The sequence below is a fragment of the Psychrobacter sp. W2-37-MNA-CIBAN-0211 genome, assembly GCF_040309405.1.
Taxonomy (GTDB): domain Bacteria; phylum Pseudomonadota; class Gammaproteobacteria; order Pseudomonadales; family Moraxellaceae; genus Psychrobacter; species Psychrobacter glaciei.
In genome coordinates, this window is the sequence record NZ_JBEOOU010000012.1 from 1 (window position 1) to 98922 (window position 98922).

A 98922-nucleotide genomic window follows, 5' to 3' on the forward strand; every position below is an offset into this window, starting at 1 on the left:
AAGACACTCAAATAACATGAATTTTGTCCATTAGCGACTACCTTCTAATTTCTAGCATGAATTTTGTCCATTACACCTAATTTTTATATTAAAACCGATTATTTGGGTCTTTGATGGTGCAGCGAACCTGATTTTTAACTTATTGGGTATATCGACTGTCCGTCAGGATGAGATGACGTCAGAAGATATCTACGCAGTGATGGATGCTGGTGCAGAAGCTGGGGTGATTAAGCATCAAGAGCATCATTTGATCGAAAATATCTTTGAGATGCAAGAGCGCACGGTGACCTCAGTGATGAATCCACGCGAACACATCGTTTACTTTGATACCAAGGTCAGTACGGAGCAAGTGGTTGAGGTCATGATCAAACAGCCACATAATAAATTTTTGGTCTGCCATGACGATGATCTAGAGCATATCATTGGCTATGTGGAGTCACGCAGTTTTTTAGCCTTGGTGCTTAACCAGCAAGAGGTCAGCTTAACAAACAAAGCCTTATTAAAACCGGCGCTGTTTGTGCCTGATACTTTATCTTTGTTTGAAGTGTTAGAGATGTTTAAATCAACCGGTGCTGACTTTGCCGTTATCATTAACGAGTATGCGTTGGTCGTTGGAGTGATTACTCTAAAAGACGTCATGAGTATTGTCATGGGCGAGCTGGTCACGCTAGAAGATCAGCCCATTGTTCAGCGTACTGATAACTCTTGGCTGATTGACGGCATGACCCCAATCGAAGATGTGATTCGCTCACTTGGTATTGTCAATCTACCGCATAGCCAGAACTACGAAACGATCAGTGGTTTTATGGTCTATATGTTACGCAAAATCCCGAAGAAAACTGACAGCATTGAATATGCCAATTATCGCTTTGAAATTCTTGCGACTAATAATCTCAAAATTAACCAGCTACTAGTGACTAAGCTCGAAGAAGTGGCTTAATCAGCTAAACATGCACTAACCTCTACTACCAAATATGGCGGTGCCGACTCTCACCATGGTTGAGCCATTGGCAATCGCCTCTGCCATATCATCACTCATGCCCATACTGAGCGTATCCCAGCCAGTTAATTCTGGATGGTCACGCTTGATGGCTTCAAATAATTGCTTAGTGCGGCTAAAAGCATCGGTGTTGGTTTTAGCAGGGATAATCATCAGTCCACGCAATTTTAGACGCTCATAACCTTTCATTGTGGTTATCAATTCCGGTAACTGCGCTGGCAAACACCCTGATTTGCTGTCTTCATTATCAATATTGAGTTGAATCAGAACGTTCAATGGCGGCAACTCGCTTGGACGTTGCTCATTCAGACGCTTCGCAATAATGTCGCGCTCAACCGTTTGTACCCAATCGAAATACTCGGCAATATCACGCGTCTTATTACGTTGGATACTACCAATATAATGCCAAACAATAGACTCGCCTATTGCTTGAGATTTTAGGGTACTGATTTTTTCGATGGCTTCTTGCAGATAATTCTCCCCGAAGTGGCGTTGTCCTTGCTCAGCTAAAGTAGCAATCATCTCGGCAGGCTTGGTCTTAGAAACCGCAAGTAAAATGACCTCGTCTGATGCGGTATCTTTGGCTTGTTCATTTGCCTGCGTCACTTGTCGTGTGACCTGCTGCCAGTTATCAATAAGGCTTAATTTATCAAAATTATTTTCAGTATCTTTCATATACAGCTCACAAGAATAAATGGTTCGATTATTTGTTTTGATTTTTATTGATCGCACTATTTAAAGATTTCATAAAAATTTTGCCATGAGCAAAATTTACACAATAAATAAATGACTGTCTAATTTTACATTTTCTTAGCCTAGTAGATGGTTAAATGCCAAGAGTCTTGTTATGATATTGTTACATGGTTTAATATATACTGCTAAAGATAATAGTAATAGTAACAACCATAGCCTAGCTCATTGCTAAATAACTGATCTAGCAGAGGATGATTGACAAGGTTATCGTTTACAGCCTGCTGCTATGCTCTTTTTGTCTTACCCTTATTCATTGATAGGAATGCCTGATTATGGCTGAAAAAAACAATCTAAGCATCGAAGATCTGCTGCGCTTTACGGTCAAACATAAGGCATCAGATCTACATATTTCAGCCGGTATGCCAGCGATGATTCGGGTCGACGGTGAGATGACACGCATCAATATGCCAACGATGACGCATCAAGTCGTGCATCAGCTGATTTATGACATCATGAATGATAAGCAGCGTGCTGACTTTGAAGAGTTTTATGAGACGGATTTTTCTTTCGAGATTCCCAACTTAGCGCGTTTTCGGGTCAACGCTTTCAACCAAAATCGCGGTGCAGGCGCTGTCTTTCGTACCATTCCTTCCAAAGTACTGACTATGGAAGACTTGGGTATGGGTGAGGTGTTCAAGCGTGTGTCAGATCTCAAACGTGGCGTCGTCCTAGTGACAGGTCCAACAGGCTCAGGTAAATCAACGACTCTTGCTGCTATGATTGATTATATCAATGAAACCCGTAAAGAGCATATTTTAACCATCGAAGACCCGATTGAATTTGTCCACGAATCTAAAAAAAGTCTGGTTAACCAACGTGAAGTACACCGTGATACCTTAGGTTTTGAGCCAGCGCTACGTTCAGCACTGCGTGAAGATCCTGATATTATCCTTGTTGGTGAGCTACGTGACCTTGAGACCATTCGTCTGGCCTTGACTGCTGCTGAGACCGGTCACTTAGTTTTTGGCACTCTACACACCAGCTCAGCGGCTAAGACCATTGACCGCGTGATCGATGTATTCCCTGCAGCGGAAAAAGACATGATTCGTGCCATGCTGTCGGAGTCGCTACAAGCGGTAATCTCACAAACCTTGTTGCGTCGTCAAACTGGCGGACGAATTGCCGCGCATGAGATTATGCTGGGTACGCCAGCGATTCGTAACCTAATTCGTGAGAATAAAATCGCCCAAATGTACTCCGCTATCCAAACAGGTGCCGGTGATGGGATGATTACTCTAGATCAAACGCTTAAAAATCTTGTGACAAAAGGCACGATCAGCAAAGACGTTGCTCGTCCTTATGCCAAGCAGCCTGATGCATTTTTATAGCAGTGCTGATTTGATCAGAGCTACTAACTACTACTAATAGCCAGTGACTTTTTTATATACCTTTTTATACACCTTATTTATTTTTAATAGTCATGATTATTGATCTTTAAAAATGGACTTTAGACAATTTTTAATCGATTTACACCGAATGTAGGTAAGATATGGATATTGATAAACTGTTACAGTTAATGATCAATAAAAACGGCTCCGACCTTTTTATTACCGCTGATGTAGCGCCTTCCATGAAAATAAATGGGAAAATTCTACCCGTTGGTAAGACGCCCCTGAGCGCTGAGCAAACCATGCTATTGGTCAAAGGTGTGATGACGCCAAGCCAACAAAAAGAGTTTAAAGAGACAAATGAATGTCAATTCGCCATTACTGATGAAGCACAGCAAGCACGCTTTCGAGTCAGTGCCTTTGTACAGCGCGATATGGCGGGCATGATTTTACGGAAAATTGAGAATAAAATTCCAACCGTTGAAGAACTACGATTGCCGCCAGCATTGAAGGAGCTGGCCATGAAAAAACGCGGTATTATTCTATTGGTTGGCGCGACTGGCACCGGTAAATCAACCACTCTGGCTTCCATGATCGGTCATCGCAACCAAAATTCTCATGGTCATATTATTACCATCGAAGACCCGATTGAATTTGTTCATAAACACCGTGGTTGTATCATTACTCAGCGTGAAGTTGGTATCGATACCCACTCTTTTGAGGCGGGTCTAAAAAACACCTTGCGCCAAGCACCAGATGTTATTTTGATTGGTGAAATTCGTAACCGTGAGGTCATGAGTTATGCGATCCAATATGCAGAGACTGGTCATTTGGTATTCGCCACCTTGCACGCCAACAATGCCAACCAAGCAATTGACCGTATCATTCATTTTTTTGAAACCAGTCGCCACAATCAGCTATTTATGGATTTGTCGCTTAACTTACAGGCCATTATCGCCCAGCAATTGATTCCAACCCCAGACGGTAAAGGTCGGCGGGCAGCCATTGAGATTTTGTTAAACTCGCAGCTGATCAGTGACTATATCCGTAAAGGCGAAGTCCACGAAATCAAAGATGTCATGACGCGCTCCCGTGATAGCGGTATGCAAACCTTTGACCAAGCGCTCTTTGATCTATACGAACAAGGCGAAATCACTTATAAAGAAGCCATTCTCCACGCTGACTCTCCTAATGACTTACGTCTCAAAATTAAACTGAGCAGTAAAAATGGTACGGCTAACTTAGACGAAGGTGCTGATAGCTTATCGTTGGATGTCAGCTAATCTGTAGCAAGTAAGCAAGTAAGCAAGTCACACAATAAAAACAGCCCTCATGATTGAGGGCTGTTTTTATTGTGATACAGCTGCTGTCTGCAAAAAGAAAATGCTCTTAAGGCTATTATTTTGCGCTGTCGCGACATTCTTGATTGTTACAAATGCCGTATAACACCAGAGAATGACCCGATAGCTTAAAGCCATGCTCGGCGGCTACCTTGAGTTGTTGTTCTTCGATAATCTCGTTATGGAACTCGATAATCTTGCCGCAAACATCACAAACCAGATGATCATGATGCTCTGCCTGAGTGATCTCAAACACGGATAGATTGTTCTCAAAGTTATGGCGCTCAACAATACCTGCTTGTTCAAACTGCGTCAGTACTCGGTAGACGGTCGCCAGTCCCACATCTTCACCTTGTTCAATCAGTGCTTTGTACACCTCTTCTGCACTCATATGATGAAGCTCTGCGCACTCAAGCAACTCTAAAATTTTGATACGCGGTAACGTTACCTTTAATCCTGCTTTACGTAAATCTTGATTGGTAAAAGAAGCCATAATATCCCTTCTGACTGTTAAGTCTTAGCAAATAAAAACTAAAAAATATGAGGTAAATAATCGCCAGTGATTATTATTAATTAAATACTAAAGATCCAAATCTCAGTAGCCCAGCTTGTCTTGCATAAATTTTTAGCGTGGTTAAGGTATATAGATCTCACCGCAAGTCTATGAATTTAAAATATAAATAATCCAATGCCTTAGGTAGTGTTTGGTAAATAATGTCGTAAGTGGTAGGCAATTGCAAGTAAATGACGTATCATTTGTCCAAGATTGTCGGCAAGACCAGCACCAACACCCCTTGACCGTACCTAATCCATTTTTTATGAGTCATCTTACCATGATAAAGACATTAAATTTTCGTCCGTTAAGCCGTGCAAGTACATTACGCAAGATTGTCATGACCGGTATGCTTAGTGCCTCGGTTGTGATGTCTGGCTGCTCATTACTGAGTGTTTATAAAATTGATTTGCCTCAAGGGACAGCCATTACCCAAGTGCAAGCTCAAAAATTGCAAGTGGGCATGAATCAAAACCAAGTCCTCTATATTTTGGGTAGCCCAGCGATTAAAGACACGCTGGAGCCTAAACGTTGGGACTATATTTATGATTACAAAGCAGGCACAGAAGGCAGCCGTAAAGGCATCGCTGATGTCAAAAATGCCAGCCAGCATTTGGTTATTTACTTTGATGACAACGGCTTAGTCAGTCGCATCGAAGGCATTGAAACCCTTCCTGCTCAATAAATCTGATTATAAGTTTATGCTTAATGATTGTTAGGGCGTGTCTTCATTTTAAAGTAGCAGACTTAATAATGCTTAAGCTAAATAACAGTCCGGCTAAACCATTAACCTCGAGACTTACTTTTGCGCTGAGACATAGGATCAGCGCTTAAGCTGCGATAGACTTCTAATCGGTCGAACGGCTGCAATGGATAACTGAGCGGCTGCTTTTGGGCATATATACCTACATGCCAACGCTTAGCCGCTGGTGTTATCACTTGTTCCACTTCCTCACACCACCTTGCTAATGCTGGAAATTGTATCAACCAGCCTGCTTGCGCGAGTGCCTCGTATAAAGTAGTCCCTTCAGCGACTGATAACGTCAAATAATGCTGACGCTTTGCCTCTTCAGCATACGCCAGATAAACCGTCATTAGCTTATCCACTGTATCACCCAACCTATCAACGCCAACAGTAGCGCCACTGGTACAACCAGACGTATCGCTATCCGCCATAGATTATAGAACGCTTCATTGCCAAAGTTTAGAGACTTGCGCAAATGACTGATCTTCATCTGCCAACCGGCGAAGATGGACAACAGCAACACCGCGATACTACTGATAATAACCAGTATACCTACCAGCCATATAGTGGGTATGGCGATGACTAGTACCAGTGCTACCACAAAAGTGATCACCAAGCTGGCCAACAGCCCAAACTTATGCGCTAACTGCTGTACGCTATAATGTAGCAAATAGCTGGCCACAAACAACACCCCTAGCCAATATACCAGCTGTCCAATCGGTGGTAATGCCATACCACTGATAAATAGTGCCACAATCCCAACCAACAATTGCACTATCCAGATGGGCAATACCAATTTGCTCGCACGATATTCTTGATTGGCACGAGTGCGTGCTGGTTTTTGTGCATTGATATTATTCACATCTACCGCTGTGACGACTTGCTTGGTTGATAAATGTTGACCGAACCAATATAGTCCTGTACCCGCCCCCACACTGACCAACGCTAAAGCAACCGCGCGCGCCCATTCACTCAAGCTGATACCAGTCATCGCAAAATCAATATTTGGCAAACCATTTGCGACGCCTAGCACCAAACCTACTAGCATTAAACCTAAACCAATCGGTAAAGGCGTAACACCGAGTAAGCTCCATAAGATAGCAATGACCATCAATCCCGCAGCGATCGCAAAGCTGGGAACGTCAGGTGCACTATTAAGGTCAGTAAGTGCCGATACAATACCAGTACTAGCACCTGATATAACTAGTGCAGCAATAACAATCGAAACCAGCGCTGCCAACCAACCAAAGCTGCGCCATAATGGACTGGCATCAGCCTCACGAGTGAGTTTCTGCATACCTGCGAACGGCGCATCGACACTACGATAGGCGAGCGCAATCTCAGCATACACCACGGGCAGTGATACTAGGACCATCGCCAAGAGCCAAAGCAACCAAAAGTCAATTTCACCAATGGCTGCAGGTGCAAACCAGCGAAACAATAATAGTGGTAACAGCGCTGCGATAAAATAAGAAGCATAGCGGGTCATCATAATCTAAATCCAAACGATCTAAAGTGAATAACGATAATTAATAATTATACAGACCAAGCAAAAGCATCTGTAGGTAGGCTTATAATCGTCTATATAATATAAAGGTATGTACAATATAAGGGACTGGCAGTTATAAAAAAACCCCGAAATCGGGGTTTAATAACTAAATAATGACTGACACGTAATCAGCGGCTTAATGGCAGTGTGCTATGAAGCAAACGCTGAAAATGCTTGCACTTAATGAACAGCACTCACATAATCTGCCAAAATGCGAATGTCGCGATCTGATAGCTTAGAGGCTACCGTCTGCATCATACCTTTTTCGCCTTCTTTTGCCGCATCATTGGCACGTTTTTGATCATCGCTATCGATGTCATCTTCACGTCCAGCTGCACGGAACAGTTTTAGCTGAGTGGCGATATATTGAGAGTGTTGTCCACCTAAACGTGGAAACGCTGCCCATGTATTACCAGCCGCATCTGGACCATGACAACCTGCACAGCCAATAATGCCACGAGATTTGTCACCACCTAAAAACAGCTTGGTCGCTTCTTGGTTGGTTGCCGGATTACCGAAGCCAACTCCCCAAGGCGCTTGGCTAGCATAATAGCCTGCCACATTGGCCAAATCTTGCTGTGATAAGTTCGCCACTTGCGACTGCATAATGCCGTTCTTACGGTAACCGGCTTTAAAGTTGACTAACTGTTTATAGAGATACTTAACATTTTGGCCGCCCAAATTAGGCTGAGCAGGAACCACACTGACACCGTCAACACCATGACAAGCAGCACAGACTGTTTCTGCAATTTGCTTACCAGCGTTAACGTCATATTCGGGAACAATAATAGCAGCTTGTACGCTGAAACTTGCAACGCATAAGCTGGCAGCAGCGATTAACTTTTTCATTGATACAAATCCTACTAACTCGGCGTAAGTATTATTTAGAGTGATTGCATCGACAAGCACATTGATATACGTCGCGCTACTATATAGCGAAGTCAGCATATATTTTATGGGTTGGTCACAAACAGTCTGAAAGTACTTACTAACATCAGGGTTTATTTTGGATTATTATAGCAAGACTTTATAGTATTTGCCTACTTAATCGTAGTAACCGCTGGTTTTTCTATTAGCGCTACTATAGGATGCTGCTTGAAAAACAAAAAGCGCATGAAGTGAGTGCTTCAAGCGCTTTATTTCTTTTATATAAAATTTTGATGCAGCAGCTGTTATTTACTCATGTAGTCAATCAGTTTACGGTAATCATCATTGCTACAGTTATCACAAAGTCCGCCAGCTGGCATCTGTGTCATACCACTTTTGACTGAGTTAATCAGGGCTGGCATGCCTCTTTGTTGTATTAGCTGCTGCCACTTAGCACTGTCGCCTTTTTTGATAGCATTCAACGCGCCACTATCGTGACAAGCTGCACATGAATTGTCATAGGTGGTGGCAATATCAGCAGCACTGGCGCTGGTTGTCATGGCTGTCGTTAGGACAAGCGCTGCACCACTGCCAATTAGTAGACGGCCAGTTTTGGTAAAAAGTGTGGTGATTGCAGACATAGGGCACCTCCTTAATTTTTTCGTACGCTTAATTAGATACCAACTTAATTAAATACTATAATAAACGTTTTTCATTAAACATTGTAACAATATATGTCAATTTAGTATACATGAATCGAGTTTGACTTTAGTAACGCTTTTTTATGCGAGGAAAACTTTCGCTAAGAGCTACTACACTTTAATGGTATGCTGTCATTTATATAAGACTAATCACCGTAATTTCAATAAGTAAGACGGTTAATAGTATAGAATAGTCACTGGTTTAAAACAGCGATTGTTATCAGCAAGAGCCATTCGTATTCTATCTATTTAATGCGTCGCTTTGATGATTAGCCAACCACCAATTCTCACTACCGTATCCAATTTTTTGCAGATTAATGAGCCATTTATGAGTACCCCGTTCACAGATGTCGCCGCCGAACATGCGGTGTTTAATACCAAATCGCGCCAACGAATTCAGCAAACTGAGTTTATGACGTCAGCGCCTACTTTTCGCCTTTGTCCGCCTGATGTCGGGTTAGAGGTTGCTTTTGCAGGACGCTCAAACGCGGGTAAGTCCTCGGCCATTAATGCATTGACCAATCAGCGGCAGTTGGCGCGCTCGTCCAAGACCCCTGGTCGTACGCAGATGATTAACTTTTTTAGTATTGGCGACAAGCACAGACGTCTGGTTGATTTACCAGGCTATGGTTATGCTGCCGTACCGCTGGAAATGAAAAAAGAATGGCAGGTCGAGTTGGAAGAGTATTTGGTATCACGCTCAAGCCTAGCAGGCTTAGTGCTGATGACAGATATTCGTCATCCGCTCAAATTCTTTGATGAGCAAATGCTATTTTGGGCCAAAGAAGGTGAGCTACCCGTTCATATTTTGCTGACTAAAGCAGATAAATTGAAGTATGGTGCTTCTAAAAACGCCTTACTCAATACCCGCAAAAGACTGAAAGAGTTAGGTCTTAAATGTACCATTCAGTTATTTTCAGCCTTGAGAAAAGAAGGCCTCGATGAATTGGCTGGTGTGATGGGCAATTGGTACGATTACCAGCTTAATGACAACAAAATCATTGAATCCTCTTTTAATCTGCTTGATGATGACCCGCTCGAAGAAGAATTGTTCGAAGATAACGAACAGTCTGATAGTGATCAGCCTGTTAATGAACAATCTAATAATGAGCTGCCAACTGATAAATAAATAGCAGACCATTAGTTAGGGCGTGTCATCAATTAGCACATTGATACATTTAGTGGTCTTAAAATGGTTAAATTTTGCCAAACATCGTCAGAAATCTTGTCAATATGTTCATATTTACGGTAATTTCTTTCTTGTTTGGCTGCAATTTTCCTCATTTTAAGCCTCACAATCTAAATGATGACACGCCCTAGTAGCATTTTATAAAAATTGACAATAAAAAAGGGTTTATCGCTAATAGTGATAAACCCTTTTTTATTGTCATTTATCTGTCTGCTCTGAGTCTAGCCACACAACAGCTCAGCTAACGCTTGCGGTGTGTCAACTTGATAAGTAGGTAGCTGGGCAGCCAACTCAGTGCTGGACGCTGTCCCGTAGTTAACAGCAATACTAGTCATGCCAAGTTTATTTGCCATTTGAATATCATAAATACTATCACCGATAAATACGGCGTCAGATACTGGCTGCTGTGTATGATTCAGGATATCCGTCAGCATCTGCGGATCAGGCTTTGAACCTGACTCATCGGCACAGCGGGTAATATCAAAATAATCATGACTTGCCGAAGCATCCAGTACGCGATCCAGTCCACGCCGCTTTTTGCCGGTTGCAACAGCAAGCTTACGACCCTGCTGTTGTAAAGTCTTTAGCATGGTTTCTGTAGGGGCAAAGAACGGTGTGCGGTGGCTGTTTGGAATATAATAGTCAGCGTAGCTTTGTTGAATGGCAAGCTTTTTCGCCTCACTGGCCTGCGGATACAAAATCTCAATACCATTCATCAGGCTAAGACCAATGATGTCTTTGACGGCTTGATCGGTGGTTTGAAAGCCATGTGCCTCTCCTGCCACATGCATGGACTCAACAATCAGACCGATTGAATCCATCAACGTACCATCCCAATCAAAAATAACTAGCGTCTTGTCGGCTAAGCGATGATCAGACTGTTTATTCATGAATTTGCCTTAGTAAATGATGCGCATTTATTACAGATGCTAAAACGTCACGCCGACTTATTGGTAGAAATAAATAAGTGAGCATGACGTTTAGGATCAATACTTAATACTAGCTAAAATGTAACCTGAAACACGAGAGATTCAAGCTTATTCAGGCAATTTGGTTTGCTCTGGCAGCCAGTCAACCATCTCATCGGGCAATGGTGCCGTGATAGTTTTATAACCAGGAATGTCTAAGCGCCATGCATGCAAGCACAGACGATGCACGCCAGACTTGTCATGGACGTTATACTTACTGTCCCCTAGGATAGCATGACCAATATGAGCCAAATGCACACGAATTTGATGGGTACGACCCGTCAGCGGTTTAGCTTCTATCAAGCTGACTGGTTGACCGGCAATCATAAAACGTTCATGGACAATAATATCTGTCTGGCTTTCTTTGGATTGTGCGTCCTGAGCCTCTACTTTAACGCGGCGCTCACCGCTATCAAGTGTGTAGCGAAGCAATGGCGCATCGATACGTTGCTCATTCAGGGCGGGTTGTCCTTTGGCAATACATAGATAATGTTTTTGAATAGTCTTATCGACCAAATGCTGCTGCAATGTCTTTAGCGCTGAGCGTTTCTTAGAAATCATCAGCAGACCTGAGGTATCTTTGTCGATACGATGGATCAACTCTAGATATTTTTTACCAGTAACTTCACGCATGGCTTCGATGACGCCAAAATCAAGACCACTGCCACCATGTACTGCAATGCCAGAGGGTTTATTAAGCACCAGCAGGCCATCATCTTCGTAGACCACACGTGCTAATAAGCTTTTGGCAAACTCGGTGCTGATGATGGGCTTTTCGCGAGTGGCGAGTACCACTGGCGCGATACGTACCACGTCTTCACGCTGTAATCTATCGTGGGCTTTACAGCGTTTATTATTGACTCGAATCTCATCTGAGCGAATCATTTTATAGATATGCGGTTTTGGCAAACCTTTTAGGCGGTTCAGCAAAAAGTTATCCAAACGCTGGTCGTGCTGATGGCGAGTGACTTCAAGGTAATTAACCTTTCCAAAGTTACTAATCTCATCGTCGGCGCTTTGCGGACGGGTTTTGCTATTAAAAATAGCAGGAGCTTCATGGGTAGTTGCGTCGTCAGTCATTTTGGAGTTTGTCATTTTTAGTTAGGTATTTACACAAAGATTTGTTATAGTTTAACATGTTGAGCGCCAATTAAGCAGAGGTTGCGGCAATAATCCTTATTGTCTCAAACGACCGGTCGTCATCTTTACTACTTGCTAGTAACGAGGCATGCCTTGTTCCTCAAGCTAATTTTGCACGCATCATCTAATTTTTAGGACTAAATGCCAAGTAACACACGGCGTAGCGTCCAATAAGCGGTATTTATACCAAACATAATTGCTTCGATAATAGTGACAAACAAGTCCGTTTATCGAGCGATAGCAGTACACAACTACTCATTTAACGCACGACCACGACTTGATTTTTAATCATATTAGGCAAGCGCAGTTGAGCAAGTGACGGTAGTCCGATATTAAGAGTTTAGAGCTGCCTGAATATTGGCGGTCAAACAGATAAAATAGATGCATTATAAAAGAGATATACCCAACCGAGCTAATGAGCCGGTTACCTATTCTGTTTGCCAAGTACGCCCCGCTGAGCAACAGCGCAGTGGCACTCTTAAAATCAGATACCAAAATATATAGATGTTATAAGTTAAAATAATAGATAAAACAATTGAATTGATTTGAGCTAATAGTGAGAGGTTCGCTGAATTTAACGGTTTGAAGTATAAACAGTACAGCGAATAAATTGTAACCATGTGGCAAGCGCTTCGATAGACTCTTACAAAGTATATTAAACGCCCTTCACCACTTTACATGTTAATCATCTTGGTAAAATTTATGGTGGCAAGGATGTTAATAGCCAAGCCTCTAAATCGATACAAAACGATTGGCATTCGGTGTTAAGACTTTAGCGGCAATCATTGCAAGCCACTAAAACGTTAACAGTAGATAACCTTACAGCCTTACACCCTGTATTAGTAGCTACTTAGAACCATCTGTCTGGTACGCTCAAACGTAGTCAATTCATTGTGAGTTAACAGGTAAGTTTTTTATGAGCGCCTTTTAATGCTCCCTTTTATTTATCCAACTTTATCTGAGCACGACGCTCCTCTCACATCTGGTATTTTTAGCTGATATCAATATTAGCGTCACTTGATACTACTACCTTCTTGCTTTGGTTATTTTTATATTGATCGCTGTCCAATTGGCAGTCTGAATACATCGTGAATGTGGCTTGCTATAAAAGTCATTTAACGTAAAAGTTTATCATTCAGAGTTTTTCAATATAATAGCTCTTCTTGTCGTTGTCCTGTGTACTCATAGGATAATAGTATGAAACGTATTCTGATCAACGCCACTCAAAACGAAGAAATTCGTGTCGCCTTATGTAAAGGCAACCATCTTTACGATTTCGATTTAGAAAACCGTACCCGCGAACAAAAAAAATCTAACATTTATAAAGGCCACGTCACCCGTGTCGAGCCATCGCTTGAAGCCGTGTTTGTCGAATATGGCTCACAGCGCCAAGGCTTTTTGCCGATTCGTGAGATTTCTGCTGAATATCTAAGCGGCAATCCTCGTGACGAAAACATCAAAAAATTGATCAAAGAAGGCGATGAGCTGATCGTCCAAGTCGAGAAAGAAGAGCGCGGCAATAAAGGCGCTGCCCTATCGACTTACGTATCATTAGCCGGACGTTATCTGGTATTAATGCCAAACAACCCTCGTGGTGGCGGTATCTCGCGTCAAATCTCGGGCAAATTGCGCGAAGATATGAAGCGCATGCTGGGCAGTCTTGATTTGCCGAAAGGCATGAGTGTCATTATTCGCACTGCTGGTATTGGCAAAACCCAAGAAGATTTGCAACATGATTTAAACCATCTGCTCAATATCTGGCAAGCCATCCAAGAACAAAATCAAAAATATCCATCACCGCGCTTGGTACATCAAGAAGCGGGCGTTGTTACTCGTGCCGTGCGTGATTATTTGCGTGATGACATTGCTGAGATTTGGATCGATAACGAAAATGCTTATATCGAAGCGGCAGGTTTTATCGATGCGGTCATGCCAAAACAAGCAGAAAAACTGCGCAAATACACTGATTACGAGCCGATGTTTTCGCGATTTAATATCGAAAAACAAATCGAAACGGCTTATCAGCGCGAAGTGCGTCTGCCATCAGGTGGTTCGATCGTTATTGACCAAACTGAAGCATTGGTCTCTATCGATATCAACTCTGCCAAATCTACTAAAGGCTCAGATGTCGCCGAGACCGCTTACCATACCAATTTAGAAGCAGCAGACGAGATTGCCCGTCAACTGCGCTTGCGTGATATGGGCGGCTTGATTGTCATTGACTTCATCGACATGAACGATAATAAGCACCAAAAAGAAGTTGAAAAACGTCTGGTTGATGCCACCAAATATGACCGTGCCCGTGTTCAATTTGGCGATATTTCTAAGTTTGGTTTGATGGAAATGAGCCGTCAGCGTCTGCGTCCGTCATTAGAAGAGTCGACCGGTTATATCTGCCCACGCTGTCATGGCAATGGCATGATTCGTGACTTGCGCTCGTTGTCACTATCGATTATGCGTCAGATCGAACAAATTGCGCTAAAAGAGCGTCAAGGTGAAGTGCAAGCCGAAGTACCGACTGATATCGCAGCATTTTTATTGAATGAAAAACGTGATGCCTTAGTGTATCTTGAGCAAGACAGTGGTACGCGTATCACCATCTTGCCACACGCACATTTAGAATCGCCAAACTTTAAACTGCACTTCAACCGTGACGGTTTTGCCCCTTCAAGCTACGAGCGTATCACTGATACTGCCCAAGAACACAGTGATCTTGGCTATAATGTTGATTGGCAAACGGCTGAAAAGGAACGTCCCGAACAGCAGCCTACCCGCCAGCCTCGTCAAACAAGAGATAGCAGCGCTACGAACCAAGCAACTAGCCCTGCAACTACTGCACCACAGAATACTGCTGAGCAGCAGAGCAGCACTGTCAATCATAGCAATGACCGCCGTAATAATACGAGCACTAATAACGCTTCATCGACGCACGCACCACAAGATAATAAAGCGGCGAACGTCGCTGTTGCAGCACCTGCCGCTGCTATAACGACTCCGTCTCCTAGCGTCACGACGACTGCCCAACCACAAGCTGTTGCTTGGTTGTCCAATCTATTTGCGCAAGCCCCGCAGGCACAAACAACCAATAGTATCAGTAGTCGTGATGCGGCTGAAGCCATCGAAGCGCTGGTGAATAATGGTGCGCAAAGCTTAGGCTCTTTTGGACAAGTGGATAGCAGTGCGCTGACCGGCAATGCTCAGAGTCCATCGCAAACGACTCAGCAAGACAATAGTCAAAAAAGTGACAACCAAGCATCGAATAATAATGCTAACCGTCAACAAGCACGTCGCAACACGGACGGTGATACTGACGACAACAGTGCTGAGGATAGAAGAAGACGTAAGCCACGCAAATCGAGATCTTCTAAGCCGCATCAAAGAAAAGAGCCGCGTGACGACACAAGCAGTGATAACGTAGCCAACAGTAGTGCCGATAGCAGCGCCGCCAATAGCACTGATGACAAATCAGCTGACACCCAAGACAAACGTCAGCAGGATAATAGACGCACGAGTGATCGCAACCGCAATAATCGTCAAGACAACAGCCGTAATAGCAATAACAACGGGCATAGCGATAGCAACCGCGACGATGCTGAGCAAAAAGACAGCAACACGGCAGATGAGCAAACCCGCTCTAAGCGTAAGTCAAACACTCAGCGTAGTTCACGCGGCAAGCTTGAGCGCGGCGAGACGTTAACAGCTGATAATGCTAAACAAAATACTCAGAAAACGACTACCAGTGCTAACAAAAATCAAGCGAGCACACGCCGTAATCAAGATCCTAACGAAGTGGTGCTACAGGTCAATGAAGCAACCAATGAGCTTAAGAAACCAGAAGTGGTTCACTTATCTCTGGATGATAGTAAGCCTACACAAGTCACTCATCAATCTGCTGAAAAACCAAACTCGGCGCGTGACACTACGAAAGATGAGGCTACAAAAGAACGTAGAGAAGACAGTGCAACTCAGCAGAACGCTGCTAAAGAGAGTACTAACCAGCAAAACAGTGCCGTGAAAAGTACTGACAAGCATGGCACTAATGAACACGGTACTAGTCAAAAAAGTACTCAGGTAAAAAGCTCTGAAGAAAAAATCACTGATATAAAAGATAACGCTCAACAGGACAATGAGCCTGTTAGTGATACGCAAAAAAGCAGTACACAAGCAAATACTGCCGAAAGCACTGATGCAGAAGTGAGCACTATGGCAGATCCGGTGCAACAGGCTGCACCTACAGACGACCGTAAAGTCGATGACAAAACAGCGTCGGTAGATGAGCAAGCAGCGTCTAAAGGCAGTAGTGAAAGTCAAGCTGATGATCAGAAGCCAGTAACTACTGAAGCAGCTAACGTAGCAGCAGCACCAAGCGTGCAAAAAACTAACGATGACAACGCGACTACGGCCGCGACGGATACTAGCAGCCCTAGTAACTCAGCACTTGAGCTGACACATGACGCATTGTTTGCCAAACGCTACGTGACAGCTAAGAAGTTCGGGCAAGCGAGCAATGACCCGCGTGTCGTTCGTAGTCAGCAAGCGCAATCTGCTGAGCAGCCTCAAGCAACTGAGCAAGCAGTAGCAAGCGCACCAACCATTCGTGGTTCGGTTGGTGATTTTGTTCGTAAGGCATTAACGGATGCAGAAAGTCGTTTAAAAAGTGATGGCGTCATTAGCTGCTTTATTGCTGCTATTGAAGCGCATACGCAGAAAGCTCAAACGGCTGGCAATGGCACTAACGTTCAAGGCGATTCAAGCGAAAACAAAGGCGACGACAATGACTTTGCCACTCGTCGCTTTGACTTTAGCAACTACGGCTATCAGCCTTTAGCAGCGGATTACCTTGCCCGCTTTGAAGCAATGACGCAAGCGGTCAGTCAGTTTGCAGCGGCACAAGGCAAAACAGCCGTTGAGCCACGCGCTATTGGCAAACGTGCCAGCAACGATCCACGCGGTCAACATCCTGATTATCAGGAACCAGCTGTACTCACTATCCCTGATGAGCAAGCAGCGGAGCCAACCGTTTCTGCTAGCGAGCCAGTCACTGAGTCTGAGCAAATCAGTAATGACGTTGATGCGCACAAAGTAGAAGCGACAGCCTTAGCCAATCAAACGCAAGCAGATGATGTTAGCGCTGATAGCGAGCAACTGCTAGAGGCAGAACAAGCGTTAAAGGAAACAAGCGTTGAAAGTCCTGACACCAAGAGCAATGATTTTGAAGAGGTTGAGGTGAAAGGTACTGAGGTGAAAGGTAGTGCTGAGGCTGAACTTGAGCAAACTGAGCAGCCTATAGTAGAGCAATCAACGAAAGAAGAAATTCAGGCGGCCAAGTCAAAAACGACGATAGCCAGTTATAAAAACATGATTGAGAATGTAGCAGAGCAACTACTGCCACAAACTGGCATGTTTAATTTAACCACGCCCAAAGTACCAAAAGCACGCAGTCGTAAGCCAAAGACTGACCATAAAAAGCCGACGCAAGCTGAAAAGCTAGAGTCTGATGAGTCAGACAGCGAAAGCTAATCGTAGAGCTTCAACGTAAAAGCCCCAAAGTTGTCAGCAACTTTGGGGCTTTTTTATGTTAGATACTGCTTGGAGCAAGCTATACATTAGTATGATCAGCGAGGTTGACGCTGTAGTGATTTTATAGTGGGCAAGCTATACCAATCATATTCAGTGCAACACCTTTAATGCGCAGAAGATGCGTCTTTATCCTTACCGCGTATTTTGCCAATGATCGTAATAATCGCGACCATGACCACCCCTACTACTAAGCCAACTAGGCCATTTAACAGCGTCGTTGTCACACTTTCAAACATTCCAGTCAAATGCGCCAAGTTTTCGACGCCATGATGTAAAAAGTCGATACCGTGTACCAAAATACCACCACCGACCAAGAACATAGCCAACGTCCCAGCGATAGATAAAAATTTCATCAGCTTAGGTGCCGCCGATACTAAAAATGCGCCCACCTTCTGCTTAATATTGCCCGATTGCTTCATCAGATGCAGACCAACATCATCCATTCTGACAATCCCAGCCACCAAACCATACACCCCAACGGTAATCGCTATCGCAATAATGGAGAGTACCAAGCTTTTTTCTAGCAAGCTTGCCCCTGCGGCTGAGCCTAAGGCAATGACAATAATCTCAGCAGACAGGATAAAATCCGTGCGGATAGCACCTTTGATTTTTCCTTTCTCAAAAGCGACTAGATCGACGGTTTCATCTGCATTGGCTTGCCGACGCGCATTTTGCTCCTCGTCGTGCGGTAAAATATGCGGCCAAAACTTATGGATGACTTTTTCAGCACCTTCATAAGCCAAGAATAGACCACCGCACATGAGCAAAAACGTGACCAAAGGTGGATAGATAGTACTGATTAATAACGCCGCAGGTACTAGGATGAGCTTATTGATGAATGAGCCTTTGGCGACCGCCCAAACCACGGGGAGCTCGCGACTGGCTTTGACACCTGTTACTTGCTCAGCGTTAAGGGCTAAGTCATCACCTAGCACACCAGCGGTTTTTTTTGCGGCCACTTTGGTCATGACCGAAACGTCATCGAGTATTACACTGATATCATCAAGTAGGGTTAATAAACTTGCACCTGCCATACGCGTTCCTTAGCGTGAATTCGCTTAAATTAGTAAATGTTGCAAAATGACGTTAATATTGTCATAAAAGTGATTATAAGCAATAGATTACCTAGACATGAGGCGATATTAAATAGTACAAATGTATTTTATTTTGCAAGGCCTAGCCGCTATCGATGCATTGTATTTACGAGTGGCATAAAAAACAGCCTTTAGAGATTATTAAAAAAAATATGTTAATATAACCTATATTATTACTTATCCTTTATGATCAATACATGCTATAAAACCAGTCAACGTTGCCCTTCTTATCATGCGACTTACTCGTCATGATGGATGGGTCAGAGAATACAAAAAATCCTTTTATTATGAACCCTTGATTAGGCGTGACTGCCTAAAGGAAACACCCTATGTCCTTCTCTCCTTTTTCTAAAGCCATGCCAACTGCTGATAAATTTTCACGCAACCCTTTGTCTCGGGTCATCATAGGTGCCTTATTAGTCATCGTCGCAGCCGGCTGCTCAAACAATAGCGCGGATGCCACCAATAGTAATGCCAGCGTGGTCAACAGTGCTCAAGCCAAAACGAGCAATACCGCTACCGGTAATGATGCCGCTGTGGTTACAGCGCTTCAGGCCAACTTAAACGCTTCTGGGATTGAAGAAAAAATCGTCTCAGCTGTACCGACAGATATGGATGGTATTTACTGGGTGACTGCTGAAGGACTGCCTGCTTTCTTTACTGATAAATCTGGTAAACACATTATTCAGGGTCAGATTATCGCTGTGGGTGACGCAGCTCCAGTTGATATCAGTGCGGCACTAGTCGCTAGTACCGCGCAAGAAGCGCTAAAAGCCGTCGATAAAAAAGAGATGGTGATTTATCCAGCAAAAGGCACGACCAAAGCCGTTGTTTATGCCTTTACCGATGCAGACTGTGGCTACTGTCGCAAACTACACTCAGAGATGGATGATATCAATGCGCGCGGTATCGAAGTGCGTTATTTGGCATGGCCACGCGGTCAAGAGTCAGTGCCAAAAATGGAAGCTATTTGGTGTAGTCAGGATCGCAAAGCTGCCATGAATCAGGCAAAAATGGGCGCCAATGTACAAGCGCCTAGCTGTGCCAACCCTGTACAAGCGCATATGGCTTTAGGGTCAAGGCTTGGGGTACGTGGTACACCTGCTATCTTCACTGAAGCAGGAGAGCAAGTGGGTGGTTATCTACCAGCCGCAGAATTGGCCCAAGCAGTCGGTGCTATTTAATCGATCGCCATATGATATCTTTGATATTGTTGACCCCAGCGACATTGAGTAGACGTCACAAGCGCTTGTCGGTATGATACGATAAAGCGCGATGCAATATTAGCAATCCCATTTTTATTTGAGCATTTTTTATTCAACTATAATGAAGCAGTTAAACCGGCAGCACTAGATAATGCGCACAGACTGTACGTTTAGTACCGCAAGCTCATTTGACATTGCCACAGCGTTATACTCGCGTCATTATATTTAACCTCTTGAGGATACTGTGAGTAATTCCATCAAACTAGCGATACTTGGTCTGGGCACCGTCGGAACAGGCGTGATCAATCTAATCAACGACAATTTAGATGAGCTAAAACGCCGTAGCGGACGCGACATTATAATCACCGAAGTGGGTACGCGTCGTCAGCGTGATGATATTGATTCAAATATCATGCAAAACAGTGACTTGATGGCAATTGCGGCAAGCGACAATGTCGATATCGTTATCGAAGTGATTGGTGGCACTACCCTAGCCAAAGACGTCATCATGCATGCTATCAAAAATGGCAAGCATGTCGTGACCGCAAACAAAGCATTATTGGCTGAGCATGGCAATGAGATCTTCGCTTTCGCTGAGGCCAACAACGTCCACGTCGCTTATGAAGCGGCGGTGGCAGGCGGTATTCCGATTATTAAGGTGATGCGTGAGGCGCTTGCTGCCAATAAAATTGATTGGCTCGCAGGTATCATCAACGGTACTGGTAACTTTATCATGACCGAAATGCGTGATAAAGGTCGTCCGTTTGCCGACGTACTAAGTGAAGCGCAAGAGCTGGGTTACGCAGAAGCAGATCCCACTTTCGATGTCGAGGGCATTGATGCGGCGCACAAATTGGCCCTACTCGCCTCTATTGCCTTTGGCATTCCCCTACAGTTTGACAAAGTCTACTGTGAAGGTATCACTGGTATTACTCTGCAAGATGTCAACTATGCCGAAGAGCTTGGCTACCGTATCAAGCATTTAGGATTTGCCGTACGCCGTGATGGCCAAGGCAATGCTGATGATGCTGGTGTTGAATTGCGCGTACACCCGACACTTATTCCACAAGACGCATTACTTGCTAACGTCAATGGCGTAAAAAATGCGGTACTGGTCAACTCACACCCACTTGGACAGACTCTGTATTGCGGTGATGGTGCAGGCGCTGGTGCAACTGCCTCTGCGGTGATGGCTGACGTTATGGACTTGGTCCGTGTCCTAGGCAATACTGACTGTGACGATCAAGGCAACAGCAATCAAAACAACCACGGTCATCATGTGCCGCATCTTGCGTTTATTCCTGAACAGCTGTCAGACACGCCGATATTACGTGCTGAGCAGATGATCACAGGCTACTATTTACGCGTCCATGCTTATGACAGTCCAGGCGTGTTAGCAGATATTACTCGCATCCTAAGCGATGCTGGTATCAACATTGACGCGATTTTGCAAAAGCCTGCTCATAAATTGGGTCAAGTACCTGTCATTATATTGACGCTGCCAGTGGTTGAGAGTCAAATGAATCTGGCCATCGAAAAAATCGAAAAGCTAGACACGATTACCGATAAAGTCGTTCGTATTCGTTTGGATGAGCTTGCTTAGGTCAGAAGTTTGGAACCGATGATTAATGGTTAATAATGGGTGCTTTCATAACTAGGATATGTCCTCATTTTGAATGCTAGAGCCTTCAATCATTGAGGCCTTTAAGTGATTAGCACCTTAGAAGTATTGATACAAAGAACAATAACGATATTGCTAAGCATGGGCTATAACCTTGAATAAAATCTAGAAGTAATCATATTATTAATTAATCACAATATTTTTGTCAAAACAAATGGAAAGGAAGAATAACAATGTCAAATGATGCAATTGTAATTTTAAACGGCGCACGTACCCCAATGGGTGGCTTCCAAGGCGCTCTAAAAGACGTGAGTGCGACCGACTTAGGTGCAACAGCGATCAAAGCCGCTGTTGAGCGCTCTGGTGTTAGTCCGGATAATATTGATGAAGTAATTATGGGCTGTATCTTGACCGCTGGTTTGGGTCAAGGCCCTGCCCGTCAGGCCATGCGTAAAGCAGGGTTGTCTGATGCGACTGGTGCTGTCACCATAAACAAGCTTTGTGGTTCAGGTCTAAAAGCAGTCATGCAAGCACATGATGGTATCAAAGCTGGTAGCTTTAATGTCGCGGTTGCTGGCGGCATGGAGTCAATGACCAACGCACCTTATCTCATGCCAGGGTCACGTGGCGGCTACCGTATGGGTCACAAAGAAGTCAAAGATCACATGTTCTTAGACGGTCTAGAAGACGCTGAAACTGGTAAACTAATGGGTATGTTTGCTCAAGAAATGGCCATTGAAAAAGGCTATACCCGTGAGCAGATGGATGCGTTTGCTATCGAATCTCTAAATCGTGCCCTAACAGCTATCAAAGATGGTCACTTCTCAGACGAGATCACGCCTGTTACCTTTGAAACCCGCAAAGGCGAGCAAACGGTCGACACTGATGAGCAACCAGCACTTGCAAACGCTGATCGCATCCCGACCTTGCGTCCAGCATTTGCGAAAGACGGTACGATTACTGCCGCTAATGCTAGCTCAATCTCAGATGGTGCTGCTGCTGTCGTAGTCATGAAAGAGTCACAAGCGAAGGCCGAAGGTCTTGATTATCAAGCGCGTATCGTGGCGACTGCTTCAAACTCGCGTCATCCAAGCGAATTCACCATCGCACCGATCGGTGCAATCGAAAAAGTATTGACGGGTGCTGGCTGGTCAGTGGCAGATGTCGACCTATGGGAAATCAACGAAGCCTTTGCGATGGTCACGATGGCTGCTATGGACGAGCTAAAAATCGACCATGCTAAAGTAAACGTCGAAGGCGGCGCTTGTGCCCTTGGTCACCCAGTGGGCTGTTCAGGTGCGCGCATCCTAATAACGCTTATCAACTCTCTAAAACGTACTGGCGGTAAAAAAGGCGTTGCTACGCTATGTATCGGTGGCGGTGAAGCGGTAGCGGTTGCTATCGAATTGCCATAAGCATCAACCGTACTGGAACGTCGTTTTTTAAATAGAACGCACGATCTGATCTTGTATGTATGTCTTACTCAAAAACCGCACTGCTAATTGCTCTGCGGTTTTTTTATGCATAAAAGTTCTTAATATAGTCAGGTCAATATAAAAAAGAGACAGCGTGACGGATATAAATTTTTTGTAGCCTCTGTCTGCGTAGGTACAGCAAGCAAGAAAAATTTGTACCAATCACGCATCATAATGTCGTGTATCCATTTTATTTAGTAGCGACTATAGATGAATAATGTTCTTTACAGTAAGAAATCCTTAACTCAAAAATATATATTTATCCTGTCTTTTACAGCCTATTACATGCAATTACTTCAAGCGCACACTTTGCTACCTTGCTCATGTATCTCATCTGAAATCATGATGTTATGATAATTACAAGTTGATGTAGAAGCTATTTAACAACGCTAGCTACAGTACTTGATTTTAGGAAAGCAATAAAAGCTCCATAAAAATAATGATTGTTTTAAAAAATTTAGCTTTATGACAGAACCGTTAATCATTTACTCATATAAAAGGAAGACAATAATGAGCCAACTAATTCGTTTAAAAGATATTCAAGCTACCCACCGTGATCTTATTGGTGATGACTATTATGACCCAACAGGCAAAGTAGCTTATGGCGTCAATGAAGAAAAAATCGGTAAAATTGAAGGCGCTCTAGTAGAAGATACGACTGGCCGCATTCGTTATTTAATCGTTGATGCAGGTGGTTGGTTTAGCTCAAAAGAAGTATTAGTGCCAGCAGGTTTAGCACGTATCGTTGGTGATGACGTATTCTTTGATAGCTTAACGCAAGCACAAGTAGAAGCAATGGACGTCTACGATCACGACTATCAGTATAGTTATAAAGAGCAATATGAAAAAGATCGTCAATCATTCGTTGCTGACAGCGTACCAACAGAAGAGCGTATGGAAATTGCTGAGCATAACTACGAAGCGCCAAACACGCTAGAGCTGCTAGAAGAGCGTCTGACTGTTAACAAAGACCGTATCGTCGCTGGTCTGGTAAAAGTTGGTAAGCATGTCGTTACTGAAGAACGCAACGTCGATGTTGAGCTAGAAGAAGAACACGCTAATATCGAACGTACCAATGTCGACCGCCCTACGGATCGTCATATCGGTGACGTGAATGGTAATGAAAGTATCGAAGTAGAGCTATCAGCAGAACGCGCTCGCGTCGGCAAAGAAACCTATGTTTCAGAAGAAGTAAACGTCGGTAAGACGACTGAACGTCATACTGAAACCATCGTTGATACCATTCAACGTGAAGAGTTAGACATTGATCGTGATGGTAATGTGGTTGACCGTGAAGGCAATATTGTTGACCGCGACGGTATCACCGCTGAAGATGTACGCCGCGCTCGTGGCATGTAATATGCTAAAAACAGTCGCTGGTTGTTGCAAATTAGATAAGCAAACAAGCAGCAAGTGACCGTTACTAGCAGCTGAGTATTTTACTTAGCTTAGAAAGGCCAGAGCTCGTCTCTGGTCTTTTTTTATGTTGGAGGGTATTTTTTATAGCTTGGCATGTGTCATAAGTTGGTACAAATTTTCTCGCTTGCTGTGTGCTTTTCATTCCAAAGATTTCGATAAACTTATCCCACCAGCACTGTTTTTTGAAATAAATCGACGATATGATGACGTTAACCGTCATTGGTAAAATTGATACTTTATAATAAAAAACCTTCAACAATGTATTTTTGGAATCTATTTACTAATAACAAGGAAGACTAAAATGACAGCTAATAATGATAATAACCGTTTAAACCAACCAGTGAATACTGAGGAAACGCTAGCAACTGACACAAATACGCCTATTGCTGATCATGGTGTTGAGACTAAACAAAGTGGTGAAAATGAACTTACTGCGCCCAATCATGACAAAGATCCGCTTACTGCTTTGAACCAGAGAGGAAATGGCGGGCGTTTAGAATTACTAGAAGAACGCCCTGTCATCAACAAAGAACGCTTAGATGTAGGCAAGGTAACTGTCACTAAGCACTCTCGAACCAAGACTATTCAAGTGCCGATTGAGTTAGTAGAAGAATATATTACCGTCCGTACTGAGTATCATGATGCTGAAAGTCAGGATTTACTGTCGGGTAATTACGATGATAAAGACATACTGCGCCATGTTGAGCCATCACTTGACAGCAGAGCAGTTATTACTATCAATGATAAGCAAGTTGAAATCGGTGATGAGTCCGTAGAAATCGTCTTATCGCGTCAAGTGGCGACCATCACCAAAGATACCTATGTCATTCAAGAAGTTGACGTCAACAAAAGCACGCATACGCATACTGACCGTATTGAAGTCGAGCTCAAGCATGAAGAGCTAGAGGTAACAGAGGAAGGATTTTTGGAGCATGAGCGCACACCTACTCATAAAAAATAGATGGCCTTTGTGAATAACTCAAAAATCAGATATAAAAAAAGCAACGACAACGTTGCTTTTTTCTTGATAGCTTACTGATAGCATTCACAAAAATAAAAGTATAGTCGGTTCAATATAATTTGGATACAAGGAAGGCAAGTGAAAGTACTACAAATAGTAGACTAAGCGAGCCTGACACCGTATCTGATTTATAAAGGACTGACTATAGCAAGGAAAACGAATGAAAGTACTACTTACTGTAGACTAGACGAGTTTGACGAAGCTAGGGCGTGTCCTCATTTTGCTTTTTGGATTTGGTATTATTATGATGTTTTTTTACATTCATAAGTGCTCACATTAGCGGCATCTGCACCTGCTGTTCGCATCACACCGGTTTCGCGCGCTTCATGTGCCACACGCCACTGAACAAAACCTGCTTTCCCATCCATACCAGTCGCGGCCTCAAATACTTCAGGATTGCTGGCATCATTGGTTTTCATCAAGGTTGCTGTTCCTTGAGCGGTAGCAAGGACCACTTGGTTATCAGCGTCTTTATAAGTCGCTTCAACTTGTAGTTCAGGGGCACACAAATAATTTATTTGTGTCACACCACCATTCACTGAGGCAACCGTATCGTTCTCGACCTGACTGGCTGACGCATCTGTAGGAGCGACGATCACATCATTAGGTTCGGCAGGGTCAGCAGACATAGGCACAGATTGTTCCGCACTTATATCGTCTTCTAGGCTTTGTTCAGGCTCTTGCTTTTGCTGACAGGCACTAACGGTTAGCGCGCCAGCCAATAAAGCTGTCATCGCAACAGAGGTACGCAACTGTTTTAATCGTTCTAAACTCATAATACTCTCCCAAATAGATATGCTAAACACTATAGCGTGTCCATAAATTCACGCCTATGCTGAATTTGTAAGTAATCAATACAAAGTGTTTGGGCATTTCATAAGAGCATGCTCCGACCATAAAATACAGTTTAACCATAAAAAGACGCTCTAACGAATATAAGAAAGCCCCTATCTGAATTAGATAAGGGCTTTCTTATTGATTTATCAGTCTATAAGCACGAGGTTATGACAACTAATGACTAGATTTTGCCATGGCACTGTTTATACTTAAGTCCTGAACCACAAGGACAAGGTGCATTACGGCTGATGTTCATACCAGCGTAAGGGTTGGGTTCATTAGCATGACCACCATTGCCAGCCACAGCAGCACTCATGCCAGCTGCCGCAACACCGCCACCAGTGCTCCGGTTCTGTGATTGCGGTTGACCAGCTGGACTGTTTGAGCTACTATCCAAATTATCCACATCATCATGCTCGAATTGCATGCGCATATGCGCAGCATTCTCACGCTGCTGAATCTCTAATGCTTCTAACTCTTCTTTGGTTGGAATATGCACACGTGATAAATCTTGTACGGTCTCTGATTTAATCGCCCCTAGCATCATTTGGAACAACTCAAATGATTCACGCTTATATTCTTGCTCAGGGTTTTTTTGCGCATAACCACGCAGATGAATGCCTTTACGCAGCTGATCCATTTGCGTCAGATGTTCTTTCCAATGTTTATCTAGGCTCTGAAGCATAAAGTGACGCTCAAGCTGGGCAGCATCCTTTTCTCCCATCTGCTCACGGCGACCATGATAATGATCCAGTGCTGTCTGAATGATTTTGGCGCGTAGCCCTTCTTCATCCAGGCGGCGATCTTCATCTAGCCAATCATTAATCGGCATTGATATCTTAAACTCATCTTCAAGCTCATCTTCTAGACTGTCAACATTCCATTGGTCATCGATAGAGCCTGGCGGAATAAATTGGCTGATCATGGCGTTATAGACTTCATGATGCATGATTTCAATGGCTTCTAACAAATCCATATCTGCTAACAAATCATCGCGCTGACCGTAGATGACTTTACGCTGCTCATTGGCAACATCATCATATTTGAGCAAGTTTTTACGCGCATCAAAATCGCGGCTTTCTACTTTGCCTTGGGCGTTTTCAATCGATTTTGAGACCATTTTATGCTCAATGGCTTCGTCTTCTTTGAGACCCATGGCACGCATCATATTCACGACACGATCGCCTGCGAAGATACGCATCAAGTCATCTTCGAGCGATAAAAAGAAACGTGACATACCAGGGTCACCTTGACGACCAGCACGACCACGTAGCTGATTATCAATACGGCGCGATTCATGACGCTCAGAACCAATGATATGCAAACCACCCGCGGCAACGACTTGGTCATGCCTAACTTGCCATTCCGCTTTGAGGCGCTTCATCTCTTCTGGGCTGACAGAGTCAATGTCTTCGATAAACGACTGCCAGTTACCACCAAGAATAATATCTGTACCACGACCCGCCATGTTGGTGGCAATCGTGACAGATGTTGGGCTACCCGCTTGCGCGATAATTTCTGCTTCACGCTCATGCTGCTTGGCGTTTAGAACGTTGTGCTTGACGCCTTCTTCATCGAGCAAATAAGACAATTCTTCACTGGCTTCAATCGTCGCCGTACCCACCAAGACTGGCGCACCTTTGGCTTGAATTTCTTTGATTTCGCGGATGATGCCTTTGTATTTGCCTAACTTGGTTAAGAAAATCTGGTCATCCATATCGATACGCGCAATTGGCTCGTGCGTTGGGATAACGATGACATCTAAGTCATAGGTTGACTTAAATTCTGCCGCTTCAGTATCAGCCGTACCCGTCATACCAGATAATTTTTCATACAGACGGAAGTAATTCTGGAATGTCGTTGTTGCCAGCGTTTGGTTTTCTGCTTGAATTTCAGCATTTTCCTTGGCTTCTACCGCTTGATGCAGACCTTCTGACCAGCGACGACCGGGCATGGTACGACCAGTATTTTCATCAACGATGACCACTTCGCCTTCATCAACGATGTAATGAACGTTTTTGACAAACACATGATGAGCACGAATGGCAGCTTGTACGTGAGCCAACAATGGCAAACGGCTTGGGCTATATAAACTTTCGTTTTCGCCAAGCTCGCCCACTTCGATTAAGAAGCGCTCAATTTTTTCATAGCCTTTTTCGCTAATCTCAATCTGACGGTTCTTTTCATCAATCCAAAAATCTTCTTCTTCGTTGTTCTTGTTGGCTTCTTCGTCCTTTGAACGGATTAGCACAGGAATAATGGTATTAATCAACGCGTACATACGTGAAGAATCTTCGGCTTGACCCGAGATAATCAGCGGCGTACGAGCTTCATCAATTAAGATAGAATCAATTTCATCAATAATACAGAAGTTTAATGAGCGTTGCTTTTTCTCGCCTAAACTAAACACCATGTTATCGCGTAGATAATCAAAGCCGTATTCGTTATTGGTACCGTAAGTGATATCGGCTTGATAAGCATCAATCTTTTCTTGTGGTGGTTGCTGCGAATAAATGACCCCAACTGTCATGCCCAAAAAGCTAAATAATGGACGGTTCAATTCAGCATCACGCGCTGCTAAATAATCGTTGACCGTGACCAGATGCACGCCTTTACCGCTGATGCCATTTAGATACATGGCTAAGGTACCCATTAAGGTTTTACCCTCACCGGTTTTCATCTCAGCGATTTTGCCTTCGTGCAAGGTGATACCACCGATCAGCTGCACATCGTAGTGACGCATGCCATTGACCCGTAGTGACGCTTCACGGCAGACGGCAAACGCTTCTGGTAACAATGCATCTAAGCTCTCGCCTTTTTGATGGCGGGCTTTAAACTCTTCGGTTTTTTGCTGTAATTGCTCATCAGACAGGGCTTGTATTTCAGCTTCTCGTGCGTTGATCTTGCTGACCACTTTGCGCATGCGCTTTAGTTCGCGGTCGTTTTTGGTGCCAACGACACTGCCTATAATCTTTGATAACATAATTTTTTGACCTATGGAAATATTCGATAATTAGTGCGCATTAGCTAAGGTTTAGTGTGCTGCCTTGTCATCCTTGTCATCGCCCGACTAAGTAACGCTTAACAAAGCACTGATTAACAAAGCACTCATGAATAAGATACTGCCTGATAACATGTCGCCTAATGAAGTATCGCCCAACTAAGTGTGCCGTCATTATATATGGTTATGACGCTGATGGATACAAGGGCAACGAGCAGATATTTGCTGACGTAAAAGTGGCGCAGGACGTGTTAAAATAGCGCTTATACCTTTAAGCTACTTAGCTTTTGAACGCCTCGTTCAAAGCCATAGTTTGATGACTATTCATTCTTATAACCACATCATTTCACCCATCGTAAACTCATCTAAGAACCACAAGAGACCGTGCATGACTGTCAAACCAATCGCTCAAAGCCCTCATTCACCTGAACCGTTAGTCATAGGTGACGCCGTTTATCATTTAGCAGACCATACGCCAATGATGGTGCAATATCTAACCATGAAAGCCAATTATCCACAAGCGCTACTGCTGTACCGCATGGGTGATTTTTATGAGTTATTTTTCGATGATGCCAAGCGCGCGGCACAAATATTGGACATCACGCTCACTCGCCGTGGTACGGACAAAGCAGGCAACACGATTGCGATGGCAGGCGTACCGTTTCATGCGGCTGACAGCTATATGGCAAGGCTGATTGCGGCTGGGCAGACAGTTGTCGTCTGCGAGCAAATCGACGAATCAACCACTGGCAATGCAAGTAATAAGTCCAATACGCCTACGATGGGCGATAAGCAAAAAAAAGATAAAAGCAAATCGACCGCTGGCAGTATTATGCGCCGTGAAGTGGTCAAAACTCTGACGGCAGGTACGATTACCGATGATGCATTGATTGCGCCAAACCATACCCCTACTGTGGTCGCCATTGATATTGCTATGCCTAAATCGAATAGCAATCAGCCACTACAAGCTGCCATTAGCCAAATGGATTTAGCTGCTGGCACGTTGACTACCCAAAGCCTAGCAGCGGATAAAAATGATATCGAAGGCTTACAAACCCAAATGCTCACGGTGCTCGCACGCTTTGCGCCCAGTGAATGTATTATTAGCGAAGCGCTTAGCGAAATACTCAGTGATAGTATTAGCGGTACTGATGCAGACTGGCTGCTGTGGCTACGTCAAAACCTTGACTGTCCTATTATCGAAGTGGCGGCAAATGACTTTCATCGTGAGCATGCCAGCACAACCCTCTGTCAGCAGTTTGGCGTGCAACGTCTAGATGGTCTAGGAATTAGTGATGCACCGCTGGCGCAATCTAGCTGTGCTGCGCTTATTCATTATGCGCGGCAAACGCAGCAACGTCATGTGCCACAAGTCAATCAGCTTATCGTCGAGTATAATGATGATTATCTGATTATCGATGCCAATAGTCAGCAAAACCTCGAGCTATTTACGCCTGTCAGCAACAGCGGCACTTCATTGATATCGGTGCTGAACCATTGTCAGACCCCAATGGGTAGACGATTACTGGTACAGCAGATGAAGCGCCCTTTACGTCAACATTCACGTATCAATATGCGCCTAAATGCGATAACCAGTCTTTTGCAGACAGACAATCAAACTGACGAAAATAAACATCTGAAGCAAAATTTAGAAAATAATTCGTTAGTCAGTAACTTACGCGAGACCCTAAATGCCATCGGCGATATTGAGCGAATCAGTAGCCGAATCGGTCTGATGAGTGCCAAACCTCGTGACTTACGTAAGCTTGCCGACGGTATCGCCAGTAGCGCGCAGATTACTACTCTACTGATAAATTCAGGCATTAGCCATGAGCAGTCAGGACTGTTGCCGATGCTGATGCAGCAATTACCCGACCAGTTACCTGCGGTACAGTCCGTCGCCGAGCTGATTGAGCGTGCCATTATCGCAGAACCGCCCGCCCATATTCGTGATGGTGGTATGCTTGCAGCTGGCTATGATGAAGAGTTTGATCGTTTGACTCATCTGCATGACAATATCCAAGTGACCTTAGATGAGATGGTAGAGCGTGCACGTCAAGAGAGCCAATTACCCAGTCTAAAAGTGGGCTTTAATAAAGTCAGCGGTTTTTATTTTGAACTCCCAAAAATGCAGGCAAAAAATGCACCGGCGCACTTTATCCGTCGGCAAACGCTCAAAAGCAGCGAGCGTTTTATTACTGATGAGCTAAAAGATGTCGAGACCGAGTATCTGAGCGCACAAACCTTAGCATTGACTCGTGAAAAGCAGCTATATAATGAACTGTTAACCATTTTAAGCAGCCATTTAGCTGAACTACAACAGCTGAGCGCTGCGATCGCCCAGTTAGATGTGCTTAGCAATTGGGCACAGCTTGCAACCATTTATAACTGGCAACGTCCGATAATGAGTAACAACTCAAAAGATGATAGTGGCTTAGAAAGCGGCTTAGAAAGTAGTCACTCGAAGAATGGCTTGAATAATAACAGTCAAACCAGTATCGATATCAAAGCAGGTCGTCACGTCGTCGTCGAAGCCGTACTAAATCCAACTAATATTGGAAATCGTACCAATCAAAAAAGTCATGCAAAACATACTAGCCAGTTCGTTGCCAATGATTGCGCACTTGGTAGCGCTGAAAACCCTGAACGCCTGTTAATGATTACTGGTCCTAATATGGGCGGAAAATCGACCTATATGCGTCAAACGGCTCTTATCGTCCTACTTGCACACTGCGGTAGCTTTGTCCCAGCAGCGCGTGCTCATATCGGTGATATCGACCGTATCTTTACCCGTATTGGCTCGGCTGATGATTTAGCGGGCGGCAAATCCACCTTTATGGTGGAGATGATTGAAACTGCTAACATCCTGAATCAAGCAACGAATAAATCACTTGTATTGATGGATGAAGTTGGGCGCGGTACAGCTACTACTGACGGTCTGGCAATTGCTCATGCCTGTGTCAATCGCTTAGTCGAGATTGGCTGCCTGACCTTATTTGCCACTCATTATTTTGAGCTGACACAATTGTCAAAGGATGGTGAAGCCAATCATGCTAACATTCGTAACGTCCATGTCGCTGCCAGTGAAGTCGATGGTCAATTGCTACTACTACATCAAATTCGCAAAGGTGCCGCCAGCTCTAGCTTTGGATTACACGTCGCCAAGATGGCTGGCATTCCTATTCAGGTATTGAATGATGCCAAACGTTATTTAATAGACAACTTGAAAATAGATAACTTGAAAATAAATAGCGTAAAAACAGAAAATGAAAAAGTTGTCATTGATAAAGTTGATGACAAAAATGAATTAGCTAAGTCAGTAAAGGATAAACGCCAGCAGACTTATAATGGTCATCCTCTAGACCAAGAGGTGAGCCATACTACTCAAACATCAAACACACTCAATAATCCACAGCAAAATCAGCTGTTTAGCTTACAAGATGAACTAAGCGCCATCAACCCTGACAATCTAACACCGAAGCAAGCACATGACCTTCTCTATCATCTTAAGAAATTCATTAGTCATTAAAGGGAATTGTCAAATAGCCGTAAAGGCGCTAAAATATGCCTTATTTTTCAACTATTCTATTTTGCTCAATCCAATAACAGGTAGACATCACTATGACCTTTGTCGTTACAGATAACTGCATTCTTTGCAAATACACCGACTGTGTGGAAGTCTGTCCTGTGGACTGCTTTTATGAAGGCCCAAACTTCCTCGTAATCGACCCTGATGAGTGCATCGACTGCGCGTTATGCGAGCCTGAATGCCCCGCCAACGCGATCTTCTCAGAAGATGAAGTACCAAAAAATCAAGAAATGTTCACTCAGCTAAACGAAGAGCTGGCGCAGAAATGGCCAAACATCACTGAGATGAAAGGTCAAATGCCAGAAGCTGAAAAGTGGGATGGCGTACAAGGTAAGATTCAATATTTAGAGAAATAGCTGACTAGAAATTTTCATACTGCTCAAGCTATAGGCTAGCGTTATAGCTACAAGAATTGGGTAAATATAACGCGTCTATATCGCTACTACAGCTCCAAGAGCCTGAACTTGTGCGTAGCCACTCTATTTTTTTGCCTAATAGTTTCGGGTTCACCTGATTAGATACGATGGCAGTAATACTGGTCGTCAATGTCAGTGGATTACTCAGTTGTGCTACACCCATGTTGTTGGGTAGAACAACCCCTACTTGTGAGCCACCTACTATCAGGTTGGAAGCCGATGCGCGTGGATCACAATCATTCGTTCCTAACCCAATCACTGTCCGACCTGTCTGTATACATTCTTCTACTGTCAGTCGTAGCTGTCCAATCTCATTAATCACTCTCGTCGCTTGGGTCTTGCCAATATAAATCTGATATTGAGGAATAGCAATCGCAGCTAATATACCGATAATAGCCACCACAATCATCAACTCAATCAAAGTAAAGCCCATTTGGGTCAGGGAGTGACGATTTTGAGTCGTTTTAATAGTAGTCATGGCATTTGTATCAAGTTATCAAAGTTAACCTAATATTGCACACCATGTGCCATCACTCCTTTAAAATAGATGATTAATGGGTTAAATACTCATATATCTTCGTTTTGAGATTATGATCCACTCCTGTATCTGGCGTACCGTTACTCAATAATGCAATCACCCTGCCGCGCTCATCTACTGCAACTAACGTTGATAACCCTAATAAGCTACCATCTCTATAATAAACAGTGGCAGATTTCGAATTTGGTTGATAAGGGAGCATTGCATAACCATAGCACTCCTCTGTTACATCACGCATATTACAGATTATATCAGCATCCAATGACGTAATATTTGGAGCGGGCTTTTTTGCCATTTTCCAAACTTGCTGCGCCAAGTCTTTTGCATTACCTGACAGCCCTGCCGATGATGCCAGCGCATCATAATCAAACGCGGTATAAATATCAGCATAACCAGTCAACCCTGTTTCTAAATAATTATAAGTTACTTCATCATCCATCGCTGCGTTCGATACAAAACGTAAGCTAGTATCCGAAAAATTGTACTGCTGCGTAATGATATCTTTATAGGTTTTATTTTTATTCAGTCGACTAACCACTTCACCCAATAAGCAGTAGCCTAAATTGGAATAGCTGGTTTTGCGGCCAGGCTCAAAGCCAAGCTCAATATCATTCAAACCATCTAGATGATTGGGGCAAATATCCTTGCCGATACCAAACATATCCTGACCAAACATACTATAACGATCGAAACCAGCTCGATGTAGCAATAACTGACGGATAGTGATATCGTTGATACGGGCATCTTTTGGTGAATCAATCTCGGTGATGATTGTGTGCAATTTAGTGTCTAGCGATAGCTTGCCATTCTTTATAAGTGATAAAACTGCATCTGACGTCCATAGCTTAGTTATGCTGGCATAACGAAAGCGTGTTTGTTCAGTAATAGGCATCGATATAACTGGATATCGTCCTACATAGCCATTTTCGCAGTGATATAAATTGCCACTTGAATCAATATACGCAATTTGATTGGCGGGAGCATTATTATGGCGGGTTTGATACTTTAACATATCGGCTAGCCATAGAGGACTACCATCACTACAGCTGATATTGGCGACAGACAGTTCGGCACGTATTGGGTAGGTCTTTAGCCATAGCTGACTACGAGCGGATGTATTCACATAATAATAGACAATCAGAGTAACGATGGCCAGTATAAATAAGAGCTTGAGAATATATACAGCATAAAATTGTTTTTTATTTATATTATTAAGCAGCATGACTAAACCATTTGAATTTATGTTAAATTTTTTACAAAAAAATAAGCTAAGATGACTCTTAGCTTATTTGCAATAAACGGTTTACAAGCTGTTTATATTAAGATGCAGTTGCTACGTTAGTACCAGTACAACCTGATGGGAGATATTTTGATTTATCAGGTGTGGCTGTGGCAAAGTCAGTATTACAAGTCCAAGTGCCGGCAGTATCACGTTGCCATGCCAATTTTTGACCTTTCAAGTTAGCGGCAGCATTTTGACCAAAAGTAGCAACGATAGAGGCTGTACCTGTAGATGTAATGTTTACTTCGGGTAAACCTGATAATGCTACACCACCAATGGCGGCGCCTTGGATGTTAGAAGCAGTCATACCAAGGTCATTCAAACCACATACGGTAGCAGAGGCAGTAGCACCTGTCTCTTTACCGGCTAATGCACAGTTTTCAACAGAAGTCTTAACAGATGAGGTCTCACCCATTACACGTGATACTTGTGACTTAGCGATATAGTTCTGATACTGAGGAATAGCAATCGCAGCCAAGATACCGATAATAGCAACAACAATCATTAGTTCGATTAAGGTAAAACCTTTTTGAGCAGTGTTCATATGAACTCCTTTTGGGTATATAAAGACAAGTGGCGATCAGCGCTTTCTATCTTTAGTAATATAATTTGTTTTTCTCTTGCCATAAAAGATGCATATAGCATACCAATTTTAAGAAAATTACTATTTTTAGCATTAAATCACACTGTTCAACCGAATACTTAAGAAGTATAGCTATTTTCTAGCTAAATAGACTTACATACTACTGACAATATTGCTACTAACTTACTGAAAATTGTCAGTACACCCATGTACTAGTAGTAAAAAGTAAATATACGTGACAATTTTTGTCAAAATTTGTGATAGTGGCAAAAATTGTTATTTATTCCACTCATTACCAGTACCACATTTTGCATCTGTACCAGTACCACGACATTTAATACCTTGATAATTCAGACTAAGATTACCATCAGCTACCATCTGCATCCCTGTCTTTGGCATGGCATTAATCGTCCATTTAGAGACTAGTGGGTCTGTTATTGTCACATCATATATCGCAGTGCCCTGTCTTGGGTATGCAGTGGCAAATTCCGTTTTAATACCCGCGCTAATATCGCTGTAGCTGCCTTGAGCCAACTTACGGCTTTCAATCTGAGAGGCAATATTTTGCATCTCGCTCATCATGTCCGTACGTTTGGTCTTGATGACATATTGCTGATAACTAGGGTAAGCAATTGCCGCTAAAATACCAATAATAGCGACGACGATCATCATTTCTATTAATGTAAAGCCGCGCTGCTGTATAGATGATGGTTTTAATATTTTGCTAGAAATTGACATTACCAGCTCTCCTGTCCAATGCCACAATCAGTAGAAGCGGTAGTAACCGTCCTATCCTTACTTTTGCATTTCACGCCTGTACTACTGGTCATCAAAATTTGCGCATCTGAATTTTTAAGGGAGGTATTTGGCTGCGCAAACATACGCCACGAGCTACCCGCAGTAGAGTAGCTTGTACCTGCGGGGGCTAACGTGTTACCCGTGCTAGCATCGACTAATGTAATTAGATAACTGTAGTTAGTGCTATCGCTACCCTTAGGGACGTAAATAGTTTTATTGTCGGTTGAATCGTATGCGTAACTGACATCCCCATTACTTGCTATTTTTTTGGGTTTGAAGCCTTTATAAGTCAAAGCACTAGCACGCCAACGGTTTAGCTCTATATCCAGTTGCTGCATACTCGCTTGCGCTTGCGATTCGGCATTGCGTACTACAAACTGACGGTAAGACGGAATCGCAATCGCCGCTAAGATAGCTACTATCATGATGACCACCATCAGCTCTATGAGCGTAAATCCTAGCTGTTGCTTCAACGCTTTCATATTCATGCGACTATCCTATCAGTCTACTTCGTACCATACTTTCGGCTGTAGAGTATAACGTTCGTTAAATACAAAATCGGGCGCTGTGCCATTACCTATGATGCTGTCAGCCGCTGCTAAACCACCTTGATTCAATCCCTTTGGATTGGTAAGTGCATTGAAAAGCCCTTTACCATTATCAGACCCAAAGTTGACCCGATCATTCACACGCTCGGTCAATGTACGTGTACCAATAAGTAAACGCTGATTGGATAGGTTCGAGCTACGTGGTCCGAGCGTCAGCTCTTGAATGCCTTTACCTGCTTGCACATATCCAGCAGTGCCATTCTTAGAGGCATCATCCGTACAGATACCATAAGGTAGGCAATAGAGCTGTCGCTCTGAACCACCTGTAACCTTGGCAGAACAAGAGTCTACAGCACCATAGCTCATGTCTGGATTGTAGACAGTCGTATATATAAAGCTATCAACCACTTCAGATTTACCGATACCTTTACCATATCTCACATTACCGTAGCCATCAAAACGAGTCAGAGGATAATACCAACCTCGTTTTGCTCCCGACTTTAGAGTATTAATGGTCACATTTTTTTGAGCTAAGGTATATCCTGCGGCTGCCTGCTCACCAATCGCTGAGGGCAACTCAGCTAAATTACTTGAAGTAGTATTGTTGGCGGTCAAATCTACGATTGCTTGGCCTCCTGCTGTTCCTGCAGTCGTAAAGTTATTGGCATAAAAAACATTATCTAGCTTGGTAACATCGCTATCTATAATGCCATACAGCCTATCAGCCTTGGTGTTATCACGTATTTTTGATAAAGGCGAGCTACGATCACCTGAGATAGCATTAACCAATGCAAACAAATCATTACTGGTATCATTACGATAGAAACTGACAACTGGACGCTCGTAAAAGCGATAGTTATATTTTGCATCGCTGCCTGTATATGCGCTTTGGAGTACACGAGTGACTCTGGTATTAGTAAAAGATGTTTCAGGCGATGCAGTTCCTGATGTTACTGGTCTCACAAAGCCAGCATTAGTAAAGTCTGCACGGAATATCTGACCACCTAAATCTGCAAAATAGATATGATCCATAAAGCCATCGTTATTACGATCCAACGTGGTCACACCAGCGACGATACTGTTAGTCATACTCGTAACAGTCCTCGACGGTGAACCCTCAGCTGAAGCTGACCATATCAGAGCACCCGTTCTGGCATTGATAATATATACCGCATTGCCCTTAGTCGATGTTTTGTTTGAGCAAGCACCTAACGTCGTATCTGTAACTCCAACTTGAAAGGCCTCATATTCGTAACACATATCATAGCCACCACCAAATACCAAAACATCAGTACCAGTATCAGTACTACTGGTTTTTATTTTAGCTTTGGTAGGTTTTCCCCATATCTGACCCATGCGACTAAAACCTGAGGTCGCTGGTGTAATGGCAAATATCATACTAGGGTTATCACTATCATTTAGGTTTAGCCCATAAAAAGCCTCGCCGCCCATACGTAGGCCACCATAAGCGAATACTCCTTTACCACCTGTTGTATTGACATTTACTCTATTGTTAGACAAATTATAATTATAGTCAGCGGTGACCAACCAAGGAGCATCTATACCAAAGTTTGGTGACCCTATATCAGCTTTAGTTGCATCTTTAACAAGAGCATCTGACTTACTAGCATCTCTTAACATCTCTCTTGGTATAATGATAAATTTTTCTTCTCCGCCATTACCCGCTCCTTGGTTATCTGCATCTACTAAATGTAAGCCACCTTCTGATGAGCCAAATAGCACGTAATCATCACGCGTATCGGTAACTCTACCAGTAGTCGCATCAAGGTTTGCTGAATAGGAAACGGCTGCTGGGGTAGAATGAATAGTAGCACCAAGCACCTTGATAGCTTTCGATACATTAGCTGTGCTAAGTGTCATGTCTTTTACAGCTGCACTCGAAAGAATATCGAATCCTAAGAAATTCAATAACTTTCTTAACGTTGCTTCATTATAGGTAGCAGTATCTTTAAATGTAGTATTCGTCAAAGCCACTCCATCTACTACTACCTTACCAGCAACACTCACCCCTACTTTTCTTAAAACTGGTTTTTTAGTAGATGAGTTTTCCCAGTCTTCGACATAAAGTGTTCTAACTGAGGTGACGCCAGTGGCTGGTGTATTTAATTGCGCATAAAAACCACCAGACTCTACCTTATCGTTGATACCTACACCATTGGCATTGGTATAGTTTTTATCTGACCACATATCTTGGGTCTCTGGATCCAAATCACCTGCGATACTTTTGAATAGCTTGGCGTTACCCTTACCATATAAGGTACCTTCATTTAGGGTGTATTTTTTTAGATTACCTTCCCAAATGACTGCATTTTCAGCTACTTTGGGTTGTAACGTAGGGTAATAGGCAACAGCGAGTTGACTATCGGCACGATAAGGGTCATCAGGTATAATAATCGTACCTGATGGTACCGACGGTAAGGTTTGGTTCAAATCAGCGACGAAGGTGATAATACTATTGACAATATCCTCTGTAGACTGCGCTGAATAGAAGCCACCCTCACCGAACCCACCAACCCCTAGTAAAGACGGATGTTTTTTCTCACCCCAGTTACAAGCATTTCTAGCATCAATATTTGTGATATTTTCGCAGTTGTAAAAATCGCGATTTGCTGTAATACCCGTTTTTGGGTTGGTATAAGGGAGGTTGACGATATCTGAATCATCAACATCAAATGCTGAACCAAAACCAACGACTGCTGTATAGATTTCTTGATCTGTACCTAATGGGCTAATTGTCGAGTCACGTAATGCTTTGGCAAATGCTCCAACCTCGGGCATACCATTACTATTCTGACTACCGCTAGGCAATGTGACTGACGGTAAGTTGAATGATGATGATCCTAAAGCAGATCTCATTAAGGGCAAAGCGTTGGGAGAGCTATTTGGTTCGCCATCAGTCAAGAAATATATACCACGCCCATCACAGCTAGAAGGTGATGAAAGTGGACTAATATAATTAGATCCAGATATAGAATTTGTAGTAGATTTAGCAAAACCACTAAAGCCCCAATTTTCTGAACTTTGAGTTGTGTCTTGTAATAGACAGTTATTACCTGTATATATGCTACATCTTTTGATCGTATAGCCATTTGAAGATCGAGTTACTGTTTCGCTAGTGAGACCGTTACATCTAGACACATCACTGGTCTCATTCCAAGAGTTACACACGCGATAAGAGTTTCCCCCTACGCTGACAAAGAACTCTCTTGGACGAGTAATTGAAGCAGATGTATTCTTACCTAACATATAAGCGCCAGCCTCTGCATAAGCATTGGCAGTTGGCGTTCCGTTTTCGCCAATCAATGGTGCAACAGCTGCTTTGATCTCATTTCGTTGGGATTGATTGAGAAGTCTTGCGGGTACCACTATTTTGCCGCTCGTTCCATCGGCACTAATATATGCGTTGTTCCTACCACTTTGAGTAGAAAATTGACCAATACCAATAGCCACTTTACTGGCATCTATTTGAGTATTGTCCATTAAGGTAAATAATGCATCTTTTAGACGAGTCAAACGGTCATAAGATCGAACATCATCTTTGAAGTAATAGGTATTGCCATCATTAGTTCCAGACTTAAATCCACTAGTCGACGGAGCAGCTATCTCAACATCACATTCTGTACCTCCAAAACTAAAACTACCTAAACCATCGCTTTCACCACAGATGTACCATTTGCTGCCTCTGTTGCGGTAAAAAAACTTTCTAGTCTCACAGTATCTTTTAATATAAGATGGCGTGGTTGAGGAATTTTCTGTTTTGACACCAAGAGAAGAGACTCCGGAAGGTAGGTCACAGGCCCCTGTGGTCACATTTGCCGCCATACTACCAGAGGTATCCAACATCATGGTAATAGTAGTCTTACCGCCCTCTGCCGCTTTATAAATCTCTAGATCGCCGATTCTTTTGTTTGCTATATCTGCCTGTGAGATTGGCATTACCATCATGGTAGCCATGGCAACGACTAGGTGCTTTAAAGGTAACGCAACTTTGCCACTGATTGGCGATACATTATTCAGTCGTTTCATGACTCTATCCTTATATTATATCGGTGTAATGAATAAGCAAGTTAAGGCGTTGTAGCTAGTACACACAGCGGATTTAGTGTCCCTCTGCCAAACGGATAACATTTGGTAGAAGAAGAAAGGTTTTCGACATCCGCTTGCTCATACAGCGTTTTGCTGGGTGTGTTAGCCGCTAACAGACAGCCATTTAATGATTTTTTCCCAGCAGCTACGTTGGAGGCAATACTGGTTTGCTCAAAACATTTATCAGAGCCTGATTTTGGTTCACTATAAGCGGGGAGTGAAGAAGTTGGTCTGATATCGAACTGATACTTCTTACTGGTTCTATCCTCAATCTCTTTGCCAAGAACAACAGATTCAAACGGCTTTGCATTGGCACTAGGAGGCGTAACTGTAATACTCATCTGCGTCATCACGGCTTGTCTAGCACTGGTATAATCAGCTGCATCGGTGTAATCACAAACACCATTATTCAATCCATCCACATACCCGCCAGCAGGTGCTCTAACGGTCGCGCTGTTTGTTAGATAGCTTTGTGTCCGAGGGTTAAAGCAATAAATAAACTCGTTAATTTTATTGTCTTCAAATAATAAAAAATGACCCAATGCCCCTGTAGCACTCGTTACATCTCTGTATCCAGTAGAGTTTGCGCTCCCATTCACCATTACCTCTAGCTTTTGGTTAGCACTATCTGCTGACTGTAGTAATACAGTGTTAATTTGGTCACTGGTCGCCACTTTAAGGTCAGTCGTACTTTGTCTAACCGCTATTGCACCTGCTAGCATAATAAGCACTAAAAATAACAAGACCACTATCAATGTCGCACCTCTCTCGGTACTCCGATATGCCATATTGATATCTTTTTGTGTCGAACTTGATGAATCGCGGTATCGAGTCACTTTGAGTCTCCTTACCAATACGCTATGGGCTAGTTAGATTTACGACACGAGCGTTACGCAATAACGTTGTGGTTTGATAGGTGGTCCGAACTTTCTTTGTACTGCTAGTATCTGTCTTTAGCTTATTATCTGCCGGTAATTGCCCTAACAAAGCAAATTCAGACTGTTCAGCACTTCCTATAACAGGTGTACTACCATGAACAATTAAACCAGCCTTAACAGCAGTTACTACTGGTTTGTCAGCCGTTATATTCAGATAAGCGCTACTCGGTAAATAAATCATTCTTCCTGCATTAGCGCCAGTTGTGTACTGTATACCCAATAGCACTTTAAACTGATCGACATTGACAATAAACTCTTGCCCTGCTTGACCAAAATTACGTGAATCACTTGATGGAGTCACAATGACTATTCCACCAGCGGTATTAACGCGCCCTGCATCACATGCCAATACTAAGTCTTTGATAGCACCAGTACTGGTATCCCCGGTTGCCTTACGTAAGAAATAACGCTCAATAACAATGTCATTAACAGCCGCACCTGCACCTTCGCAATCTGTCATTGGAGAGCCTGTGATGTTGGTATATTGAATAGTCAACTGATCGCTATTGGTATTGGTATTGGATATACCTGACCAGCCATTAGTACCAACAGTAGTATCTCCTGCACGTCTCGTTAGATACCCCGTATTAGGATAAGGAGTAGGTGTAATCGGAATGCCAATATTAAGACCTGTTAAAACAATACCACCATTAGGCGTAGTGCCATCAATTCTAGTGGTTGGGTTACCAAGATTGGCTAAGCGAATGCTTTTTTCTAATTGCTGTAACCCAAATACGCTCGCATCTTGTAATTCGCTACCACTGGACTGAATACTACTTGTTTTTACATTTATTAAATATACTTGGATGACCGCTGCAGACACGATTAAACCGAGTACCAAAGAAATCATCAACTCTATTAAGGTGAAACCTACCTGACGATTATTCAGATTTATTTTTTGATGATTATATGACATCAGTATGCCTCCATAATAAAGCACTCTGCGCCATTTTTATAACTGCCATTTGCATTGGCACAAGCATCAGATGCAGTATCATCTAATGTAACTTTCGTATCACCCCAGCTGGCCACGAAACACTGTAACTCTTGCTTGCCTGATGTGCCTGGACAGCCGTTGGGAACCATACCTATATTAATATCATTGGCGCTTGCATACGATTTTAATAATAATCCATCACGCGTTGCCATTTGGTTGATCGTGCAGGTCTGCGCGGCGATGGGTGCCGTAGTTGCATTTGTTATACAGTTGTCTTTTGTTATGCTTCCTCCATCAATATTAATAGCGTTTGACGAGCCATTTATCGCTGCTTTGAAAGCAGCAATACCGCTAGGATTATTACGCATAGCCTCTGCTCCACCTCGCATGATAGCTAAAGAGCGAGTACGCATAAGGCTTTCGTCGGTTGCTTTTATCGCTGACATTTGCATGGCGCTGAACCCTAACACAGCCACAGCCAGCAATAGTAATGCCACCATCACCTCTATTAATCCTACACCTGCCTGTGTGGCTCCAATCTTCATTAACAGCTCCCAGCACTTATAGTATTAACGTTAGCAATATTAGTAAGTTTTACTTGTTTGGGCGTCTCACTGTTAGAGCCGCTATCACAGATGGTATATACTACTGTAGCACCACCAACTATTTTTTTGTTTGGTTGAAAAGCAATACTGGTTACAGTAGACGGGGTAATAGTTTGGGTAACAGTGCTCTTATCACTAATATTATAACTAAATATATCGGTATTATTGGCGCGCAATTTAATCGTTTTAGGTGTACTGGTGTCAGTATATACAACCGTTACATTCTGACGACGGACAATACTCTCAACCTTGGCTTCCTTTAGCGCATTAGCTAGAGTCGCAGCCGTCGACTTAACACGCTGATTGGCCAACTGATTGCTGATACTAGGCGCTGCAATACCGACAATAATAGCAAGCACAGCTATCGTTACCATCAGCTCGATCAGGGTAAATCCTGAGCTGGTCATTCGTAATGGGTGCGGTAGATTTTTCGCAGATGCGTTCACATCAAATCCTATTTATGGCTGTATGTAGCCCTAGTTTCTTAATGGTGCTGAGCACCTAGTTTTTATGGTGGTAAAGTCTGTGCCGCTCATCTAATATCTTTAATAATTTGTACAGTTTTCCTGCAATTTTTATTCCATTTTTATTCATAAATAGCGTTGTAGTAACAGCTATAAAGTAATGCACAGAGAAACAACAAATTTAGCTAGAGTATATTCATAATATAGCGATAAGGTAACACATTAGCAACATAATAGTAGCTATCAATCGAATGAGAATACTTCTATGACTGACTACCATGCGCTAGAGCATAAGCAATAATAGGATGTTTATGAGAGGTTGGAGCGTTATTGAGGGAGGTGATGCCAGACAAGCTATGTAATGCACGCCCTAGCGCTTGCAGACTGGCACCGGTGGTGGCGACATCATCAAATAATATCAAGCGCTTAGCAGGTGGACTTTCAATTAATGCAAAAGCGTTGTCTAAATTACTCAAGCGTTCAGCACGCGTCAGTCCTTGCTGACTGATAGTGTCATCTATACGCTGCACCCCATGCCATAGCGGTATTTGCCAATGTTTGGATAGGTGCGCTGATAAAATACTAACGGGGTCAAAGCCACGTTTGATCAGGCGTTGAGCGGTGGTCGGCATGGCGACAATTACGCTGTTGTCGTGATGACAGCCGTGCGGGCGTGGGAGTTGACGCAAAGCGTGTAGCAATAGTGACAGCTTGGTCATATCTTCGTGATGCTTAAACGCACGAATCGCTTGGCGTATCGGATAATCGTAATAGGTCGCTGCTTGGATAGATAATGTACTGCCAGCAGACATGTCTACCTGAAAGGGTTTAGGTAACCAGCTTATGCTGTGATGACAATGCGGACAAAGCAGACCGCTATCTAAACGCTTATCAAAAAAATAGCGCAGATTGGCAATAGAGGAATGATTGTTAGGCAAAGAACCAGATGCAGAATTAGCGGTATTTGATGAGTACTGTGACTCTACTATTTGGGATTTTGTTGGCTGAGATTGTATGAGCTGGTCTTGTATCAGCTGAGACTGTGACACGCTTTGGTGAACACGGCATAACTGGCAGCGTATACTCAGATACTCTGCCAGCCATAGTCCGGTTTGGTAAGGCGCTAAGCGGTACATGCTTTATGGTCAGGATGAGTATTGATACTAAAAACCCTTCCAATCATTAAGCACGATACCAAAGCCAATAGATGTGTTTTCATGATTATAATCGATGATAGACTCGCCATAACCCTGGAACAACTGCACCATTCCATTGACGTTTTCTGACAACGGATAGATATAGTCGATTTGTGCAGCGCCCTTGTTCGTGCTTGGATTATAACGCAGGGTACCACTAAGGCTCTGCTGATCAGGCAAATCATACAAGAACTTGATATCGCCATAACCCATATAGTCTTCGATATCTGGATTGTCATCATCGCTGCTATTATCGCTGTTCACGCGAGCCCATAGACGCGGTATAACTGAAAGCTTACCCCACTCCGCTCCGGCCATCAAATAAGCACGATTCCATGAGCGTGATAACGGATCGTCTTGTCCATTAGAATGGTGAACAGCACCGACACCTAACATACGTAGACGGCCACCAAAAGGTAGGTCAGCTGCTACTGGTTGGGTCAAAAATATTTCAGGCTGATAATCAGTCGCACGGAATGGGCGCGAGTTATCTTCGTTATAAACCTGCCAATGCGACTCTTGGGTATAACCAAACCACAAATCTGCACTGGTATCGAATAAATCTTGAGCAACTTTAGTCTTTAAAGACAACTGAAACTTCAGCTCAGTCTCACGTATGTCATTTGCAGAGAAAGACTCTGTTTCTTGAGACGGTGTCCCTGGATTTAAATTGGGATCAGACGTATAAAATAACGGTAACACGTAGGTTGGTCGATAAGGTCTGACCGTCCAAGTACCACGCTCGCTGTTCTTATCAAGGTCATAAGACAAACTAAGCGGCGTATACTTTTCGATATCGCCTTGCGTGACGCCTACGTTTTCTAAGACTTCTGCTTCTCTTTGCGTCAGTCCAACGGTATCTAAGCTCTCAGTAGAATCTGACTGATTGGCCAGTAAACCTGTATCGGTATTATTGGCCTGCACAATACTCGTGGTATTCTCTTCAGCAAAGACGACTTGCGGGTTACCTGAAATGGTCGATTTGAAGGTTTTTGCCAAATCTAGCGGTTGTTTGGTGCTCGTGTAGCTTGGCGTTTCGCCTTGCTCAGCTACCTTATCGAAGCAGGCCAGACGGGCAGAACTGGTCTGTACTTGTGTACATTCAAAAAACAACTTCGCCTGCTTGGCGACAAAGTCATTACTCGGCAGCTTACTACGATCAATAGGCGTATTAGGGTTTTTTAGACGCTCGTAGACCACTTGTGGAGAGTTGTCATTGTCATATTCAAGCATAGCTTCTGCAACAGGTATCTCATTATAAACCTGACCGTCATTCGCCGCTTGTGCTTGCAAAGCCGTACAGCTTAAAGCGATACCCATAGCGATGCTCAGCTGAGTCTTTGACCCAAACCCTAAAGCCATAAGGCTTCGAGTCTGATGCTGGGGTGTAAGAGGAGCAAACATAAGTGTCCTTTGTCATGATTGGCATTGAAGCCAGTAGATTGTCTAATGCAGGTAGCATCAATAATAGCTAAGCTAAAGTTGGTCGTCAGTGATATAGATATGTGATTGAAAATTATTGGGGCGTGTCGCTCATAACCAGTTTTGGTAGCCATCGGCCATAGCATTGCTGCTTGAACATTGTTGCGTTATTGTAATAAAATTACTGCCATTATACTAGCGTTATCAAGACTTAATCTAGCATAGACTCAATTAATAATGACTTAACAGCCATAATGACAAATCCTTCTCTTAAATAGTAAATGCGGTCATTGTTAAGAAATAAGACGCTGAGGATATATTAAGAAATCGGTATAAAAAAACCAGCGTCTCCCTCAACTTATTCGGCTGAGGGAGACGCTGGCTCATCGATGTATTTCTTAGTTAAATTGATCGTTCTTTAGAGCATCACATTTACTGTGTCTTATTCAATTCCGTCAATGTTTGCTCAAACTCTTGACGACCGATTTCACCGACTTGCTTATTCACCAATTGACCGTCTTGATAATACAATAGCGTTGGTGGACCAAACAATTGGTAACGCGCCAAGATAGCTTTTGAAGCATCTGTGGTTTCCGTGATATCTAAGCGCACCAATTGCCAATCCTGCATCTGTATCGGACGATTGTGGAATAGGTTTTTGTCCATAATACGGCACTCAATACACCATTCGGCAGTGACATCGACAATCACTTTAGGGTTAGCTGCGGTAATCACATCCAGCTCCGCAAGAGTGGTAATGCGCACATCATTAGCATTGCTACTGGCATTACTCACGCCAGTCGTCTGGCCAGTCGTTTGCGCCATCATAGGGGAAGTTAGTGAGGCCAGTGGATGCAGACTATCATCGTTACCCAACGCTGCACCGATAACCAGTGTCGTCGCCCAAATACCTGCAATCAAACCCAATGCTTGGGTCAGCATACGACCCTTGCCTATCCAGCTCCATGCCCATGTCGCCACGACCATAAACCATAGCGCCCAGACCAATAGCATGACTGGTGAGATAAAGACGCGCTCAATCATTAACAATGCCACGGCAAATAACAATAAAGAAAAGCCCAGCTTGACCCAATTCATCCACTCACCAGCTTTTGGCATGATTTTGCCTTGCGTTGCCCCAATTAGGATCAGCGGTGCGGACAACCCAAAGCCCAGCATAAATAATGCGGCAAACCCTAATAGCGGACTACCGATGGTCGAGACGGCCAGTAATGCCCCGAACAATGGTGCAGAGACACAAGGCGATACCACTAAGGCTGATAAGAAACCAGCAACCAAGCTACCACCTGTACTGCCCAACTTGCTATCACCGGCTTGGCTTAATCCTTGCATTTTACTGGTAATGGCGCGCGGTAGACGAATCGTAAAGACACCGAGCATATAGAGTGCTAGCAAAACGAATACAATGGCAAAGCTGATTAAGATAATGGGGTTTTGTAGCCAACCGATGATACCTAATGACTCGCCAAAGACAGCAATCACCGCGCCCAAAAGACCGTAGGCAATAGAGACTCCTATCGCATAACTGGTCGTTAAAATCACGCCTTTTTTGACTGTTGGATTTTTCTGACGGGCAACGATGTTAGCAACGATGGGCAACATTGGCAGCACGCAAGGCGTCAATGCCAAACCCAAACCTGCTAAGAATAGCAAGCCAAATGCTAGCCAAGGATGGCTCGCCAAACCAAAGGGATCGTTGTCGATAAAGTTATTAGATAATACGTTGTCGCTGTTGGTCGCCTCACCCGATACGTTGCTATCTGCTCCAGAGAGCGTATTCGCCGCAGCACTACCACCCAAAGAGTCATACTCTACAGCGCTATCATCAATTAGATCATAATCAATAGCACCATCGTCTGTCAGTGCTTGCTCTTTATCAGGCAAAGCATTGTCAAGATCAGTTGCAGCAGTATCTTCTGATGTCGTGTTAGAGTTTATAGTTGAATTGGTTGTACTCGCAGAACTGTTGTTTGCGGTAGAGCCATTAGACGCAGCCTCTTTGTTCGCAGCACTAGCATTGTCTGCCGTTATTTGTGCCGATGTGGCTACGATATCGACAGTCGTATTAATCTTTTCAGGTGGGTAGCATAGTCCAGCTTTCGCACAGCCCTGCCAGCCGACGACAATAGCGGCGTTATCTATATTCTTGCCACTATTATTCGTCAATGTGGTGGTAGCGATCATGTTTGCTTGATCAAACACCAACACTTTGCCAAAAGTTGGATCATCCATTGAATAGGGTGTTTGGCTAAAGGTGAACGGCGCAGCCGTCACACCCGCAGGTAGCGTGAGCTTAATTTGCTTCTTGTAGACGTAATGCTCAGGAGTGATATCAAAATTAATTGATAAACGCGTACCAGATTTGGTAGGTGTACTATCAGTACTGACTTGAAACGCCTGATTTACTGGCAAAAATTTCGACTGCCCAGCACTTTTATCGCTACTAAAGAGGTCGCTAAGCCCAGCCGCTTGCACCGTCATCGAGGTCGTTGTCAGACCGGTAAGTAATGAACCACTAGCGATAGCAAGCGCTAAGACATATGATTTTCTTTGACGAGTGGTGGCGCTGAATGATGAGGATTTTCGTAATGTCTTGATGGACATGAATGGCTACCTATTATTACCGATACTTGAATCAACCTGCTTGCTGTTTGTCTGCGTGTTATCTGCGTGTCGCAGCAATGTTTATCTTCGTTTTAACTTTTTCTGGCGGATAGCATAATCCTGCTGTTGCACACCCTTGCCAACCGATAATAACGGGCACATTCTTGGCGCCTTTGCCATTGCTGGTAATCAGAGTCGTGGTTGCGATCACACTCCTTTGCGTAAATACAGGTACCTTGCCAAAAGTTGGATCATCGATTGAGACAGGTGACTGATTAAACGTAAACGGCGTGGCGCTCACTCCCTTAGGAAAACGTAAAGTGAGCTTATCTTTATAGACATAATGACCCGGAGTAATCTCAAAAGCGATCGATAAACGCGTGCCTTTAGAGGTGGCTTTGGTGCTGCTGACAACTTGAAAAGCTTGATCGACTGGCAAAAACTTCGACTGCGAGGCACTATTATTATTACTAAACAAGTCACTCAATCCTGCTGCTTGTACCGTCATGGAAGTCGCTGTCAGTCCAGTCAGTAGCGTACTACCCAACAAAATGAAAGACAATAAGTAAGGTTTTTTGGCAGTAGCTTTGATTGTTATTGCTTTGCTTGTTAGCCTTTTGGAGAATGGCGTATTAATTGGCATGGTTATCTACCTTTGATTGCTGCTTTCAATGTTTAGAAGTTGGCTGGGTTAGCACTCAAAACCCAGCGCTACGATTAGCGCTGAACCTATCGACTTATAGTGGAATTACTTTAAAAAAATACAGCGCGACTGGGATGAATTTTTCGTAGCCTCTGTGATAGCAGCAAGCAAGCGAAATTTATACCAGTCGCACATAACTATTAGGGCGTGTTGATTTTATTTTAAGTTGATCATATATCGAAATAACGTCGGATTTTTTTGACCAATGCATAAAAAATATCAACCAATAATGCCTTATTGATTGATATACATCGATCATTAACCGTGAGGTCGTAGATCCTGTTGTTTAAAACCGCTACCAGTTATTTTTTATTGGCAGTGGCGCTAAATGGTTTATAACTTGGCATAAATATCAGCATCTTGACCTTCACCGCCCTGCTGACCATCTGCCCCTAACGAGAATAAATCATAAGGGCGACCTTCATTACCCGGTGCCACATATTGCATCTCACTCTCCCAACCATCGGTTGGATAGCCACCTTTGATATAGCCACCATCAGGATAGTTTTTGGCATCCGCAGGCGGTGTCGTCAGAGCATCGAGACCTTGAGCAGTGGTCGGATAGCGTGAGTTGTCCACCTTATACATATCAAGGGCATTCGATACGGTAGCTAGTGCGGTTTCAGTGGTTTTGACACGCGCTTTATCGCTTTGCCCAACCACTTTTGGCACTACCAAACCAGCAAGAATCGCCAAGATCACGATGACGACCATAATCTCAATAAGGGTAAATCCTGACTGGTAATGCGTTTTTGCTGGACGGCGCTGCACCGATAATGGCGTTTGCTCACCCATGGTATCCAAAGGAGCTTGGTTTATCTCACGTTGCGGCACCGTCTTTCCTTGAAGGTTGTCAATCATAATCATCGCTTTTATCATCGCTTTTGGGATCAGAGTAATTTAAATCGTAAAATGGCAGTCAAGTTGTATTGATTAGTCTTGAGACGATTATCACTATAAACCATGGTTTTATTTTTATCCAGCGCTGCGCTCATATTGTCATCACAGCCAGTATTCAGTAACGGCTGACATTGATGAGAGTAATTTTGACCCGCTTTCACTATAACGTGGTGCTTGAGTTTGCCATAGCAAAAATGCGACTCAGTCAACAATATACAACAGTAAGCAAATCTTAAGAAAGCTGGCGCAAGGTTTAGAAAGATATTAGCTAGCCTGCCAAATCATTCATATTCACAATCGGTAGCATCACTGCCATCACAATAATCATGACCACCACACCCATCAACACTAACATCAAAGGCTCAAGTAATGACAGCAAAGTACTAATAAAGTTGGTGGCTTCCGCTTCTTGCATATTGGCCGCGCGGCTGAGCATGTTTTCAAGCTCGCCTGAGTTCTCGCCACTTTTGATCATCTGTACCATCATCGGCGGAAAGTATGAAGATTTTTCTAACTGACTGGATAAGCTTGAGCCTTCTGTCACCCTATCGGCAGCAGTGATAATGGTTTTTTGAATATGCAAGTTGGTCGCAACGGCAGCGCCAATGTGTAGTGCCTCAATCAGCGGTACGCCTGAGCGCACCAATATCGCAAGGGTACTGGCAAAGCGTGCGGCATTAAGTCCCTTCGATAGCCGCGCCAATATCGGCAGTTTAAGCACGACACTATCTATCGTCAGCTTACCTGCTTGTGTCTGAGCAAAGCGATAGAACAAAAACGCCGTCCCTGACAGTACTAGCAGCATCAGCCACCACCACTGGGTAATGATGTTCGATAGGCTAAGTACGATTTGGGTAATCAAAGGTAGGGCTTGCTCAGACTGCTCAAAAACCTTGACGATTTTGGGCACCACGAAGCTCATCAGACCCATGATTACCCCGACTGCCATTACCATGAGCACAATCGGATAAACCATCGCGCCTTGGATTTTCTTTTGCAGCGCAAAACGGTTTTCGGTGTAGTCTGCTAGCTGATTCAGGATCAAATCCAAATGACCGGACTTTTCCCCAGCAGCAATGGTAGCGATATATAACGGTGGAAAACTGGCCGCTTGCTGCAACGCACGGGCGAGGCTCAAGCCCTCTAAAACATGCGAACGCACGGCAAGCATTAAGGATTTGATATGGGTTTTTGGTGATTGCTTGGCGACGGCGGCCAGCGTTTCTTCAAGCGGAATACCAGCCGCGAGTAATACTGATAATTGACGGGTGAGCAGCGCCAACTCATAAGCAGACGGTTTTTTATAACGGCTTTTATGTTGATTTTGTCTGTCATTGACTGCACTAACCTCAACGGGCGTCCACTGCTTATCACGCAGCTGCTGGCGTACTTGTCGCGCAGAATCCCCTTCAAGTAAACCTTTTTGGACACCGCCGTGGTCGTCGAGCGCTTTATAATGATAAGCGGGCATAGCAGCGGATATCCTAAAGTAGTCAAAAAAGGGTTGCATCAGTGCGTAAATATCAATGCTTAAATATCAATGCTTAAATATCAATGCTTAAATATCAATGCTTAAATAATGGCTGGCTTAGATAAAAAACCACTTAAAACAGGGGCGTTGAGTCATTATTATCAGGCATCAAGCCTTGTAATAATAAAACATCCAGATGCTGCTGTTGCAATTTTTTATCAAAATCATTCACTTCAGCGATCAACATTCTCTCAATGCGTTTGTCACTGGCGAAAACACTAAGCCGCGCACAGATGACTGCCAGCTGATAGATACGTTTTTTACAATAACTGTCCAAGCCCTGTAGCAACCGCACCATATGCGGGGTTTCAAGACTGGCATACTCATAATCGGCAACGACCTGCTGCCCAAGCGACGTCACGCTATAGCTAACAGACAAATGGGCGCAAAAATAACAACTGAATAAATAGCCGACGACATGACCGATGTAATAACCACGGTCATAGGTAAAACTGCTGACGCCAAAGTGACTGAGTACATAACTGTTGAGACTGGCCTGCTCTAAGATAGGCTTGCCGTGTTTAAGCTTGCCAACCGTTGCGAAACGCAATGGATTGTGACCATCCTGCATGGTTAGCTGCCAGCCCGCTGGCTGCTGCGCGGGCATATGGCGCACGATATCTGCGATAATATCATCGACCACATGCAGCTGCTGCCAAAGCCTTTCAAGCGCATCGGTATCCATTAGACCGCGTTTATCAAGCTGCTGGGCGAGTAGATACTGTTGATATTCGGCGAACTGTGCTTTTAGTGTTTGCACCAAATAAGTGGGTCGCGTGGCGGCAGACGCCATATAAAGTAACCGCGTACGTTCGTGCTGGGCACGATACAGCGCCACACGCTGCTCGGCAATATTGGTTTCGTTGACAGCAGTTCTGTTAGTCTCTGCGTTTTCGATACCTGTGCCGTCAATCCTTGCGCTTTCACTCCCTACATTTTCAGAAGCGGGCAAGGTAAATAATGCCAACAACGCTGCTTTATCAGGCAAAATCGCTACCTTATTTTTTAGCTTATCTTCTGACAGAGGCTGATTGTGTCCGATATCATTTTTATCGATACTGCTGCTATTTTTGGCAAACGTAGAAGCGCCCTTTTGGTCATACGATTTTGCAGTTGGTTTTGCGGTCGGTTCAGTCATAACACACCATCAGCTTCAAAAATAAACATCGCTTGAGTCACCATATATCACTGCCAGACAGTAAGATATAAAGCGCTAGAAGCAAGTGGTCGCACCTAGGCGACTCATCACTCCATAGTACCTGAACCTAAGCGCATTGTCAGCTTTACAACAGCAAAAGACTCTTAATCAAATGACGCCATTTAGGTTTCGTTATCGAGTGAGAATATTCAATATTCAAGCATATATAAAACAAAAAAAGCGTTAAGGTCGAATATTCAACCTTAACGCTTTGCGATGGTGTTTTTGCGATGATGTTATTGTGATTGGATTAAAGACGCTGTCAGACACTAAGCCAGCAACTGTCTTTGATACTGCTGGCGATACGCTTTTGGCGACACCCCGTAGACGCGCTTAAAGGCTTGGCTAAAGGTCGAGTCCGACGCATAACCGACCAGCTCACTGATACGGCTGATACTGTTTTGCTGCAAACGTAAATAACGGGCGGCCAAACGCAAGCGATAATCGATTAAGTAGGTCAGTGGCGGCATACCGACAGTATCTTTAAAGCGCTGGGCAAAGCTGGAGCGTGACATGCCAGCGACCTCAGCAAGCGTCAGAATCGTCCAATTTTGGCTCGGTGCATTATGCATCGCGGCTAGCGCTTTGGTTAAAAACGGATCTTTCATCGCCTTTAACCAATTGTCTGTTGCCTCAGGTATGCTTTCGATATAAACGCGCAAACACTCAATCATCATAATACTTGCCCAATGATTGATCACTGCCGTTTTGCCCATGCGCTCATGCTGAGATTCTAGGGTTAAAAGTTTAATCTCTACATCAATGACCTCAAACCGACCATCGGTGTCATTATTGATCTCAGGCAATATCGATGGCAACACCGACAATAAAGGATTAACCATCTCTTTGTCGTATTTGCACTCAATTAGTATCAACGATGACTTCTCATCGCCGTCACTTATCATATCAAGCGTATTGTCTTTGCAATTAGTGAGCAGCTCATCCAACGGCTTGGCATCATTCCCATGATGACTCAGCGCATAACTGACATGTTGATAAGCATTGGGAACCATGATGATGTCGCCAGCATGTGCCTCTCGTAAGCCATTGCCCACATCGATACAAAAGCTACCTGACATCACCAAATAAAATAGAATGGTGTCTTTTCTGGTCAGTGAGTACGACCAATTACCAGAACCATTTAAACGATAATATTTTGTTTCAAACAAATGCACATTTTGTAGCAATACACTCAGTGCGTCCATCAATGACTTCCTCAATAATCTATGGCAGTTGATCTTAACCCTGCAAAATAAACCACCTAAGAGATATTACACAAGAGAAATCACTTATCGTGGACTACACTTAAAATTATACGTACGCTAAACACATATCGAACCCGAATTTGTAGAAATACCGTCCTTTATTGCCTCTGTAGCAATATTTAATATTAGCAACATTAATAAGGCTCAGTACTCTAAATTAGCCACCCTCACTCATACCATCAAATCATTATTCTAAATTTTTAATGAATAGTTTATATTTACTTAATAATGAGCAGTTTACCCTAAAAGAAGTAGGGATATATGACTAAATAAAAGCCAAGCCCTATCAAAATTAAGCTTTGTTAAAATTAAGCTTTGTCAAAATCAACTGTGCTTATAAAATATTGGTGACAAAACACTGATAAGAAAATTAGCGACTAATAAATCCGTTGGTGATTTAAAAAACCAACACGGCATGAGCGAAAAGTAAGGGGTGACACGCGATCGTCTAACCAGAAGAAAATGGTCAGAGAATTGAAAAAATAGAGAAGTAAAAAATGCAGACGAAAAAAAATGCCAACGAGGGCAATCAGTATGTATAAATAAGATAAATAGAAAATAGTACTAAATAAAATGGGGCGACTGATGGGACTCGAACCCACGACAACCGAGATCACAACCCGGGGCTCTACCAACTGAGCTACAACCGCCATAACTATTTGCCAAGGAAGGCAAGATTTGCAGGCTAAATGGTGCGCCTGGCAGGATTCGAACCTGCGGCCACCTCCTTAGAAGGGAGATGCTCTATCCAGCTGAGCTACAGGCGCTCTTAAAGGACTTTTACAAATTTTGATCTGCTTATAATATTAGAAACTTATAACATCAAAAACAATATCATTATACATAAAAAAAAGCCTGTAAGGCTCTTAAAATAGATGGTCGGAGTGATAGGATTCGAACCTACGACCCTCTGGTCCCAAACCAGATGCGCTACCAAACTGCGCCACACTCCGAAATTCTCTATTATCACGATAGTTAAGTTGATTAATTCGTTATCGGCAATGCCGCTAACTGCTTAATGTTCCTCGCTATCGAGGTGCACATATTAAGGGGAAAAGACGATGCTGTCAACACCTATTTTCAATTAATTCATAAATTAACCAAATTTTATTGAAATTGTTTTGAATAGCCGTTTTTCGCTGCGAGTCATGGTTAGTGAAACACAGCAATGATAGCGTCTATCATTCTTGCGGGAGCTTACCGTTCAACGTGCCACTCAAGACATCAAAAGGCACAAGCCACAGCTTTGCCACGTTTGAGGGCTTGCTGTCACTATCGCTGCTTCCTTGAACTTGTTGTCTGAGTGCTACCGGTTGCCTGATGTTACCTTGCACCGGATAGACCAACCACACCTGTCCTGCTTGATACGCTTGCGCATAACTGGTCAACTGATAGGCATCACTGGCACTGATCGCTCCTGAATGGCTCAGATGCTTCCACTTTATGTCGATCACATGGCTGTAGTTACGCGTTTTTTTTGCACTAGCCGTGCCATGGCTATTTTTATAGGGAGTTTTTCTACCGCTTTTATCCTCACGAATATCATTATTCGGCATCTGATAAATAAGTAAATCCGGACGGATAGATAAGCAGGCCTGCCCTTCTGCATCATTTAGCCACACGCTTTGTGCTTGATGCAGTGCGTTATAATTTAAATTTAATTGCTCAAACATCGATGCGATACGTAGGCTTGCCCATTGCTCAAAAGCTTGATTCATATCAATCAACAGACACAAACGTGGTCTTGATGAAGATTGATTAGAGGATAAGTTGGTATCAAGACCGCTGCCTGTCTCTATATTTGACTGCTGCAATAGCCAATAAGCCAAATCTAGCAATTGCTGGGCGGCGTTTGCTTGTAGCTGACTCAGGGGTTGCAGCGCTAGTTGGCGCTTTGCTTGCTGATATACCGACTCTAGTTGCTGCCGCTCAGGGTAATTAAGTGCATGCACTAATTGCCAGAGCTGTATGGATTTCGGCGGCATCGCTGTTTGTAGGAGTGGTGCCAGCCATACCAATGCACTCTTGATCACGCGATTGCTCAGCATATCTTGGCTCAACACACTGCGCTCACAGACGAACTTATGCGGTTGTACGCTATTGCGGCGTAGTTGCTCTTTGATCAACAGCCGACCTTGTAGCGTTGCCTGGTTATCCACCTGAGCCTGATAATGCTGGGTTGGTTGATAATGTGCCAAACGCTGTAAAAACTGGTGCGCGAGCCAATCCGACAACGATGGTGCGCTTAGCGGCAGCGGCGTCATCTGCGCGTTAAATTGACCTAAGTTTTTTGTATTGGGCAGTTTGCTATGGTATTGGTTACTGGTATTAATCAAATCGGACAGCATATTTTGCACCCATTGACGGGCTTGTCTGATATCGCTAGCGCTATTTTGATGAGATTCATAAGACTGCTGCTGTGGCGTGCGACTGGTAGACGCTGAGGCAATCATCTTGGGCAAAATCTCAAGCGTCATACCGCTGGGCAATAACACTATGCCAATATAATGCCCGACCTTTAGCTGCCATTGTCCCTGCTTGCGTTTGATAGTAAATACGGCAAACTCTTGCGCCATCAACCACTGAAAATCAGACGCTTGCAAAAAATCATAAACCGTTAAACGCTGATGCTCAAATACCGTCATGATATTGGTATCAAGCACCTTCATAGTAGTGCTATTAACATTACTGGCGATACTGTTATTGGTGATATTGTTATTGGTGATATTGTTATTGGCGCTACTGTTATTGGCGATACCATTCGTAGGGGCGTATGCGACGCTATTGATGAACACTTGGTCACCTTATTAATATAAACGCTGGTAGACGGATGAATTGGTAAACTCACCTGTCCTTGCGAGAAAATCTTCATTAATCTTATAGCTACCAGTATGCATCGACTGTCCTAAAAAGGCATTGTGGCCGCTAAATAACTGACTTGGTGTCATAGTATTCGTCTGGTCATTTATTTCGTCATCCAAATGCTGACTAATTGCCGCTTGACTATCTTGTATAAACTGCGCCCTCATCGGCTGCTGCTCATCTCTGAACACGTACTGCAAGATAGCGACTTGTCCGCCCGCCGCTTGTGCCAATTGCGGAATAATTTGTTCAATCAATGCGGTCTGTAGCTGCGCCAAACTCTGTACACCAAACAGAAATGCATGACCCAATTGTGCCTCCATCCCCAACGTTTGGCTAATTCGATTGTTTAGACCTGTCAGCAATTTGGTCAAATCTATGGATGCTGCTGACTGAGTACTTTCTAAACTTTGATTGGCGTTGCCAAAAGCTGGGATAATAGATAACAGCTCTGGCTTTGGCGGACAGTGAATAAAGCGAAAGCGCCGACGCAAAGCCATGTCTAATGGCGCTAAAGAATGGTCTTGGGTATTCATCGTGGCGTAGATATCAACATTGGCTGGCACACTAAAAGCGCGCCCAGAGTAGGCCAAATTAACACTCATAGCGTTTGCCGTGCCGGCTCGCTTATCTGCTTCAATTAGGCTGAGTAGCTCACCAAATACCCGTGAGACGTTGGCACGGTTAATCTCATCGATCAGCATGGCATAGCGCCGTTTAGGGTCGCGTGCCGCACGCTGACAGAGCTTGAGGAACGCACCATCTTGAATAGCGTAGCTCATCTGTACTTGGTTATTGCCCGTCTGATGAGAATTCGTATGACCAGATGCCGCCATAACGGGGCGAATACCTTCAACAAATTCTTCGTAACCATAGGCTTGATGGAAACTGACCATACTAAAACGCTGGTCACTAAAAGCATGGTGTTGGCTTGCGGTATTATCATGCTGCGCCTGCTGAAACTCTGCTAGTTTCTGTGATAAATCCTTTAGTAATGGCATGCTCTCAGGGAGCAAATACCATGCCCCGCTATTGTCTTTATCAAAGTAAGCTTGGCTAGCACGGTTCTTGTACGTAACCGTTTTTGAGCTGGTGGGACTGTGCATTTGCAGCACTGACCATGCCGTATTACTTAAATTTTTCTCACGTGCATTCTGTGCGGCTTTGGCGACAAAAAATTCATGACTGACGATTTCAGGTACTTTTACGAGGTCTTGTTTTTCAGAGTGAAAATCTAAAAACACCAAACATACCACATCACGCCAGCTTAGCGTTTGTAATAACTGTGCCAGCAAATCAGCTTCGTTTGCTCTCGGCAAGTAGTCGGTATATTGCTGAGCAATTTGGAGCAACTGGTAGGTTTTACCAGTACCAGCGACGCCAGTATAAATAATATTGGTCGGCTCATGAATCTCTCTCTCGGGCATAACGTCATCCAGCATCCAAAATGGGTATCAAAAAAATAATAAAATCGTGCTAAAATACCACTATTACAGCATGGTTATTTTTACAGCTAGCAGCTTAAGCTAACAGATAGCTTCGTCTAAAAGTATTTCACAAGCGCTCATCACTCCTAATTACCCCTGATTACCCTTAATTATATGGCTACGTTACTGGCATTTTATAAGCGCGGTAGTTCATGCTAATAATAGTAGTGACACTTAGGTTAAGGTAATATGGTCGCAATAGCGGTGACGATAACCTCTACCTCACTTGCCACTATCATGAAAATTTATCATGCTAAAATCTCATCTAACTGACCTAAATAAGGAATTTTGTATGTCAGGATTATTAAAAAGACTCCCTAGTAAGCTGACCAATAAATTGCCAGCCAACAACACTGACAGCACAAGATCGCCAGTCGAAAAACCCAATAGCACCCTTAAGCCAGTGAACAATCAATTCACCAAACTCTTATCGGTGACTAAATATTTACCCGCTGGCGCGCGCTCTACTATTTTATCCAAAGCTTTTGGCAAAGTGGTGCCGTATGTGGGCACGACGGGCGTCTATTATGAAACAGTCGACCCCAATCAAGTCGTGGTCAGCTTGAATAATAGCAAAGCCGTGCAAAACCATATTGGCTCTATCCACGCTGTTGCCATCACTTTACTGGCTGAGACCGCAACGGGCTTTATTTTGGGTTTAAACCTACCTTCTGACCGTGTATTGCTGATTAAATCTTACTCGATTAATTTTTATCGCCCGATTAAAAAAGGTCAAGTGGCCGCAGTGGCAACCTTGTCTGATGAGCAACGCTTGGACATTTTAAACACCCCAAAAGGCGAGATGGTTATTCCTTGCGTGATCCATGACCGCGAGTCTGACAGTGATCGCGACCCTATCGTGGTTGAAATGCTATGGGCTTGGGTGCCGAAATCAGAGTTAGAAGCACGTCGCCAAGGACAAAACAATAAGTCCAAAACTGAGACTGAGCAATCTAGTGACTCTGTTACTGCTTCCACAACAGACGACACTACAATCGAAAATGATGATAATGCTTAGAGCAAGCGAGAGCCTAATCGCGACTGCACTATTTGGCAATTTTCTGCTTTACCTATAGTATCTATAGTGTACGTTTGATTCATGAGCTTATACCATCCACAAAAATAAGCGTAGCCAGAAAGACGAGTGAACGTACTACTTATTTTAGACTAAACGAGTTTGACGCCGCTAATCGTACTTTTTGGGTTTGGTATTATAATAAGGAGACAACGATGTCCACACATAACTATAAATTTACTACCAACCTATCTAAGGCGCTTTTAGTAGCTGCGTGCTCATTAGGATTTGCCGTTAGTGCCAATGCCGCGCCCACAACTAATACCGCAAGTATTGCGAAATCTAGCCCTGTCTTTTTGGGTGATGGTGGCAACTATCCGTTTTCAGAAGCGGTACGTGTCGGCGACACTTTGTACATGTCTGGACAAATCGGTTTTAAAGATGACAAATTGGTCAAAGGCGGGATCAAAGCGGAAGCAAAACAAGCTTTAGACAACATCCATGCCACGCTATTAAAATACGGCTATCAAAAGTCTGATATCGTCAAATGTATGGTGATGCTGACAGATATGGATGACTTTGATGATTTTAATAAAGTCTATAAAGCTGAATTGGCTAAGCCCTACCCTGTACGCTCCGCGTTTGGTGTCGCAGAGTTGGCCGCTGGTGCTAGCGTTGAAGTCGAGTGCATCGCTGCAAAATAGTAACGCTATTAAAAATAAGCCAAACTGGCTTTTTCCATGACGCGGTTATTGAGTCAATTGACCTAACTTTTGACTCAATAACCGTTCTACTTTATACAATCACGCTTTATACAATCAATCACGCTTTATACAATCATATCATCAGTGAGTGCGCTTTCTTTGGTCACTCGCAACACTTCTTCTAACGTTGTCCTGCCTGCAATGACTTTACGCAACCCATCAGCACGTATCGATGGTGTCTGCTGGCGTGCGTATTCTTCTAGCTCGTACTCCGCCGTATTACTATGAATCATCCGTCGCAAGGTGTCGTCAACGGGAACGACCTCATATATCGCGGTACGACCTTTAAAACCCGATTGATTACATTTATCGCAGCCCACTGGTTTGGGTAAATTGATGACCTCAGCTGCCAAACCTTCAACACCCAACGGTATGCCAATTTCTGTAAATAATTTTGCCTGTTCGCTATCAGCAGGCTGCCACGTGTGGCAATGCGTACACAGCGTACGTACCAAACGCTGGGCGACCACACCGATGAGCGATGAGGATAATAAAAATGGCTCTACACCCATATCTTGCAAGCGCGTCACCGCACCGATGGCAGTATTGGTGTGCAAGGTTGATAATACCAAATGTCCTGTTAACGACGCTTGTACTGCAATCTCGGCGGTCTCTAAATCGCGAATCTCACCAACCATCACCACATCGGGATCTTGACGCAACATCGCGCGCAGACTCTTGGCAAAGGTCATATCAACTTTATTATTGACTTGCGTCTGCCCAATACCATCGAGCTGAAATTCAATCGGATCTTCTGCAGTCAAGATATTACGGGTTTGATCGTTTAAGTCAGTCAATGCTGAATAGAGCGTGGTGGTTTTACCCGAACCTGTCGGCCCTGTCACCAAAATAATGCCGTGGGGACGATGAATTAAGCGTTTGAGCTCGCTATAATCATTATCAGAGAGTCCCAAATAGGTCATGTTGAGGCGACCTGCTTGTTTATCGAGCAAACGCATCACGACCCGCTCACCAAAGCTCGATGGCAATGTCGATACCCGCACATCTACTTCTCGTCCTGCTAAACGCAAACTGATACGCCCATCTTGCGGTACGCGCTTCTCCGCGATATCGAGCTTTGCCATGACCTTAATACGCGAGACCAATAGCGGTGCCAACTGGCGTTTGGGGGTGATAATTTCTTTTAACTCGCCATCGACGCGAAAGCGCACAACCAAACGTTTTTCAAAGGTTTCGATATGAATATCTGAGGCGTTGAGGCGAATCGCTTCGGACAGCAATGCATTGATCAGCCGAATAATAGGCGCATCGTCTTGCTGATCCATCAAGTCTTCAGTTTCAGGTACGCTATCCGCTAAACTATCGAGATCAGGGTGATCTTCAAGCCCAGCAGCGATATGCTGTGATTCGCCCGTATTGCCTGCATAAGCGGCGTTCATGCGTCTTTCAAAGTCATCGGTGCTGACGCTTTCGTAAGTCGGCACACCACGTATGCCCTGCTGCTGTAAAAAACGCACCGCCTCATTAATCGCTGACAACGGCGTGGCTTTGGTCAGCACTAAAGTCGGTGGCAGCTCAGGATCAATAGCAAGAATGACCAAGAGTTGATGGCGTTTGGCAAAACTGTACGGCAGTTGCATCATATAGTCGACCTGATAAATAGACATAACGTCAGAAATAAGAGCCTTTTCATGCTTCACAAAGGCATTGTGCACCTAATTGACTAAAGCAAAAAAGACTGCAAGTAAGCGCGCATGAGTTTGTTATAATAACATTTTGTTTTGAGCGAGTAGCATTTTATGTGGCTGGCTTATTTGCTAACCGCTTTATACTCAATAAGACTACCATGTGATTTCTTATTTTGCTGACAATGCGTTACTATTAGTTAGTCAGTAATTAGCCAGTCAGTCAGTAATTACCATCTACGAGTTGACGGCTATTAATTAATAACTAGTGATTAACACTCGCTTCTTAACGGCTTACATTGTTAACGCTATTTTTTTGTCCAACCCTGCACCCTCGCTATTAGGATTCTCAGTTATGTCACAGGCTTCCACTGCTACCATCCCTATGCCACTTTCCCAAGACACCTTCACTGTCGGCAGTCGTACATTTTCGTCGCGACTGTTGGTCGGTACAGGCAAATATAAAGATATGACTGAGACAGGGGCTGCCATTGGTGCCTCAGAAGCAGAAATTGTCACCGTCGCCATTCGCCGCACCAATATCGGTCAGAATAGTGACGAGCCCAACTTGCTTGATGTGATCTCCCCTGATAAATACACCATTTTGCCCAATACTGCGGGCTGTTTTGACGCTGAAACAGCGATTCGTACTTGCAAGCTTGCTCGCGAATTATTGGGTGGACACAATCTGGTTAAGCTGGAAGTCTTGGGTGATGAAAAAACCCTTTATCCTAATATCATGGAAACCTTAAAAGCCGCAAGAGTGCTGATTGATGACGGCTTTGAGGTCATGGTTTATACCTCAGACGATCCAATTGTCGCGCAAGAGCTTGAAAGCATGGGCTGCGTGGCGATCATGCCGCTTGGTAGCTTGATTGGCTCGGGTCTTGGTTTGCTCAATCGCCACACCCTTAGCCTCATTATCGAAAATGCAAAAGTGCCTGTGTTGGTTGATGCGGGTGTCGGCACGGCTTCTGATGCAGCGATTGCCATGGAGCTTGGCTGCGATGGCGTATTGATGAACTCAGCGATTGCCAATGCTCAAAACCCAGTGATGATGGCTCATGCGATGAAGCATGCTGTGTGGGCAGGACGTCAGGCTTTCTTAGCTGGTCGTATGCCGATGCGCAAAATGGCCACTGCCAGCTCACCGCAAACAGGCTATTTTTTCCAGTAGCTGTCGGCTGGGTTGCTGGTTAGCATAGCGTTTTTAATACATATTTTTAATGAAAAACCAGTGATAAACTAATAAGATAGAAACCACATAACGCTGATGGGTGCCATGACATTTTATTAAATCATGGTTTTAGTAGCCATCCAAATAGCCACTTATTGATGATGGTCAGTCCACAATAGTATCGATACAATAAGACTGAGTGTAAGCGATGGCTTACTTAGTATGGCTTACAAGGTTATCGCTGTAGCGATTTTATAATGGGCAGACCATATATCTTTTATTGAAAACTTATCGCCATAAAAGGATTTATTATGCGACTACTCACCGCTGTTGACCAGTTATTCTTACTTCTTGAGTCGCGTAAACAACCCATGCACGTGGGAGGATTGTTCTTATTCGAGTTACCACAGGATGGGCAAAATGAGGATGGTGACTTTGTCAATCAGCTCGTGCAGCAGATGCAAACCGCTACAGTACCCCCAAGCTTTCCTTTCAACCAAGTACTAGACAGACTGTTGTTTTGGAAAGAAGATGAAGAGTTCGATGTGGAGCATCATTTCCGTCATGTCGCGCTGCCCAAGCCCGGGCGTGTTCGCGAACTGCTTATGTATATCTCGAAAGAGCATAGCCGTTTGCTAGATCGCGCCATGCCTTTGTGGGAATGTCATATTATCGAAGGTATTTTGCCTGAATCCGAGGGTAGACCTGAACGTTTTGCCTTATATTTCAAAATCCATCATTCATTAGTCGATGGTGTTGCAGCCATGCGTCTGGTCGAAAAATCCTTATCACAGTCCCCCACTGAGCCTGTCAGTTTACCGATATGGTCATTGATAGCGCGTCATCGTAAGTCAGTGGATAAGTTATTACCCGCTGACCGCTCTATAACCAGTATCTTAAAAGAGCAATTATCTACCATCAAGCCCGTCTTTACCGAACTGCTCGACAACTTTAAGCATGGTGATGATGAAGGTTATGTCGGTACCTTTGATGCACCCATGAGTATTCTCAACCAACGTATCTCAGCCTCACGGCGCATTGCCGCTCAGTCTTACGACATGCAGCGCTTTCGTGTCATCGCTGATGCATTTGAAGTTAACGTCAATGACGTGGTATTGGCTGTCTGTGCAGGCGCGCTGCGTCGTTACTTGCTCTCCATGAACGCCTTGCCGACTAAGCCATTGATCGGCTTTGTACCGATGTCTTTACGCTGCGATGAAAGTGCATCGGGCAATCAAATTTCATTTTTGATGGCAAATCTGGGCACGCACTTAGACGACCCAGCCAAGCGTCTACAATTGATTTATAAGAGTATGAATAGTGGTAAACGTCGCTTTAGACGTATGAACAAAGCGCAAATTATCAACTATAGCGCGATCGCTTATGCGTGGGAAGGTATCAACGTACTGACGGGTTTATTCCCTAGAAAGCAGGCGTTTAACCTCATTATCTCAAATGTGCCAGGCTCTAAAAAACCATTATATTGGAATGGCGCACCGCTAAAAGCGCTATATCCAGCCTCCATTATCGTTGATGGACAAGCGCTGAATATCACGCTTTCTAGCTATCAAGATAAAATCGAATTTTGTATTACTGCTTGTAGCAAGCTGCTACCGCACGTTCAAGACATGCTAGGATTACTTGAAGAAGAGCTAATCTTATTGGAAGGTATCAGCGAGGCTAAGACTGTAGCGGCAAGTTAATAAAGTATTTCAGCAATAAAATACCTAAGCTATTACGCAATAAAAAAGCTGGCACCATGATGGCGCCAGCTTTTTTATGTCGAAAACTTGAAGGCTAGGAATATTACTGACTCATCATTTGAGCACATATCACGCCATCACAAGTTTATCGATGATTTACTATACCGCGTCACCCCATATTGGGACAACCACTTGCATCAGTGGTTTTAGCAGTTTGATGTTGCACGCAAAGATAGAGCCTGAGGTCATTGAGTCGTGTGCACCAGTATGATCGACGACGACACCACGTGCCTCAGTGACGATAAGCTCACCAGCAGCGATGTCCCACGGCTTGATAGACATCTCAAAATAACCATCGAAACGACCAGCGGCCACATAGCATAAATCAAGTGCCGCTGAGCCTAAACGACGAATTTGACCACCCGCTTCAGAGACTTTCTGTAGGCTTTCAAAATGCTCTTTCGCATAAGAGACAATCTCACCATTGCGCTTACGCTCAAGCGGATGACCCGTAGTAAATAGACCACCGTCAAGTGTTTTGCGTTCGCTCACTTGCATACGGCGATTGTTCAAGCGCGCGCCTTTACCGCGGCTAGCAGAGAACATCTCATCACGGACTGGATCATAGACCACACCATGTTGGGTAACGCCTTTATGCTGTACAGCAATCGATACGCAGAACTGCGGCACACCATGAACGAAGTTTTTGGTGCCATCTAGCGGATCGATAATCCAGCACCAGTCAGCGTCTTCGCCGCGACCTTCCTGCATACCAAACTCTTCACCCAAAAACGAATGATTCGGATAGCTGGCCTTTAGCGTCTCAATCGTCAGCTCTTCACTGAAACGATCAATACGTGTGACCAGTCCATCAAGTCCTTTCGACTCGATGTCCAATTCGATTTTGTGGCGGTTTTGATGCGCATATAAAATCTCTTTACCAACTTTTTCAGCAGTACGCGCTGCGATGACGACCATGGGTTCCATAAATAACCTATTTGCTTGATGAATGAATATAAAAAATAAGACTAACTTTGTGCCCACAACATGCCGATTAGACTAGCCGCATCACACCACATCTATGCGATTTAAAAAACGTGTCTTTTATAGATGAAAACTTATAAACGACAACCGCATTATACTAAAATTGTTCGATAAAAACGAAAAAACCATTACGTTCGCCAAACCAACCCATATTTTGGTGGTCATCACAAACTGCGCAAGTTGTAAAAAAGTCAGCACCCACGGCTAAGTAGGCGTTATATCTATTGATCAAGCTATCTGTTTTTTCACTTAAACAGATAGCTATCAAAACATTTTACGATAATAAGTTTTGTACTTGGCCAACCACGCCTTGGACATCTAAACCACAATCAGCCCATTGCTCAGCTTGTGAACCATGCGCGATAAAGCGATCAGCGATGCCAATATTACAGACAGCCGGACGACTATTTTTAAAGGCTAGCGATTCGTTAAGCAAATACTCATTGACCGCACTACCCGCGCCGCCCATCGTCATATGCTCTTCTAAGGTCGCGATATGCGTGATACCTTGCTCAAGTAAGGTTTCGAGCAATTTAGTATCTAACGGTTTTACCCAGCGCATATTGACCACGTGCACCTGACAGTCTGGCTCTGCATTTAGTTCTGCATCATCATTGGTGATAGCTTGTGCTGCTTGCTGAGCCGTCGCAACCATCGTGCCAAATGCCAGTAGCGCCAGTTTTTTAGGCGCATTGTCGTTACCTAATACCGCCTCTACCACTGCTTCGCCGATGTTATAAGTTTGTGCTGGCTGAGTAATAACAGCCCCAGTACCGACACCGCGCGGATAGCGTACGGCTGTACAACCTTGGTACTCATAACAGGTATTGAGCAAATGGTAACATTCGTTCTCGTCTTTTGGCGCAGCAATCAACATGTTGGGCACGCAGCGTAAAAAGGCAAAATCAAACACGCCTGCATGAGTAGCGCCGTCTTCACCAACCAGACCCGCGCGATCGATAGCAAAGGTCACATCAAGGTTTTGCAACGCCACATCATGAATCAGCTGATCGTAACCACGTTGCAAGAACGTCGAATAAATCGCCACGATAGGTTTAACGCCTTGGGTCGCCATACCAGCGGCCAGCGTCACCGCATGTTGTTCAGCGATAGCAACATCAAAAAAACGCGTTGGGAAATGATGAGCAAAGTCGATCATCCCCGAGCCTTCTTCCATAGCAGGCGTAATAGCCAACAACTTATCGTCTGTCGCCGCTTTATCACATAAGAACTGGCCGAATACTTGTGAGTACTTTAAGGCAGGTCTAGTTTTTGGAATGTCAGCTTTTGGAATATTAGTTGCTGAAACTTTGCCTTCTGTAGGTTTTGCTTCAGCATCTTCGACAGGCAATTTACCGATAGCATGATAGCCAACTGGATCTAATTCAGCTGGCGCAAAACCCTTGCCTTTAGTGGTATAAATATGGACTAACACCGGACCCTTTACTTGCTTGGCAAGCGACAATACTCGTAGCAGCTCAGGCACATTATGTCCGTCAAAGGGACCAAAGTAAGTAAAGCCAACCGCTTTAAATAAATTGTCTTCTAGCTGCGGCACATCGCGCATTTCTTTATGGCGTTTACGGCGGTCAAACGCTTGCATATCAGGGCGCTGGCATAGCACTGGCTCGCCTGCATCAGAGATATCAACTTGATAACCTGATTCCCACAGCATGGCTAAATGCCGTGAAAAGCCACCGATAGAACAAGATATCGACATATCGTTGTCATTTAAAATAACCAACAGATCCGCATCTTGTTGCACCGCATCATTCATGGCTTCAAATGCCATACCACCGGTCATCGCACCGTCACCAATAATACAAGCCACGGTTTGCGCGCGGCCTTGGTAACGCAGCGCCAGACTCATGCCTAGACCAGCTGAAATGGAAGTCGATGAATGCCCAACGCCGAACGTATCGTAAGCTGACTCAGCACGCTCAGGAAAAGCGGTCAAACCGTCTTTAGAACGAATCGTTCCGAGCTTATCGCGGCGACCTGTCAGTACTTTATGCGCATAAGCTTGGTGACCCACATCCCAAACGATCTGATCTTGCGGCGCATCTAAGAGGTAATGCAGCGCAATCGTCAGCTCAACCACCCCCAGATTTGCACCGAAATGTCCGCCACTCTGACCCGCTGAATACAATAAAAAAAGCCGCAATTCATCAGCCAAATTAATAAGCTGAGCGGTAGTAAATTTTTTCAGATCAGAGGGCGTATTGATCGCATCGAGTAGCGGTGTATGAGGACGCACACGTGGAATCACTGCATACGTCTGTTGCAGACTGGATAGCTTAGCAGCAGACTCCATGGCTGACGCAGATACTGACTGAGACTGTGGGGAATAAGGTGACTGCTGCATAAACCGTACGATACCTACCAATCTGCTGACAAGGGATTATCCTAGAATATTACTATGGTTATCAATAACTAAGTGGCGTTAATAATAGTGGCGTTAATAATAGCAATAATCACGACACCATGATGGATGTCATTGACTATAAAATTACTGATAGCGCTCATCGCTTATATAATGACGCATAGCAATAAGTACGCCGCCATAATAGACGACGATGGTCTTAACGCTGTGACACCAAGTATTGCTATTATGCCTCATTGTCTGCCATCAATATCAGACGTTAGTGACGACATAGTAATGTAAGGGCAAAGACTTGTCACTGTATCCGTTAAAATAGTATGGCATAATAGCATTATTTTTTAATTGTCGCTTTAATCATCGTGCGTCGTCTGTGAACTTTGTGTGTTTTTATAATAAGCGCTATAAACACGTTGTCTTCACGAACCGGTTATACTGATAACCTCTTAACCATAATAATATGGCTATGCCAAAATCCGCTACCGCCTCGATGATCGGCTCATGTAGGACATTAATGTCATATCAATTTATCACCAGCGCCACACTACCTACTCGTCACGGCGAGTTTGATATTCATATCTTTGAAAATGAAGACGGTCAAGAGCATGTGATGCTGACGGTCGGTCTGTCTGTGGTTGAGCAAAATAAAGACGCTGTCGATGTCTTGACGCAAAAGCATGACACGCTAGCAGAACGACCTATCCCATTGGTACGTATTCACTCTGAATGCTTGACTGGTGATGCATTTAGTTCATTGAAGTGTGACTGTGGCCCCCAGCTTAATACAGCGATGCAAGCGATACAAGAAACTGGTTACGGGGCAATTCTTTACCTGCGCCAAGAAGGTCGCGGCATTGGGCTGACCAATAAAATCCGTGCCTATGCGCTGCAAGATCAAGGGCATGATACCTTAGATGCCAATCTGATGTTAGGCTTGCCTGCTGACGCGCGCGTTTATGATATGTGCAGCCCGATGCTCGCCCATGTGGGCGTTGATGCAGTGAGACTGATCACCAATAATCCAGACAAAGTTGCTTATTTGACTGCCCATGGTATCGATGTCGTGGAGCGAGTACCATTGGTCGTTGGCGTTAACGACATGAATGCAGACTATCTGGCCACTAAGCGTGATCGTATGGGACATTTACTCGATAAAGAATTCAATACCGCAATACACCTGAATAAATAGATATTTTTATGAACAATCAAAATTTAGACAACAATGCAAACCCCTTAACTACAGACGCTGCAAACCTAGAATCGAAGAACCTAGAATCGAAGAAACCGGAATCGAAGAAAACAGTCACTCCGACCAGCGATGATATCATGCGAGTGCGTGCGTTTTTAGTTGATTTACAGGCGCGTATTTGCCAAGCGTTAGAAGCACAGGAGCGCGACGGTGGAGGTACTGCAACTTTTGTTCCCGACGATTGGGAGCGTCCTGAAGGCGGCGGTGGTAGGTCGTGTGTATTGGCAGACGGTGAGGTTATCGAAAAAGCGGGAGTCATGTTTAGCCATATCCATGTCCATAACTTACCCGCCTCAGCCACCGCGCGTCACCCCGATATTACAGGTCGCAAAGCACAAGCCATGGGTGTGTCATTGGTTGTTCATCCCAAAAATCCCAACGTCCCTACCAGTCATGCCAACGTACGCTTGTTCATCGCCGAAGCCGAGGGCGAAGCGCCCATCTGGTGGTTTGGCGGTGGGTTTGATTTGACCCCGTTCTATCCAGTATTAGCCGACTGTGTCCATTGGCACCAAGTCTGTCACGACCTATGCGCGCCCTTTGGCGACACTGTCTACCCTGACTTTAAACAATGGTGCGATGAGTATTTCCATTTGCGCCATCGTGATGAGCAACGCGGTATCGGTGGTCTATTCTATGATGACGTCAGTACTGAAAGTCGCGGCTGGGACTTTGAGACTTGCTTTAACTTTATGCAGGCGGTGGGCAACGGTTATCTTGACGGTATCATGCCGATTTTTGAGGCACGTAAAGAGACGCCATATACCGAAGCGCAGCGTGAGTTTCAACTCTATCGTCGTGGCCGCTACGTCGAGTACAATCTGGTATATGATCGTGGAACGCTATTTGGGCTACAAAGTAACGGACGTATTGAGTCAATTCTAGTCAGTATGCCACCGCTTGCCAGCTGGCATTATCGATTCGAGCCGGAACCTAGCACACCTGAGTTTGAGTTGACCGACTTTTACTTAAAACCGCGTGAATGGTTAGCGCTATAGGTGTTGTAAATATCACGGTATTCATACTTTTTGAGAATATTAAGAAGGCCAGCTACTATCGCTGGCCTTTTTTTATTGTCAGTACTGTTTAAACCACCCACCCTCTCGTCGTTATTGTAAAAAATATGTTGTGTAATTACTATACAATCATCGCAACCAACCATAAGCAGCCATACCTAAGTTAAGTTATGCTTATTTAAAATATTACGAGGATATAACAACTATATAATTCCCATCGCCCAGATAACCGTTACAATAGAAGGCATTCTTTATTAGCAACTGTGCTCAAAAGAATTTTAGGCAGTATTTTGTATAACTATATTTTACGACAAAGCGAGCGTTTGTAATCGCGCTTACTATTAGCCAAGTTTAAAGGAGTAAGTCATATGGCACAGGTTTATACCAATAAATCTTTCAAATCTTTGGTTAGCATTACTTTGATGGCAGCTGCACTGGGTCTAACAGCCTGTAGCACCTCAACAGAATCTAACCCTGACGTGCAAGCGCGTCAAGACACTATGAAAAACTGGGGCGATGCAATGGGCGTCATGGGTGATATGGCAAAAGCACCTGACACATTTGATTCTGAAGTATTTAAAGAGCAAGCGGCGTTCTTGGCAGAAGATGCCGCCAAGCCTTGGAGTCATTTTGAAGATCCAGAAGCGGTAGGTAATGCTACTGAAGCGGTTTGGTCTAATGCGGATGAGTTCCGTGCAGAAGCCGACAACTTTCAAAAAGTCACCGCTGAGCTAAGCGCTACCGCACAAACTGCCACTAGCATGGATGACGTTAAACCAGCCTTTGGTCAAGTTGGTGCAAGCTGCAAATCATGTCATACAGATTTTAGAGCTAAAACTGAATAAATACCCGTTGATTGATAACAAAAAAACCGCCGTATCCTTTGATATGGCGGTTTTTTTTAAGGTCGTTTGAAAGTTCGATTACTTAGGCAATAGATTTGGCAAGTCTATCGAACAAACAAAATTGCCTCATCAGTTCAACTACTCTGTCGCGGCTTTATTAACATCAACAGCTTGTTGCTCATTTTGTTGCTCATTGATTTTATTGACAATCGCTTTCACAGAGGGGTCACTTAAATCGATAGTACGTATCGGGAAAGGAATATTCACGCCTGCTGCATCAAGGGCTTTCTTAATTTCTACGATCACTTGATGAATAGAAGCAACTTTATTAGCCTGCGTACCATCTTCAATAAACCAGCGCACCATCAGATCCATAGACGATCCACCAAATCCCGTTGCAATCACGCTTGGCTTAGATTTAGTGGAAACACTATCCACTTTATCCAACGCTTGCATAATCTCAGCTTTAGCCGCTTCGATATCATCTTCATAACCAATGCCGACCGCCACTTGTAAACGACGCTGTTTGTAGGCGGTATTGACAATTAATGCTGAGGTATATAGATCTGAATTGGGAATAACGACTTGCCGACCATCATAAGTCTTGATGGTGGTTGCACGGATTTTAATATCCTCAACTGTACCCTCATATTCTCCAGAAACGATCTGATCGCCAATACGAAATGGCTCCGAGATGAGTAGCAAAATACCAGATAGTAAGTTTTGAAAAATATCTTTGAAAGCAAAACCAATGGCGATCGAACCAATACCGAGTGCGCCAATCAGCTTCGCAGGCGTAAATCCTGGTACGGCGATCACCATGGCAATCATAAAGCCAATAAAGAAAATAAGCGCCCCGCCTACCCGCTGAAACACTTTGACCAAGTTCTGATGCCGACTACGACTACCTAATAATTTGTGAACGATTTTTTTGAAAACAATCGATAAAAACCAAAAAATCAGGAGAACGATAATTGATGCGACAAAATATGGGATACGTTCAACAAAGCCAATCCATATCTCATTTGCTGAACCAAGGATGCTTTGATAAGTAAAAACATCAGTCGTTGTCGCTGAGTTAATCGTCGCTGGATCAGCAGCAGTAGGGTTTGCCTCAGGGCTGGGCATGCAGGGATCACTCCTTAAATTATTAAACTTTTTTATTCATTAATGCTTATATTTTTTAACTGTCTAACATCTAGCGCATCAAATCTGCTTGTACGATTTCAATCCAGTAGCCGTCGACGTCTTTGATAAAGGCAATGTTTTTCATACTACCCTCTTCTGGACGTTTTTTGAATTCGACATCATTTTTATCAAACCAAACAACGGCTTCATCTAAGCTAGGTACGCTAAAGCAAATATGACCAAAGCCTTGTGGTTCGCCATTGCCATCGTGATAGCTGAAGTCAGCCTTTGTCTCAGTACCATAATTATGCGTCAACTCTAAAATTCCACGTTGACGGAATGCAAATATTTCTAAGTCGTCACCAGCGGGCAAATTGTCCCGCTCACTCTCAGTTAACTGGGCTAAAAAGTATAAATCAAAACCCATGTCAGGGAACTTTTTTACCGCGAGCAAGGTCATACCAAGAACACCAGTATAAAACGCTAATGATTTTGCAGGGTCTTTCACGCGTAGCATCGTATGGTTAAAAGTAAAGCCAGTGGTTTGTGCGGCAATCGACTGCACACCATCGGCCTGAACACTGTTTGCGGGCTGCGCTACCGTTGCTTCATTATGCACATTTTCTGAATGGGACGCTGAAGTAGACATGTTTATCCTAATAATTGAAGAGTTATTAATATTGAAAGACCAGAAAATCATGGCTGTCATGATTGGCTTGACACTCTCATCATAATAAAAAATCGCGGGACTAGTGATAGGGTTTTGTAAGAGCTGATAGTCTATACAGTCAATCGATAGGGATATTTATATGAAATAACTCGGTGTAGCCGCACAAACCATACATCAAATAAGAGTAAGGCAGGCGCGACTTTATTAATAAAAAAATAACTATTAGCTGTCTAAAAATCGTACCTTTCCTGTCTCTAGATCATACTCTGCACCAACGACCAATAACTGACCACTGCTGGTCAAATCCTCTAACGCTCGCGAACCATGCTTGAGCTGGCTGACCGACATGCGCACGTTGGCACGTATCGAGCGATCGACCAATTCATCAGCATCGACATCTTGCCCATTGGCAGTGGCGAGCTCATGAAGGTTGTAGACGCTTGGGCGAATACGATCGACGATTGACTGTAAGTTAGGTGAATAATTCTGCTCAGGGTTAATCAATGTTTCAACGCAAGCCGTGACAGCGCCGCATTTTGAGTGTCCAAGTACCACTACCAATTGCGTGCCAAAGGCTTCGGCTGCAAACTCAATTGAACCAATCTGCGATGGTGCAACCACGTTACCCGCAACTCGTATAACGAACAAATCTCCCAAACCTTGATCAAATACAATCTCGACTGGTACTCGTGCATCTGAGCAACCCAAAATAATAGCCAATGGATTTTGATCCTTGACCAACTCTGGACGGCGCTGCATATACTCATCGGTACTGGTGAGGCTATCAACGTAGCGCGCATTACCGTCTCTTAGTAGTTCGAGTGCTTCTAGACCTGTTTGTGGACGAGTATCATTAGGCATAAAGGGTCCTTGATTATCAAATGATTGGAATAATAAATCTCTGTTTTTTGACCATGGCTTGGCTAAGCATTTTGCCATACACAGCCGGCTCATTTTATTTCTTAGCCACAAAATGATTGTATAGGAATAAAAGCAGAAAAATAATAAAAAAATCGCTTTTAATCTTGCTAGGCCGTGTCTTCATTTTAAGAACGATTTTAAAAACGAGATAAATTGCCGTCAAGCGAGAAAAACAGCATGGATAATATCGGGATATTAACCAGCTATTTGACGATGTTTGGCAAAATTTTACTTTACAACAAAGTAGCATCGCTAACTTATAACGAACTGGCACTGACTTATATCCAAGGTTTGTTATAATACGCAGCAACCAAACCCTATTGATACCCATCGTTTATCCCCATACCAAACCACCTTGAAGGCAGTGCTTTAGACGTATAGCTGTACTGAGATGTTGGATACTTAGGAACCAACCTTATGACCGAATCACCTTCAAACACGCACCAAGCTGCGGCGTCACTTGACACGGTACTACTGCAACTGACTGGTATAAAAAAAACCTATGACCAAACCGAAGTACTAAAAGACATCAATCTCGACATCAAGCATGGTGAGTTTTTGACCTTGCTTGGCCCGTCAGGCTGCGGCAAGACGACATTGCTACGCTTGATTGCCGGTTTTGAGCAGCCAAATGCTGGTGCTATCTATCTGGATGGTGTGCAGATGTCAGGCTTGCCAGCGGATAAGCGTCCGGTCAATACGGTGTTTCAGCAGTATGCCTTGTTTCCGCATATGACCGTCGCGCAAAACGTGGCTTATGGTCTTAAAATTAAAAAGGTGCCTAAAGATGAGATTAAAACGCGCGTGAGCGAGATGCTAGCAATGGTGCAATTAGAGCATCTCGCCAATCGCAAACCGCAGGATTTATCTGGTGGTCAGCAGCAGCGTGTTGCCATCGCACGGGCGGTCATTAATCGTCCTAAATTATTGTTACTTGATGAGCCACTATCGGCGCTCGACCACAAGTTGCGTTTGCAAATGCAGTCTGAACTAAAGCGGCTACAGCGTGAACTGGGCATTACCTTTGTCTTCGTCACCCATGACCAAGAAGAAGCACTATCGATGTCAGACCGTATTGCGGTGATGAAAGACGGCACCTTTCAGCAAATCGGTACACCTATCGAGATTTATGAAACGCCCGCGAATTTATTTACCGCCAAATTTATCGGTGAGACCAATCTATTCAAAGCAGAAGTCAAAGGCGTCTACGCTGACCAGCCAGATCGTGATGGCAAAGTCACCAACGGACGTATCGAAGTCGAAGTCTGTGAGGCACAAGCGCAAGACGGCCCGACGACGTTACGTAATTTACGTCGTCCTGATTTTGCCAATGATGTGCAAGTAGGCGACATCGTCAACTTACTACTGCGCCCTGAAGATTTGCGAATTTATGATCCTAATGACGATGTCCATACTGGACTGTTTGGCCGAGTGATTGAAAGTAACTATAAAGGTAGCACCTTAGACTCTATTATTGAATTGGCAAACGGTCATATTATCAAGGCTTCTGAATTCTTTGATGAAGATGATCCAAGCTTTGATTATAAATTGAATGAAGCGGTCAAGGTCTCATGGGTTGATGGCTGGGAATGGGTATTGCCAGAAGATTCTGAAACTGTGCCAGATACGACTGTACAAAAGGATGTCAGCTGATGGCACGTACTAGCCGTTTCAATTTGGGCAGCAAAAGTCCATTTCGTACCGCCACGCTTTGGCTAATATGGGGTTGGCTACTGATATTTGCACTATTACCAAATATCCTAGTCATCGCTGTTAGTTTTTTGACCCGCGATAGCAGCGCTTTTATCAGCTTTCCGGTCAGCATCGACAGCTATGTACGCATAATTGATCCGTTGTATTTTGAGGTATTTGTCCATTCATTATGGATGGCAAGTATCACCACGGTTATCTGCTTGCTGCTTGGTTATCCTTTTGCGTGGCTGGTCTCTAAAGCCAAAACTCGCTGGCAGCCGCTGCTCATGATGCTATTGATATTGCCGTTTTGGACGAACTCTCTAGTACGCACTTATGCCCTCAAGTTATTGTTTGCTAATAATGGTTTGATTAATAAATTCTTGCTAGCGATAGGTGTGATTGATACTCCTATTGATATTTTATACACGCAAGGCGCGGTCATAGCGGGACTGACCTATTTGTTATTTCCCTTTATGGTATTGCCGTTGTATGCAGTCTTTACTGACTTGCGCAATGACATGCTACTCGCGTCGCAAGATTTGGGTGCATCGAGAAGGCAGACCTTTTGGCATGTGGTGCTACCACTCACAACACCAGGGATTATCTCTGGGGTACTGTTGGTGTTATTACCAGCGATGGGTATGTTCTATGTGGCCGATATTTTGGGTGGCTCGCGCAACTTGTTGGTCGGTAATATTATCAAAAACCAATTTTTGGATGCGCGTGATTGGCCGTTTGGTGCAGCTGCCAGCGTATTATTGACCCTAGCGATGGCGGTATTATTACTCGCCTATCGTGCCAGTAGTCGCCGCATTGGCAAGACTGACTTTAATGAGGTGGCCTAATGTCTTATAGATCACTGAATAAAAAAACTCGTCCGCTTAAGATTGGCAGTATCGCCGCCAAAGGCTATCTTGGGCTGATTTATGCCTTACTATATCTGCCCATTATCGTCCTAGTCGTGATGTCTTTTAACAAGTCAAAAATCGGCTACAACTGGGATGGCTTTAGCTTAAAGTGGTACGAATCGCTATTTAATAACCAAGCGATGCTCGATGCTTTTTGGCATTCTATTGTATTGGGTTTAGTTGCCGCGACTGTCTCAACTTTGATAGGAACGCTCACTGCCCTAGCCTTACACCGTTATAACTTTCGCGGTAAGGGCTTATTAAATGGGCTGTTATTTGTCCTGATGATGTCGCCTGAGATTGTACTCGCTATCTCATTATTGGCGCTGTTCCTACTAATCGGTTTGCAGTTGGGCTTTGTCTCACTGCTATTGGCGCACATTACTTTTTGCCTACCCTTTGTTGTCATTACTGTCTTTGCACGCTTAAGCAGCTTGGATGAGCGCTTGATGGAAGCGGCGCGCGACTTGGGCGCCAATGAATCAACCATGGTGCGTACCGTGCTGATTCCCGTTATTTTGCCAGCAGTAATGGCAGGTTGGTTGCTCGCCTTTACGTTGTCATTGGATGATGTGGTGGTTTCAACCTTTGTCACGGGCCCTAGCTATGAGATATTACCGCTACGAATTTACTCGATGGTACGGGTAGGACTTAAGCCAGAAGTTAATGCTATTGGTACACTATTATTAGTCGCTTCTTTAATATTGGTCATCATCTCACAGCTACTGTTACGCAAGCGCTAGCTGTCCATGGCTCATTAATCATACGCTATGAATGAAAGTCAGCAACATATGTACTATAATGAATTTTTCTCAACTTAGCAGGCAGGTTGTCTTATGCTAGAGCTCCGCCATCTTAATACGTTAACTGCATTACGAGCGCATGGTTCACTTGCTGCGGCTGCCGATGAGCTGCATGTGACAGCTTCTGCGGTCTCGCATCAGCTAAAAGAGCTAGAGAATTATTACGATATTAGCTTGGTCAATCGCCGCACGCGTCCGCTGACTTTTACGCCAGCTGGCAAGACGGTACTGGCATTGGCAGACAGCATTATGCCGCAGGTCACTCGTACCAAATCCAATCTGAAACGCTTGGCACACGGTCAAGCAGGTAGATTACGCCTAGCATCCGAGTGTCATAGCTGCTTTGATTGGCTCATGCCGATACTTAATCATTACCGCCGCGAATGGTCGGATGTCGAGCTGGATTTTGCGACAGGGTTTGAGCCTGAACCGCATCATTTATTAATGGAAGGTGATATTGATTTACTCATTACGACCAGTGATTTACCGATAGAGGGTATCAGTTATCAGCCGCTATTTGAGTATGAGAGTCGCTTGGTACTGTCACCCACGCATGATCTAGCAGCACAGACATTTATTGAGCCAACTGATTTGGTCAATGAAACCCTGATCGCCTATCCGGTAGAAGCCAAACGTCTCGATATTATTGCTAACTTTATGACACCAGCGCAAGTCAGCTTTGAGAGTGTTCGTACGACAGAGCTGACGGCAATGCTGATCCAGCTGGTCGCGAGCGAGCGCGGCGTAGCAGCACTGCCCGACTGGGTCGTTGCTGAATATGAGAAAAAAGGCTGGGTCGTCTCGCGACCGCTAGGTAATGGTGTGCATTGCCAGCTGTATGCAGCGACACGCACGTCAAGCCAAGATACCGCTTATATGCAAGGGTTTGCGAGTTTGTTACAAGGAATAGTAAAGCCGGTGTAATATTTCACTATTTACTAAATTATTCCAGTTAAGAAATATCGTCCGCTTTCTTACGTTATGACGAGCATGGGGTTTTGGATCATTATTTTTATTTACCATAAGCGCTGTTATGGGAACAATAACCGCTTGTGTCGTGCTAAAAGCATCATATTTTAAGCTCATTTTTGATACATCCTATAGTCTCACGTAGCGCCCAAAAGTTAGCAGTTATTTTATCCGCTACTAGCACTATGTTTAAATCCAGCACCTCACTCAATGAATGGGCGGTACTGCTCACCGTTTTAGGGTCGAATACATATCACCTAAATACTCTCTCTGTAGTTGCTAATACATATCTCATCAATCACCTCGTTTTATAAACTTATGTCCATTTATCATGTTAGAATTTATATCTTAGTGATATTTAGGACGATACTATGGCAGCTTATATCACCGTCGGCGCGACGACAACTCATGGCGGTAAGGTGATTAGTGGATCACCACATACGACTCACAACGGTATTCCAATATCGCGTAAAGGCGATAAAGTCATCTGTAAAAAATGTAAAAAACTGACGACTATTTTAACTGGGGACGCCTCGTTTATTGTCGATGGTGCCCCTATTGCTCGCGCAGGAGATGTAACCAGCTGCGGTGCTAAGCTCATTGCGGTTCAGCAGTCGTTCTGTGAATCTGATTTTGAGGTAATGGGCGTTGAGCAGCCCGCGCCTATACAGTTTCCTAAATCTGACCCAGAGATTTTGTTTGCTAGCTTCGCAGCTTCCGATGATAAAGATTCTGAAGCTGAAATGTCTGATGAGGAGTTAGACTCTTGGCGTGAAGATGCTGTCGCAGACGGTTTAGAAAATGGTTTGGTAGCAAATGCTGATGGCGGCATCCTTCCTAGTTTCGGCCCCTCTAATCAAGATATTAGTGACTTTTCGGGGATATCAAAGGATAAAATAGATGCAGTTGGAAATACCGCCGCTGGATTTAACCAAATGTGGACGTTTGGATTATCAGATGTTCTTTTAGGTGCGCCAGATCCTAATAGCGTCGGTACTAAAGCAGGTCAAGTAGCTGGAATGGTAGCAGGAACCTTAACAGGTAGCACAGCAGCTAATTCAGCTATTAAAGTTGGGCAGGCGACTAAAGCTGCACAGGCTCAAAGAGCTGCGACAATTGCAAATGCAGCTCACAGATCTGCAGACAATGCTAAAGCCTACAAAAATTATGTTGGCTACGGTGACTCAGTTGTAGTTCGAACTACTCAGCAAGGCGATAAAGCGATGCGGGTAACCAGAAGCAATGGTAATGTTGTTGACATATCAAGATCTAGAGTAAAAGAATATACTCCCAATAGCCATCCTAAAGCGCCGCCTGGAATCATGCAGAAAATAAAGTTTCCTGAGTCTTTATCAGGTTCAAAAGGGTATAAAAGACTACCTACTAATGAAGAGAAAAAAGCACTGGAGCATGCCGTAAAATGATTATTAACAACGTTTTAGAAGACTATGCCAGCCTGTTATGTTCGTATTGGTCAAGAGTTAAAAATCTAGAGAATTCAGATACTACTGAATCCTTTAAGGATGACTGGCTACAAGCTAACTGGGAGTTGATTGTTGAAAGGCAATTAGGAGGCTTCGATTTATACTTAGAAGTATATGGAGACGGTGCAGATTGTAACGGCGAAAGCTCTAGAGTCTTATTTCCTGACAAACGAGCGACTCATAACATAACCCTAAGCTCTAAAAATGAAAATAACATCTATGATTTTTTAGGAGAAGGTTATATAAATAATGATTCTGAAAAAATCATTTTCCAAAGATTTGTCACCATAAAAGAAGACGGCTGGTACTATGAGGAACCTCCTTTTGATATGGTAGAAGCTTTATATAAAGATGAAGTTATCATAGTGAAATTTGATGCCGTGAATGCAGAATTAGGTATTATCTCTTAAGTATATTTTTTCAGACAATAAAAACTACAGTGGAATGACCCCTGCCATCAATTCCGTAGAAATTAACTTGAGAGATTTTAATCAGGCAAAGTTCTAAAAAATTGAACCACGATTTGTCGTGGTTTTTTCGTTTCTTGGACTTATAAAGTCAAATAGAAACTTAGGTTATCGATTGTTACATTGGTAGCTAAACCGATTTCATATGAATAGTTCCGCTGGGGTATACCCCAAAGGAACCAGTTATTCCACCCTTCAAACCAATTAATAGACCACTTAAAATAGACTGCAATAAAAGAACTACTCAAATCAGACCATTAAGTGAGTAATATCTATCGAAGGTTACAAAATCAGCTTAAATAAATAAAACCCCAGTGCTGTTGCCAATAATGTCAGTCCCACATGTAAACCGATGAGCGCCAATCCTGCCAGCAGACGGCCGTCATTAATAAAGGTAAAGACCTCCGCGCTAAAAGTGCTAAACGTCGTCAGCCCACCCAAAAAACCAGTGATGACGAACAGTCTAACATTGTCAGACAAGCCGCTACCCATCCGCCCGAACCACACTAGAGCGAGCCCTATTAGTAAGCCACCCAACACATTAGCGCCCAACGTACCTAGTGGTATCCAATGATGCAGCGGATTAAAGCGCGCAAGCCAGCCTCGCAAACACGCGCCCAGTGCGGCGCCTAAACCAATCGCAATCCACTGCATAGATCATCCTTAGGTTTAATAAAGGCTAACGAATAGCGTATTGAGAAAGTCACCTTTAAACTGCTGGTAGCTCTGTCATCGGCCAGCGCGGCACGCAGCTCACCGCCAAATCATCTGACTGTCCCGCTTGCAGGCGCTCGTAACCGGCATAAGCAATCATCGCACCATTGTCCGTACATAATGCTGGCGGTGCATAATGAACCGTCGCGTTTATTTTGGCTAGCTCAGCTTCTAATGTCTCGCGCAGATGAGTATTGGCACTGACGCCACCCGCAATCACCAAACGGTTCATCTCTGCTTGCTTGAGCGCTTTGATGGATTTTTTTACCAGTGTATCGACCATCGCGTGTTGGAAACTGGCAGCGATATCCGCGCGAACTTGTGGGTCGCTGTCCAAGACATTACCCGAACCACCTGAGCATGGCGTGTCCTTGATTAGGTTATGCACGGCCGTTTTCATACCGCTAAAGGAAAAATCCAAACCACGATGTAACATCGGTCTTGGCAAACTGTAAGCATTTGGGTTGCCAGTCTCTGCCAGTTTGGCGATATTGGGACCACCAGGATAAGGTAAGCCCAACATTTTGGCGGCTTTATCAAAGCACTCACCTGCCGCATCATCTATCGATTCGCCCAATATCTCATACTGACCCACACCACGTGCGGCGATAAGCAAAGTATGCCCACCAGACACTAACAGCGAGACAAAAGGAAAAGCTGGAGGGTTTGTACCCATGAGCGGTGCCAACAGATGACCTTCCATATGATGGATACCAATCGCAGGAATATCTAAGCCATACGCCAAGCTGCGTCCAAACAATGCACCCGTCATTAAAGCGCCAATAAGCCCGGGGCCTTTGGTATAAGCAATCGCATCAATCTCGCTTTTCTTGACGTCGCACTGCTCGAGCAACTCATTAAGCAAAGGCACCAGCTTGCGAATATGATCACGGCTGGCAAGCTCAGGTACAACGCCGCCGTAGAGTGCATGCAGCTCTATCTGTGAATACAATACCTGTCCAACCAGACCTTGATTGTCACTGTTCATTTGCTCACTATCAAAAATCGCTAGTCCCGTCTCATCACAAGAGGTCTCTAAACCCAATACCTTCATACTTTTGCCTTTATACCTTTGTTTTCGAGCTGCTTTTTGCCGTTTTTTTATCTTACATCACTTTAGGAATTTGAATAGCGAATAAAATAAGCCAAATACTATTTCTAGTTCAACAAATAATTTTCGCACAGTCAGTCATATTCGTTAAGGTTGATATCAATAAAAAACGGGCATAAAAAAACCGCCATTGTCAGTCACAATGACGGTCAGTTTAACAAATTTCAATGGCTAATATATTCTATTCAGCCTTATCAGCTCACAGATGCTAGCATATAATCAACCGCTGCATGCACTTGCGCTTCAGTGACGCCATTTACCGCTTGCGCTGGCATCTTATTAAAGCCTTTAGCGGAGTGACTATACAGCGTTTCTTTATCCTTAGTCAGACGAGCCGCCCAAGCTGCCGTATCGCCATATTTTGGCGCATTGAGCAAACCAGCAGCATGACAAACCTGACAGTTTGACTCATACAGTTTAGCACCAGCATCAGCAGCCAGCACTTCAGGCTCAGCAACAATTTCAGGTGCTACCGCTTCTTCAACCATCATGTCGGTAGACTCTGTTTCTGCTTCAATCACAGGCTCAGGCGTCGTGATTTCAGGTTCTGCTACGACTGTTTCTTCAACGGCAGTATTAGCAGGTTCATTGGCTGCTGTAGTCTCTTCAGTGGCCGTGTTATCGCCACTACAAGCACTCACTGCGAGTATCACGCTCATACTGATTACAGACAATCTCAGTTTCTTCATATACGATTGTATATCAATCATGGTTTTACCCTTACTTAGTAAGTCTGTAATCGGTTAATAATTCAATATATAAGCTCAAAATACTTGCCTATACTACTAATGACTGTCTAAGAGTTCGTTCAGCACTAACTTATTCAGCAGTGGCTGCCGCTGCATCTTCAGTAGCCATATCAGTGCTGTCAGTAGTCGGAGCAGCTGCTGTATCAGCACTATCGGTAGCCGTTGCTTCTGCCATATCAGTATCAGCCATACCGGCTTCAGCAGTAGTAGCACCATCGACTGCCGTACCGTCCGCAGTCATCTCCGCAGCTGGCATCGGGGCGGTTTCTGGAAACTCCATTTCTTCAGCAGGTGGGCCATTTTTGATCGCAAGTGCCGCTGCTTCATCAACGCGATCTTTTGCATATACTTCATGCTCTTTGTCGCCACCACAAGCGCTCACGCTCGCACCCAAAGCAACGATAAATGCTGTGCTCAACACCGTACTTAATACTGTTTTTTTCATGCCAACATCCTCAATAAAATACACATAAAACGGTTCATATGCTTACTAGGGTCTATTTGATATTCAAACGTGGTGCTGGCAGTCACTATTTTTTAGACAATATGCAGTGAAACTGTTGAAGCCTAGTCATTCTAGGTTAAACCATTTCGCCATATGTTGGCAAAAAATAGCCCTGCCCTCCACTCGAGCACAGCTCTTGCCTTGCGAACGGGCAAAGCAGTGCTTTGCTCTATCCGTTCTCAAGGCTGATGCTAAAATTACCCCAGCCGTTGCTGAAAACCTAGCTAAGGTCTCGACATTATCGTCGGTTTTCGCCTAGTTTGGGGTAACTTTAGCCATCAGCAGCCCTAATATTTGAATATCAAACAGACCCTATAATATGGAAATTATCATAGCATAAACTCCAACCAAACCGTTATAGACTGTAGGGACTTTTTATTCACGGTAAATTCTGTATCCTGAGTCAATCTAAAGCAAGACAGTTGCGCTGAAATACTCATCTAAGCAAATAACATATAGACAATAAACCATTAAAATCGTTGACTTTGTTGGTATTTTTTATTAAAATACCTGCCCTTGTGCTAATGCGCAAGAATTGTCCTAGTTTGAGCTGATGCCTGTAATCTTGAGATATTACGGCTAAATACTAATACACAGCCAAACTAATGCCCTTATATCTCATCCTAATCGAGGAGTCTTCATGCCTGCAGTTAAGGTTAAAGAAAACGAACCAGTAGATATCGCTATCCGTCGTTTCAAACGTGCTTGTGAAAAAGCTGGCGTATTATCAGACGTACGTAAGCGTGAGTTTTATGAAAAACCAACGCAAGTACGCAAGCGCAAAAAAGCAGCTGCCGTAAAGCGTTATAAAAAGAAATTACAACGCGAAACTATTCGTACCACTCGTATGTATTAATCAGTAATCTGATTTAGTTACGTACAAGCGCTACACTAACGCCACTGTTATCCATTGATATCAGTGGCGTTTTTTATGCTACAATTTTTGTTATTACTGCTGATACGTTTTTTATCAAAGCCACTTTTTTTATTAAAGCCACTTTTTTTTATTAAAGCCACTTTTTTATTAAAGCCCCGATCAGCAGGTTTTGCTCTAAAAACCTAGCAAACAACATATGACAAATAGCATTTAACAGATAAATAAGGATGATAGCAGTGAGCCAACTTAAACAGACTTTATCAGACAATATCAAAGTTTCCATGAAAGCTCGTGAGCTTGAGCGCGTTAAGGTATTACGTAACGTACAATCAGTCATCAAGCAAATTGAACTTGATCGTCAAATAGTGCTCGATGATGCAGGCGTATTAGAAGTTCTACAAAAGCAGCTTAAACAACGTCAAGAATCGCTCGGTATTTTTACCGAAAACGACCGTGATGACTTGGCAACCAAAGAGCAGTTCGAGATCGATATCATCAATGAGTTCATGCCACAACAAATGAATCAAGACGAGATCATGGCATTGGTAAATGCCGAGATTGCCACGCAAGGTGCTACTTCTATGCGTGATATGGGTAGTGTGATGGGCGTGCTAAAGAACAAAACCGCTGGTCGTGCTGACCCTGCGCTCATCTCTAAGCTGGTAAAAGAAGCTTTGCAAGGTTAATACTTTTTATGGTCAACATCGTTGCTTGAGATTGATGTGCCGTAGCTATAAATGATGAACAGATAAACACAACCGCCTAAGGTTTAAAGTCTTTGGCGGTTTTTACGTCTGTGATTTCTGCATTGATACTTGCCAAGAGCGGACGCGCACTATTTGCTTGCGCGGTCGTTTGCATGCTTTCAGCCAATCGTTTGGCCTGCGTTAAGGAAGTAAGCGCACTTTCATAGCGCCCATTCCATAGCTGATCATGGCTGCGATAGCGCAATGCGTTGATTGTCGCGATGTTGGCTAGCTGCGGGGAGTCAGTCGTTTTGGCAATTTTCTCATTGGCAAGTTGTAAGCTTTGCCATGCATAACGATCGCTTGGTTGCTGCTGGGTCAAAGGTTTTAACAAGGCTTGTGCTTTGGTCGGCTGATTGCTGTTCGTCAACGCTTCGGCTAAATACAAGCGCAAATCACGGCGCTCAGGGTAAACACGCTGCTGACGCTCTAATACTTCGGCGGCTTGCTGCCATTCGCCTTGTTCGCTCAGCATTTGGCTATGCGTAATTGACAACAATGGCTCTAACGCTTGGCGCTGCGCCGCTGGTAACACGACAAGTTCCGCCAATATGTCATTGGCATCAGTAAAGCGTTGTTGCTCGCTATACCAAGTCATCAACGCCAATTTGGCCCCTAAGCTGTTTTTGGCAGCCGCTGTCAGTGTGGTCTCAGATGCATGCTTACCTGTACTTTGGACGCGCCAATAAAGCAAATCAAACTGCACTTGATGACGCTGCTGCTGGCTTAATGACATGGCGGGATACTGCTGGGCGCGGCTCTGTGATTCGCTCAAACGTTCATTGCTTAAGGGATGCGAACGTACAAAACTGGGCAAAAACAGATTGGCTGTCTGATTAAGTTGGCTTTTTTGATTCATCGTGGCAAAGAATCTAGGCATCGCGCGTGGGTCATACCCAGCTTGGGTCATAATTTGCATTCCTACCCGATCGGCCTCGCGTTCGTTGTTGCGACTAAAAGCCATGCTGCTATTCATTAGTGCTGTTTGGCTGCCCATCAGTACTGCTGCTGTAGCATCACCGTCGACCGCTGATGCGGCAATCGCGGCCAGCATACCGCCTATTTGCATCAGCAAGGCTTTCTTACGTTCATCAACGCCACTCTCATAATGGCGTTGGCTAATGTGCGCCACTTCATGAGCGACGACACTAGCCAATTCATCCATACTACTCGCAGCCAGTATCGTCCCTGTATTGATGCCAATGACGCCGCCTGGCACTGCAAAAGCATTAATACTGGGATTGTCGATGATCACCAAGCCCAAGGGCGCTTGCTCACGCGCTTGTGCATTGAGCCGCCACGTCATTTCTTTAACCGTTTCTTGCACCCAAGGATCATGCTCCATTTTTGCGCGACCATTGATACGTTGTAATGACCACTCACCAAGCAGCTTATTTTGATACTGTTCCGCGAAGCTCAGTCCTTGCCCGCGTAAGTTGGGTAAATCGAGCGCTTCTGCCGCTGGTGTTTGCCATGAGTTATAGGCAAATGGCGCAGCAGAATTTTCGCTACTATTGGCGCCAGTTGTCAGAGCCAATAATACAGCCGATAGCCCTAGTTTGATTGCATGAGGCATAAGCAAACGACCTGTTTTTTGTTTGGATACAAACAATATCATTTTCTGTATATCCTTAACGATGGCGCACTCATTCAATATATTGCTGCCTTGTGTATAGTCGGTTCAGTATAATTTGGATACAAGGAAGGCGAGTGAAAGTACTACAAGTAGTAGACTAAGCAAGCTTGACACCGTATCCAATTTATAGAGGATTGACTATACCAAGCAGTGACTGTTTATTAGAATGATACAGATGCGCATCTTACCCGTTTGATAATAACGTAATTTTGACTATACGAGCTTGTTTATACAAGGTCAATTCTAGTCTGTATTTAGCTACCAATAACTCGGCTGTGCGTCACTATTGTGCAACATGACAATGTAATTATTGATGGTCAATTTTTGGTTTGATCATTGATAGCATTTTTAGCCGTCAGCCTTGAGTAGTCATTCTAGTGAGCCAAACATTACGATGACTATATTCAACTGCAACTGCATCGCGGCAATTTGCTATAATAACGAATGGTGGCAAAATGTCTACATTAGTGCCGTTTACTTAATAGACCAAACATATTGATAAGTTAATATTAATAAATATGGTCGATTAAATTCTCTACGGCTACCAACTCAAGTTTTAATATCTCAAGGTTTTTTATGTCTGCTGACAGTCAGTTAATTACCGCACAAGGGTCTTACTCTGTTTGTTTGTCAGCAAGTTTGCCTGATACGCAGCAGTATGTTATTAAAGATTTGTTAGACTTATTGCCTACTGGTTATACGGGTAATATTGAGTTGGACGCTACGACAGGCTCTGCTCAACCGATTCTTAACATAAAAAGTTGGGTAGACGGGCGTGGACTTGCCTGCCCGATGCCACTGTTAAAAACCAAAGTGGCACTACGCGATGTAGCAGCTGGCGAGTCGTTATATGTGGTGGCAACCGACCCTAACTCGAAAGCGGATATCACCGCTTTTTGTCAGCAAAGCCAACAAGCTAAAATGACGTCTAGCTTGGGATTAACGATGAGCGAAATGACCGACAAAGTACTGGTTGATGGCGCTACATCACAGCGTTTCGATACAATATATCACTTCATCATTACTAAAACTGATAGCAACTAAGCGTCGCTATCCTTTACAATTACAACAATAAAGATTTTTATCTGACTGTTTGTTTATCTATTTAACCAAGGTCAAGAATATGGCTACTACCGCTAATGATGCTGCGAAAACACGTAAAAAAGATGGCGCAGCGCCTGAAAAAAACGAAGCGCGCGATGCAGCCCTAAAAGCTGCTGCTGCGCGTCCACCTTATGATGCGAGTGCATTTGAAGATACGAGCACTCGTGACTTAGTCCCAGCGATGCCAACGCATTTGTCAGCGCCTGGGGTCAATCTGGGCGCGTATATCAATACTGTGCATCAAATCCCTATTTTAACCCCGACGCAAGAGCAAGAGCTTGCCCATCGCTATTACGATGAAGGCGACGTGGAAGCCGCGCGCTTGCTCGTTATGTCGCATTTGCGCTTTGTGATTCATATCGCACGCAGTTACTCAGGCTACGGTTTACCACAAGCGGATCTCATCCAAGAAGGCAACTTGGGGTTAATGAAAGCCGTCAAGCGTTTTGATCCGAATAAAGGCGTGCGTTTGGTCTCTTTTGCGGTGCATTGGATTAAAGCGGAAATTCACGAATTTGTGATTCGTAACTGGCGCATTGTCAAAGTCGCGACCACCAAGGCGCATCGTAAGTTGTTCTTTAACCTACGCAGTCTCAAAAAGACCAATAATCAGCTAACGTTAGAAGAAGCAGATGCCATTGCCAATGACTTAAATGTCACTCGTAAGCAAGTGCTTGAGATGGAATCGCGTCTCACCTCTTATGATGCCTCATTTGAAGCGCAATCTAGCGATGATGACGATGGTCGTTATGCGCCGCAGCTGTTTTTAGAAGATGGTATTGATCCTGCTGAGATGGTGGAAGAGTCAGATTGGGAAGAAAATAATTCATCGGCATTGATTGCAGCGATGGATACCCTCGATGATCGTTCACGCGATATCGTTGAGCAGCGCTGGCTGTCTGAGCAAAAATCAACCTTGCACGAATTGGCAGCGGTTTACTCTATCTCGGCTGAGCGCGTACGCCAAATCGAAAAGAACGCTATGGATAAAATCCGTGAGGCAATGACTATCGATAGTGTCATTTTACCCAATGACATTCAGTAAATCATCCCTTATGCGCTATTACCGCCGCGCTATTGACAGGCTTGAATGATAATACGAGTTTTCGCATGGTAAATTGGATAGGTATTGCAGCGATCAATATGGCCATTGCTGTTGGCTTAGGCGCGTTTGGGGCACATGGTCTCAAAGGTATGGTCAGCACTCAGCAGCTTGAGTGGTGGCATACAGCAACACTCTATTGGTTTATCCATGCCCTCGGTTTATTGCTGGTTGGCATACTTGTCCGTCTAAATTATACGACTCAGACGAGTGCATGGTTGCTACAAGTTGGCGTTATTATATTCGCTGGTAGCCTATATGCGATGACATTGGGCGCACCACGTTGGTTTGGCGCAATCACACCTATTGGAGGTGTTTTGATGATTGTAGGTTGGCTGTGGCTTGCTGTCTCAGCGTTCCGCTTGAGCAAGGTAGCCAGCTAAATATAGTCAAAATATCCTAAAAACGCGACGGTATTGCTGATATCAATTTTTTGTAGCCTCTGTCTGCGCAGGCACAGCAAGCAAGAAAAATTGATATTAGCAGTGCGTGATGTATCGATATTATTTTTCACTGACTACAGTAAAGTGATTAACAGCTGCGAAAAAGATAGATAGTAATGATGTAACTGAACGATATGGCAAAAAAAGGAATTTTAACAATTAAGGAGTACATTTTATGAGTACCATTAGCGTTAATGGTAAACATCTACAGACCACCCATCAGACCGTGCAATTGGTTATCAATGAGCTAGGACTTAGCGAAGGTCGCTATGCGGTCGAAGTCGATGGTGATCTGATCCCAAAGAGCGAACTTGGTCAGCTACGTATCACTGAGGGGATGAATATTGAGGTGGTACAAGCAGTTGGTGGCGGCTAGTTGTTCATTGGATAGCGACCTCCAAAATAATAATTGAGCAATATCAGTAGCTACAACAAGCAAAAACTTACTAATAACATCCTCTCTTTCGTTAAATGATGACGGGATGATAAGCAATAAAAAGACCTCAACGTTAGATACGTTTGAGGTCTTTTTTATTGCTTATTACGTCGTTACTCAATCAATGGGCTATTTATATTATTTATTCATATAGTCGATTCAATTTAAAAGTAGTACAAGGCAACCGAGTGTAGATGTATATGTGATACTTCAAGCGAGGTTAACGCTGTAATACTTTTATAGTGGAATGACTATACTATTTATGGGTTTATTAGCCCCTATATATTGAGCATCAATCATAATAAAACTAAACGGCTGGCACTACATCAGCGGTGCTGAGATCTTCATAGCGTCCATCACGCCCTGCACCCTGAGTCTTTTTACGCTCCTGACGGGTTTTATACTTACGTACTTGTCTATCAAGCTTGTCTGCCATCTCATTAATGGCTTTATACATATCATCCTCAAGCGCTTGGACAAACATTTCTTGACCTGAGACTCGCATAATCGCTTCGGCTTTATGGCTCTTTTTACCACCATCACTTGCGCCGCTATTGTCTAACGATAAGATCACTTTAATACTTTGTATCTGATCGAAGTGACGCTCTACTTTTTCAAGTTTTTCGCGAACCGCTTTGTCCATTGCATCGGTAACACTGATATGGTGACCACTGATAGAAACATTCATATTATTGTCCTTTTATTTATGACTTACAATCAACAGATGAGGTGGCATTCCTACCTTTTTCATCTTGCCTTACCAACGACCGCTACAAAATTTTTGATAAAAGTTGACATATCCTTGTATTGCCAATTTAGTATCGCCATTTTTTTACCAAAAAAAAATTGCGTCGTTTTTGTCCTTGGTATGACTCTAATTTGTCATGAAAACCTGATAGTAGCAAGACAGTAAATTGTAATTAAATGTAATAAAAACTGTTGTTTCTTGCAGGTTTCTATATAATCAAAAAATTTTATTTTTTATATTTATAATAAGGTATATTCAAATTTTCCTGACTTTGAGGATAAGTCATTGAATTATGACAATTAATATTTTTGTTTGCGCTGGGCAGATGAGCCAATATTCATCGCTTCACGATATTTAGCCACTGTTCGGCGAGCAATATCGATACCTTCAGAAAGCAGCTGATCTTTTATGCGATTGTCAGACAGCGGTTTTTTGGGGTCTTCATCCGCTATCAGCTTCTTAATCATCGCGCTGATAGCCGTCGAGGAGATGTCGCCATCGCTACTACTGACATGCGATGAGAAGAAATGCTTGAGTGAAAACAAGCCTTGCGGTGTCAAAATGCTTTTGCTAGTGGTCAAACGCGAGATGGTCGATTCGTGTAAATCAACCTCTTCAGCGATGACTTTTAGGATAAGCGGTTGCATGGCAGTCGCGCCGTGCTGCAAAAACTCTTGCTGATAGCGCACGATACTGGTCGCTACCTTTAACAGGTTTTGATTGCGCTCTTCGATACTACGAATGAATAGACGCGCATCGGTGAGATTTTCACGCAAATATTGATTGTCAGGGCTGTCATCGCCACGTTTGACCAAATTGGCATATTCTTGATTGACCCGTAGTTTTGGTAATGTCTCAGGGTTCAGTCGTACCTGCCAGCCATCTATTTGTGCAGTAGCATTGGCTCTGTTGCTATTATTGGTGTTCTGAGTATTGTGGCGACGGATAGGCGTAACCAGCACATCAGGGATGTCATAACTGGCAGGCGGTTGAGCGTAATCTGGCTGATTGCTTTGAAACAGCAAACCTGGCGAAGGGTTTAAGCCGCGCAGTAAATTAAGCGCAGGGGTAATCTGCTCAGGTGCCAACCCTGTCCGTTCAGTCAGCGCTTTGATATTATTACTGACTAAATGCTCACTGGCGGACAATAGCGCTTGCGCCTCTTTGAGATAGTCAGTATCAGCATCGAGCTTGACCAGCTGAATCGCTAGACACTCACTTAAATTGCGCGCACCGACGCCCAATGGATCGCACGATTGAATAACGCGCAGCACCGCCATGACCTCATCATGCTCAACGCGCTCCTCCCATTGATAAAAGCTTGCCATGGTCTCAAAGCTTTGTAATAGCTCATCAATATCAAGGCGCACAAAGCCCATATCATCCATCGAGTCCATCAGATATTCTGCAATCAGCATGTCCGTCTCTGAGAGATGCTTAAAGTTAAGCTGCCAACGCACATGATCCTGTATCGTGGCGCAAGTAGCGCCTTGATAGCGATCAAACTCATCATAATCTGATTTTGCTAAAGCACTAGAAGCACTGCCAGCACTAAAATAACTGGCATCAAAACGGTCAGTATCAAAGCGACTATCGTCATCACTGTCCAACGCTTGATAATCTGTCGCACCCTCATCGATACCTGACTGCTGTAGTTTATCAAAGCTATCCGCTGAACCATCACTATAATCGCCCGTACTATCATCGTCATAGCTGGAAGTAGTAGATGACGCGGTAAATGAATCAGCGCCAGCAGATTGGTTCCAAGTATCGAGGGTTAATGGCTCGCTAAAGTCATCCACCATCGTATCGTTATTGCTCTCGTATTCGTATTCGTCTTCCTCATCCTCGATACGTTCAAGCAGCGGATTACTATCCAGCTTGGCCTGAACCTCTTGTGCGAGCTCAAGACTAGAGAGCTGCAACAATTTAATGGCTTGCTGCATTTGCGGGGTGAGCTTTTGTGATGTACTTAGCGTGGTCGCCAATCCGAACGACATACTCATAGGTAGCTTATTACACTCCAATCGTGGTGATATAGTCTATAGTTAATCCTGTATAAATCAGATACAGCGTTTGGCTTGCTTAGCCTACTGTTTGTAGCACTTCCAATCGCCTGCTTTGTATCTAAATTATGTTGAACCAACTATATGTTATGCTGATTAAGGTCGTGAGTTCATATTATCAGGTCATGACGATAGCATTTTTTGCCACAATTTTGCTATGATAATTTATACCCTATGCGCACGAGCTTTTAATACCTTTCTTATAAAAACATCGAGATACAGATTTTACTGCCTGAATGAATCAAAATTTCAGCACATATAACCTATTAATAATGACAAGCTTATTATGATAAGAAAGATGAAGTAAGCGCCTTGTCAGCTCAAGAATAACTGAGGAGCAAACTATGAATAATCCCATAAATAATACGCAATTCACCATTGCTGCGATCCAAATGAACAGTCAGCAAAACACGGATAACAACTTAGCTGATATAAAAGCCGCCATCATTGATGCCCGTGCCCAAGGTGCTCAGCTGGTTGTGCTACCAGAAAACTGCTGCAGCATGGGTGAGCAGTTTGCCACTGCTGAGCAATTTGATGCACTATCAGCGACGTTGGCAGATTACGCTCGTACCTACGGTATTTATCTGCTGGTCGGCTCTCTGCCCTGTGTTTATCGCCCAGATGGTATGGTCGTACCTGATGGTAGATTGCGTCAAGTCAGTCAGCTGTTTGCCCCTGATGGCAAACGGGTAGCACGCTACGACAAAATTCATTTATTCACAGCGACGGTGGCGGATAAGCAAGGCAACTATAATGAAGCCGCCACGTTTGAGCCGGGCACACAGACTGTCATCGCACCGATTGAGGTAAATGATGCCGTGTATCAATTGGGAATGATAGTTTGCTTTGATTTGCGTTTCCCCGCCTTGGCGCAGCGTTTGCGGCAAGCGGGTGCTGACATATTGAGCGCGCCGTCAGCCTTTACTTATTTGACGGGGCAAGCACATTGGTCGCTGTTGCTGCGTGCGCGTGCGCTAGACAGTCAATGTATGGTGATTGGCGCGGCACAAGGCGGTGACCATCTCTATAAAAATGGGAGTACGCGGCAGACGTGGGGACATACCGCCATCACCAATTATGACGGCACTATTATAAATAGCTATGATGATAGTGCACTGAGTAAGCAGGCTCTGGGCAAAGAAGCTGTTGTTCAAGAACAGCAAAATTATGAAATTGTCTTGGCAACTTTTGATAAGTCTGCCCAAGCGCAAGGTCGGCAAAAGATGCCTATCTTTGACTGCCATCGTTTGGCTTAAGGGTAGCGCTGGTTTGTTTACATAAGCGGCTTTAGAGTTTGAATGTCAGTCTTTAAACTTTACGTTGAGTCTTTATTATTCTGCGCATGAGTCGCGCGCGGATGGGCGCGATCATAGACTTGCGTAAGCTTAGCAAAATCCACATGGGTATAGATTTGTGTGGTGCTAATGTCGCTATGCCCAAGCATCTCTTGTACCGCACGCAAGTCGCCACTGCCCGACAGCATGTGCGAGGCAAAGCAATGGCGTAATAGATGCGGATACATATTTTGCGCAATGCCTGCCCGCGTTGACGCGACTTTTAGACGTTGTTGCACTGCTCGTGTTGACAAGCGTGTGCCCAATTTTTCACTGATAAATAATGCGGTATCCATCTGCTCTACCCACAGGTTACGATGCGGTAGATAGCGCGTAATCGCTTCTGCTGCTTTAATGCCCAATGGTACTAGGCGCGTCTTATTGCCTTTACCTGTCACTCGTACCCGCAAATCAGACAAATCCACATCTGCCATATCTAGGGCGACCAACTCGCCGACACGCAGACCACTGCTATAAAGTAGTTCAAACATCGCTTTATCACGCAACCATAAGCGCGCTTGCTCCGGCGTATCAGGGATTTCTTGATCCAGTAGTTGCGTCAGTAAATCCACGTCAGCGATCGACGGTAGTGGTCGAGGGCTGCGCTTAAGCTGATAGCCGGTCGTTGGATTGATACGTGCCAAATCCTCCTCGATCAACCACCCATAAAAATGGCGGATGGCGGACAGCTCTTGTTGGACACTAGCAAGCGCGAGCTTATCTTCATCGAGTCGTTGGCTGATATGCTGGGCAAGTTGGCGCTTATCACAGCGCGTCCACGTCAAGCGCTTGCCGCGTAAAAATAACGCCAGTTGGTTCAGTCCCGCAAAATAAGCGGTCAATGTATGAGGTGAATGATTGCGCACTGACAAAGTGTTTAGCCAACGATGTACTGGCGCTAATAGCTCTCGTAGCGCGGCATCTGACTCTATAGTGGCTGCCAGCTCAGCGGATAGCCACGCTTTTGACTTAGAATCTACTGTAGGCGCTGTCGTCATTGTCTATCAGCTATCAGCACTGGGCTTGATGCCCGCTTGCGCCATCAGACCATCTGGGCTAAATACGCCCTCATAAACAAATGCCGTTGGCCCCGTCATCATGACCGAATAACCCGGCTGCCATTTGATAATCATGCTACCGCCATAGAGCTGTGCGCGCACATCTTCGCCTTCATCGAGCCAGCCTTCACGGATACCGACTGCCACTGCCGCACACGCGCCAGTACCACAAGCTTGGGTCTCACCGACACCGCGTTCATAGACACGTAGACGAATATGACGCTGGTTCATCACTTGCATGAAGCCGACATTGACACGGTCGGAGAATGCCGGATGTGACTCAATGGCTTTGCCCAAGGTTTCAACATCGGCATCGAGTACGTTGTCGACTTTTATAACGGCATGCGGGTTGCCCATATTGGCAACATAAAGCTGCACAGGCGTCCCATTAACGTCTAGGTGGTAAGCGTTTTGGATCTTGGTGGTGGCTCTCGGGGTAAATGGAATCTCGTTTGGCTCAAATTTCGGCTTGCCCATATCAACTTCTACCCAACCATAACGGTCAGTAGTCAAAGAAATAATACCGCTCGCTGTCTCAACACGCAGACGCTGCTTAAATGACAGTTTACGTGCTTGCACAAAACGTGCAAAACAACGTGCACCATTGCCACACTGCTCGACCTCGGTGCCATCAGTATTAAAAATACGATAGCCAAAATCGACATCAGGGCGCATGGGCGGTTCAACCACGAGCAATTGATCGAAGCCAATGCCCAAATGACGATCACCCAACAACTGCACCAAATCCTTGGTTAATTCTAAGCGCTGGGTCACCAAATCGATGACCATAAAATCATTGCCCAGACCATGCATTTTTGTAAATTCTATGAGCATATCCTTGAGTCCTATCCTATTTTTATGTATGTGTTATATTAGCACGCTGTCAGATACAATCATAATTATCACCGCTATCAAATACTAAGTTATATTTATCCTTTAAAACCAATATCTTGATAAAGCTCTGCCATAAAAAAACCCACTATTAATACGATAGTGGGTTTTTTTATATTCAAATGTCATGGCAGACCTAATAATGTTACTCGGCTTGCCACAGCGTTTCATCTGCATATAACGCTTCAATGGTTTCGCGTTTGCGAATCAGCTGATGTCGATCATCGGCTACCATGACCTCACTAGCACGCGGACGCGAATTATAGTTGCTACTCATGGTAAAGCCATAAGCACCAGCGCCCGTTATCGCTAAAACGTCACCTGTAGCGAGCGACAACAAACGGTCTTTTGCTAAAAAATCCCCTGTCTCACAGATAGCACCCACGATATCCCATGGCTGTGTACCGTCAGTGTCTAGACCATTCTGTGGTAACATTTCAGGAATCACTGCCATTTCAGCTTGGTATAAAGCTGGACGAATCAAATCGTTCATCGCGGCATCAACAATGGCAAAATTCTTATGCTCGGTTGGCTTTAATACGTCAACTGTGGTCAATAAGATACCGGCATTGGCCACAATACTACGACCCGGCTCAAAGAATACAGTCAGGCCAAGCGCGCTTAATTTAGGCAATAACGCCTCGGCAAACTCATCGATAGACACGGGCGTTTCATCAATATAACGCACACCCAGACCACCGCCCAAATCGATATGGCGTAGCTCAATACCTTTGTCGCGCAGGCTATGCACCAGTTCAATGATTTTATCGAGCGCGGCAACAAATGGCTCAACCTCAGTCAACTGCGAGCCAATATGACAATCAATCCCGACGATATCGATATGCGACAGTTCTGCCGCTTGTTGGTAGACAGCAGCCGCATCTTCATGGGCGATGCCGAATTTGTTGTCTTTTAATCCAGTTGAGATATACGGATGGGTGTTGGCATCGACATCTGGATTGACGCGCAGTGAGATTGGCGCAGGTTTATCCAACTGCTGTGCGACGTCATTGATTAATGTCAACTCACTAATAGACTCGACATTAAAGCAGCCAATACCTTGGGTCAGTGCATATTCGATATCACCGCGAGTTTTGCCCACGCCAGAGAATACCACGCGTGCAGCTTCGCCACCTGCTGCCAACACTCGCATCAACTCACCACGCGAGACAATATCAAACCCTGCACCCGCTTGCGCTAGGATACCGAGCACGGCCAGATTAGAGTTGGCTTTAACCGCATAACAAACTTGATGCTTTAGACTGGAAAAGCTATCCGTATAGGCTTCATAGACATCTAATATTGCCTGTTTTGAGTAGACATAACAAGGCGTACCATAATGCTTGGCCAACGCTGCGACACTAACTTGCTCCATATATAAAGCGTCGTCGCGATAGTGTAGTGCTGGTAAGTGGGCAGTTAAAGCGTTAGGGTCGATATATAACCCTTGCTCAGTCTGGGTGGTGACTGACTCACCAATAGTAACATCGGTTACGCCTGCGTGTTGCTCAGAATGACTCATATGCACATCTCTAATTTCATCAGGTTATCAAGGGTAAAGGTTGTCGGTTGCGGCGAGCAAGAACGGCTCTTTGACAAACAATTTTTCTATAAAATTAATAATCGTTAATATCGGTACTCGGTTCAGGCAATACTTGCTGCTGCTCTAGGTAGCGCGTTTTTTGATAGTCATCATCATCGACACTAGCGAAGGCAGCGTCTTGTGGATTGCTGGTACTGTCGATTTTATCGGTACTCTCTTGCACGGTCTGGCTACTGGAGTCTACTAAATACAAATCGCCTTTTTGCCCGCAGCCTGACAAGCCCAACATCATGGTACTGCCAATAATGAAAGTATAGAAGACACGACGGCTACTGCTAACCAATACGTTAGTAGACTCAGACTTGGAGAAATGGGATTTAATAAGCATAGAATAGATGACCTTTAACATTGCAATGGTGTGGAGGCGCTAAGAGCAAGCAGTATTAGGGCTTTTCTTCAATTCAATCGATAGTCATCTAAATGGGCTAAAAATGGCTAAATCTTGCCAAACATCATCAAATAACTGGTTAATATCCCGATATTATCTGCGCTATTTTTCTTGTTTGACGGCAATTTATCTCATTTTTATCAC

Annotated in this window: 80 protein-coding genes, 3 tRNA genes and 1 pseudogene; 33 read left to right on the top strand and 51 right to left on the bottom strand. The window is 44.0% G+C overall.

The window, feature by feature from the left end; translation table 11 throughout:
- Positions 1-70: 70 nt before the first annotated feature.
- Positions 71-940 (top strand): annotated as a pseudogene (locus tag AAEY72_RS10835) (hemolysin family protein); the annotation flags it as partial.
- A gap of 15 nt (positions 941-955) precedes the next feature.
- Here AAEY72_RS10835 and AAEY72_RS10840 read toward each other — a convergent pair.
- On the bottom strand, positions 956-1675 hold the full coding sequence (locus tag AAEY72_RS10840; protein WP_352310532.1) for a YggS family pyridoxal phosphate-dependent enzyme: 720 nt from the start codon (positions 1673-1675) through the stop codon (positions 956-958).
- 350 nt (positions 1676-2025) lie between these two features.
- Between AAEY72_RS10840 and AAEY72_RS10845 the strand changes: the two genes are divergently transcribed.
- The gene (locus tag AAEY72_RS10845; RefSeq protein WP_010195743.1) at positions 2026-3081 is read left to right on the top strand and encodes a type IV pilus twitching motility protein PilT; all 1056 of its coding nucleotides are present in this window, start codon (positions 2026-2028) and stop codon (positions 3079-3081) included.
- Positions 3082-3242: 161 nt separating this feature from the next.
- Positions 3243-4364: a PilT/PilU family type 4a pilus ATPase gene (locus AAEY72_RS10850; protein ID WP_189582949.1), complete on the top strand. Its 1122-nt coding sequence runs from the start codon at positions 3243-3245 to the stop codon at positions 4362-4364.
- Positions 4365-4479: 115 nt separating this feature from the next.
- Here the strand turns inward: AAEY72_RS10850 and fur are convergent, their stop codons facing one another.
- Positions 4480-4914: a ferric iron uptake transcriptional regulator gene (gene fur, locus AAEY72_RS10855; protein WP_189582952.1), complete on the bottom strand. Its 435-nt coding sequence runs from the start codon at positions 4912-4914 to the stop codon at positions 4480-4482.
- A 325-nt stretch (positions 4915-5239) separates the two neighbouring features.
- On the opposite strand from fur, the gene AAEY72_RS10860 reads away from it, so the two are divergent.
- Positions 5240-5659, top strand: coding sequence for an outer membrane protein assembly factor BamE (locus AAEY72_RS10860; protein ID WP_051000695.1), 420 nt, complete (start codon positions 5240-5242; stop codon positions 5657-5659).
- A 101-nt stretch (positions 5660-5760) separates the two neighbouring features.
- Here the strand turns inward: AAEY72_RS10860 and AAEY72_RS10865 are convergent, their stop codons facing one another.
- The 4 genes from AAEY72_RS10865 to AAEY72_RS10880 form a co-directional block, all read right to left on the bottom strand.
- Positions 5761-6069, bottom strand: coding sequence for an RnfH family protein (locus AAEY72_RS10865; RefSeq protein ID WP_352310533.1), 309 nt, complete (start codon positions 6067-6069; stop codon positions 5761-5763).
- The gene (locus AAEY72_RS10870) at positions 6069-7211 is read right to left on the bottom strand and encodes a hypothetical protein (protein WP_352310534.1); all 1143 of its coding nucleotides are present in this window, start codon (positions 7209-7211) and stop codon (positions 6069-6071) included. The genes AAEY72_RS10865 and AAEY72_RS10870 overlap by 1 nt, the downstream gene beginning before the upstream one ends.
- Before the next feature lie 237 nt (positions 7212-7448).
- Positions 7449-8117: a c-type cytochrome gene (locus AAEY72_RS10875; protein ID WP_352310535.1), complete on the bottom strand. Its 669-nt coding sequence runs from the start codon at positions 8115-8117 to the stop codon at positions 7449-7451.
- Positions 8118-8440: 323 nt separating this feature from the next.
- Positions 8441-8776, bottom strand: coding sequence for a c-type cytochrome (locus AAEY72_RS10880; RefSeq protein WP_352310536.1), 336 nt, complete (start codon positions 8774-8776; stop codon positions 8441-8443).
- A gap of 388 nt (positions 8777-9164) precedes the next feature.
- Here AAEY72_RS10880 and yihA point away from each other — a divergent pair, with 388 nt between their 5' ends.
- Positions 9165-9965: a ribosome biogenesis GTP-binding protein YihA/YsxC gene (yihA, locus tag AAEY72_RS10885; protein ID WP_352310537.1), complete on the top strand. Its 801-nt coding sequence runs from the start codon at positions 9165-9167 to the stop codon at positions 9963-9965.
- Positions 9966-10246: 281 nt separating this feature from the next.
- On the opposite strand, the gene AAEY72_RS10890 is transcribed toward yihA, so the two are convergent.
- Both AAEY72_RS10890 and AAEY72_RS10895 read right to left on the bottom strand, forming a co-directional pair.
- On the bottom strand, positions 10247-10915 hold the full coding sequence (locus tag AAEY72_RS10890; RefSeq protein ID WP_352310538.1) for an HAD-IA family hydrolase: 669 nt from the start codon (positions 10913-10915) through the stop codon (positions 10247-10249).
- A gap of 147 nt (positions 10916-11062) precedes the next feature.
- On the bottom strand, positions 11063-12073 hold the full coding sequence (locus AAEY72_RS10895; RefSeq protein WP_201592646.1) for an RluA family pseudouridine synthase: 1011 nt from the start codon (positions 12071-12073) through the stop codon (positions 11063-11065).
- A 1257-nt stretch (positions 12074-13330) separates the two neighbouring features.
- Between AAEY72_RS10895 and AAEY72_RS10900 the strand changes: the two genes are divergently transcribed.
- The gene (locus AAEY72_RS10900; protein WP_352310539.1) at positions 13331-17653 is read left to right on the top strand and encodes an Rne/Rng family ribonuclease; all 4323 of its coding nucleotides are present in this window, start codon (positions 13331-13333) and stop codon (positions 17651-17653) included.
- Between the two features lie 164 nt (positions 17654-17817).
- Here AAEY72_RS10900 and AAEY72_RS10905 read toward each other — a convergent pair whose 3' ends face one another.
- Positions 17818-18747, bottom strand: a complete 930-nt coding sequence (locus AAEY72_RS10905; RefSeq protein WP_201592642.1) for a DUF808 domain-containing protein — start codon at positions 18745-18747, stop codon at positions 17818-17820.
- A 389-nt stretch (positions 18748-19136) separates the two neighbouring features.
- Between AAEY72_RS10905 and AAEY72_RS10910 the strand changes: the two genes are divergently transcribed.
- The 5 genes from AAEY72_RS10910 to AAEY72_RS10930 all read left to right on the top strand — a co-directional run bounded on the left by AAEY72_RS10910 (position 19137) and on the right by AAEY72_RS10930 (position 25488).
- Complete coding sequence (locus AAEY72_RS10910) at positions 19137-19991, top strand: DsbC family protein (protein WP_194620761.1); 855 nt, start codon at positions 19137-19139, stop codon at positions 19989-19991.
- Between the two features lie 265 nt (positions 19992-20256).
- Positions 20257-21615 carry a homoserine dehydrogenase gene (locus AAEY72_RS10915; RefSeq protein WP_189582975.1) on the top strand — a complete coding sequence of 453 codons (1359 nt, stop codon included), beginning with the start codon at positions 20257-20259 and terminating at the stop codon, positions 21613-21615.
- Positions 21616-21866: 251 nt separating this feature from the next.
- The gene (locus AAEY72_RS10920) at positions 21867-23048 is read left to right on the top strand and encodes a thiolase family protein (protein WP_194620760.1); all 1182 of its coding nucleotides are present in this window, start codon (positions 21867-21869) and stop codon (positions 23046-23048) included.
- A 570-nt stretch (positions 23049-23618) separates the two neighbouring features.
- A complete protein-coding gene (locus AAEY72_RS10925) occupies positions 23619-24467 on the top strand; it encodes a DUF2382 domain-containing protein (protein ID WP_189582981.1) in 849 nt (282 codons plus the stop codon).
- Positions 24468-24828: 361 nt separating this feature from the next.
- The gene (locus tag AAEY72_RS10930) at positions 24829-25488 is read left to right on the top strand and encodes a YsnF/AvaK domain-containing protein (protein ID WP_352310540.1); all 660 of its coding nucleotides are present in this window, start codon (positions 24829-24831) and stop codon (positions 25486-25488) included.
- Positions 25489-25790: 302 nt separating this feature from the next.
- On the opposite strand, the gene AAEY72_RS10935 is transcribed toward AAEY72_RS10930, so the two are convergent.
- Positions 25791-26324, bottom strand: coding sequence for a hypothetical protein (locus tag AAEY72_RS10935; RefSeq protein ID WP_352310541.1), 534 nt, complete (start codon positions 26322-26324; stop codon positions 25791-25793).
- Between the two features lie 242 nt (positions 26325-26566).
- A complete protein-coding gene (gene secA / locus AAEY72_RS10940) occupies positions 26567-29368 on the bottom strand; it encodes a preprotein translocase subunit SecA (protein WP_194620756.1) in 2802 nt (933 codons plus the stop codon).
- Positions 29369-29774: 406 nt separating this feature from the next.
- Here secA and mutS point away from each other — a divergent pair, with 406 nt between their 5' ends.
- Both mutS and fdxA read left to right on the top strand, forming a co-directional pair.
- A complete protein-coding gene (mutS, locus tag AAEY72_RS10945) occupies positions 29775-32915 on the top strand; it encodes a DNA mismatch repair protein MutS (RefSeq protein ID WP_352310542.1) in 3141 nt (1046 codons plus the stop codon).
- A 92-nt stretch (positions 32916-33007) separates the two neighbouring features.
- Positions 33008-33331 (top strand): ferredoxin FdxA, encoded by a 324-nt coding sequence (gene fdxA, locus AAEY72_RS10950; RefSeq protein ID WP_352310543.1) that lies wholly within the window; start codon positions 33008-33010, stop codon positions 33329-33331.
- Positions 33332-33359: 28 nt separating this feature from the next.
- On the opposite strand, the gene AAEY72_RS10955 is transcribed toward fdxA, so the two are convergent.
- The 23 genes from AAEY72_RS10955 to AAEY72_RS11065 form a co-directional block, all read right to left on the bottom strand.
- Positions 33360-33869, bottom strand: a complete 510-nt coding sequence (locus tag AAEY72_RS10955; RefSeq protein ID WP_194620753.1) for a pilin — start codon at positions 33867-33869, stop codon at positions 33360-33362.
- 73 nt (positions 33870-33942) lie between these two features.
- Positions 33943-35052: a serine hydrolase domain-containing protein gene (locus AAEY72_RS10960; protein ID WP_352310544.1), complete on the bottom strand. Its 1110-nt coding sequence runs from the start codon at positions 35050-35052 to the stop codon at positions 33943-33945.
- Between the two features lie 196 nt (positions 35053-35248).
- The gene (locus AAEY72_RS10965) at positions 35249-35755 is read right to left on the bottom strand and encodes a pilin (RefSeq protein ID WP_194620751.1); all 507 of its coding nucleotides are present in this window, start codon (positions 35753-35755) and stop codon (positions 35249-35251) included.
- A 315-nt stretch (positions 35756-36070) separates the two neighbouring features.
- A complete protein-coding gene (locus AAEY72_RS10970; RefSeq protein WP_352310545.1) occupies positions 36071-36532 on the bottom strand; it encodes a type IV pilin protein in 462 nt (153 codons plus the stop codon).
- Positions 36532-37080: a type IV pilin protein gene (locus AAEY72_RS10975; RefSeq protein ID WP_352310546.1), complete on the bottom strand. Its 549-nt coding sequence runs from the start codon at positions 37078-37080 to the stop codon at positions 36532-36534. The genes AAEY72_RS10970 and AAEY72_RS10975 overlap by 1 nt, the downstream gene beginning before the upstream one ends.
- 12 nt (positions 37081-37092) lie before the next feature.
- On the bottom strand, positions 37093-41187 hold the full coding sequence (locus AAEY72_RS10980) for a pilus assembly protein (RefSeq protein WP_352310547.1): 4095 nt from the start codon (positions 41185-41187) through the stop codon (positions 37093-37095).
- 41 nt (positions 41188-41228) lie between these two features.
- Positions 41229-42035 carry a PilX N-terminal domain-containing pilus assembly protein gene (locus tag AAEY72_RS10985; RefSeq protein ID WP_352310548.1) on the bottom strand — a complete coding sequence of 269 codons (807 nt, stop codon included), beginning with the start codon at positions 42033-42035 and terminating at the stop codon, positions 41229-41231.
- 70 nt (positions 42036-42105) lie between these two features.
- On the bottom strand, positions 42106-43101 hold the full coding sequence (locus AAEY72_RS10990; protein WP_352310549.1) for a PilW family protein: 996 nt from the start codon (positions 43099-43101) through the stop codon (positions 42106-42108).
- A complete protein-coding gene (locus AAEY72_RS10995) occupies positions 43101-43667 on the bottom strand; it encodes a type IV pilus modification PilV family protein (protein ID WP_352310550.1) in 567 nt (188 codons plus the stop codon). Before AAEY72_RS10995 ends, AAEY72_RS10990 begins: the two co-directional genes overlap by 1 nt.
- The gene (locus AAEY72_RS11000; protein WP_352310551.1) at positions 43667-44173 is read right to left on the bottom strand and encodes a pilus assembly FimT family protein; all 507 of its coding nucleotides are present in this window, start codon (positions 44171-44173) and stop codon (positions 43667-43669) included. The genes AAEY72_RS10995 and AAEY72_RS11000 overlap by 1 nt, the downstream gene beginning before the upstream one ends.
- A 281-nt stretch (positions 44174-44454) precedes the next feature.
- Positions 44455-45327 carry a ComF family protein gene (locus AAEY72_RS11005; RefSeq protein WP_352310552.1) on the bottom strand — a complete coding sequence of 291 codons (873 nt, stop codon included), beginning with the start codon at positions 45325-45327 and terminating at the stop codon, positions 44455-44457.
- A gap of 27 nt (positions 45328-45354) precedes the next feature.
- Positions 45355-46791: a phospholipase A gene (locus AAEY72_RS11010; protein WP_352310553.1), complete on the bottom strand. Its 1437-nt coding sequence runs from the start codon at positions 46789-46791 to the stop codon at positions 45355-45357.
- 450 nt (positions 46792-47241) lie between these two features.
- Positions 47242-49434 (bottom strand): cytochrome c biogenesis protein CcdA, encoded by a 2193-nt coding sequence (locus AAEY72_RS11015; protein WP_352310554.1) that lies wholly within the window; start codon positions 49432-49434, stop codon positions 47242-47244.
- A 58-nt stretch (positions 49435-49492) separates the two neighbouring features.
- The gene (locus tag AAEY72_RS11020) at positions 49493-50077 is read right to left on the bottom strand and encodes a protein-disulfide reductase DsbD N-terminal domain-containing protein (RefSeq protein WP_352310555.1); all 585 of its coding nucleotides are present in this window, start codon (positions 50075-50077) and stop codon (positions 49493-49495) included.
- Positions 50078-50470: 393 nt separating this feature from the next.
- Positions 50471-50932: a type II secretion system major pseudopilin GspG gene (gene gspG / locus AAEY72_RS11025; RefSeq protein WP_352310583.1), complete on the bottom strand. Its 462-nt coding sequence runs from the start codon at positions 50930-50932 to the stop codon at positions 50471-50473.
- A 373-nt stretch (positions 50933-51305) separates the two neighbouring features.
- Complete coding sequence (gspF, locus tag AAEY72_RS11030; protein WP_189583041.1) at positions 51306-52508, bottom strand: type II secretion system inner membrane protein GspF; 1203 nt, start codon at positions 52506-52508, stop codon at positions 51306-51308.
- A gap of 133 nt (positions 52509-52641) precedes the next feature.
- Positions 52642-53706, bottom strand: coding sequence for a hypothetical protein (locus AAEY72_RS11035; protein WP_352310556.1), 1065 nt, complete (start codon positions 53704-53706; stop codon positions 52642-52644).
- Between the two features lie 329 nt (positions 53707-54035).
- Positions 54036-54971, bottom strand: a complete 936-nt coding sequence (locus AAEY72_RS11040) for a helix-turn-helix domain-containing protein (RefSeq protein ID WP_189583047.1) — start codon at positions 54969-54971, stop codon at positions 54036-54038.
- 634 nt (positions 54972-55605) lie between these two features.
- Positions 55606-55681 (bottom strand) — tRNA-His (locus AAEY72_RS11045).
- 40 nt (positions 55682-55721) lie between these two features.
- Positions 55722-55798: transfer RNA gene (locus tag AAEY72_RS11050), tRNA-Arg, on the bottom strand.
- A 109-nt stretch (positions 55799-55907) separates the two neighbouring features.
- A tRNA-Pro gene (locus tag AAEY72_RS11055) sits at positions 55908-55984 on the bottom strand.
- Positions 55985-56212: 228 nt separating this feature from the next.
- Complete coding sequence (locus tag AAEY72_RS11060; RefSeq protein ID WP_352310557.1) at positions 56213-57826, bottom strand: McrC family protein; 1614 nt, start codon at positions 57824-57826, stop codon at positions 56213-56215.
- Positions 57827-57838: 12 nt separating this feature from the next.
- Complete coding sequence (locus AAEY72_RS11065) at positions 57839-59320, bottom strand: McrB family protein (RefSeq protein ID WP_352310558.1); 1482 nt, start codon at positions 59318-59320, stop codon at positions 57839-57841.
- A gap of 352 nt (positions 59321-59672) precedes the next feature.
- On the opposite strand from AAEY72_RS11065, the gene AAEY72_RS11070 reads away from it, so the two are divergent.
- Together AAEY72_RS11070 and AAEY72_RS11075 are read left to right on the top strand one after the other, a co-directional pair.
- A complete protein-coding gene (locus tag AAEY72_RS11070) occupies positions 59673-60398 on the top strand; it encodes a DUF4442 domain-containing protein (protein WP_352310559.1) in 726 nt (241 codons plus the stop codon).
- 212 nt (positions 60399-60610) lie between these two features.
- On the top strand, positions 60611-61099 hold the full coding sequence (locus AAEY72_RS11075) for a RidA family protein (protein ID WP_352310560.1): 489 nt from the start codon (positions 60611-60613) through the stop codon (positions 61097-61099).
- 125 nt (positions 61100-61224) lie between these two features.
- On the opposite strand, the gene gspE is transcribed toward AAEY72_RS11075, so the two are convergent.
- The gene (gspE, locus tag AAEY72_RS11080; protein WP_352310584.1) at positions 61225-62763 is read right to left on the bottom strand and encodes a type II secretion system ATPase GspE; all 1539 of its coding nucleotides are present in this window, start codon (positions 62761-62763) and stop codon (positions 61225-61227) included.
- Between the two features lie 427 nt (positions 62764-63190).
- Between gspE and AAEY72_RS11085 the strand changes: the two genes are divergently transcribed.
- Both AAEY72_RS11085 and AAEY72_RS11090 read left to right on the top strand, forming a co-directional pair.
- Positions 63191-63982, top strand: coding sequence for a thiazole synthase (locus tag AAEY72_RS11085; RefSeq protein WP_026037035.1), 792 nt, complete (start codon positions 63191-63193; stop codon positions 63980-63982).
- Between the two features lie 311 nt (positions 63983-64293).
- Complete coding sequence (locus AAEY72_RS11090; RefSeq protein ID WP_352310561.1) at positions 64294-65685, top strand: WS/DGAT/MGAT family O-acyltransferase; 1392 nt, start codon at positions 64294-64296, stop codon at positions 65683-65685.
- Between the two features lie 159 nt (positions 65686-65844).
- Here AAEY72_RS11090 and AAEY72_RS11095 read toward each other — a convergent pair whose 3' ends face one another.
- Entirely contained in the window at positions 65845-66672 is an 828-nt protein-coding gene (locus AAEY72_RS11095) for an inositol monophosphatase family protein (RefSeq protein WP_010195855.1), read from the bottom strand.
- Between the two features lie 331 nt (positions 66673-67003).
- Entirely contained in the window at positions 67004-69094 is a 2091-nt protein-coding gene (gene dxs, locus AAEY72_RS11100) for a 1-deoxy-D-xylulose-5-phosphate synthase (RefSeq protein ID WP_352310562.1), read from the bottom strand.
- A gap of 529 nt (positions 69095-69623) precedes the next feature.
- Between dxs and ribA the strand changes: the two genes are divergently transcribed.
- The 3 genes from ribA (at position 69624) to AAEY72_RS11115 (ending at position 72219) form a co-directional block, all read left to right on the top strand.
- The gene (ribA, locus tag AAEY72_RS11105) at positions 69624-70298 is read left to right on the top strand and encodes a GTP cyclohydrolase II (RefSeq protein ID WP_352310563.1); all 675 of its coding nucleotides are present in this window, start codon (positions 69624-69626) and stop codon (positions 70296-70298) included.
- A 137-nt stretch (positions 70299-70435) separates the two neighbouring features.
- The gene (hemF, locus tag AAEY72_RS11110; RefSeq protein WP_352310585.1) at positions 70436-71356 is read left to right on the top strand and encodes an oxygen-dependent coproporphyrinogen oxidase; all 921 of its coding nucleotides are present in this window, start codon (positions 70436-70438) and stop codon (positions 71354-71356) included.
- A 386-nt stretch (positions 71357-71742) separates the two neighbouring features.
- Positions 71743-72219, top strand: coding sequence for a c-type cytochrome (locus AAEY72_RS11115; RefSeq protein WP_189583072.1), 477 nt, complete (start codon positions 71743-71745; stop codon positions 72217-72219).
- A 138-nt stretch (positions 72220-72357) separates the two neighbouring features.
- Here the strand turns inward: AAEY72_RS11115 and AAEY72_RS11120 are convergent, their stop codons facing one another.
- The 3 genes from AAEY72_RS11120 to AAEY72_RS11130 all read right to left on the bottom strand — a co-directional run bounded on the left by AAEY72_RS11120 (position 72358) and on the right by AAEY72_RS11130 (position 74878).
- A complete protein-coding gene (locus AAEY72_RS11120) occupies positions 72358-73347 on the bottom strand; it encodes a mechanosensitive ion channel family protein (RefSeq protein WP_352310564.1) in 990 nt (329 codons plus the stop codon).
- Positions 73348-73417: 70 nt separating this feature from the next.
- A complete protein-coding gene (gloA, locus tag AAEY72_RS11125; RefSeq protein ID WP_194620731.1) occupies positions 73418-73996 on the bottom strand; it encodes a lactoylglutathione lyase in 579 nt (192 codons plus the stop codon).
- Between the two features lie 243 nt (positions 73997-74239).
- Positions 74240-74878: a carbonic anhydrase gene (locus AAEY72_RS11130; RefSeq protein ID WP_026037038.1), complete on the bottom strand. Its 639-nt coding sequence runs from the start codon at positions 74876-74878 to the stop codon at positions 74240-74242.
- A 477-nt stretch (positions 74879-75355) separates the two neighbouring features.
- On the opposite strand from AAEY72_RS11130, the gene potA reads away from it, so the two are divergent.
- The 6 genes from potA (at position 75356) to AAEY72_RS11160 (ending at position 81207) form a co-directional block, all read left to right on the top strand.
- Positions 75356-76591 carry a spermidine/putrescine ABC transporter ATP-binding protein PotA gene (potA, locus tag AAEY72_RS11135; RefSeq protein ID WP_352310565.1) on the top strand — a complete coding sequence of 412 codons (1236 nt, stop codon included), beginning with the start codon at positions 75356-75358 and terminating at the stop codon, positions 76589-76591.
- Positions 76591-77478, top strand: a complete 888-nt coding sequence (potB, locus tag AAEY72_RS11140; RefSeq protein WP_352310566.1) for a spermidine/putrescine ABC transporter permease PotB — start codon at positions 76591-76593, stop codon at positions 77476-77478. The genes potA and potB overlap by 1 nt, the downstream gene beginning before the upstream one ends.
- Positions 77478-78284 (top strand): spermidine/putrescine ABC transporter permease PotC, encoded by an 807-nt coding sequence (gene potC, locus AAEY72_RS11145; RefSeq protein ID WP_352310567.1) that lies wholly within the window; start codon positions 77478-77480, stop codon positions 78282-78284. Before potB ends, potC begins: the two co-directional genes overlap by 1 nt.
- Before the next feature lie 93 nt (positions 78285-78377).
- On the top strand, positions 78378-79268 hold the full coding sequence (locus tag AAEY72_RS11150; protein WP_352310568.1) for a LysR family transcriptional regulator: 891 nt from the start codon (positions 78378-78380) through the stop codon (positions 79266-79268).
- 416 nt (positions 79269-79684) lie between these two features.
- Positions 79685-80737, top strand: coding sequence for a PAAR domain-containing protein (locus tag AAEY72_RS11155; RefSeq protein ID WP_352310569.1), 1053 nt, complete (start codon positions 79685-79687; stop codon positions 80735-80737).
- Positions 80734-81207 (top strand): hypothetical protein, encoded by a 474-nt coding sequence (locus AAEY72_RS11160; protein WP_352310570.1) that lies wholly within the window; start codon positions 80734-80736, stop codon positions 81205-81207. Before AAEY72_RS11155 ends, AAEY72_RS11160 begins: the two co-directional genes overlap by 4 nt.
- Positions 81208-81546: 339 nt before the next feature.
- Here the strand turns inward: AAEY72_RS11160 and crcB are convergent, their stop codons facing one another.
- The 4 genes from crcB to AAEY72_RS11180 form a co-directional block, all read right to left on the bottom strand.
- The gene (gene crcB / locus AAEY72_RS11165) at positions 81547-81918 is read right to left on the bottom strand and encodes a fluoride efflux transporter CrcB (protein ID WP_010195891.1); all 372 of its coding nucleotides are present in this window, start codon (positions 81916-81918) and stop codon (positions 81547-81549) included.
- 55 nt (positions 81919-81973) lie between these two features.
- Entirely contained in the window at positions 81974-83032 is a 1059-nt protein-coding gene (gene tsaD / locus AAEY72_RS11170; protein ID WP_352310571.1) for a tRNA (adenosine(37)-N6)-threonylcarbamoyltransferase complex transferase subunit TsaD, read from the bottom strand.
- A 251-nt stretch (positions 83033-83283) separates the two neighbouring features.
- Positions 83284-83799 (bottom strand): c-type cytochrome, encoded by a 516-nt coding sequence (locus AAEY72_RS11175; protein ID WP_352310572.1) that lies wholly within the window; start codon positions 83797-83799, stop codon positions 83284-83286.
- 109 nt (positions 83800-83908) lie between these two features.
- Positions 83909-84283, bottom strand: a complete 375-nt coding sequence (locus AAEY72_RS11180; protein ID WP_352310573.1) for a hypothetical protein — start codon at positions 84281-84283, stop codon at positions 83909-83911.
- A 700-nt stretch (positions 84284-84983) separates the two neighbouring features.
- On the opposite strand from AAEY72_RS11180, the gene rpsU reads away from it, so the two are divergent.
- Together rpsU and AAEY72_RS11190 are read left to right on the top strand one after the other, a co-directional pair.
- Complete coding sequence (rpsU, locus tag AAEY72_RS11185; protein WP_010195908.1) at positions 84984-85199, top strand: 30S ribosomal protein S21; 216 nt, start codon at positions 84984-84986, stop codon at positions 85197-85199.
- 257 nt (positions 85200-85456) lie between these two features.
- Positions 85457-85906: a GatB/YqeY domain-containing protein gene (locus AAEY72_RS11190; RefSeq protein WP_010195911.1), complete on the top strand. Its 450-nt coding sequence runs from the start codon at positions 85457-85459 to the stop codon at positions 85904-85906.
- A 76-nt stretch (positions 85907-85982) separates the two neighbouring features.
- Here AAEY72_RS11190 and AAEY72_RS11195 read toward each other — a convergent pair whose 3' ends face one another.
- Positions 85983-87542, bottom strand: coding sequence for a M48 family metalloprotease (locus AAEY72_RS11195; protein WP_352310574.1), 1560 nt, complete (start codon positions 87540-87542; stop codon positions 85983-85985).
- A 636-nt stretch (positions 87543-88178) separates the two neighbouring features.
- On the opposite strand from AAEY72_RS11195, the gene AAEY72_RS11200 reads away from it, so the two are divergent.
- The 4 genes from AAEY72_RS11200 (at position 88179) to thiS (ending at position 90627) form a co-directional block, all read left to right on the top strand.
- Positions 88179-88646, top strand: a complete 468-nt coding sequence (locus AAEY72_RS11200) for a sulfurtransferase TusA family protein (RefSeq protein WP_352310575.1) — start codon at positions 88179-88181, stop codon at positions 88644-88646.
- A 241-nt stretch (positions 88647-88887) separates the two neighbouring features.
- Complete coding sequence (rpoH, locus tag AAEY72_RS11205; protein WP_201574459.1) at positions 88888-89751, top strand: RNA polymerase sigma factor RpoH; 864 nt, start codon at positions 88888-88890, stop codon at positions 89749-89751.
- Positions 89752-89816: 65 nt separating this feature from the next.
- On the top strand, positions 89817-90191 hold the full coding sequence (locus AAEY72_RS11210; protein WP_352310576.1) for a DUF423 domain-containing protein: 375 nt from the start codon (positions 89817-89819) through the stop codon (positions 90189-90191).
- 235 nt (positions 90192-90426) lie between these two features.
- Positions 90427-90627, top strand: coding sequence for a sulfur carrier protein ThiS (gene thiS, locus AAEY72_RS11215; protein WP_010195929.1), 201 nt, complete (start codon positions 90427-90429; stop codon positions 90625-90627).
- A 367-nt stretch (positions 90628-90994) separates the two neighbouring features.
- On the opposite strand, the gene hpf is transcribed toward thiS, so the two are convergent.
- Positions 90995-91375, bottom strand: coding sequence for a ribosome hibernation-promoting factor, HPF/YfiA family (hpf, locus tag AAEY72_RS11220; protein WP_352310577.1), 381 nt, complete (start codon positions 91373-91375; stop codon positions 90995-90997).
- A gap of 359 nt (positions 91376-91734) precedes the next feature.
- A complete protein-coding gene (gene rpoN, locus AAEY72_RS11225) occupies positions 91735-93441 on the bottom strand; it encodes an RNA polymerase factor sigma-54 (RefSeq protein ID WP_352310578.1) in 1707 nt (568 codons plus the stop codon).
- 404 nt (positions 93442-93845) lie between these two features.
- On the opposite strand from rpoN, the gene AAEY72_RS11230 reads away from it, so the two are divergent.
- Complete coding sequence (locus tag AAEY72_RS11230; RefSeq protein WP_352310579.1) at positions 93846-94760, top strand: nitrilase-related carbon-nitrogen hydrolase; 915 nt, start codon at positions 93846-93848, stop codon at positions 94758-94760.
- A gap of 59 nt (positions 94761-94819) precedes the next feature.
- Here AAEY72_RS11230 and AAEY72_RS11235 read toward each other — a convergent pair whose 3' ends face one another.
- From AAEY72_RS11235 to lptM, 4 genes are all read right to left on the bottom strand, one after another.
- Entirely contained in the window at positions 94820-95836 is a 1017-nt protein-coding gene (locus tag AAEY72_RS11235; RefSeq protein ID WP_352310580.1) for a tyrosine recombinase XerC, read from the bottom strand.
- Between the two features lie 6 nt (positions 95837-95842).
- Positions 95843-96730: a diaminopimelate epimerase gene (dapF, locus tag AAEY72_RS11240; protein WP_352310581.1), complete on the bottom strand. Its 888-nt coding sequence runs from the start codon at positions 96728-96730 to the stop codon at positions 95843-95845.
- 202 nt (positions 96731-96932) lie between these two features.
- Positions 96933-98309 carry a diaminopimelate decarboxylase gene (gene lysA / locus AAEY72_RS11245; protein WP_502945372.1) on the bottom strand — a complete coding sequence of 459 codons (1377 nt, stop codon included), beginning with the start codon at positions 98307-98309 and terminating at the stop codon, positions 96933-96935.
- 94 nt (positions 98310-98403) lie between these two features.
- Positions 98404-98718 (bottom strand): LPS translocon maturation chaperone LptM, encoded by a 315-nt coding sequence (lptM, locus tag AAEY72_RS11250; protein ID WP_352310582.1) that lies wholly within the window; start codon positions 98716-98718, stop codon positions 98404-98406.
- Between the last annotated feature and the right edge of the window lie 204 nt (positions 98719-98922).

Bases quoted from the DNA above. Each gene is read 5' to 3' on its own strand.
- AAEY72_RS10840 (WP_352310532.1), bottom strand. From the start codon at position 1,675: ATGAAAGATACTGAAAATAATTTTGATAAATTAAGCCTTATTGATAAC.
- AAEY72_RS10845 (WP_010195743.1), top strand. From the start codon at position 2,026: ATGGCTGAAAAAAACAATCTAAGCATCGAAGATCTGCTGCGCTTTACG.
- AAEY72_RS10850 (WP_189582949.1), top strand. From the start codon at position 3,243: ATGGATATTGATAAACTGTTACAGTTAATGATCAATAAAAACGGCTCC.
- fur (WP_189582952.1), bottom strand. From the start codon at position 4,914: ATGGCTTCTTTTACCAATCAAGATTTACGTAAAGCAGGATTAAAGGTA.
- AAEY72_RS10860 (WP_051000695.1), top strand. From the start codon at position 5,240: ATGAGTCATCTTACCATGATAAAGACATTAAATTTTCGTCCGTTAAGC.
- AAEY72_RS10865 (WP_352310533.1), bottom strand. From the start codon at position 6,069: ATGACGGTTTATCTGGCGTATGCTGAAGAGGCAAAGCGTCAGCATTAT.
- AAEY72_RS10870 (WP_352310534.1), bottom strand. From the start codon at position 7,211: ATGATGACCCGCTATGCTTCTTATTTTATCGCAGCGCTGTTACCACTA.
- AAEY72_RS10875 (WP_352310535.1), bottom strand. From the start codon at position 8,117: ATGAAAAAGTTAATCGCTGCTGCCAGCTTATGCGTTGCAAGTTTCAGC.
- AAEY72_RS10880 (WP_352310536.1), bottom strand. From the start codon at position 8,776: ATGTCTGCAATCACCACACTTTTTACCAAAACTGGCCGTCTACTAATT.
- yihA (WP_352310537.1), top strand. From the start codon at position 9,165: ATGAGTACCCCGTTCACAGATGTCGCCGCCGAACATGCGGTGTTTAAT.
- AAEY72_RS10890 (WP_352310538.1), bottom strand. From the start codon at position 10,915: ATGAATAAACAGTCTGATCATCGCTTAGCCGACAAGACGCTAGTTATT.
- AAEY72_RS10895 (WP_201592646.1), bottom strand. From the start codon at position 12,073: ATGACTGACGACGCAACTACCCATGAAGCTCCTGCTATTTTTAATAGC.
- AAEY72_RS10900 (WP_352310539.1), top strand. From the start codon at position 13,331: ATGAAACGTATTCTGATCAACGCCACTCAAAACGAAGAAATTCGTGTC.
- AAEY72_RS10905 (WP_201592642.1), bottom strand. From the start codon at position 18,747: ATGGCAGGTGCAAGTTTATTAACCCTACTTGATGATATCAGTGTAATA.
- AAEY72_RS10910 (WP_194620761.1), top strand. From the start codon at position 19,137: ATGTCCTTCTCTCCTTTTTCTAAAGCCATGCCAACTGCTGATAAATTT.
- AAEY72_RS10920 (WP_194620760.1), top strand. From the start codon at position 21,867: ATGTCAAATGATGCAATTGTAATTTTAAACGGCGCACGTACCCCAATG.
- AAEY72_RS10925 (WP_189582981.1), top strand. From the start codon at position 23,619: ATGAGCCAACTAATTCGTTTAAAAGATATTCAAGCTACCCACCGTGAT.
- AAEY72_RS10930 (WP_352310540.1), top strand. From the start codon at position 24,829: ATGACAGCTAATAATGATAATAACCGTTTAAACCAACCAGTGAATACT.
- AAEY72_RS10935 (WP_352310541.1), bottom strand. From the start codon at position 26,324: ATGAGTTTAGAACGATTAAAACAGTTGCGTACCTCTGTTGCGATGACA.
- secA (WP_194620756.1), bottom strand. From the start codon at position 29,368: ATGTTATCAAAGATTATAGGCAGTGTCGTTGGCACCAAAAACGACCGC.
- mutS (WP_352310542.1), top strand. From the start codon at position 29,775: ATGACTGTCAAACCAATCGCTCAAAGCCCTCATTCACCTGAACCGTTA.
- fdxA (WP_352310543.1), top strand. From the start codon at position 33,008: ATGACCTTTGTCGTTACAGATAACTGCATTCTTTGCAAATACACCGAC.
- AAEY72_RS10955 (WP_194620753.1), bottom strand. From the start codon at position 33,869: ATGACTACTATTAAAACGACTCAAAATCGTCACTCCCTGACCCAAATG.
- AAEY72_RS10965 (WP_194620751.1), bottom strand. From the start codon at position 35,755: ATGAACACTGCTCAAAAAGGTTTTACCTTAATCGAACTAATGATTGTT.
- AAEY72_RS10970 (WP_352310545.1), bottom strand. From the start codon at position 36,532: ATGTCAATTTCTAGCAAAATATTAAAACCATCATCTATACAGCAGCGC.
- AAEY72_RS10975 (WP_352310546.1), bottom strand. From the start codon at position 37,080: ATGAATATGAAAGCGTTGAAGCAACAGCTAGGATTTACGCTCATAGAG.
- AAEY72_RS10980 (WP_352310547.1), bottom strand. From the start codon at position 41,187: ATGAAACGACTGAATAATGTATCGCCAATCAGTGGCAAAGTTGCGTTA.
- AAEY72_RS10985 (WP_352310548.1), bottom strand. From the start codon at position 42,035: ATGGCATATCGGAGTACCGAGAGAGGTGCGACATTGATAGTGGTCTTG.
- AAEY72_RS10990 (WP_352310549.1), bottom strand. From the start codon at position 43,101: ATGTCATATAATCATCAAAAAATAAATCTGAATAATCGTCAGGTAGGT.
- AAEY72_RS10995 (WP_352310550.1), bottom strand. From the start codon at position 43,667: ATGAAGATTGGAGCCACACAGGCAGGTGTAGGATTAATAGAGGTGATG.
- AAEY72_RS11005 (WP_352310552.1), bottom strand. From the start codon at position 45,327: ATGTACCGCTTAGCGCCTTACCAAACCGGACTATGGCTGGCAGAGTAT.
- AAEY72_RS11010 (WP_352310553.1), bottom strand. From the start codon at position 46,791: ATGTTTGCTCCTCTTACACCCCAGCATCAGACTCGAAGCCTTATGGCT.
- AAEY72_RS11015 (WP_352310554.1), bottom strand. From the start codon at position 49,434: ATGTCCATCAAGACATTACGAAAATCCTCATCATTCAGCGCCACCACT.
- AAEY72_RS11020 (WP_352310555.1), bottom strand. From the start codon at position 50,077: ATGCCAATTAATACGCCATTCTCCAAAAGGCTAACAAGCAAAGCAATA.
- gspG (WP_352310583.1), bottom strand. From the start codon at position 50,932: ATGGGTGAGCAAACGCCATTATCGGTGCAGCGCCGTCCAGCAAAAACG.
- gspF (WP_189583041.1), bottom strand. From the start codon at position 52,508: ATGCCCGCTTATCATTATAAAGCGCTCGACGACCACGGCGGTGTCCAA.
- AAEY72_RS11035 (WP_352310556.1), bottom strand. From the start codon at position 53,706: ATGACTGAACCGACCGCAAAACCAACTGCAAAATCGTATGACCAAAAG.
- AAEY72_RS11040 (WP_189583047.1), bottom strand. From the start codon at position 54,971: ATGGACGCACTGAGTGTATTGCTACAAAATGTGCATTTGTTTGAAACA.
- AAEY72_RS11065 (WP_352310558.1), bottom strand. From the start codon at position 59,320: ATGCCCGAGAGAGAGATTCATGAGCCGACCAATATTATTTATACTGGC.
- AAEY72_RS11070 (WP_352310559.1), top strand. From the start codon at position 59,673: ATGTCAGGATTATTAAAAAGACTCCCTAGTAAGCTGACCAATAAATTG.
- AAEY72_RS11075 (WP_352310560.1), top strand. From the start codon at position 60,611: ATGTCCACACATAACTATAAATTTACTACCAACCTATCTAAGGCGCTT.
- gspE (WP_352310584.1), bottom strand. From the start codon at position 62,763: ATGATGCAACTGCCGTACAGTTTTGCCAAACGCCATCAACTCTTGGTC.
- AAEY72_RS11085 (WP_026037035.1), top strand. From the start codon at position 63,191: ATGCCACTTTCCCAAGACACCTTCACTGTCGGCAGTCGTACATTTTCG.
- AAEY72_RS11090 (WP_352310561.1), top strand. From the start codon at position 64,294: ATGCGACTACTCACCGCTGTTGACCAGTTATTCTTACTTCTTGAGTCG.
- AAEY72_RS11095 (WP_010195855.1), bottom strand. From the start codon at position 66,672: ATGGAACCCATGGTCGTCATCGCAGCGCGTACTGCTGAAAAAGTTGGT.
- dxs (WP_352310562.1), bottom strand. From the start codon at position 69,094: ATGCAGCAGTCACCTTATTCCCCACAGTCTCAGTCAGTATCTGCGTCA.
- ribA (WP_352310563.1), top strand. From the start codon at position 69,624: ATGTCATATCAATTTATCACCAGCGCCACACTACCTACTCGTCACGGC.
- hemF (WP_352310585.1), top strand. From the start codon at position 70,436: ATGCGAGTGCGTGCGTTTTTAGTTGATTTACAGGCGCGTATTTGCCAA.
- AAEY72_RS11115 (WP_189583072.1), top strand. From the start codon at position 71,743: ATGGCACAGGTTTATACCAATAAATCTTTCAAATCTTTGGTTAGCATT.
- AAEY72_RS11120 (WP_352310564.1), bottom strand. From the start codon at position 73,347: ATGCCCAGCCCTGAGGCAAACCCTACTGCTGCTGATCCAGCGACGATT.
- gloA (WP_194620731.1), bottom strand. From the start codon at position 73,996: ATGTCTACTTCAGCGTCCCATTCAGAAAATGTGCATAATGAAGCAACG.
- AAEY72_RS11130 (WP_026037038.1), bottom strand. From the start codon at position 74,878: ATGCCTAATGATACTCGTCCACAAACAGGTCTAGAAGCACTCGAACTA.
- potA (WP_352310565.1), top strand. From the start codon at position 75,356: ATGACCGAATCACCTTCAAACACGCACCAAGCTGCGGCGTCACTTGAC.
- potB (WP_352310566.1), top strand. From the start codon at position 76,591: ATGGCACGTACTAGCCGTTTCAATTTGGGCAGCAAAAGTCCATTTCGT.
- potC (WP_352310567.1), top strand. From the start codon at position 77,478: ATGTCTTATAGATCACTGAATAAAAAAACTCGTCCGCTTAAGATTGGC.
- AAEY72_RS11150 (WP_352310568.1), top strand. From the start codon at position 78,378: ATGCTAGAGCTCCGCCATCTTAATACGTTAACTGCATTACGAGCGCAT.
- AAEY72_RS11155 (WP_352310569.1), top strand. From the start codon at position 79,685: ATGGCAGCTTATATCACCGTCGGCGCGACGACAACTCATGGCGGTAAG.
- AAEY72_RS11160 (WP_352310570.1), top strand. From the start codon at position 80,734: ATGATTATTAACAACGTTTTAGAAGACTATGCCAGCCTGTTATGTTCG.
- crcB (WP_010195891.1), bottom strand. From the start codon at position 81,918: ATGCAGTGGATTGCGATTGGTTTAGGCGCCGCACTGGGCGCGTGTTTG.
- tsaD (WP_352310571.1), bottom strand. From the start codon at position 83,032: ATGAAGGTATTGGGTTTAGAGACCTCTTGTGATGAGACGGGACTAGCG.
- AAEY72_RS11175 (WP_352310572.1), bottom strand. From the start codon at position 83,799: ATGATTGATATACAATCGTATATGAAGAAACTGAGATTGTCTGTAATC.
- AAEY72_RS11180 (WP_352310573.1), bottom strand. From the start codon at position 84,283: ATGAAAAAAACAGTATTAAGTACGGTGTTGAGCACAGCATTTATCGTT.
- rpsU (WP_010195908.1), top strand. From the start codon at position 84,984: ATGCCTGCAGTTAAGGTTAAAGAAAACGAACCAGTAGATATCGCTATC.
- AAEY72_RS11195 (WP_352310574.1), bottom strand. From the start codon at position 87,542: ATGCCTCATGCAATCAAACTAGGGCTATCGGCTGTATTATTGGCTCTG.
- AAEY72_RS11200 (WP_352310575.1), top strand. From the start codon at position 88,179: ATGTCTGCTGACAGTCAGTTAATTACCGCACAAGGGTCTTACTCTGTT.
- rpoH (WP_201574459.1), top strand. From the start codon at position 88,888: ATGCCAACGCATTTGTCAGCGCCTGGGGTCAATCTGGGCGCGTATATC.
- AAEY72_RS11210 (WP_352310576.1), top strand. From the start codon at position 89,817: ATGGTAAATTGGATAGGTATTGCAGCGATCAATATGGCCATTGCTGTT.
- thiS (WP_010195929.1), top strand. From the start codon at position 90,427: ATGAGTACCATTAGCGTTAATGGTAAACATCTACAGACCACCCATCAG.
- hpf (WP_352310577.1), bottom strand. From the start codon at position 91,375: ATGAATGTTTCTATCAGTGGTCACCATATCAGTGTTACCGATGCAATG.
- rpoN (WP_352310578.1), bottom strand. From the start codon at position 93,441: ATGAGTATGTCGTTCGGATTGGCGACCACGCTAAGTACATCACAAAAG.
- AAEY72_RS11230 (WP_352310579.1), top strand. From the start codon at position 93,846: ATGAATAATCCCATAAATAATACGCAATTCACCATTGCTGCGATCCAA.
- AAEY72_RS11235 (WP_352310580.1), bottom strand. From the start codon at position 95,836: ATGACGACAGCGCCTACAGTAGATTCTAAGTCAAAAGCGTGGCTATCC.
- dapF (WP_352310581.1), bottom strand. From the start codon at position 96,730: ATGCTCATAGAATTTACAAAAATGCATGGTCTGGGCAATGATTTTATG.
- lysA (WP_502945372.1), bottom strand. From the start codon at position 98,309: ATGAGTCATTCTGAGCAACACGCAGGCGTAACCGATGTTACTATTGGT.
- lptM (WP_352310582.1), bottom strand. From the start codon at position 98,718: ATGCTTATTAAATCCCATTTCTCCAAGTCTGAGTCTACTAACGTATTG.